This window comes from Nonomuraea sp. NPDC047529, from assembly GCF_040642995.1.
Taxonomy (GTDB): domain Bacteria; phylum Actinomycetota; class Actinomycetes; order Streptosporangiales; family Streptosporangiaceae; genus Nonomuraea.
On sequence record NZ_JBEYTJ010000040.1, the window covers coordinates 1 to 93,615 of the forward strand.

Annotated in this window: 83 protein-coding genes; 48 read left to right on the plus strand and 35 right to left on the minus strand. The window is 72.4% G+C overall.

Annotated features, from left to right (window positions below; translation table 11 throughout):
- Positions 1-284: 284 nt before the first annotated feature.
- Positions 285-3,371, plus strand: a complete 3,087-nt coding sequence (locus ABZ815_RS41885) for a BTAD domain-containing putative transcriptional regulator (protein ID WP_357707012.1) — start codon at positions 285-287, stop codon at positions 3,369-3,371.
- Between the two features lie 77 nt (positions 3,372-3,448).
- Positions 3,449-4,603 carry an FAD-dependent monooxygenase gene (locus tag ABZ815_RS41890; RefSeq protein ID WP_357707013.1) on the plus strand — a complete coding sequence of 385 codons (1,155 nt, stop codon included), beginning with the start codon at positions 3,449-3,451 and terminating at the stop codon, positions 4,601-4,603.
- Here ABZ815_RS41890 and ABZ815_RS41895 read toward each other — a convergent pair.
- The 3 genes from ABZ815_RS41895 to ABZ815_RS41905 form a co-directional block, all read right to left on the minus strand.
- A complete protein-coding gene (locus tag ABZ815_RS41895; protein WP_357707014.1) occupies positions 4,597-5,415 on the minus strand; it encodes an SAM-dependent methyltransferase in 819 nt (272 codons plus the stop codon). The genes ABZ815_RS41890 and ABZ815_RS41895 overlap by 7 nt on opposite strands.
- A gap of 94 nt (positions 5,416-5,509) precedes the next feature.
- The gene (locus ABZ815_RS41900) at positions 5,510-6,385 is read right to left on the minus strand and encodes a hypothetical protein (protein WP_357707015.1); all 876 of its coding nucleotides are present in this window, start codon (positions 6,383-6,385) and stop codon (positions 5,510-5,512) included.
- A 33-nt stretch (positions 6,386-6,418) separates the two neighbouring features.
- Complete coding sequence (locus ABZ815_RS41905) at positions 6,419-7,378, minus strand: nitronate monooxygenase (protein ID WP_357707016.1); 960 nt, start codon at positions 7,376-7,378, stop codon at positions 6,419-6,421.
- Positions 7,379-7,576: 198 nt separating this feature from the next.
- Between ABZ815_RS41905 and ABZ815_RS41910 the strand changes: the two genes are divergently transcribed.
- A complete protein-coding gene (locus tag ABZ815_RS41910; RefSeq protein ID WP_357707017.1) occupies positions 7,577-7,762 on the plus strand; it encodes a hypothetical protein in 186 nt (61 codons plus the stop codon).
- 13 nt (positions 7,763-7,775) lie between these two features.
- Here the strand turns inward: ABZ815_RS41910 and ABZ815_RS41915 are convergent, their stop codons facing one another.
- The gene (locus ABZ815_RS41915) at positions 7,776-8,876 is read right to left on the minus strand and encodes a serine hydrolase domain-containing protein (protein WP_357707018.1); all 1,101 of its coding nucleotides are present in this window, start codon (positions 8,874-8,876) and stop codon (positions 7,776-7,778) included.
- 106 nt (positions 8,877-8,982) lie between these two features.
- Between ABZ815_RS41915 and ABZ815_RS41920 the strand changes: the two genes are divergently transcribed.
- On the plus strand, positions 8,983-9,606 hold the full coding sequence (locus tag ABZ815_RS41920; RefSeq protein WP_357707019.1) for a TetR/AcrR family transcriptional regulator: 624 nt from the start codon (positions 8,983-8,985) through the stop codon (positions 9,604-9,606).
- Here ABZ815_RS41920 and ABZ815_RS41925 read toward each other — a convergent pair.
- Positions 9,603-10,397 carry an N-acetylmuramoyl-L-alanine amidase gene (locus ABZ815_RS41925; RefSeq protein WP_357707020.1) on the minus strand — a complete coding sequence of 265 codons (795 nt, stop codon included), beginning with the start codon at positions 10,395-10,397 and terminating at the stop codon, positions 9,603-9,605. The genes ABZ815_RS41920 and ABZ815_RS41925 overlap by 4 nt on opposite strands.
- Before the next feature lie 101 nt (positions 10,398-10,498).
- Complete coding sequence (locus ABZ815_RS41930) at positions 10,499-12,118, minus strand: carbamoyltransferase C-terminal domain-containing protein (protein ID WP_357707021.1); 1,620 nt, start codon at positions 12,116-12,118, stop codon at positions 10,499-10,501.
- Between the two features lie 251 nt (positions 12,119-12,369).
- Between ABZ815_RS41930 and ABZ815_RS41935 the strand changes: the two genes are divergently transcribed.
- The 4 genes from ABZ815_RS41935 to ABZ815_RS41950 all read left to right on the plus strand — a co-directional run bounded on the left by ABZ815_RS41935 (position 12,370) and on the right by ABZ815_RS41950 (position 15,958).
- Complete coding sequence (locus tag ABZ815_RS41935) at positions 12,370-12,840, plus strand: hypothetical protein (protein ID WP_357707022.1); 471 nt, start codon at positions 12,370-12,372, stop codon at positions 12,838-12,840.
- A 305-nt stretch (positions 12,841-13,145) separates the two neighbouring features.
- The gene (locus tag ABZ815_RS41940) at positions 13,146-13,778 is read left to right on the plus strand and encodes a GPP34 family phosphoprotein (protein WP_357707023.1); all 633 of its coding nucleotides are present in this window, start codon (positions 13,146-13,148) and stop codon (positions 13,776-13,778) included.
- A gap of 90 nt (positions 13,779-13,868) precedes the next feature.
- The gene (locus ABZ815_RS41945) at positions 13,869-15,353 is read left to right on the plus strand and encodes an APC family permease (RefSeq protein ID WP_357707025.1); all 1,485 of its coding nucleotides are present in this window, start codon (positions 13,869-13,871) and stop codon (positions 15,351-15,353) included.
- On the plus strand, positions 15,350-15,958 hold the full coding sequence (locus ABZ815_RS41950) for a GNAT family N-acetyltransferase (protein WP_357707026.1): 609 nt from the start codon (positions 15,350-15,352) through the stop codon (positions 15,956-15,958). The genes ABZ815_RS41945 and ABZ815_RS41950 overlap by 4 nt, the downstream gene beginning before the upstream one ends.
- Here ABZ815_RS41950 and ABZ815_RS41955 read toward each other — a convergent pair.
- Positions 15,948-17,918, minus strand: a complete 1,971-nt coding sequence (locus tag ABZ815_RS41955) for a hypothetical protein (RefSeq protein WP_357707027.1) — start codon at positions 17,916-17,918, stop codon at positions 15,948-15,950. The genes ABZ815_RS41950 and ABZ815_RS41955 overlap by 11 nt on opposite strands.
- 229 nt (positions 17,919-18,147) lie before the next feature.
- Here ABZ815_RS41955 and ABZ815_RS41960 point away from each other — a divergent pair, with 229 nt between their 5' ends.
- Positions 18,148-19,278 carry an alkaline phosphatase PhoX gene (locus ABZ815_RS41960; RefSeq protein ID WP_357707028.1) on the plus strand — a complete coding sequence of 377 codons (1,131 nt, stop codon included), beginning with the start codon at positions 18,148-18,150 and terminating at the stop codon, positions 19,276-19,278.
- A gap of 111 nt (positions 19,279-19,389) precedes the next feature.
- A complete protein-coding gene (locus ABZ815_RS41965; protein ID WP_357707030.1) occupies positions 19,390-20,244 on the plus strand; it encodes an SGNH/GDSL hydrolase family protein in 855 nt (284 codons plus the stop codon).
- A gap of 51 nt (positions 20,245-20,295) precedes the next feature.
- Here ABZ815_RS41965 and ABZ815_RS41970 read toward each other — a convergent pair whose 3' ends face one another.
- Complete coding sequence (locus ABZ815_RS41970) at positions 20,296-21,501, minus strand: helix-turn-helix domain-containing protein (RefSeq protein ID WP_357707031.1); 1,206 nt, start codon at positions 21,499-21,501, stop codon at positions 20,296-20,298.
- A 185-nt stretch (positions 21,502-21,686) separates the two neighbouring features.
- Here ABZ815_RS41970 and ABZ815_RS41975 point away from each other — a divergent pair, with 185 nt between their 5' ends.
- The 9 genes from ABZ815_RS41975 (at position 21,687) to ABZ815_RS42015 (ending at position 33,375) form a co-directional block, all read left to right on the plus strand.
- Complete coding sequence (locus ABZ815_RS41975) at positions 21,687-24,215, plus strand: glycoside hydrolase family 9 protein (protein WP_357707032.1); 2,529 nt, start codon at positions 21,687-21,689, stop codon at positions 24,213-24,215.
- A 111-nt stretch (positions 24,216-24,326) separates the two neighbouring features.
- Positions 24,327-24,650, plus strand: coding sequence for a PadR family transcriptional regulator (locus ABZ815_RS41980; protein ID WP_189651648.1), 324 nt, complete (start codon positions 24,327-24,329; stop codon positions 24,648-24,650).
- Positions 24,647-25,549: a hypothetical protein gene (locus ABZ815_RS41985; RefSeq protein ID WP_189651649.1), complete on the plus strand. Its 903-nt coding sequence runs from the start codon at positions 24,647-24,649 to the stop codon at positions 25,547-25,549. Before ABZ815_RS41980 ends, ABZ815_RS41985 begins: the two co-directional genes overlap by 4 nt.
- A gap of 34 nt (positions 25,550-25,583) precedes the next feature.
- The gene (locus tag ABZ815_RS41990; protein ID WP_357707033.1) at positions 25,584-26,468 is read left to right on the plus strand and encodes a hypothetical protein; all 885 of its coding nucleotides are present in this window, start codon (positions 25,584-25,586) and stop codon (positions 26,466-26,468) included.
- Between the two features lie 7 nt (positions 26,469-26,475).
- On the plus strand, positions 26,476-28,185 hold the full coding sequence (locus ABZ815_RS41995; RefSeq protein ID WP_357707034.1) for a peptidoglycan-binding protein: 1,710 nt from the start codon (positions 26,476-26,478) through the stop codon (positions 28,183-28,185).
- Entirely contained in the window at positions 28,178-28,855 is a 678-nt protein-coding gene (locus ABZ815_RS42000) for an ABC transporter ATP-binding protein (protein ID WP_125641323.1), read from the plus strand. Before ABZ815_RS41995 ends, ABZ815_RS42000 begins: the two co-directional genes overlap by 8 nt.
- Complete coding sequence (locus tag ABZ815_RS42005; RefSeq protein ID WP_357707036.1) at positions 28,855-30,033, plus strand: ABC transporter permease; 1,179 nt, start codon at positions 28,855-28,857, stop codon at positions 30,031-30,033. The genes ABZ815_RS42000 and ABZ815_RS42005 overlap by 1 nt, the downstream gene beginning before the upstream one ends.
- Before the next feature lie 31 nt (positions 30,034-30,064).
- Positions 30,065-31,318, plus strand: a complete 1,254-nt coding sequence (locus tag ABZ815_RS42010) for a histidine kinase (protein ID WP_357707037.1) — start codon at positions 30,065-30,067, stop codon at positions 31,316-31,318.
- Positions 31,315-33,375, plus strand: coding sequence for a sensor histidine kinase (locus ABZ815_RS42015; protein ID WP_357707038.1), 2,061 nt, complete (start codon positions 31,315-31,317; stop codon positions 33,373-33,375). Before ABZ815_RS42010 ends, ABZ815_RS42015 begins: the two co-directional genes overlap by 4 nt.
- Here ABZ815_RS42015 and ABZ815_RS42020 read toward each other — a convergent pair.
- Positions 33,372-34,016, minus strand: coding sequence for a hypothetical protein (locus tag ABZ815_RS42020; protein WP_357707040.1), 645 nt, complete (start codon positions 34,014-34,016; stop codon positions 33,372-33,374). The genes ABZ815_RS42015 and ABZ815_RS42020 overlap by 4 nt on opposite strands.
- Before the next feature lie 143 nt (positions 34,017-34,159).
- Between ABZ815_RS42020 and ABZ815_RS42025 the strand changes: the two genes are divergently transcribed.
- The 6 genes from ABZ815_RS42025 (at position 34,160) to ABZ815_RS42050 (ending at position 40,819) form a co-directional block, all read left to right on the plus strand.
- A complete protein-coding gene (locus tag ABZ815_RS42025; protein ID WP_357707041.1) occupies positions 34,160-36,226 on the plus strand; it encodes a histidine kinase in 2,067 nt (688 codons plus the stop codon).
- Between the two features lie 29 nt (positions 36,227-36,255).
- Positions 36,256-36,912, plus strand: coding sequence for a response regulator transcription factor (locus ABZ815_RS42030; RefSeq protein WP_357707043.1), 657 nt, complete (start codon positions 36,256-36,258; stop codon positions 36,910-36,912).
- A gap of 32 nt (positions 36,913-36,944) precedes the next feature.
- Positions 36,945-37,364 (plus strand): hypothetical protein, encoded by a 420-nt coding sequence (locus ABZ815_RS42035; RefSeq protein ID WP_357707044.1) that lies wholly within the window; start codon positions 36,945-36,947, stop codon positions 37,362-37,364.
- A gap of 61 nt (positions 37,365-37,425) precedes the next feature.
- Complete coding sequence (locus tag ABZ815_RS42040; protein WP_357707045.1) at positions 37,426-38,055, plus strand: TetR/AcrR family transcriptional regulator; 630 nt, start codon at positions 37,426-37,428, stop codon at positions 38,053-38,055.
- Entirely contained in the window at positions 38,052-39,404 is a 1,353-nt protein-coding gene (locus ABZ815_RS42045) for an MFS transporter (RefSeq protein WP_357707046.1), read from the plus strand. Before ABZ815_RS42040 ends, ABZ815_RS42045 begins: the two co-directional genes overlap by 4 nt.
- Entirely contained in the window at positions 39,401-40,819 is a 1,419-nt protein-coding gene (locus ABZ815_RS42050; protein WP_357707048.1) for an aspartate aminotransferase family protein, read from the plus strand. Before ABZ815_RS42045 ends, ABZ815_RS42050 begins: the two co-directional genes overlap by 4 nt.
- Positions 40,820-40,825: 6 nt before the next feature.
- Here the strand turns inward: ABZ815_RS42050 and ABZ815_RS42055 are convergent, their stop codons facing one another.
- On the minus strand, positions 40,826-41,044 hold the full coding sequence (locus tag ABZ815_RS42055) for a DUF397 domain-containing protein (protein ID WP_357707049.1): 219 nt from the start codon (positions 41,042-41,044) through the stop codon (positions 40,826-40,828).
- Positions 41,037-41,849 (minus strand): helix-turn-helix transcriptional regulator, encoded by an 813-nt coding sequence (locus tag ABZ815_RS42060; protein ID WP_357707050.1) that lies wholly within the window; start codon positions 41,847-41,849, stop codon positions 41,037-41,039. The genes ABZ815_RS42055 and ABZ815_RS42060 overlap by 8 nt, the downstream gene beginning before the upstream one ends.
- 155 nt (positions 41,850-42,004) lie before the next feature.
- Here ABZ815_RS42060 and ABZ815_RS42065 point away from each other — a divergent pair, with 155 nt between their 5' ends.
- From ABZ815_RS42065 to ABZ815_RS42075, 3 genes are all read left to right on the plus strand, one after another.
- Positions 42,005-42,409, plus strand: a complete 405-nt coding sequence (locus ABZ815_RS42065) for an ATP-binding protein (RefSeq protein WP_357707051.1) — start codon at positions 42,005-42,007, stop codon at positions 42,407-42,409.
- Between the two features lie 77 nt (positions 42,410-42,486).
- Entirely contained in the window at positions 42,487-43,092 is a 606-nt protein-coding gene (locus ABZ815_RS42070) for a TetR/AcrR family transcriptional regulator (protein ID WP_357707052.1), read from the plus strand.
- A 4-nt stretch (positions 43,093-43,096) separates the two neighbouring features.
- Positions 43,097-43,585: a cupin domain-containing protein gene (locus ABZ815_RS42075; protein ID WP_357707054.1), complete on the plus strand. Its 489-nt coding sequence runs from the start codon at positions 43,097-43,099 to the stop codon at positions 43,583-43,585.
- A gap of 3 nt (positions 43,586-43,588) precedes the next feature.
- Here the strand turns inward: ABZ815_RS42075 and ABZ815_RS42080 are convergent, their stop codons facing one another.
- Positions 43,589-45,562: a family 10 glycosylhydrolase gene (locus tag ABZ815_RS42080; protein WP_357707055.1), complete on the minus strand. Its 1,974-nt coding sequence runs from the start codon at positions 45,560-45,562 to the stop codon at positions 43,589-43,591.
- 227 nt (positions 45,563-45,789) lie between these two features.
- Here ABZ815_RS42080 and ABZ815_RS42085 point away from each other — a divergent pair, with 227 nt between their 5' ends.
- The 7 genes from ABZ815_RS42085 to ABZ815_RS42115 all read left to right on the plus strand — a co-directional run bounded on the left by ABZ815_RS42085 (position 45,790) and on the right by ABZ815_RS42115 (position 53,616).
- Complete coding sequence (locus tag ABZ815_RS42085; protein WP_357707056.1) at positions 45,790-47,310, plus strand: N-acetylmuramoyl-L-alanine amidase; 1,521 nt, start codon at positions 45,790-45,792, stop codon at positions 47,308-47,310.
- 120 nt (positions 47,311-47,430) lie between these two features.
- On the plus strand, positions 47,431-48,438 hold the full coding sequence (locus ABZ815_RS42090) for a LacI family DNA-binding transcriptional regulator (protein WP_357707058.1): 1,008 nt from the start codon (positions 47,431-47,433) through the stop codon (positions 48,436-48,438).
- On the plus strand, positions 48,435-49,937 hold the full coding sequence (locus ABZ815_RS42095) for a sugar ABC transporter ATP-binding protein (protein ID WP_357707060.1): 1,503 nt from the start codon (positions 48,435-48,437) through the stop codon (positions 49,935-49,937). Before ABZ815_RS42090 ends, ABZ815_RS42095 begins: the two co-directional genes overlap by 4 nt.
- Positions 49,927-50,904: an ABC transporter permease gene (locus ABZ815_RS42100; RefSeq protein ID WP_352358766.1), complete on the plus strand. Its 978-nt coding sequence runs from the start codon at positions 49,927-49,929 to the stop codon at positions 50,902-50,904. Before ABZ815_RS42095 ends, ABZ815_RS42100 begins: the two co-directional genes overlap by 11 nt.
- A gap of 18 nt (positions 50,905-50,922) precedes the next feature.
- The gene (locus ABZ815_RS42105) at positions 50,923-51,867 is read left to right on the plus strand and encodes a substrate-binding domain-containing protein (RefSeq protein WP_357707061.1); all 945 of its coding nucleotides are present in this window, start codon (positions 50,923-50,925) and stop codon (positions 51,865-51,867) included.
- Positions 51,864-52,253, plus strand: coding sequence for a D-ribose pyranase (rbsD, locus tag ABZ815_RS42110; RefSeq protein WP_357707062.1), 390 nt, complete (start codon positions 51,864-51,866; stop codon positions 52,251-52,253). Before ABZ815_RS42105 ends, rbsD begins: the two co-directional genes overlap by 4 nt.
- Before the next feature lie 67 nt (positions 52,254-52,320).
- A complete protein-coding gene (locus ABZ815_RS42115) occupies positions 52,321-53,616 on the plus strand; it encodes an MFS transporter (protein WP_357707063.1) in 1,296 nt (431 codons plus the stop codon).
- Position 53,617: 1 nt separating this feature from the next.
- Here the strand turns inward: ABZ815_RS42115 and ABZ815_RS42120 are convergent, their stop codons facing one another.
- Genes ABZ815_RS42120 through ABZ815_RS42135 form a run of 4 tightly spaced genes read right to left on the minus strand, consistent with a single transcriptional unit; the run spans position 53,618 to position 56,502 of the window.
- Entirely contained in the window at positions 53,618-54,370 is a 753-nt protein-coding gene (locus tag ABZ815_RS42120) for an SDR family oxidoreductase (RefSeq protein WP_357707064.1), read from the minus strand.
- 24 nt (positions 54,371-54,394) lie between these two features.
- Positions 54,395-54,973 (minus strand): helix-turn-helix domain-containing protein, encoded by a 579-nt coding sequence (locus ABZ815_RS42125; RefSeq protein ID WP_357707065.1) that lies wholly within the window; start codon positions 54,971-54,973, stop codon positions 54,395-54,397.
- Between the two features lie 49 nt (positions 54,974-55,022).
- Complete coding sequence (locus ABZ815_RS42130) at positions 55,023-55,406, minus strand: hypothetical protein (protein WP_357707066.1); 384 nt, start codon at positions 55,404-55,406, stop codon at positions 55,023-55,025.
- Positions 55,407-55,410: 4 nt separating this feature from the next.
- Positions 55,411-56,502 carry a glycosyltransferase family 9 protein gene (locus ABZ815_RS42135; protein ID WP_357707067.1) on the minus strand — a complete coding sequence of 364 codons (1,092 nt, stop codon included), beginning with the start codon at positions 56,500-56,502 and terminating at the stop codon, positions 55,411-55,413.
- Between the two features lie 170 nt (positions 56,503-56,672).
- Between ABZ815_RS42135 and rfaE2 the strand changes: the two genes are divergently transcribed.
- A complete protein-coding gene (gene rfaE2 / locus ABZ815_RS42140) occupies positions 56,673-58,154 on the plus strand; it encodes a D-glycero-beta-D-manno-heptose 1-phosphate adenylyltransferase (RefSeq protein ID WP_357707068.1) in 1,482 nt (493 codons plus the stop codon).
- Here rfaE2 and ABZ815_RS42145 read toward each other — a convergent pair.
- From ABZ815_RS42145 to ABZ815_RS42155, 3 genes are read right to left on the minus strand one after another with little or no spacing between them, the layout of a single operon-like run.
- Positions 58,126-58,905: a hydrogenase maturation protease gene (locus ABZ815_RS42145; protein WP_357707069.1), complete on the minus strand. Its 780-nt coding sequence runs from the start codon at positions 58,903-58,905 to the stop codon at positions 58,126-58,128. The two genes, rfaE2 and ABZ815_RS42145, sit on opposite strands and share 29 nt — an antisense overlap.
- Before the next feature lies 1 nt (position 58,906).
- A complete protein-coding gene (locus ABZ815_RS42150; RefSeq protein ID WP_357707070.1) occupies positions 58,907-59,797 on the minus strand; it encodes a hypothetical protein in 891 nt (296 codons plus the stop codon).
- Positions 59,785-60,213 carry a hypothetical protein gene (locus tag ABZ815_RS42155; protein ID WP_357707071.1) on the minus strand — a complete coding sequence of 143 codons (429 nt, stop codon included), beginning with the start codon at positions 60,211-60,213 and terminating at the stop codon, positions 59,785-59,787. The genes ABZ815_RS42150 and ABZ815_RS42155 overlap by 13 nt, the downstream gene beginning before the upstream one ends.
- A 167-nt stretch (positions 60,214-60,380) precedes the next feature.
- Between ABZ815_RS42155 and ABZ815_RS42160 the strand changes: the two genes are divergently transcribed.
- A complete protein-coding gene (locus tag ABZ815_RS42160) occupies positions 60,381-60,884 on the plus strand; it encodes a hypothetical protein (protein ID WP_357707072.1) in 504 nt (167 codons plus the stop codon).
- Here the strand turns inward: ABZ815_RS42160 and ABZ815_RS42165 are convergent, their stop codons facing one another.
- Genes ABZ815_RS42165 through ABZ815_RS42175 form a run of 3 tightly spaced genes read right to left on the minus strand, consistent with a single transcriptional unit; the run spans position 60,885 to position 64,528 of the window.
- The gene (locus ABZ815_RS42165) at positions 60,885-61,994 is read right to left on the minus strand and encodes an L-dopachrome tautomerase-related protein (protein ID WP_357707073.1); all 1,110 of its coding nucleotides are present in this window, start codon (positions 61,992-61,994) and stop codon (positions 60,885-60,887) included. It abuts the gene before it with no gap.
- 48 nt (positions 61,995-62,042) lie between these two features.
- A complete protein-coding gene (locus tag ABZ815_RS42170; RefSeq protein WP_357707074.1) occupies positions 62,043-62,891 on the minus strand; it encodes an alpha/beta hydrolase in 849 nt (282 codons plus the stop codon).
- A 53-nt stretch (positions 62,892-62,944) separates the two neighbouring features.
- On the minus strand, positions 62,945-64,528 hold the full coding sequence (locus tag ABZ815_RS42175; RefSeq protein ID WP_357707075.1) for an IucA/IucC family C-terminal-domain containing protein: 1,584 nt from the start codon (positions 64,526-64,528) through the stop codon (positions 62,945-62,947).
- An 80-nt stretch (positions 64,529-64,608) separates the two neighbouring features.
- Here ABZ815_RS42175 and ABZ815_RS42180 point away from each other — a divergent pair, with 80 nt between their 5' ends.
- Both ABZ815_RS42180 and ABZ815_RS42185 read left to right on the plus strand, forming a co-directional pair.
- Complete coding sequence (locus ABZ815_RS42180; protein WP_357707077.1) at positions 64,609-66,210, plus strand: IucA/IucC family siderophore biosynthesis protein; 1,602 nt, start codon at positions 64,609-64,611, stop codon at positions 66,208-66,210.
- Between the two features lie 104 nt (positions 66,211-66,314).
- Positions 66,315-67,379 carry an STAS domain-containing protein gene (locus tag ABZ815_RS42185; protein ID WP_357707078.1) on the plus strand — a complete coding sequence of 355 codons (1,065 nt, stop codon included), beginning with the start codon at positions 66,315-66,317 and terminating at the stop codon, positions 67,377-67,379.
- Here the strand turns inward: ABZ815_RS42185 and ABZ815_RS42190 are convergent.
- Both ABZ815_RS42190 and ABZ815_RS42195 read right to left on the minus strand, forming a co-directional pair.
- Positions 67,365-68,129, minus strand: coding sequence for an SDR family oxidoreductase (locus ABZ815_RS42190; RefSeq protein WP_357707079.1), 765 nt, complete (start codon positions 68,127-68,129; stop codon positions 67,365-67,367). The two genes, ABZ815_RS42185 and ABZ815_RS42190, sit on opposite strands and share 15 nt — an antisense overlap.
- A 532-nt stretch (positions 68,130-68,661) precedes the next feature.
- Positions 68,662-69,594 carry an endo alpha-1,4 polygalactosaminidase gene (locus ABZ815_RS42195; RefSeq protein ID WP_357707081.1) on the minus strand — a complete coding sequence of 311 codons (933 nt, stop codon included), beginning with the start codon at positions 69,592-69,594 and terminating at the stop codon, positions 68,662-68,664.
- 157 nt (positions 69,595-69,751) lie between these two features.
- On the opposite strand from ABZ815_RS42195, the gene ABZ815_RS42200 reads away from it, so the two are divergent.
- From ABZ815_RS42200 to ABZ815_RS42210, 3 genes are read left to right on the plus strand one after another with little or no spacing between them, the layout of a single operon-like run.
- Positions 69,752-71,038, plus strand: coding sequence for an ABC transporter substrate-binding protein (locus ABZ815_RS42200; protein WP_357707083.1), 1,287 nt, complete (start codon positions 69,752-69,754; stop codon positions 71,036-71,038).
- Positions 71,035-71,955 carry a sugar ABC transporter permease gene (locus tag ABZ815_RS42205; protein WP_357707085.1) on the plus strand — a complete coding sequence of 307 codons (921 nt, stop codon included), beginning with the start codon at positions 71,035-71,037 and terminating at the stop codon, positions 71,953-71,955. Before ABZ815_RS42200 ends, ABZ815_RS42205 begins: the two co-directional genes overlap by 4 nt.
- A complete protein-coding gene (locus ABZ815_RS42210; protein ID WP_357707087.1) occupies positions 71,952-72,767 on the plus strand; it encodes a carbohydrate ABC transporter permease in 816 nt (271 codons plus the stop codon). The genes ABZ815_RS42205 and ABZ815_RS42210 overlap by 4 nt, the downstream gene beginning before the upstream one ends.
- Here the strand turns inward: ABZ815_RS42210 and ABZ815_RS42215 are convergent.
- The 4 genes from ABZ815_RS42215 to ABZ815_RS42230 form a co-directional block, all read right to left on the minus strand.
- Positions 72,757-73,587, minus strand: coding sequence for an SMP-30/gluconolactonase/LRE family protein (locus ABZ815_RS42215; RefSeq protein ID WP_357707089.1), 831 nt, complete (start codon positions 73,585-73,587; stop codon positions 72,757-72,759). The genes ABZ815_RS42210 and ABZ815_RS42215 overlap by 11 nt on opposite strands.
- A 187-nt stretch (positions 73,588-73,774) precedes the next feature.
- Positions 73,775-74,533 carry an IclR family transcriptional regulator gene (locus ABZ815_RS42220; protein WP_357707091.1) on the minus strand — a complete coding sequence of 253 codons (759 nt, stop codon included), beginning with the start codon at positions 74,531-74,533 and terminating at the stop codon, positions 73,775-73,777.
- Between the two features lie 186 nt (positions 74,534-74,719).
- Positions 74,720-75,814 (minus strand): sialidase family protein, encoded by a 1,095-nt coding sequence (locus tag ABZ815_RS42225; protein ID WP_357707093.1) that lies wholly within the window; start codon positions 75,812-75,814, stop codon positions 74,720-74,722.
- Positions 75,811-77,187 carry a hypothetical protein gene (locus ABZ815_RS42230; RefSeq protein WP_357707095.1) on the minus strand — a complete coding sequence of 459 codons (1,377 nt, stop codon included), beginning with the start codon at positions 77,185-77,187 and terminating at the stop codon, positions 75,811-75,813. The genes ABZ815_RS42225 and ABZ815_RS42230 overlap by 4 nt, the downstream gene beginning before the upstream one ends.
- A 169-nt stretch (positions 77,188-77,356) precedes the next feature.
- Here ABZ815_RS42230 and ABZ815_RS42235 point away from each other — a divergent pair, with 169 nt between their 5' ends.
- Positions 77,357-78,763, plus strand: coding sequence for an NAD(P)/FAD-dependent oxidoreductase (locus ABZ815_RS42235; RefSeq protein WP_357707097.1), 1,407 nt, complete (start codon positions 77,357-77,359; stop codon positions 78,761-78,763).
- Here the strand turns inward: ABZ815_RS42235 and ABZ815_RS42240 are convergent.
- The 4 genes from ABZ815_RS42240 to ABZ815_RS42255 form a co-directional block, all read right to left on the minus strand.
- On the minus strand, positions 78,751-79,158 hold the full coding sequence (locus tag ABZ815_RS42240) for an STAS domain-containing protein (protein ID WP_357707098.1): 408 nt from the start codon (positions 79,156-79,158) through the stop codon (positions 78,751-78,753). The genes ABZ815_RS42235 and ABZ815_RS42240 overlap by 13 nt on opposite strands.
- 111 nt (positions 79,159-79,269) lie before the next feature.
- Complete coding sequence (locus ABZ815_RS42245) at positions 79,270-80,268, minus strand: hypothetical protein (RefSeq protein ID WP_357707100.1); 999 nt, start codon at positions 80,266-80,268, stop codon at positions 79,270-79,272.
- On the minus strand, positions 80,265-81,434 hold the full coding sequence (locus tag ABZ815_RS42250) for a hypothetical protein (protein ID WP_357707102.1): 1,170 nt from the start codon (positions 81,432-81,434) through the stop codon (positions 80,265-80,267). The genes ABZ815_RS42245 and ABZ815_RS42250 overlap by 4 nt, the downstream gene beginning before the upstream one ends.
- A 106-nt stretch (positions 81,435-81,540) precedes the next feature.
- Complete coding sequence (locus ABZ815_RS42255; protein WP_357707104.1) at positions 81,541-82,836, minus strand: cytochrome P450; 1,296 nt, start codon at positions 82,834-82,836, stop codon at positions 81,541-81,543.
- 192 nt (positions 82,837-83,028) lie between these two features.
- On the opposite strand from ABZ815_RS42255, the gene ABZ815_RS42260 reads away from it, so the two are divergent.
- From ABZ815_RS42260 to ABZ815_RS42270, 3 genes are all read left to right on the plus strand, one after another.
- Positions 83,029-85,233, plus strand: coding sequence for a transglycosylase domain-containing protein (locus ABZ815_RS42260; RefSeq protein ID WP_357707106.1), 2,205 nt, complete (start codon positions 83,029-83,031; stop codon positions 85,231-85,233).
- 229 nt (positions 85,234-85,462) lie between these two features.
- On the plus strand, positions 85,463-86,434 hold the full coding sequence (locus ABZ815_RS42265; protein ID WP_357707108.1) for a LacI family DNA-binding transcriptional regulator: 972 nt from the start codon (positions 85,463-85,465) through the stop codon (positions 86,432-86,434).
- Positions 86,421-87,728 carry a serine/threonine-protein kinase gene (locus ABZ815_RS42270; protein ID WP_357707110.1) on the plus strand — a complete coding sequence of 436 codons (1,308 nt, stop codon included), beginning with the start codon at positions 86,421-86,423 and terminating at the stop codon, positions 87,726-87,728. The genes ABZ815_RS42265 and ABZ815_RS42270 overlap by 14 nt, the downstream gene beginning before the upstream one ends.
- Before the next feature lie 157 nt (positions 87,729-87,885).
- On the opposite strand, the gene ABZ815_RS42275 is transcribed toward ABZ815_RS42270, so the two are convergent.
- Entirely contained in the window at positions 87,886-89,247 is a 1,362-nt protein-coding gene (locus ABZ815_RS42275) for a cellulose binding domain-containing protein (RefSeq protein ID WP_357707112.1), read from the minus strand.
- 270 nt (positions 89,248-89,517) lie between these two features.
- Here ABZ815_RS42275 and ABZ815_RS42280 point away from each other — a divergent pair, with 270 nt between their 5' ends.
- Positions 89,518-90,588: a lytic polysaccharide monooxygenase gene (locus ABZ815_RS42280; protein ID WP_357707113.1), complete on the plus strand. Its 1,071-nt coding sequence runs from the start codon at positions 89,518-89,520 to the stop codon at positions 90,586-90,588.
- Positions 90,585-91,106 (plus strand): hypothetical protein, encoded by a 522-nt coding sequence (locus tag ABZ815_RS42285; protein ID WP_357707114.1) that lies wholly within the window; start codon positions 90,585-90,587, stop codon positions 91,104-91,106. The genes ABZ815_RS42280 and ABZ815_RS42285 overlap by 4 nt, the downstream gene beginning before the upstream one ends.
- 131 nt (positions 91,107-91,237) lie before the next feature.
- Here ABZ815_RS42285 and ABZ815_RS42290 read toward each other — a convergent pair whose 3' ends face one another.
- Positions 91,238-92,830 carry a cellulase family glycosylhydrolase gene (locus ABZ815_RS42290; protein WP_357707115.1) on the minus strand — a complete coding sequence of 531 codons (1,593 nt, stop codon included), beginning with the start codon at positions 92,828-92,830 and terminating at the stop codon, positions 91,238-91,240.
- 67 nt (positions 92,831-92,897) lie between these two features.
- On the minus strand, positions 92,898-93,615 hold a 718-nt coding region (locus ABZ815_RS42295), incomplete at its 5' end, for a cellulose binding domain-containing protein (RefSeq protein WP_357707116.1).

The window sequence follows — 93,615 nt, forward strand, 5'->3', positions numbered from 1 at the left end:
CCTTTCGGCGGGCTCCCTCAGGCCGTTGCCGTCTTGTGGGCGTGCGCGGGCCACCATGCGGTCAGGGGTGTCCTGGGTCGCGGGGCGTGAGGGGGATGTGGGGGGTGATAAAGGGTGACGGATACAGCAAGCGGACCGTTTCGCCTTGTTGCCGCCAGACGCTAAGCGCTTGTTGACGGCGCGAAAATACGTATGTTCATCGGTAGGCATACCGACATTTCCGTTACCGCTGGTCACATCAGTCCACGTGCGGGTAGTACGCGCGATGCTGGACAATCGAGCACGTGCAGTTCGGCATCCTGGGCCCCTTGGAGGTGCGGTCGTCCGGCGGCGACGCGATCGCCGTGGGCGGTCCGCGACCGCGTGCCCTGCTCGCCCTGCTGCTGCTGGAGGCCGGCCGCACGGTCGGCGTCGACCGGCTCATCGACGCCCAGTACGGCGAGAGCCCACCGGCGGGCGCGGCCAACGCCGTACAGGCGCAGATCTCCCGGCTGCGGCGCAACCTGCCGGCCGACCTGATCGAGTTCCACGGCGCCGGCTACCGGCTGGCGGTCCCGCCCGAGGACGTCGACGCCCACCGCTTCGAGCGCCTGGCCCGCGAGGGCCGGCGGCTGCTCGCGGCGGGCCGGCACGCGGCGGCGGCGGACACGCTCAAGGAGTGCCTGGACCTGTGGCGCGGCCCGGCGCTCGCGGACGTGCGCGAGGCCGCGTACGCGCCGGGGCAGGCCGACCGGCTGGAGGAGCTGCGCCTGGCGGCCCAGGAGGACCTGTACGAGGCCGACCTCCACCTGCCCGAGGCCGAGCCCGCGGCGGGCCTGCGCGAGCTGGTCGCCGCCCACCCGCTCCGGGAGCGCCCGCGCGCGCTGCTGATGCGCGCCCTGCACGCGGCCGGACGGCAGGCCGAGGCGCTGGCCGTCTACGACGAGGCGCGGCGGCTGCTGGCCGACGAGCTGGGGGCCGACCCGTCGCCCGAGCTGGCGGCGCTGCACCTGGCGATCCTGCGGGGCGAGCAGCGGCGGGCCCGCCCCACGCGGTCGGCGCCGCCGCCCCAGCTCACCACGTTCGTGGGCCGGGAGGAGGAGCTGGCGCGCCTGGCCGCGCTGCGCGGGGAGCGCCTGGTCACGATCACGGGCCCCGGCGGCACCGGCAAGACCCGCCTCGCCGTCGAGGCCGCCACCCGCGACCAGGGGACGCAGACGTGCTTCGCGGACCTGTCGCCCGCCGGCGGCGAAGGGCAGGTGCCGCTGCTGGTGCTGAACGCGCTCGGGTTGCGCGAGTCGGCGCTCGGCCCGAGCGTCCCCGGCCTGGCCGACCCCGCCGAACGCCTGGTCGCCGCCCTGGCCGAGCAGGACCTGCTGCTCATCCTGGACAACTGCGAGCACGTCGTCGCCGAGGCCGCCACGCTGGCCCGCCGCCTCCTGGGCGGCTGCCCCGGCGTGCGCGTCCTGGCGACCAGCAGGGAGCCGCTGGGCATCACCGGCGAGCACCTGGTCCCGCTCCCGCCGCTCGGCACCCCGCCGCCGGGCGTCCCGGCCGGGGACGCGCTCGCCTACCCGGCGGTCAGGCTGTTCGCCGACCGCGCCGCCGCCGTACGGCCGGGGCTGGAGCTCGACCTCGGCGCGACGCTGAGCATCTGCGCCGCGCTGGACGGCCTGCCGCTGGCCATCGAGCTGGCCGCGGCGCGAGTGCGCACGTTCCCCGTGGAGGAGATCGCCGCGCGGCTGGCCGAGCACGGCCGGTTCCGGCTGCTCTCGCGCGGCGACCGCACGGCCGCCGCCCGGCACCGGACGCTGCACGCCGTCGTCGAGTGGAGCTGGGACCTGCTGGACGCCGAGGAGCAGGTGCTGGCCCGGCGGTTCTCGGTGTTCTCCGGCGGCGCCCGGCTGGAGGCGGTCGAGCGGGTGTGCGGCGAGGACAGCGCCGTGCTCCTGGCCGACCTGGTGGACAAGTCGCTCGTCGAGACCGCCGGCGACCGCTACCGCATGCTGGACACCATCCGGCTGTTCTGCGCCGAACGGCTGGCCGAGGCCGGCGAGGAGGAAGGGCTGCGCGCCGCGCACGCCGCCTGGCACCTGGAGCACGCCCAGCGCGCCGAACCCCACCTCTACCGGGCCGAGCAGCTCGAATGGCTGGCCGTGCTCAGGGCCGACGACGCCGACCTGCGGGCCGCGCTGCGCTGGGGCGTCGAGCACGACCCGCCGCTCGCGCTGCGGCTCATCGCCGCCCTGGCCATGTACTGGTGGCTGAGCGGGAGCCGCGGCCAGGCCGTCCAGCCGGCCAGGCGGCTGCTCGACGCGATCGGCCACGAGCCGCCCGCGGACCTGGCCGACGAGTACGTGCTCGCCGTCCTGCACGCCGCCCTCGACGCCGGGTCACCGCACTGGACGCGGGCCCGCGCGATCATGTCGGAGACCGGCCGGCCGATGCGGCACCGGTTCGCCGCCGCGCTGTGGGGCATGACCGCGGGCCCGCCCGAGGCCGGCGCGGACGGTCCGCGGCGGCGCGGGCTCGGCGAGGACCCGTGGAGCGTGGCGCTCGGCCGGCTCAGCGAGGCGCTGCTCACGCTGCTGAACGGCGGGGTCGTGGCGGCCGAACGGGAGCTGGAGGCCGTGCTGGAGGCGTTCGGCGGGCTGGGCGAGCGCTGGGGCAAGGCGCAGGGGCTCGACTGGCTGGCACTGGTCGCGGGCTGGCGCGGCGAATGGGCGCGGGCCATGGAGCTGTGGGAGGAGGCGGTCCGGCTGCTCGACGAGCTCGGGGCGCTGGACGAGCTGGCCGACGTGCTGTGCCGGCGGGCCGGCGCCCGGCTGCGCGCGGACGGCCCGGCGGCGGCCAGGGCCGACTACCTGCGGGCCCTCGACATCGCCCGCGAGGTGGGCCGTCCGGAGCTGACGGTGACCGTGCACGTGGGGCTGGCCGACCTGGCCAGGATCGAGGGGAACCTCGGCGAGGCCGCCGAACGGCTGCGGGACGCGCTGGCCGCCGCCGGTCAGGGCGGCCCGGCGGCCGGCGGCACCGGGTCGCAGGTGTCCACGGCCCTGGGCCGGCTGGCCCAGGCCAGAGGCGAGACGGTCGAGGCCGTGGCCCGGCACCGGGAGGCGGTGGCCGCCGCCCGGCGCTCGCCGATCGGCAGCGACCTCGCCGACGCCGCCGAGGGCCTGGCCGAGGCCGTCCTGCCCGACGCACCCGAGCGGGCCGCGCTGCTGCTCGGCGTCGGCGTGGCGCTGCGCGGCATGGCGGTGACCGGCGACCCCGACGTGGCCGCCACGGCCGCCGCCGCCACGGCCGCGCTCGGCCCGGAGCGCTTCGCCACCCTGTACGCCCGCGGCGCCGCCATGACCAGGGAAGAGGCCCTGTCCACGATCCTCTCCTGACAGTCCGGGACGGCCGCGCCGGGGACTGTCAGCCGGTCGTCGCCGGGCTGTCAGCGCTCCCGGCGAGGCTTGCCGACATGAGAGACCACCTGAAGAACACCAACGTCCTCGTCTCCGGCGCCAGCATCGGCGGCCCCGCGCTCGCCCACCTGCTCGCCCGCCGCGGCTGCAACGTCACCGTCGTGGAGAGGGCGCCGGCCCTGCGCGAGGGCGGCCAGGCCGTGGACTTCAAGGGCGAGACCCACCACACCGTCCTGACCCGCATGGGCATCCTGGACGACGTGCGCCGCCTCCAGACCGGCGGCACCGACCAGCACTTCGTGGACGCCTCCGGCCGCACGGTCGCGGTCATGCCCGGCGAGTTCAGCGGCGGCGACATCGAGATCCGCCGCGGCGACCTGGCCCGCCTGCTGTACGAGCGCACCGCCGGCTCCTGCGAGTACGTGTTCGGCGACTCCATCACCTCGCTCACCGAGACCCCGGGCGGCGTGCACGTCACCTTCGAGCGTTCGGCCCCCCGCACGTTCGACCTGGTCGTGGGCGCGGACGGCATCCACTCCAACGTCCGCAGGCTCGCCTTCGGCCCGGAGTCCGACTACGTGGACTTCCTCGGCCACTACTACGCCCTGGTGGAGCTGGACGCCGACTTCGGCCCCCACGGCCAGATGTACAACGAGCCCGGCAGGATGGTCGCGGTCGGCGGGCCGAAGGCGACGGCGTTCTTCGTCTTCGCCTCCGAGCGGCTCGACTACGACCGCTACGACACCGAGCAGCACAAGGCGATCCTGGCGCGGGCCTACGCCGGGATGGGCTGGCGCACCCCGCAGGTCCTCGACGCGCTGCGCGGCGCCAAGGAGGTCTACCTCGACTCGCTCAGCAGGGTGAACATCGACCGGTACTCGACGGGCCGGGTGGTGCTGCTGGGCGACGCGGCGTACGGCAACACGCTGGGCGGCTTCGGCACCGGGCTGGCGCTGGTGGGCGCGTACGTGCTGGCCGGGGAGCTGGCGGCGGCGGGCGGCGACCACCGCGCGGCCTTCGCCGAGTACGAGCGCCAGATGCGCGGCTACGCCAAGATCGCGAAGAGCGGCAACGCGGGCCCTTTCCTGGCTCCCGGCACCCCCGCCCGCATCCGCATGCGGAACTGGACCTTCAAGGTCGGCTTCCTGTTCCGCCTGATGATGAAGCTGACCGACAAGTTCGCCACGGACATCACGCTCAAGGACTACTGAGCGGCCACCCGGCCCACGCCGGCGTCGAGCCGGAGGCGGGGGGCGCCGTCCACCAGCGGGAGGTGGTCGTCGCCGGCGAGCCGCCAATCCTGGACGGGCACCAGGCCGGGCCCGATCAGCTCGAACCCGTCGAACAGCCGCAGCACTTCGCCGTGGCTGCGGAACACGCCCTGGGCGGGCGAGCCGGACGTGGCCAGGTGGAGCTGGGCGATGGCCTCGGGAGAGCTCTCGGCCATCGCGTGGGAGAGCACCAGATGGCTGCCGGGGGCCATGGGCTTCCTGAAGGCGGCCACGATGCCGGACGGGTCCTCGGCGTCCATGACGTAGTGCAGCACGCCGACCATCAGCACGCATACCGGCTGGTCGAAGTCGATCAGGCCGGTCACGTGCGGGTCGGCCAGGACGTCGGCCGGTCTGCGCAGGTCGGCCTGGATGCCGGCGACGCCCGGCTGGTCGGCGAGCAGCACCTGGGCGTGCAGGCGCACCATCGGATCGTGGTCCACGTAGATCACCCGGCAGGCCGGGCTCACCTCGCGGACGGCCTCGTGGATGCTGGGCGAGGTGGGGATGCCGGTGCCGAGGTCGATGAACTGGCGCACGCCCTGCCGGGCCACGTGGCGCACGGCCTCGATCTGGAAGCGGCGGTTGGCCCTGGCGACGGCGCGGGCGTCGGGCGCGACGGCCAGCAGCCTCTCGGCCACCGCGCGGTCAATGGCGACGTTGTCCTTGCCGCCGAGCAAATAGTCGTACACCCGGGCGGAGCTCGGTACGGTCGGGTCGACTCCGGGGGGAACGCGTTCCAGCTCAGACACGGCGGCTCATTTCCTCGCCTACCAATGTTCGACGGCCATACTACTCGGTAACTTCTGGCCCGGCCGGGAAGTTCCCGACATATCGGAACACGTTCTACTTCGCCGCGTAGCCGCAGGAGCGGGGGTCGTCGAGCTCGGGGTCCAGCTCGATCCGGCTCAGCACCGTCGCGTCGATCGGACGGCGGATCGTGCCGGCCGTGGCGCAGTCGTAGAACACGTACGCGCCGGAGTCCTGGCCGAGCACCAGCCAGCGTTCCCCCTTCGACAGGAGCCTGCCGCCGTCGTCGCGGACCTCGGCCCACTGGTTGGAGAAGCCGGTGAGCTGGAGCACGAGGTTGGCCTCGCCGCGGTCGTGCACCGCCTCGGCCCCCTGCGTCATCCAGCCCACGAGCACGAAGCCCAGGCCCACCCCCACCAGCGCGCCCGTCAGCACCCGCATCGCGGCCCGTCCCGTGGGCCTGGCCCGCAGCAGCCGGTACGGCACCAGCAGGCAGAACAGCCCGACCACCACGACCGTGATCAGCACCGGCGTGCCGGTGACGTCCAGGATGCCGAGCATCCCCCAGTACGCCACCCCCGACAGCGCCGCGCCGACCCCGGCGGCCAGCCACGGCTGCTCCCGTGCCCGGTCGAGGGCGCGTCCGGCCGCGCCGCGGGTGATCCGGTCGAGCAGCCACCAGACGCCCACGACCAGGCCGAGCAGCGGCAGCAGGGTCAGGAAGAGCAGCACCAGCGTCGCCACCAGATGGCCGAAGATGCTCGCCTGGGTGAGCCCGGCCTGCTCCGGGGTGATGCCGAAGGTGTCATAGACGCTCTCGAAGCCCAGGTAGAGCAGGGCGTACACGGCGACGGCGATCGGCACGACGACCGTACCGATCTTCTCCATCACCTCCAGCACGCTGCCCCTGGCGGGCGCGGTCTCCGGAGGCACGGTCCCGGAACGCGTCGCGGGCAACGTCTGATTCGTCATGGCACAAGAGGATGCATCAGGCGGGGACCGGCGTCATCCGTCGGGCGTGGCGAAGCGGCGCAGCAGCGTGGCCGCCTCGGCGAACCCGGCCACCACGTCGGCGGCCGTACGCTGCTCGCGCACCATCCCGACGGCCTGGCCCGCGTAGACGCAGGCGGTGTCGAAGTCGCCGTCGCGGCGGGCGGCGGCGATCCGCGCCGCGGCCTCCTCGTCGGCCGCCAGCTCCTCCTCGTGGCCGGCCCAGCGGTCGAAGAAGGCGTTGCGCAGGGCCCTGCCGCCGTACTCCACCGGCCAGTCCAGACGCTGGGCCACGTCGAAGACGCGGCCGTAGACGGTGTCGGTCTCGGCCGCGGCCAGCACGCGGGCCGCCGCCGTCCCGGACAGGGTGGTCTCCGCGCAGCCCATGAACGCCGTGCCGGCCCACGCCCCCTCGGCCCCCGCCGCCAGCACGGCGGCCAGCCCGCGCGCGGTGGCGATGCCGCCGGCCGCCAGCACCGGGATGCGGACGGCGTCCAGCACGCTCTGGAGCAGCGGCAGCGTGCCCACGTCGGCACGGCCGTGCCCGCCCGCCTCGGCCCCGCGCGCGACGACCGCGTCCACGCCGGCCTGCTCGGCGGCGCGAGCCTCGTCGGTGGTGCCCGCCTGGGTGACGACCGTGATGCCGGCCTGCCGCAGCTCCTCCACGTACCGCTCGTACGGCCCGAAGCTCACGGAGACGAGCCGGGGCCGGGCCGCGAGCACGGCCTCGAACTGGGCCGGGTTGCCGGGCAGCGCCCAGGCCATGAGCCCGATCCCGTACGGCCGCCCGCTCCCGGCGGCGACGGCGGCCTCGGCCTCGATCCAGGAGGCGGGCGCGGAGGAGGCGACCCCGATCACGCCGAGCGCGCCGGCCGCGGACACGGCGGCGGCCAGCCGGCCCGCCCCCACTCCGGCCATGGGCGCGCCCACCAGGGGCACCGTCAGCCCGAACCGCTCGGTCAACCACGTACGCACGCCGGTCCCCCTCCTCTGGCCCCTGCCGTTGCCAGTCTCGCAGCACGTCTTCCGGAGGCTGGCGGGAGGGGGACAACGCAGGATCCGTACGAAAGTAGAGCCGGATGACCGATGCGCCGGAGGCGGAGGCTGTGCATCCTGGTGGGGACGGGTCCGGCGCGCGTGGCCTGTTGTGAACCCGAGAGGAGTCGCCAGCACATGGAAAGCGCTGCAACCCGCCCTACCGTGGTCCTGGACAACGGTGTCGTCGGCCGGATCATGCTGGCCCACCGGTCGAGGCGCGATCTCGTGCTCGTGATGGGCATGGACGGCACCCTGCTGAGCTGCGACCTCGACGGCATCGCCTGCGTGGTCGGCGGCCGTCCCCTGTGCCGCGACGGCTGATCCCCCGCTACGGTCAGGAGCGGGCCACGAGGGCGGCCAGTTCGCCGACGGCGGTGAAGTCGTTGGTGAGGCGGTTCTTGGTGAGGGCGACGGCGGTGCCGGTCGCCGTGTCGGCCCACGCGTAGCTGCCGCCCGCCCCGCCGATGCCGAACGCCGTCGCACCCTCCTCCGGCGAGCCGCCGGGAAGCCCGATGGTGAACCCCAGACCCCACGTCGAGGGCATGCCGAAGACCTCGTCCGGGCCGCTGTAGGCCACCGCGGTCGCCTCGCGCAGCCGCTCCGGCGAGATCAGCCGGACGCCGTCCACCTCGCCCAGCAGGGCGGCGTACATGCGCGCGACGGCCCTGGCCGAGGTCTTGCCGCCGGCCGGGATGTCGGCGGTCAGGTAGTCGGGCCTGCTGCCGAGGGCGGCGTTCGGCATCAGCTCCATCGGCCCGGCCTTGAACATCGGCAGGTCGGCCGGCATGTCCCCGAACGCCGACGGGTCCATCGGCACGTCCTCCAGCCGGGCCAGGCGGTGCTGCTCCTCCGGCGGCATCCCGAAGTAGAGCTCGCGGGCCACGCCCAGCGGGCCGGAGACCTCCTCCAGCAGCACCTGCGAGATGCGCTTGCCGGTGGTCCTGCGGACGATCTCGCCGACGAGGAAGCCGAAGGTGTAGGCGTGGTAGCCCATCTTCGTGCCGGGCTCCCACCACAGCTCGGCGTTCTCCAGGGCGGCGACCATCTTGTCCCAGTCGCAGACGTCCTCGGGGGTCGTGTCGAGCGGCACGCCGGGCACGCCGGCCGTGTGGGTCAGCACGTGGCGGACGGTCACGCCCTCCTTGCCGTGCCTGGCGAACTCGGGCCACAGGTCGGCGACCGGGGTGTCGTAGTCGTACAGGCCGCGCTCGGCCAGGATGTGGGCGACGGCCGAGGTGGCGCCCTTGCCGATGGAGAAGTTGTAGAACGGGGTGTCGGAGGTGACCGGCCGGCCGGTCTCGGGGTCGGCCACGCCCGCCACCACGTCGACGACCTGCGTGCCGTCCCGGTAGACGGCCACCTGCAACCCGCGCTCGACGCCCGACTCGACCAGCTTGTCGGCGGTCTCCTGCACCTGCTGCTGAAGATCGGTCATGAGGTCGTCACTCCTGTCGCTTTCGGGAACTAGACGGTACAGTACTCAGATCAGTACGGAACTGTCCAGTACTGTGGGAACACATGATCGAAAGATTGGTGGGTCAGTGCCGGAAGAGGACGGGCGGACCGCCCGCAAACGCAGGCAGATCCTGGACGCGGCGCACGCCGTGTTCCTGCGCAACGGCTACGTGGGCGCCAGCATGGACGAGGTCGCCTCGATCGCCGCGGTCTCGAAACAGACGGTCTACAAGCACTTCAGCGACAAGGAACAGCTCTTCGCCACGATCGTCCTCGACACCGCGAACCAGATCCAGGGCCTGGCCGAGCTGATCGCGCAGTCGCTGGAGGGCAACCAGGACCTGGAGAAGGGGCTGCGCGAGCTGGCCCACGAGTTCCTCGACGCGATCATGCAGCCCGACGTGCTGCGGCTGCGGCGGCTGATCATCGCCGAGGCCGACCGGTTCCCCGACCTCGGCCGCACCTGGTACCGGCAGGGCTTCGAACGGTCGCTGGAGGCGATGGCCACCGCCTTCGGACGCCTGGCCGGGCACGGACTGCGTCCCGTGGACGATCCGCGGCTCGCCGCCGAGCACTTCGTCGGCCTGCTGCTGTGGATCCCGGTGAACAGGGTGATGTTCTCCGGGGGCGGCGACCACCACACCGAGGCCGAGCTCGACCGGCTCGCCGACGCCGCGGTGGAGGTGTTCCTGCGCGCCTACGGCGCCTAACCGGCCAGGAACTGCTTGAGCCCGGCGGCCAGCGCGCCGGCCATCTCCTCCCGGAACTCGCCGTCGGACATCTTGGCGGCGTCGCCCGGGTTGGCCATGTTGCCGCACTCGATGAACACCGCCGGGCGGGTGGACAGGTTGAGCCCGCCCAGGTCGGTGCGGGTCTGCAGGCCCTGCTCGCCGACGTAGGTGGCGTACGGGATGCCGGTGCCGTCGCGGAAGGCGTTCCGGACGGCCACGCCGAGCTTCCTGGACGGCTGGATGATCGCGTCGTTGTGCCCGGGCACCAGGCCCGGCATGATCACGTGGAAGCCGCGGCCGGCCGGCGGCGCGCCGTCGGCGTGGATCGACAGGACGGCGTCCGCCCGCGCCTTGTTGCCGATGGCCGCCCGCTCGTTGATGCAGGGGCCTACGCCGGTGTCGTCCGGTCGGGTCAGCACCACCTTGGCGCCCATGTCTTCGAGGCGCGGCTTCAGGCGGCGCGCGACGTCCCAGGTGAAGGCGTGCTCGGGGTAGCCGGCGGCGGTCTGGGTGCCGGTGGTGTTGCAGGGTTTGCGCCCGGTGATGATGTCGACCGGGCGGTTGATCTCCTTGGGGTGGGAGGCGTTGCCGCCGTTGTGTCCCGGATCGAGCACGACGGTCTTCCCGGCCAGCGCGTTCCGCGTCTCCTGCGACGGCGAGGCGGAGGTCACGACCACCCCCTGAGTGGTGCGTACGGGGCCGCCGCCGCAGGCCGCCGACAGCCCGGCCAGGGCGATCAGCACCACGGGGACGGCTGGGTGAACGCGCATGCGTCCGACCGTAACCCGGGCCTGCCCGCTGCCCCCGTCACCCACTCTGACCTGCGGCAACTATGACCTCGATTTGGGTTTCACCGGCACGGACGCCCGAGCTAGTCGCGGTCCCAGGTCACGCCGGGGATCGGCGGCTCCTCGCGCTTGCGGATCAGGTAGGGCGGCATGACCAGGGCGTGCAGGTTCGTCGAGAGCAGGGTGTCGATCGACTGCTCGGGCGTCTCGGTCAGCGGGTCGCCGGGGCCGTTGAGCGAGGTGTTGATCAGCACCGGGGAGCCCGTGGCCTCGTGCCACCTGGTCAGCAGGGCGTGCAGGAACGGCGTGGCCGACTCCTCCACGGTCTGGAGCCTGGCCGTGCCGTCCACGTGCGTCACGCCGGGCAGGCTCGCGCGGTGCTCGGGGCGCACGTCGGCGGAGTACTGCATGAACGGGGCCGGGCGGTCGACGCCGAACAGGCGCCCGGCGTGCTCGGCCAGCACGAGCGGGGCCAGCGGGCGGAACCATTCGCGGCCCTTGATCTCGAAGTTGACGTAGTCCTGCATGTCCGGTCTGGCCGGGTCGGCGATGATGCTGCGGTTGCCGAGGGCGCGCGGGCCCGACTCGCTGCGGCCCTGGTGCAGGCCCACGACGCGGCCGCTCTCCAGCAGTGACACCATCGCGCCCACCAGGTCGTCCGGCTGCTCGGCCACCAGGCCGTCCGGCAGGCTGCGTACGGCGGCGGTGATCTCGCTCTCGTCCGGGTCGGGGCCGAGGAAGTCGTCGGTCCAGCGGAAGCGGCTCTCGACGCCGAGGCATTCGACGAGGCCGTACAGGGCGCAGCCCACGGCGGTGCCGCCGGCGTGCGGGCTCGGCGGGATGAACACCTCGCGGAACGGCGACTCGCGCACGATCCGGCCGTTGGCCGCGCAGTTGAGCGCGACGCCGCCGGCGAAGGCCAGGCTGTCCAGGCCGGTCTGCCCGTGCAGCCAGGCGACCACCTGGGCGAGGGCGTTCTCGAAGACCCGCTGGCCGGCCGCGGCCAGGTCCGCCGCGCGGGAGAAGCGCTCGCCGCCGGGCTCGTAGACGTAGGCGTCGTGCTGGCCGAACGTCTCGATCCACTCCTCGGGGATGAACACCTCGTGGCCGCGTACGTCGAGGTCGGGCAGGCCGTACACGTACGCGTCGCCGAAGGGGGCCAGGCCCGTCACCTTGCCTTCGTGGCCCTCGCCCTCGGGCCACAGCAGCTTGGTCAGCAGCGCGTAGAAGCAGCCGAGGCCGGCCGGTCGCGTCCAGTCGCCGTCCCAGAGCTGCTTGGCCAGGCACTCGATCTCGCCGCCGCGCTCGCAGCGGTAGAACGAGGCCACCTCCAGCATGTCGTCGCGGGTGCCCTTCGGCAGCGGGACCGGCTCGGTGAAGTCCCTGACCCGGCTGCCGTGCGCGTCGATCACCAGGCCCGCGGCCCGGTCGAACGGCGAGGGCGGGAACGCGCTGTAGAGGTGGCTGAGATGGTGGGAGACCAGGACGACCCGGGCGTCCTCCTTGAGGTTCAGCGTCTCGCGCAGCTCCTCCTCGTAGGCGTCCTTGTGCTCGATCTCGGTGTCGGAGGAGTATCCCTCGACGACGAGGTCAACGGGCTCCTTGAGCAGCGGCATCTCGGGCAGGTACAGGTCCGGCAGGTCGCCGAGACGGCCCCAGTGATGCCTGCGCCGGCTGATGCGCTCCTTCTGCAGGCTGTACATGCCCGACTCGCCCACAGCGACAGCAACAGAACCATCCTGAGCGCGATTTATGCCGACAACGATGGGAACGTCCGCCATCTCTGATGCCTCCTGGGCTGTGATCACCGGCACCAGTACCCGAGCTTCGGACAAGACCATCCCTCAACCGCGTAACGGACACGTCAGCCCGGACCCGCCCGCGAATCCGGCAGAACTTGTGGGCCGAGTGCGCAGTCAAACCCTGCATGACGACGAAGCACACAATCGCGGCCGTGACCCTCGCGGCGGGCGTCGCGCTGGCCGGGATCTCCTCGCCCGCGCTCGCCGCCCCGACCTTCGGCCCGCTCGGATACGGCGGGGTCACGCTGGGCATGACCGCAAAGGCCGCCCAGGCCACCGGGAAGATCGTCCACAAGCCCGCCCTCGACTCCGACAGCTGCTCCGGCTGGGACCTCAAGGCCCAGCGGACGGGCCGCGACGCGGTCGGCCTGTTCATCTCCAAGAAGCGGGGCGTGGCGATCATCTTCGCGCCGAAGGGCGTCAGGACGCCGCAGGGCATCGGCATCGGCTCGACGGACGCCCAGCTCAAGCGCGCGTACGCCAAGAAGCTGCGGACGGCCGAGAGCGGCTTCCCGTACGTCGCCGTGCCGGGCAACCCGAAGGCCCACTACTACTTCCTGCTCTCCAAGGGCAAGATCTACGAGATGGGCCTGGCCCTGGACAAGCAGGACTGCGCGAACTGAGCGACGACCGTCCCACAGGTGGACGAAGGGCCCGGCCGAAACCCTGGAGTGTGATCCACGTCACTCACCCTGGCCGGGCGGGGGCGGACACGGTCCGGTCGCGGCAGCCCGCCCATCAGGCGATCATCGGCTTTAGGGCCCCCGAACGGACGGCACCGGCTTCTCCGTGAAGCCGGTGCTCTTTTATTTCCCGATAAATAGGGTCTAGCCCGGAGATGTGGTTCTTGGTAGAAATTGCCGCTGGCGGCTACACGCTGCTCCCTGAACCGGTCATCCACCAATTCCTATAGTGAGCGGGCCGATTTTTGCTTGCCGATGATTTCTTCTTCGTCTGCTGGGACGCGACGGGCTCGGGCAAGCCTCGGCTCCATGTCGCCGGCGTGGCGCTCGGCCTGGCCGGGGCGCTGCTCGCGGAGCTGGTGCTGGAGCAGCGGATCACCGTCGAGGGCGTCCGGCTGCGGGTGGTCGACCAGCGCCGGGTCCCGGACGAGCTGGCCGGAAAGGTGCTGACCGAAATCGGCAATTCCCCTCAGCACACCGATGTGCGAACCTGGTTGGCCTACCTCGCACAACGCTCGGTCACCGAAGTCACCGCCCGCCTGATGGGTAATGGTCTGCTCGAACGCGAATCCCCGAGGCTGCTCAAACGTAAACAATTCCGCTATTTCTCGCACGACTTCAACCGGGCCATGTGGCCCGCCGCGCGGCTGCGGCTGGCGCTGGTGAAGTGGCAGCCGCTGACCCCGCACGACATGGCGCTGGCGGCGCTGGCCGAGGCGTGCGACCTGACCGACGTCGTCGTCGAGGACCCGGCCGACCGGCGCGGCGCCCACCAGTACCTGACCACGGTGCTGGCCGCGATGCCGCAGCCGCTGAGCGACCTGGGCCGCCAGGTGAGCGCCGCCGTCGGCGACGCCGTCCTGACCTACCGGACGTGACCCCGGACCGCCCGCCCTGACCCCGCCTCACGGAACCCCCAGACCGCTGTCCTGACCGCACCGCACCTGAACCCTCCAGAAAGGAACGCGATGCCCTCCGCGAGATCCGGCGCCGCGCCCGACCCGATCGCCGGCGCCCTGGCCGCCGACCGGCTCGGCGCGCCCTCGGTCGTCTATTTCGTCCTGTCGGCCGCCGCGCCGCTCACCGTCGTCGCCGGTGTGATCACCACCGGGTACGCCGTCACCGGGATCACCGGGCTGCCGATCGCGTTCCTGGTCGTGGGCGTGGTGCTGGCGGTGTTCGCGGTCGGGTACGTGGCGATGGCCCGCCACATGGCCAACGCCGGCGCGTTCTACACCTACATCAGCCGTGGGCTGGGCCGTCCGGCGGGCATCGCGGCGGCCTGGGTGGCGCTCATCGCCTACAACGCGTTGCAGGTGGGCCTGTACGGCGCCTTCGGCGCGGCGGCCACCCCGCTGCTCGAACGGTGGTTCGGCGGCGCGCCGCCCTGGTGGGCGATCTCGCTGGTGGCCTGGGCGCTGGTGGGCGTCCTGGGCCTGATGCGGGTGGACGTCAACGGGCGGCTGCTGGCCGTCCTGCTCACCGCCGAGGTGGCGGTCATCCTGCTGTTCGACCTGGCGGACCTGGTGAACCCGGCGCCGTCCGGGTTCTCGGCCGAGACGTTGTCGCCCGCGGCGCTGTTCGTGCCGGGGGTGGGGGCGCTGCTGGTCATCGCGACGCTCGGGTTCGTCGGGTTCGAGTCCTCGGTGGTGTTCTCGGAGGAGAGCCGGGATCCGCGGCGTACCGTGCCGCTGGCCACGTACTCGTCGGTGGCGATCATCGCGGGGCTGTACGCGCTGTCGTCGTGGGCGATGACGGTCGCCACGGGACCGGCGGCCATCGTGGACGCCGCGCGCCGCGACCAGGCCGAGACGATCTTCATCATCGCGAACCAGCACCTCGGCGGCGCGGTCGTGGACGTCGCCCGGGTGCTCTTCGTCACCAGCGTGTTCGCCGCCATGATCTCCTTCCACAACACCACCGCCCGGTACTTCTTCGCGCTCGGACGCGAGCGGGTGCTGCCCGCCTTCTTCGGCCGCACCCGGCCGCGCAGCGGCGCGCCGCGGTCGGGCTCGATCGCGCAGACCGTGCTCGGGCTGGTCGTCATCGTGGTCTACGCGGTCCTCGGGCTCGACCCGCTGGTGCAGCTCTTCTTCTACGGCGGCTCGTTCGGCGGGTTCGGGGTGCTGCTGCTGGTGTTCGTCACCTCGATCGCGATCGTCGTGTTCTTCGCCCGGCAGCCGAGCGGGGAGAGCCTCGCGCGGCGCTTCGCGGCCCCCGTGCCCGCCGCGCTGGCGCTGGCCGTGATGGTGTGGCTGGCGCTGGACAACTTCTCGACGCTGCTCGGGGTGCCCGAGGGCGATCCGCTCGCCTGGATCCTGCCGGTCGTGTACGCGCTGGCGGCCCTGCTCGGCGTGGGCTGGGCGCTGGTCCTGCGTTCGGGACAGCCGCGCGTGTACTCGCTGGTGGGCATGGGCGCCAAGGCCGCCGCCACGCCGGAGGCCGTCCGATGACGCGTTCACAGGACGTGGCGGCGCACGACGTCCGCCGGGCGACGGCCGCGGACGCAGGGACGGTCGCGGAGCTGGTGGCGACGGCGTTCGCGCGGCTGCCCGCGGTGTCGTACCTGGTGCCGGAGCCGGCCGGGCGGCACGAGATCATGGTGGCGGACTTCCTGATCCTCGTCTCGCACGCCATCGAGCACGGCGAGGTCGACCTCCTCGACGAGGGCCGGGCGGTCGCGGTGTGGGTGCCGCACACCGCCGACGCGCCGCCGCCCGAGCCGCCCGACTACGACCGCCGCCTGGCCGCCGCCACCGGGAAGTGGGCCGACCGGTTCCAGGCCCTGGACGAGCTGTTCGAACGGCACCACCCGGAGCCGCCGTACCACCACCTGGCGTTCCTGGCCGTGCACCCCGACCACCAGGGCCGGGGCCTCGGGTCGGCGCTGCTCCGCCGCCACCACGCCCTGCTGGACGGCGCGCCCGCCTACCTGGAGGCCAGCAGCGCCCGCAGCCGCGACCTGTACGCCCGGCACGGCTACCAGGCCGAGGAGCCGTTCGCGCTGCCCGACGGCACCCTGTTCTGGCCCATGTGGCGGCCCGGCGTCACTGGGTGAGACAGGGGCCGTCGCAGACGTCGGCGACCACGCCGGTCTTGAGGAACACCGACTTCTGAAGCTGGGCGGCGGGGGTCCTGCGCGGCTTCTCGTGCGGGTCCTCGCCCTGCGTGGGCGGGGTGTTGGTGAGCGGTGGCGCGGGGGCGCCGCCGTCCCACATCACCAGGGCCGAGCCGGCGTGGGCCCGGCCGCGGATCGCGGGGATGCCCCAGAACGGCACGGCGTCCGGGCTGCGTCCGGGGGCGAGGGCCGGGGTCAGCAGCCGGGCGCCGACGGTACGGGCCTCGACCTCGGCGGTGACCGTGGCCACCTGGTGGTCGCCGAAGGCCACGTGCATGAGCACCCGGTGCCGCGGCGTCCCCGGGTAGGGGCGGTCGGTCAGGTGGGCGGCGTAGCCGTCGGCCTCGCCGCGGTCCCACAACATCTGCATGAGGGCCAGGATGAGCTGCTGGTCCAGCTTGTCGGGGTAGGCCCGGTCGAGGGCGGCCTGGAAGGGCGCGGCGTCGGCGCTGCGGTTGAACAGGGTGCTGTAGTTCATGCCGGTCACGCCGAGCACGCCGCGCTCGATGTCCTTCGACAGCGCGACCAGCGCGCCGCCCAGGATGCCGCCCTGGCTGTTGCCGTCGTACACCAGGCCCGCGCGCAGGTCGATCAGCGGGCGGCCGCGATCGGTGCGGAAGGCGGGGTGGGCGGCGAAGCCGTCCGGGCTGGTCATGGCGCGGCCCAGGAACATGAAGTCGAGGAACCCTTGGAGGGTCCGGTCGGGGACCGTGCCGAACCTGGAGATGTCGCTGAAAACGGTGACGACGTGCGGGATGTCCTCGTCGGCCATGCCGATCCACTTGGTGGCGCAGAAGAGGAACCCGTGCTCCTGCGCCATGGTCCGCACGTTCGCCGCGCCCACCTCGGAGTGCCTGCCGAGCAGGCCGTGGCCGTACAGGGAGGGCCGGGCGGGGCGGTCGAAGGCGACGCGGGGGATCTCGCAGCGGAAGGGCGCCACCTGCTCGTTGCCGGGCAGTCGGGCCGGCAGGCCGTCGGGGCCGCGGTTGAGCGCCGAACCGGGCGGGCCGCCCGGCCGGTCGAGGTAGCTCGGCACGCGGAAGGTGCCCTCGACCCGGCGGGCGATCTGGGCGTCCTGCTCGGGGGTGAGGTCGGTGACCGAGGTGACCTCGAAGGCGGGCGCCCGGCCGCGCAGCGTGCGCAGGGCGTCGTCGCGCATGGCCAGCGCCGGGCCGGCCAGGCTGCGCGCGCTGGCGACGGTGAAGTCCCAGGCCAGATAGAGGCCGCCGGTCCTGACGCCGGCGCGGCGCAGCGCGGACAGGGCGGGCTGGAGGCGGCGCTGCCGCTCGTACAGGTCGTGGCCGGGCGGCAGGGGCGGGCCGGCGACCGTGGCGAAGGCGGGGTTCGGCGGGATCGGGCCGTCGGCGGCGTCGCGCAGGTCGCGAAGGGCGACCGCGTACCGGTGGCCCTCGCGCAGGTTGCGGGCCGGGCGGACGATCAGGGCCTGACGGTCGGCGGGCGCGTTCGCGTCGAGCTCGGCCCAGTACGGCCACCGCTCCCCCGTCACGGTGTCCAGGAGCACGACGGGCGCGTCCCGGTCCAGCGACCTGCCGATGTCGGTGATCGGCGCGATCCCCGTCCTGGCCGGGTCCAGCCCCGGCACCCTGGCCAGCAGCATCGAGCCCGGCGAGAAGCCGTCGTTCCTGTTCCACTCGGCGGGCGCGATCGGCACGCCCGCGGCCGAGACCGGCGTGGACCCGGCCGCGAAGGCCACCCTGCGGCCCGTGTCGGTGGCCCGGTCGGCGACGGTGAACCAGTCGTTCGGGAACGGCAGCAGGCAGGCCGCCGGGTCGATCGGGTCGCAGCCGGACGGGTCGGAGGCCGCCGAGGCCGGTGACGCCGGTGACGCCGGAAGCGTCACGGAGACCAGGGCGAGGGCGATGAGGAGACGGGGAAGCACGCGCACGGGCACCTCGGGAGCTGATCGAGGCCGGGGGTTCGGGCCATGGTGGATCGCGCCGGGGCCGCCGTCAATGGATTCGCGGAATGCCGTTCAGATTTGTGAGGCGTCACAGATTTGACCGTCCGGATTTACTGCCCTGTCCAGTTCACAGAAGGACGGGCAGGGCTCATCGTCATGTCTGCGAATCCAACCGACATCAGCCGACGCGAGACGACGTGGAGACAGGATGCGCCGCCGTACCTTCATCAGGACCGTCTCCGCGGCGGTCGCGTTCTCCGGGGCGATGTGGCACGACGCCGTGGCCTCCGCGGCGGGTGCGGGCGTGAGCCCGTACGGGCCGCTCGGCGCCCCGGACGCCAACGGCATGGCGCTGCCCGCCGGATTCACCAGCCGGGTGGTGGCCAGGTCGGGCCGGGTCGTCGGCGGCACGCTGTGGCACCCCGCTCCTGACGGCGGCGCGTGCTTCGCCGACGGCTCCGGCTGGATCTACGTGTCCAACTCCGAGGTGCCGCTCGTGGGCGGGACCTCGGCGATCAGGTTCAGGGCCGACGGCTCGATCGACCGGGCGTACCGCATCCTGAGCGGCACGAACCTCAACTGCGCGGGCGGCGCGACCCCGTGGGGCACCTGGCTGTCCTGCGAGGAGATCTTCCGCGGCAAGGTCTACGAGACCGACCCGTACGGCAACCGCTCCGCCCAGCAGCGCCCCGCGATGGGCAAGTTCAAGCACGAGGCCGCCGCCTGCGACCCCGACCACAAGGTCGTCTACCTGACCGAGGACGAGGGCGACGGCTGCTTCTACCGCTTCACCCCGAACACCTGGGGCGACCTGTCCAGCGGCCGGCTCGACGTGCTGTGCGGGCTCGGCGGCGACAGCGTCGAGTGGCGGCCGGTGCCCGACGCGACGCCCGGCGTCTTCGACACGCAGACCAGGAACCAGGTCTCCGCGGCCCGCCGCTTCAGCGGCGGCGAGGGCTGCCACTACGCCGCCGGGATCTGCTACTTCACCGCCAAGGGCGACCGCAAGGTCTGGGCCTACGACACCGCCAGGCAGACGGTCACCGCGATCTACGAGGGCGGCGGCACCCTCGACGGCGTCGACAACATCACCGGCCGCCCGTCCGGCGACCTGTACGTGGCCGAGGACGGCGGCAACATGGAGATCAACATCATCACGCCCGACCGCGTGGTCGCCCCCGTCATGCGCCTCGACGGCCAGGCCAAGTCGGAGATCACCGGCCCCGCGTTCTCCCCCGACGGCACCCGGCTCTACTTCTCCTCCCAGCGCGGCACCAGCGGCGAGACCGCCGGCACCGGGGGGATCACGTACGAGGTGACCGGGCCCTTCCGCCGCTGACCAGCACGGCTTCCCCCGCCGGAACCACCGAACCGGCACGACTTCCACCCCCCGCCGGAGCCGCCGGACCAGTGCGGCCTCCACACCCCCACCCCGCCGAAGGAGTCCTCAATGGTCCGACGGTTGCTCGTCCTGCTCTCCGCGACCGCCCTGGCGCTCGGCGCCGCGCCGCCCGCACACGCCGCCCAGGGCGAGGTGTACGTGGCGCTCGGCGACTCCGCCGCGTCGGGTCCCCTGGTGCCCAACCAGGTCGTTCCCGACCTCGGCTGCTGGCGTTCCGACCGCAACTACGCCCACCTGACCGCCCAGGCCATCGGCGCCGCCACCTTCAGGGACGTCACCTGCTCCGGCGCCAAGACCCGTGACATGTACAACTCCCAGGGCACCGACCTGGGCAGCGTCGCACCCCAGCTCGACGCGCTCAGCGCGGACACCACCCTGGTCACGGTGCAGATCGGCGCCAACGACGTCGGCCTGACCGGCTTCATCGAGGACTGCCTGAACCTGCTGCCCCCGCCCGTCGGCGACGCCTGCAACGACGACTACATCGTCGACGGCCAGGACTCCTGGCGGGTCAAGACCGACGCGCTGCGGCCCAAGCTGACCACGCTGGTGAACGACATCCGCGCCCGTTCCCCGCGTGCCCGGATCTTCATGGTCGGCTACGCCACCTACGCGCCGCCGAACGGCTGCTACCCGACCGTCCCGATCATCAAGGCCGACGCCAACTACATCCGCGCGACGCTCCAGTACTTCAACCGGATGCTGGCCGAGCAGGCCGCCGCCGCGGGAGCGGCGTTCGTCGACCTCCAGACGCCGAGCGTGGGCCACGACCCGTGCAAGGCACCGGGCGTGCGCTGGATCGAGCCGTACGTGCCCGCCTCGCCGGCCGCCCCCTTCCACCCCAACGGTCTCGGGATGCGGAACTTCGCCACCGTGGTGACCGCCGCGGTGTCCGCGGTCTGAACGCTCCGAATCGCGCGACGGGAGCCGTCCCTGCCGGGGGACGGCTCCCGTTCACTTGCCGTGCTGGCGTCTGGCGGCCAGCGCCGCGCCGATGCGTTGCAGGTGGGCCGGGTCCACGGGGTCGAGGCCGGTCAGGCTGACGGCCCTGCGCAGACGGTAGTCGACCGTGTTGGGGTGCACGTGCAGCAGCTCGGCCGTACGGCGGCGGTCGAGGCCGGTGTCCAGGTAGACCGTGAGCGTCCTGAGCAGGTCGGGGTTGTCGAGCAGCGGGTCGAGCAGGCCGGCGAGCACGGCGGTGGCCTGGCTCGGCCGGGTGAGCTGGTACTCCAGCAGGACGTCGGCCAGCCGGTAGGCGCCCGGCGGCTGCTCGAAGACCCGCACCACGTCCAGGACCTCCTCGGCCAGCTTGACGGCCTCCGGCACCCCGTCGGGCGGGGCGATCTCGGCCGCCGCCCACACCGGCACGCCGGCCGCCTTGGCCATCCCCGCGACCGTCTCGCCGACCTCGTACCAGTCGGGGTCATCGCCCGTGATCGGCACGAACACCAGGCCGCCCGTCGTGTCCAGCACCGACAGCACCGGCTCGGCCGCGGCCCGCTGGAGCGCCGTCCTGATCCGGTGCAACTTGCGGCGGCCCGCGATCGACCCGCCCGGCTCGTCGCTCTCCTCGTCGGGATGCCGGTCCACCGCGAGCGCCAGCACCAGGTAGCGCGGGGCCAGCCGCACCCCGGCCAGCGCCGCCCGGTCACCGCCGAGCAGCGCGGACACGGCGGCGTGCAGCGCGTGCTGCTCGTGGCTGAGCATGCCCTCGCGCTCCTCCAGGTACGCGGTGCACACGGCGGCCGTCACCGACTCGGTGTAGAGCAGGATGAGACGGTTGGCCGCCAGGACGTCCTCGAAGTCGGCGGGCGTGGCCTTGGCGAACAGGTGCTCCCACACTTTGCGCGCGCCCAGGTGGTAGGCGGCCAGCAGGGCCTCCAGCGGCACGCCCTCCTGGGCGCGGCGGGCCGCCGACGAGCGCAGCGGGGCCAGCTCGGCCCTGGTGGGCGGGCGGCGGTCGCGGAACATGCGGGCGATCAGCCGCAGGTTGTGCTCGGTGATGACGGTGATCTCGCCGTCGAGCTCCTCCTTCGGCAGCCGCCGGTAGAGGGGGATCTCCTCGGCGAAGCCGCGTACGAGCTGCCTGGCCAGCTTGGCGGTCTGGCGTTCGAGCAACTCGTGCGCGGCGCACCCGGCCAGGGTGAGGGCAGGGACCACGTTCCGAACCCTCCCAGAACATGAGCCGTCAGTGAAGGGCGGCCGACAGGCTCGGTCCGGGCCGGGGCGTGAAAGTTTCAGCGTCTTCCAGCGCCGATGGCGGGCACCCGTTGACGGGGCAGCGGTGGGCAAGGAGGATCGGGGTCGCTCTATTGGGAGCGCTCCCAACCCCCCGAAGGACCTCCATGACCCGATGCCGGGCCGCGTTACTGGCCCTCCTCACCATGGTCGCCCTGTCCCCCGCCGCGCCCGCCCGCGCCGCCGACGAGGGACCCGAGCAGATCGTGAACGGCACCTTCGACGCCGGCACCGCCCCCTGGTGGAGCACCGGCAACACCACCCTGTCCGTGGACGGCGGCAGGCTGTGCGCCGACATCCCCGGCGGCACCGCCAACCCCTGGGACGTCATCATCGGCCAGGACGGCGTCCCGCTGGTCGCCGGCGACACCTACGCCTACCGGTTCACAGCCTCCGCCACCCCCGCCAAGGTCGGCAAGGCCCTGATCCAGCTCCCAGTGGACCCGTGGACGCAGTACCTGTCGGCCGCCCCGGCACTGGATGCCCCGGGCGACGGCTACTCCTACACCTTCACCGCCCCGGTCTCGCTGCCGAACGCCCAGGTGGCGTTCCAGCTGGGCGGCAGCGCCGAGCCCTGGAGGTTCTGCATGGACGACGTGTCGCTGAAGGGCGGCGCCGAACCCGAGGTCTACGAGCCGGACACCGGCCCGCGCGTCCGGGTGAACATGGTCGGCTACCTCCCGTCGGGCCCCAAGAAGGCCACCCTGGTCACCGAGGCCACCACGCCCCTGGACTGGGAGCTGCGCGACGCGGCCCGGAAGCGGGTGGCGAACGGCCGTACCAGCCCCAAGGGCGTGGACGCGAGCTCCGGGCAGAACGTGCACACCATCGACTTCGGCGCCTACGCCAAGCCCGGCGAGGGCTACACGCTGACCGCCGACGGCGAGACGAGCAGGCCGTTCGACATCGGCGCGAACGTGTACGACTCCCTGCCCACGGACGCGCTGAAGTTCTACTACACCCAGCGCAGCGGCATCGAGATCCTCGACAGCCTGCGTCCCGGCTACGGGCGTCCGGCCGGGCACGCGGGCGCGTCCCCGAACCAGGGCGACACGGACGTCCCCTGCCAGCCTGGCGTCTGCGACTACACCCTGAACGTCAAGGGCGGCTGGTACGACGCCGGCGACCACGGCAAGTATGTGGTCAACGGCGGCATCTCGGTCCACCAGCTCATGTCGGCCTACGAGCGCGACCGGGCCGCCTTCACCGACGGCCAGCTCCGCATCCCCGAGAGCGGCAACGGCGTGCCCGACGTGCTGGACGAGGCCCGCTGGGAGCAGGAGTTCATCCTGAGCATGCAGGTGCCGGACGGCAAGCCGTACGCGGGGATGGCCCACCACAAGGTGCACGACCAGAACTGGACCGGCCTGCCGCTGCTGCCGCACCTCGACCCGCAGAAGCGCGAGCTGCACCCGCCGTCCACGGCCGCGACGCTCAACCTGGCCGCGACGGCGGCGCAGGCGGCCCGGCTGTTCGCGCCCTACGACGCGGCGTTCGCGGTCAGGAACCTCAAGGCGGCGCGCAGGGCGTGGGCGGCGGCGAAGGCCGATCCGGCCAGGTACGCCGCCCCCGACGACGGCGTGGGCGGCGGCGCCTACGACGACGCCGACGTGAGCGACGAGTTCTACTGGGCGGCGGCCGAGCTGTACCTCACCACGGGCGAGAAGGAGTTCGCGGACTTCGTGCTGGCCTCGCCGCACCACACCGGCGACATCTGGCGCGAGCGCGGCTTCGACTGGGGCAACACCGCCCAGCTCGGCCGCCTCGACCTGGCGACCGTGCCCAACGCGCTGCCGGGCCGGGACAAGGTGCGGCAGTCGGTGGTCGCGGGGGCGGACAAGTACCTGGCGGTCCAGCGGGCACACCCGTACGGGCTGCCGTACGCGCCGGCGGACTTCGACTGGGGCTCCAACAACCTGGTGCTCAACAACCTGGTCGTCCTGGCCACCGCCTACGACCTGACCGGCCAGGAGAAGTACCGGGCCGCCGTACGGGAGGGCATGGACTACCTGCTCGGCCGCAACGCGCTCAACCGCTCGTACGTCACCGGCTACGGCGAGGTCTCCGCCCAGAACCAGCACAGCCGCTGGTACGCCCACCAGCTCGACCACTCGCTGCCCCACCCGCCGCGCGGCTCGCTGGCCGGCGGCCCCAACTCCGCGATCCAGGACCCGGTCGCCCAGCGGCTGCTGCGCGGCTGCAAGCCGCAGTTCTGCTACATCGACGACATCGAGTCCTGGTCCACCAACGAGCTGACCATCAACTGGAACTCGCCGCTGGCGTGGGTGTCGGCGTTCCTGGCGGACAAGGGCGAGCAGTCGGCCTGCCGGGTCCGCTACTCGGCGCACGGCTCGTGGCCCGGCGGGTTCACCAGCCAGATCGTGATCGAGAACACCGGCAGGGAGAGCGTGGACGGCTGGACCCTGAGCTGGTCGTTCCCCGGCGGCCAGCGGATCAGGCAGGGCTGGGGGGCCGAGTTCACCCAGTCCGGCGCGGTGGTGACCGCCGGGAGCGTCGGTCACAACGACCGGGTCAGGCCCGGCGGGTCCGTGACGTTCGGCTTCGTCGGCACGCACACCTCGGGGCCGAACCCAGCCCCCGAGACCTTCCGCCTCAACGGCGACCGCTGCCGGTGACGCGCGGCGCGGGCGGCCCGCACGTCCGGTGAGACGCGACGCGGGCGGTCCTTCCGGTCCGGTGGCCGTCCGCGTTGCCCACACTTCGTTGAACGGAATAATGTCTCCCCCATGCCCAGGGGAACCTCAGAAGTCAGCGAGCCGATGTACTTCGTGCTCGCCGCGCTGCGTGCCGGCCCGCTGCACGGCCACGCGATCAGCAAGTCGGTCAAGGAGCTGTCCGGCGGCCGGGTCCAGCCCTCCGTCGGCACGCTCTACGGCATCCTGGAACGCCTGAACGAGCGCGGCGTCATCACCGTCGACCGCGAGGAGACGGTCAACGGGCGCAACCGGCGCTACTTCCGCATCACCGACGAGGGCCAGGCGCTGGTGGAGGCCGAGGCCAGGCGGATGCAGGCGGCCGCCTCGCTCGTCCTGCGGCCGTCGGCCGGATGACGGCCCTCGGGTCGGCGCCGGCCGCGACCCCGCTCGAACGGCGCTACCGCAAGCTCATGCTCGCCTACCCCAGGCCCTACCGCGCGGCCCACGGCGACGAGCTGCTCGACGTGCTCCTCGAATCGGCCGCCCCGGGACGCCGGATCCCGGTGCCGCGCGAGGCGTGGGGGCTGCTCACGGGCGGCGTGCGCAGCCGGATCGTCCACCTGGCGAGCGGCAGCCCCTGGCGGGACGGCGTGCACCTCGCCGTCACCGCCGTCGCGGCGGCGAACCTGGCCGCGCTGCTGCCCTACGCCGGCACGCTGCCGTTGTGGACGCTGCTGTCGGCGCTCACGCTGCTGGCGACCGTACGGGGATGGCTGCGTACGGCGGCCGTGCTGACGCTCCTCACCGGGGTCAAGGCGGTGGCGCTGGCCGGCGGGTGGCAGCCGTTCGACGCGACCCTGTTGCCGGTCTATCCGACGTTCCTGCAGGACCGGCCGCTGTTCATGGACAGCGACCCCTACCTGGTCGCGGGCGGTTACGCGGTGGCGCTGGCCGGGCTGCTCGTGCTGCGGCGGGCGCCGCGCAGGAGGTCGTGGTGGTGGTGGGCGGCGGTCGTGGCGGCGGCGTGGGCGGGTCCCGAGTGGATGGAGGGCGGCGGCACGTTCCCGATCAGCCTGAGCAGGATGGCCGTGGAGGTGCTGGCGTTGGGGCTGGCGGCGGGGAGCGCCTACCTGGCCCGCGACCATCGCTGGACGCTCGCGGCGGGGATCTACATGACGATGGCGTCCGGCGGGCTGGCGCTGCACTCCGATGTGCTGACCAGGCAGCACCTGGCCTACTGGGGGGTGCTCGTGCTGTTGCTCGTGGGGGCCGCGTTCGCACCCTTCCGCCAGCGGCGGCACTGCCTGGATTGACCATGCTTCGTTAAACGGAGTATGGTCTGCCGCCATGATGAGGAAGACACTGCCCGTCGCGCTGCTCGCGCTCGCCGTCCTCTGCGGCTGCGGGGGCGCCACCGAGAGCGCCGCGCCCTCGGCCGGCTCGACCGCCGAGGGCAAGGAGGTTCAGCTCGAGGCGGCCAAGGCGGACTGCATGAAGCAGAAGGGCTTCAAGTACGTCGCGTACGTGACGCCGCACAAGCCGGGCACCGAGGACGACAAGAGCCGCATGCGCGGCAATTACCCGGCGATGAAGAAATATCGCGAAAAATACGGCTTCGGGGTCTTCGCCCAGCACGTCTATCCCAAGGAGATGGGAAGCACGACCAGCCTCGACAACGAGCCCAACCCCAATATGAAGATCCAGTCCGCGCTCTCCAAGGCGCAGCTGCAGGCGTACCGGAAGGCGCTGGACGCCTGCCAGGTCTCGGCGGCCAACAAGGTCCTCGGCCTGAAGCTGAAGTCGGCGGAAGACTTCTACGACGCGCAGTTCAAGGCCTCCGTCCGGGCCCGCAAGGGCAAGCTGAACACCGACCCCGAGCTGGTCGAGCTGGCCACGGCCATGGCCACCTGCCTGAAGGGCAAGGGCTACGCCGTCGGCGACACCGCGCCGGTCGCCATGGCCGAGCTGGGGCAGAAGACGTGGCTCGGCAACGAGGACAAGCTGGGCCGCGAGCAGATGGACGATGTGCCCGACGTGGCTCCCCCCGCCACGGACGACAAGATGCCGATGTACTATGCGCCGACGCTCACTCCCGAGCAGGCCAAGCCATATCTGGCCAAGGAGATCAGGGCGGCGCTCGACGACCTGGAGTGCGGCAAGGACTTCTACCCGGCCTTCCTGCCGAAGGAGCAGGCGGTCCAGGGGCAGGTCAGCGCCCAGTTCGGCATGTGACCACCTCATGAAGTCACCGCGCAAGCTCCTCGCCGGCATCGTCGCCGGAGTGGTGATCATCGCGGGCGCCGGCTGGGCCGTGGGCTCCCAGCTGCGCTCCCCCGCCGACGAGGCGGCGCGCCGCGCCGCGCCGCGGGCCTCGCTCGTCACCGCCGCCGTCGAGCGCCGCAAGCTCGTCAGCACCATCGTGGTCAGCGGCACGCTGGAGTACGGCTCGCCCCTGCCGGTCAGCCTGGCCGGGGCGGTCGGCGGCACGGCCGAGCAGCAGCGGGCCACCCGGGCGCCGCGCCAGGGCCGGCTCACGGAGGGCGCGGTCTTCCTGGAGGTAAACGGCCGCCCGGTGTTCGCGCTGCGCGGGTCCGTGCCGATGCACCGCACGATCGCCCCCGGCGGCAAGGGGGACGACGTCAAGCAGCTCCAGCGGGCGCTGCGCAGGCTGGGGTACGGCGGTCCCGTCTCCGGCGTGTTCGACCAGGCCACGATCGCCGCCGTCACCCGCATGTACACGAAGAAGGGGTACGAGGTGCAGCAGCCGACGCTGACCGACCGGCAGGCGTACGACACGCTGCGCAAGGCCGTACAGACTGCCCAGGAGACCCTCGCCGCCGAGAAGAAGGCGCTGGACCAGGGGCGCGACGTGCTGCCGCTCAAGATGAGGCTGGCCAACGCCAAGGCGGACCTGAAGACGGCGGAGCGCGCCCTCCAGGAGGCCGAGGCCCGGGTGGTGACGCCGGAGGACGAGACCAGGATGGCGACGGCGGAGGCGGCCGTGCGCGCGGCGCAGGAGAAGCTGGCCGAGGCCGAGCAGGCGCTGGCCGAGGCCAGGAAACAGCCCACGCCGGCGGCCACCGCCACCCCGCAGCCCACGGCCTCGACCGACACGAGCCTGCTGGAGCTGCGGGTCCGGAACGCCCAGGCCGATCTGGCGGCGGCTCTGGAGGCGCGCGAGCGGGTCGCGGAGGAGGCGCGGCAGGCCAGGGAGAAGAGCCTGGTGGAGCTGCGCAAGGCCGTACGGACCGCGAAGGAGGCCAAGGCCACCGCCGAGCAGGCGCTGCGCCAGGCCAGGCAGCTCTCCCCGACCAAGCTCAAGGTGACCAACGCCGGTAAGGACGTGGCGGCGGCCAAGGGGATGCTGGCGGAGTTCGTGCGTACGTACGGGACCTCCATCCCGCCCGGCGAGGTGGTGTTCCTGCCGAAGCTGCCCGCCCGGGTGCGCAAGGTCTCGGTCAAGCAGGGGCAGCAGGTCGAGAAGGAGGTCGCCACGGTGACCAGCTCGGCGCTCACGGTGACGGGGTCGGTGGAGGCGACGGAGGCCGAGCTGCTGCGCACGGGCATGGAGGCGGCCATCGAGCTCGACACGGGCAAGACGTACGAAGCGCGCCTCACCGCGGTCGGCGACCAGGCCAAGGTGCCCGGCGCCGAGGAGGCCAAGGACGGGTCGGAGCCCGTCCTGATCACGCCCGCCTCGATGAAGGGGCTCAAGCCGGGGACCGCCGTCACGGCGCGGGTGACGGTGGGGGAGACCAAGGAGCCGGTGCTGGTCGTGCCGGTGGCGGCCGTGATCACGGGGGCCGACGGGAGGGCCCGGGTGCGGGTCGAGTACGCCACGGACCAGACCAGGGACGTCGAGGTGCGTACGGGCCTGACCGCCGACGGGAACGTCCAGGTCGCCGGGGCGCTCAAGGAGGGCGACCGGGTGGTGGTCAGCGGTGCCTGAGCCGGTGATCTCGCTGGCGGAGGTCAGCAGGGAGTTCGCCGCCGAACCGCCGGTCCGGGCGCTCGACCGCGTCACGCTCCGGGTGGACAGGGGCGACTACCTGGCCATCGTCGGCCCGTCGGGCTCGGGCAAGTCGACCCTCCTGAACGTGCTCGGCCTGCTCGACCGCCCCAGCTCGGGCAGCTACCGCCTCGACGGCACGGAGACCACCACCCTGCGCGACGGGGCCAGGACCAGGTTGCGCGGCGACCGGATCGGCTTCGTCTTCCAGTCCTTCCACCTGCTCTCCCACCGCAGCGTGGTCGAGAACGTCATGCTCGCCGAAACCTACGGCGGGCAGGCGCGTAAGGGCAGGCGGGAGCGGGCCCTGGCGGCGTTGGAACGAGTCGGCCTCGGCCACCGGACCGGGTTCGCGCCCGACCGGCTGTCCGGGGGGGAGCGCCAGCGTACGGCCATCGCCAGGGCCCTCATGGGCGCGCCGTCCCTGCTGCTGTGCGACGAGCCCACGGGCAACCTCGACAGCCGCAACACCGAATCGGTGCTCGGCCTGTTCGACGAGCTGCGGGGGCAGGGGATGACGCTCGTGGTCATCACCCACGAGCAGGAGGTCAGCAAGCGGGCCGGGCGCCGGGTGCGGATCACCGACGGCATCCTGGTGGAGGAGGAGTGATGCACGTACGCGACCTGTTCGGCGAGGCCATGGCCGGCATGCTCGCCCGGCCGGTGCGCTCGGCGCTCACCACGCTCGGGACCGTGCTCGGCATCACCACGCTGGTCATCACGCTCGGCGTGGCCGCCACCGCGGGCAACCAGATCGTCGGCCGCTTCGACGCGCTGGTGGCCACGGCCATCACGGTGGAGGTGCCGGAGTCGCCGAACACGCCGCTCGTGGAGTGGGACTCGATCGACCGGCTGACCAGGCTGCGCGGCGTCGAGTCCGCCGCCGCGCTGGCCGAGTCGGAGGACAGCGCGAACCTGTCCGTGCGCTCCAATGACATCGTGGACCCCACCAGGGTCACCGCGCAGTCGTTGACCGTGCTGGCGGCGACGACCGGGCTGCCCGAGGCGGCGCGCGGCAGGATGGTGCAGGGCAGGTTCTACGACCGAGGGCACATCGAGCGGCGCGACCGGGTGGCGGTGATCGGCGACCAGGCGGCCAAGCTGCTCGGCGTCGGCCGCCTCGACCGGGCGCCGGCCATCTTCATCGGCAAGCACGCGTACACGGTCATCGGCATCCTGGGCAACCTGCGCCGCGAGCGGAACCTGAGCACCGCCGTGTTCGTGCCGCCCACGGTGGGCAGGCAGTTCGGGCTGCGGGACGTCACCAGGGTGCTGGTCAACACGAGTCTGGGCGCGGCGGACCTGGTGGCCCGGCAGGCGCCCACCGCGCTCAGCCCGGGGAACGGCGACATGCTGCAGGTGATGGCCCCGCCCAGCCCCACCAGGGCGCGCGACCAGGCGCAGGACGACGTCAACGCGCTCTTCCTGATCCTCGGCCTGGTCTCGCTCGTGGTCGGCGCGGTCGGCATCGCGAACGTCACGCTCGTCACCGTGATGGAACGCGTGCCGGAGATCGGCCTGCGCCGCTCGCTCGGGGCGGCCAGGCGGCACATCGCCGCCCAGTTCCTGCTGGAGTCGACGCTGGTCGGGCTGGCGGGAGGCGTGATCGGCACGAGCCTCGGGGTGGTCACCGTCGTCGCCGTCTCGGCCGCCCGGGAGTGGACGCCGCTCCTCGACGTGCAGCTCGCGCTGGCCGCACCGGTGGCCGGGGCGGTGGTGGGTCTGCTGGCCGGGCTCTACCCCGCGCTGCGGGCGGCGAAAATGCAGCCGGTGGACGCTCTGCGATAAGGGTCCCGCCACTTTATGATGTGCCGGACATATGGGGAAAAACGTCCGGCTGGTGCTGCTCAGGGCGGCCAGACCGCTGCTCGTCAAGGCCGCGGTCCTGTCCGGGCTGCGCGGACGCGAGCGGACCCTCGTCCTGCTCAACCGCGCCCTGGTCTACCTCGGGCTGACCGCCGTGGTCGGCGCCGTCTACTTCGGGGTCGGCGCGCTCGACGGCCTGCTCGGCTCGTGGTCCGACCTGATCGCCGCGCTGGCCGCGGGCGCGCTGTTCCAGCCCGTACGGCTGCGCCTGCAGAGCGCGGTGGACCGGCTGTTCAAGTGGGAGCGTGACCCGTACCGGCTGGCCGACCGGGTGAGCCGGAGCGTGCAGGAGGCCAGGGGGCCGGCCGAGGCCCTGGCGTCGGCGGCCCACGCGGTCCGGCTGGCCCTGGGGGCGCGCGGCGTCGGGGTCGAGGTCGTCCTGCCCGGCGGGCGGGTGCGCAGCGTCGTCGCGGGCGAGCTCGGCCCGTCCCCCTCGGTCGAACGCCTGGTCTGGCAGGGCAAGTCGATGGGCTGGCTGTCGGTCGCCGGCGAGCCGCGCGACCGGGCGCTGCTGGACATGCTGGCCAGGCAGCTCGCCGAGGTCGCCCACGCCGTACGGCTCAGCGCCGACCTGCAACGCTCGCGCGAGCGCATGATGGCCACCCGCGAGGAGGAGCGCCGCGCACTCCGCCGCAACCTGCACGACGGCCTCGGCCCGACGCTGACGAACCTGGCGATCAGCGTCGACCAGGCCCGGCTCAGCCTGGCCAGCGACCCCGGCTCGGTCGAACCGCTGCTCAGCACGGCACGCAGGCAGATGACCGAGGCCATCGTGGACGTCCGCGACCTGGTCTACGGCCTGCGCCCGCCCGCCCTCGACGGCGCCGGCCTGGACGAGCTGGGCCTGGAGAGCGCCCTACGGCTGCTCGCCGACGCCCCCGGCCCGAGGGTGGACGTGGTGGTCTCCGGCTCGCTGGCCACCCTGCCCGCGGCGGTGGAGGTGGCGGCGTACAAGATCGCGCACGAGGCGGTGGCGAACGTGCGCAGGCACGCCCGCGCCACCACCGCCCTGATCAGGGTGGAGCGGCGGGACGCGCTCTGGCTGACGGTGTCCGACGACGGGATCGGCCTGCCCGAGCAGCGCCGCCAGGGTGCCGCCCTGATGCGCGGACGGGCCGAGGAGGTGGGCGGCGTCTGCGAGCTGGACGTCCGCCCGGGCGGCGGCACCGAGGTCGTCGCGAGACTGCCGATCAGGGAGCCGCGATGACCCCCACACCCCCCAACGACCCGGCCCCCACTCCCACGGCCCCCGCCCCCGAGCGGGAAGGCCGGAGGGGGCGGGCGAGAGGGTGGCGGCGGGCCGTGATGGCGGTGGTGTGGGCGTCGGCGGCCGCCTCGTTGACGGCCGTGCTGGCGGCGGCGGTGCTGGCGGCGCAGGTCGAGGGGCTGGCCGAGACGCAGGGGCTCGACCCGATCGGGCTGCTGTTCCCGCTCGCCGGCGCGTTCCTGATCTCCCAGCGGCCCAGGCTGCTGTTCCCGTGGCTCATGTGGGCCACCGGGGTGGTCTGGTCGGCGTACTCGCTGCTGTTCTCGCTGACCGGCTGGATGTACTTCCACGCGCCCGGCCCGCTCCTGCCCTACGTCGCCTGGCCGGCCATCTGGCTGTGGCTGCTGGCGGTGCCCACGTTCACGGGCATCATGCCGCTGCTCTTCCCCGACGGGCGGCTGCCGTCCAGGCGCTGGCGGCCGGTGCTCTACGGCAACCTGACGCTCATGGTCGGGCACTCGCTGCTGCTCGGTCTGTCCCCCGACCCGTCGTTCGAGCTGGACGTGCCCGTGGGCAACCCGTTCGGGGTGGCGGCGCTGGGGAGGATCCCCGAGGTCGTGGAGTCGTGGATCGGGCCGCCGATGATCCTGTTATGCCTGCTCGGCGTGGTCTCGCTGCGCTACCGGTACAGGGCGGCGACGCCCGAGGTACGCCGCCAGATCACCTGGTACTTCTACGCCATGGCGATCTTCGTCGTCTACTGGATCGTCAGCGCGGGCACCCAGGACACCTTCATCCTCGCCGTACGGATCTTCCTGGCCGCGGGCATCCCCATCTCGATCATCGCCGCCGTCCTGCGCCACCAGCTCTACGGCATCCGGCTCATCCTCAACCGCACGCTGGTGTACGGCACGCTCGCGGTCGGCGCCGGTGTCACGTACTCGGTGCTCATCTGGGCGTCCAACAGCGTGGCGGGCGACTACGGCGCGGTGGCCGGGCTCGCCTCCGCGATGGTCACCGGCGCGGCCTTCCATCCCGTACGCCTGCGGCTCCAGCGCTCGGTGGACCGGCTGTTCAACGTGGAACGCGACCCGTACCGGGCGGCCGACCTGCTCAGCCGTACCGTGCAGCGGGCCGGCGACCCGGCGGGGGCGCTGGCCGAGGCCATCTCCGTCGTGCGCACGTCGCTGGGCGCCCGCGGGGTGGGCGTGGAGGTGCCGGGCGAGCCCGCGCTGTCGTTCGTGGACGGCGAGCTGGGCGCCCGCCCTCGGACCGTCGAGCTGACCTGGCACGGCGAGCCGGTCGGGCGGCTGCGGATCGCCGGGACGCGGCCGGGCCGCGAGCCGCTGGACGTCATGGCCAAGCACCTGGCCGAGCTGGCGCACGCCGTACGGCTGAGCACCGACCTGCGGGACTCGCACGAGCGGATCAGCGCGACCCGCGACGAGGAGCGGCGCCGGCTGGGCAGGGAGTTGCACGACGGCCTCGGCCCCACGCTGACCAGCGTGACGATGACCCTGGACGAGGCCCGGCGGCGGCTGGAGCGCGACCCCGAGGCGGTGGAGGAGCTGCTGGTCCGGGTGCGTGAGGAGATGACCAGCACGCTGATGTCGGTGCGCGAGCTGGTGGACGGCCTCCGGCCGCCGGTCCTGGACGAGCTGGGCCTCGCGGGCGCCCTCCGCGCCTTCGGCCAGGCCCCGGGCCCCAGCGTCGAGGTCACCGTGCCCCCGGCCGCCGACGGGTCCGAAGGGCTGCTCGACGGGTTGCCGGCGGCGGTGGAGACGGCCGCGTACCGGATCGTGCAGGAGGCGCTGACGAACGCGCGCCGCCATGCCCAGGCCACCTCGGTGCTGGTCACGCTGCGGCGGGAGGCCGGGGAGCTGCGGGTGTCGGTCGCCGACGACGGGACCGGGCTGCCCGACGAGCCGTCGCCGGGCGTGGGGCTGACGTCGATGCGCGAGCGCGCGGCCGAGATCGGCGGCACCTGCGCCATCGCCCCCCGCCCAGGCGGCGGCACCGAGGTCACCGCCGTCCTGCCGTTCACACCACCGGCCTAGTCGGTCAGGCCGGGGCGCAGCGCGAGGAGCGCGCCGAGGGTGGCGTACCCGATGACCAGGTGGAAGCCGCCGACCCAGTTCGAGACCGAGTCGCCGAACAGGATGTACGTCGGCACCGTCACCACGGCCCAGCTCTCGGCGATGAGCGGCCACCACCGCAGGGATCCGCGCCAGCGCCCGGTGAAGGCGATCTTGATGCCGATGGCCATCATGCCCAGCATGGACACCGGCCAGAACACGTCGAGCGCCTGCATCACCGGCCCGTCCTGGGCGCTGTCGGGCAGGACGCCGTGCAGCAGCGACCAGACGGCGGCCAGCCCGAGCAGGACCAGCTCGACCTTGAGCATGACCCTGGCGAGGCGGGACGTGCCCGTCGCGCGGGTCCGGATCTGCACGGCGAGCAGGGCGAAGATGCCGAGCTGGAAGAGCAGCCCGGTCAGGTCGCCGACCCGCTCGCCGAAGCCCTGGGCCTGGCTGCCGTAGACGAAGATGCTGGCTGCCCAGGACAGCGTGCCGACGGCGAGCGCGACGCCGAGCCTGCGCACGGTGGCGGGGGCGATGGCGGGGGCGCCGGAGGGCGTCGGGCCGGTGGGCACGTCGGTGCGCGCCCTGGCGGGGGTGGTGCTGATCTTGGCGTCCACGGGAGGTCCTTCTCTTCGTTCAGGGGATGTCGTGCCTCCAGGTTTCCGGCGGGCCGCCCCGGGCCGGCAGAGCCGCCGGTCCCGCCGCCGACGGGACCCCTGTCCCGGGACATGAGGACACAACCTCGGGTGTAATACGTCCCGTGACAGAAACCGGACCTTCCACCCCTCTGGCGGCGGCACGCGGGTGGTGGGCCGTCGGGGTGGCCGCGGCCGGGGTCGGGATGGCGGTGGCCACGGTGGCGCTGGACGTGGCCGCCGGGGACGTGCGGTTGCCGCCCGCCTCGGATCTGGAACCCGGGTGGCCGGCCGCGCTGACCGGGCTCGCGCAGCTCGTCCCCGGCGCGCTGCTGCTGCGCAGGCTGCCGCGGCATCCGGTGGCCTGGGTGCTGGCGGTGTTCGGGCTGTTGTGGCTGCTGGACGGGCTCCTGGGAAGCTGGGCGACCCACGCCGCCTACGTCTCGCCCGGCCTGCCGGGGGCCGCGGCGGCGTACTGGTCGTACTCGCGGTTCGGGGCGTCGTTGCTGCTCGGGCTGCCGCTGCTGATCCTGCTGTTCCCGGACGGCCGGCTGCCGCCGGGGCGGGTGTGGCGGGCGCTGTCGGTGACGAGCCTCGTCCTGACCGGGCTGCTCACGGCGCTGCTGGTGACCGCGCCGACGGCGGTCATGGAGCGCTACCACGACCAGGCGATGCCGCCGGAGATCGCGCGGCTCGGCCTCGACTTCCTGTCCCTAAACCTGCCGTACGCGTTCTGGGAGCCGGCGCTGGCGCTGGCGTACGCGTCCGTCCTGGTGAGCCTGGTGGTGCCGTTCGCGTCGATGGTACGCAGGTACGTGCTCGCCGACGCCGAGCGGCGGGCCCAGATCCGCTGGCTGATGTGGGCCGCGCTGGTCGACATGATCGTGCTCCTGCTCCCGCTGTCGTTGTCCCCGCAGATCCCGGCGGCGCTGCTGACGCTGGCCATCGCGTTCACCGCCGCGGCCGTGGTGGTGGCGGTGACCAAGTACCGCCTGTACGACATCGACCGGCTGCTGTCGGCCACCGTCGCCTACGGCCTGCTCGCCGCGCTCGTGGTGCTCATGGACGTGCTGGTGTTCACGCTGGTCGGCAGCGTCCTCGGCGAACGGGACTCGGCCCTGGCCGCCATCGCGATCGTCGCCGTCCTGTACGCCCCCCTGCGCACCTGGCTCTGGCGGGCGGTCCGCAGGCTGGTGCGCGGCTCCCGGGACGACCCGTACGCGGCGGTCTCGACGCTGGCCGAACGGCTGGAGCTGGCCACGGACCCGGACGAGCAGTTGCTCGCGGTGGCCACGACGCTGGCGGAGGCGTTCCGGCTGGCCTACGTCCGGGTGGAGATCGAGCGGCCGGGCGGCGAACGTTCCGTGGTGGAGCACGGGTCGCCGCGCGGGCCGTCGGTGTCGCTGCCCGTGGCCTACCGGGGCGAGACCGTGGGGCGGCTCGTGCTGTGCCGTACCGACCTGACGGAACGGGACCAGCGGCTGCTCGGCGACCTCGTACGCCAGGCCGCCGCCGCGGCGCGGGCCGTCGAGCTGAGCACCGATCTGCAACGCATCCGCGCCCGGCTCGTGCTGGCCCGCGAGGAGGAGCGCCGCAGGCTCCGCCGCGACCTGCACGACGGGCTCGGCCCGAGCCTGGGCGCGGTGGCGCTGCGCATCGAGGCGGCCCGTAACCTGGCCGGCAGCGCGCCCGAGCAGGCCGACCGCATCCTGGAGCAGACGGCCGCCGAGGTCGGCGGGGTGCTGGCGGACGTCCGCAGGCTGGTTCACGACCTGCGCCCGCCCGCGCTGGACGAGCTGGGCCTGCTGCGCGCGATCGAGCAGCAGGCCGGACGGTTCCGCACCACCGCCCTGGACGTGCGCGTCACCGGCGACGGCCCGCTGGACGCGCTGCCCGCGGCGGTGGAGGTGGCGGCCTACCGTATCGTGTCCGAAGCCCTGGCCAACGCGGCCAGGCACGCGGGCGCGGCACGCTGCGACATCACGCTCACTGTGCGGGAAGGGACGCTTGAGGTGGCGGTACGCGACGACGGCGCGGGCATCGGCCCCGAGGTGGCGGCGGGGGTGGGCATGCTCTCGCTGCGCGAGCGCGCGGCCGAGCTGGGCGGCGACTGCCAGGTGACCTGCCCGCCCGGCGGCGGCACCCTGGTCCTGGCCCGGCTGCCGATGCGGGTGGAGGCCGCCGATGTCTAGCCAGGAGCCGAGACGGGTGGAGGCCGCCGATGTCTGACCAGGAGCCGATCAGGGTCCTGCTGGCCGACGACCACCCGGTCTACCGGGACGGGCTCGCGCTGCTGCTCGGCTCGATCCCCGGCATCGAGGTGGCCGGCACCGCCGCCGACGGCCCCGAGGCGGTCGAGCGCGCCGCCGACCTCCAGCCGGACGTGGTGGTGATGGACGTGCGCATGCCGGGGCTCGACGGCATCGAGGCCACCCGGCGCATCGTGGCCGACAGCCCGCACGTCGCCGTCGTCGTGCTGACCATGTCGGAGGAGGACGCCACGCTGTTCGCGGCGATGCGCGCGGGGGCACGCGGCTACCTGCTCAAGGGCGCCGGCCAGGGCGAGATCGTACGGGCGATCACCGCCGTGGCGCACGGCGAGGCGATCTTCGGCCCGGCGGTGGCGCTGCGGGTCGCCGAGTTCTTCCAGGGGGCCGCCTCGACGCCCGGCGACCCGGTCTTCCCGCAGCTCACGCCGCGCGAGCGGGAGATCCTCTCACTGGTGGCGGCGGGCCGTTCGAACGCGCAGATCGCCTCGGCCCTGTTCCTGTCGCCGAAGACCGTACGCAACAACGTCTCCAACATCTTCGCCAAGCTGCACGTCGCCGACCGCGCCGAGGCCATCGTCCGCGCCCGCGACGCCGGCCTCGGAAGGTGAGCCGTTCGGGGCCTGGGTACGTCATAGAGGGTATGAAGATCTGGCGAATCGTGCTGCTGCCCGCGCTCGCGCTGGCCGTCACGGCCTCCGCGCTGCCCGCCGAGGCGGTGACCACGCAGAAGAAGGTGCTGGTCGACCTGCGCGAGGAGGGCGGCTTCGCGGGGCTGCAGAACCGCGTGACGGTCTACACCGACGGCTGCGTGCGGCTCAGCCGCCGTACCGGGCCCGTGGTGGCCAAGTGCCTCACGGCCAAGGAGGAGCGCCAACTGCGCGGCTACCTCAAGGAACTGAAGATCGGCCGGTCCGAACGCCCGCCGCAGGGCGCGGACTTCCTCAGCTACACGCTGGCGTACAAGGGCCATCGCGCCACCCGCTACACGCTGCCCCGCACCTGGAAGCCGGTCGTGGCGCACCTGGACAAGGCCCTCGTCAAGTACTGGGCGCCGGACTGACCCGAAAGCCTCTCCATCAAGCGATTGACCAATAGGTGCGGGCGGAACTACGGTCGGTCGTATGAGACCTGCCGACGGCGGACAGCCGGCCGTGATCCTCAAGGCGGCCACGCAGCTGTTCGCCGCGCTCGGCTACGACGGCACCTCGACGCGCCAGATCGCCGACGCGGCGGGGATGAACATCGCCACCGTCAACTACCACGTGGGCGGCAAGCGGGAGCTGTACCTGGCCGTCATGGAACGGGCGCACCGGGCGGAGAAGGCGGCGCTGGACAAGGCGCTCGCCCGCCTGCCCGGTGGCGACCCGGTCGCCTCCATCCACGGCCTGGTGGACGACTACCTCGACTTCTGCGTGGACAACCCGGAGATCCCCGCGCTGTGGATGCACCGCTGGCTCTCCGACGCCGGGGACATCACCGAGCTGGAACGCCAGTACGTCCAGCCCCTGGTCTCCGCCGTGACCGGCGCGCTGCGCCCGGCGGTCGAGGCCGGGGTGATCGACGGCACGGTCGACCTGGAGTACGCCATGTGGACGGTCATCTGGTCGATCCACGGCTTCGCCAAGGGCGGCGTGCTCGACGCCGAGGGCTGCCGCCGGGGCGCGGGCGACCGGGCCGCGCTCCGCCGCTTCCGCGCCCACCTCCACCTCACCCTCCACCGCACCCTCGCCCTCCCCGGCGACCCGCGATGACGGCGACCGACGTCGGCCGGCTCGGGCGTGGCCGGCTGCTCGGCTACGGCGTCGGCTCGGTCGGCACCGGCGTGTTCTCCGCCGTCCCCGGCCTGCTGCTGCTCTACTACCTCACCGACATGCTCGGCGTGCCCGCCGCCGTCGCGGGCGCCGTGCTGGTCGCGCCGAAGATCTGGGACGTGCTGCTCAACCCGCTCGTCGGCGCCGCCAGCGACCGGGAAGCCGTGCGCACCGGCCGCCGGACGCGGCTGCTGGCGGTGGGCGCGGCCACGCTGCCGGTGGCGTTCGCGCTGATGTTCGCCGTGCCCGGCGGCGTCTCCGGCGGCATGGCGGGGGCGGTGTGGCCGGGCGTGGCGTTCCTGCTGGCCGCGACCGCGTTCGCGTGCTTCCAGGTGCCGTACGTGGCGCTGCCTGCGGAGATGTCGGCGAGCCCGGCCGAGCGGACCCGGGTCATGTCGTGGCGGGTGGTCTGCCTGACCGTCGGCATCCTGGTCGCGGGCGGCCTGGCCCCGGCCGTCGTGGACCTGGCGGGCGGCGGCCGGCCGGGGTACGCGGTCATGGGCGTCGCGATCGGCGCCGTCATGGCCGCCGCCCTCGTGGCCGCCACGCTGGGCACGCGGTGGGTGTCGTCGCGTCCCGGGCCCCGGCAGCTCGGCCCGGCGGCGGCCTTCCGCCTGGCCCGGGGCAACCGGCCGTTCTTCGCGCTGCTGGCGGCGTTCGTCACGCAGGCGCTCGGGGTGGCGGTGATGCTGGCGGGCGCGCCGTACGTGGCCTCGTACCGGCTGGGCGACTACGGGCTGACCTCGGTGATGTTCGTCTGCCTGGTGGGCCCGAGCATGCTCGCGGTGCCCGGCTGGGCCCGGCTGGCCCGTGTGTACGGGACCGTGCGCTGCTACCTGGTCGCCTCGGCCGGGTTCGCCGTCGTGGCGCTGGCCCTGGTCCCCGCCATCGCGGCAGGCAGCCTGGCCGCCACGCTCGCGCTGACGGCGCTGGCCGGGGTCTGCTACGCCGCGCTGCAACTCCTGCCGCTGTCGCTGCTGCCGGACACCGTGCACGCCGACGCCGCCCGTACCGGCCACGCGCAGGCCGGGGCGTTCACCGGGCTGTGGACGGCGGGCGAGACCGCCGGGCTCGCCCTCGGCCCTGGCCTGTTCGCGCTGGTCCTGGCCCTGTCGGGGTTCGTCTCCGCGCCCGTGGAGTCGCCCGTCGCCCAGCCGTCCGGCGCGCTGACGGGGCTGCTGCTCGGCTTCACCGCGCTGCCCGCCGTACTCATGCTGATCAGCCTGCCGTTCGTCGTCCGGTACGGACGGCTCGCCCTCGCCCCCGCGCTCGCCAAGGAGACCGTGTGACCCTCCCCCTGTCCGGAAGAACCACCGAGGACCTGCTGGCCGAGGTCGCCAGGATGAAACAGCACGACCTGCCGGTGCGGGGCGGGCAGGTGACCGCGTACGTGTACGACACCGGCCGGGCGGAGGTGCACGAGGCGGCGGCCCGCGCGTACTTCGAGATGCTGGAGGTCAACTGTCTGGACCCGACGGCGTTCCCCAGCATCGTCGAGATGGAGAAGCAGGTCGTGGGCGCGGTCGCCGAGCTGCTCGGCGGCGGCCACGGCATCTTCACCAGCGGCGGCACCGAGTCCATCATGCTGGCCGTCAAGGCCGCCCGGGACGCCGCCGGACGGGCCGCCCCCAACCTCGTGCTGCCGGTGACCGCACATCCGGCCTTCCACAAGGCGGCCCACTACCTGGGCCTGCGGGTCAAGGCCGTGCCGGTGGACCTGGAGACGTACAAGGTGCGGGTGGAGGACGTCGCGGCGGCGATCGACGAGGACACGGTCCTGGTGGTGGTCTCGGCGCCTTCGTACCCGCAGGGCGTGATCGACCCGGTCGCGGAGGTCGCCGCCGTGGCGGCCGAGGCGGGCGTGGCCTGCCACGTGGACGCGTGCGTGGGCGGCTGGCTGCTGCCGTGGCTGCGGGAGGCGGGGGCCGACGTGCCGCCGTTCGACCTGTCGGTACCGGGGGTCACGTCCCTCTCCTGCGACCTGCACAAGTTCGGCTACGCGCCGAAGGGCGCCTCGGTGGTGCTGTTCGCCGACCCGGCGACGCGGCGCAGGGCGTACTTCGCCTCGGCCGCCTGGCCCGGCTACACGATCATCAACGCCACCGTGCAGAGCTCCAGGTCGGCCGGGCCGCTCGGCGGCGCGTGGGCCACCCTCCAGGCGCTCGGCCGGGAGGGGTACGTCGAGCTCGGCCGCGCCACCCTCAAGGCGGCGGCCCGGCTGCGGGAGGGCATCGCCGCGATCCCCGGACTGCGCGTCCTGGGCGCGCCCGAGTCCTCACTGGTGGCCTTCGCCGGGGACGACCTCGACGTGTTCGTCCTGGCCGACGCGGCCCGCGAGCGCGGCTGGTTCCTGCAACCGCAGCTCTCGTACGCGGGCATCCCGGCGAACCTGCACGTCACGGTCACCGGCGTGACGCTGAACGGCGTGGAGGCGATGCTCAGGGTGATCGCCGACGCGGCGGAGGCGGCCCGGCGGCGCGGCCTGGCCGTCGTCCCGGACGGCCTGGTCGAGCTGATCGCCGGCCTGGACCTGGACGCCCTGGACGACGCGACGTTCGCCGAACTGGCCGCCTCGGTGGGCGTGGACCTGCGTCCGGGCGCGGGCCAGCCGGGCATGGCGACGGTCAACGCGGTCCTCGACGCCCTGCCCGCCGAGACCAGGGAAGCCCTCCTGCTCCGCTTCCTGTCGGTGATGTACGCCTGACCTGGATCAGGACAGGTCGAACTCCCCCTTGGCGGCCCCGTCGAGGAAGGCGAGCCATTCGTCCCGGGTGAAGGCCAGAGTGGGGCCTTCACCCCGGTCCTTGGTGTCCCGGATGAGAACGCTGTCATCCGCCCGCCGCATCACCTCGACACAACTCCCGCCGTTTCCCCCGGACGCCGTCGCCTTGACCCACACGCCCGTACGGAGACCGCTCACATCACTCATAGCTCTCCATCACCTCACGGATGATCTCGCGGCTCCTGTCCACGGGATACGCCATGCCGGACAGTGCCTCCCATCGCACGATAAGCGCTTGAACCGTCCTGGCGCGATTGGTCACCCGCCCCTCCTCGGCGCTTTCCAGGTAGGCGTGATCGGGGCCTCCCTCCAGGAGGGTGGCCACCTCGAAGGCTCCGAGACACCCCACGGTGAGCCCCGCCCTGAGAGGGATGATCCTGAGCGTGACGTAGGGCGGGTTGAGCACGTCGAGCAGCTTGGCAAGCTGTTCTCTCATCACTTCCGGGCCGCCGACCGGCCGATGCAGGACGCTCTCGTCCACGAGGGCCGAGTACATGGGCGGGGACGCGCGGCTGAAGACGGATTGCCGGTGCAGCCGGAACTGTACGGCCTCCTCGGCCTCCTGCTCCACGACCCCTGGCTCGCCCAGGAACACATGTCTGGCGTAGCTCTCCGTCTGGAGCAGGCCGGGGATCAGCAGGGGTTCGGACGTCCTGATGGTGTGGGCCGCCGCCTCGACCTTCGGCCACTCGCGGAACCAGCGCGGGCCCAGCGCGCCGTGGATCTGCGGCAGCAGCTCCGTCAACTGGCCCTTGAGGCCGAGGGCCTTCTCCACTTCGCGGGTGAAGTCCTCGCTCGGCTTGCGCAGGAGGCGTTCCACGTGCCCGACCGCGCTCTCGCTGTAGGCCAGCCGGTCCGCCAGACGCTCCTGGCTCAACCCGTGGTCCGTACGGAAGGCACGCAGGCGTCTGGCGTACTCGGCCCACGCCTCCGCTTCTTCTTCCTTCGGCATGTCACGCCCTTCCCACAAACGTTCACGCAGAGGCATGGCGTACTCACTGTAAGGAACTGTACGGCCGATTCCATGGGCTCGTCAGCCGAATCAAGCGCATCCTCAGAACCTGCGTACAAGCGGTCCCGGCCTGTACGCCCATCCCGGAGGTGATCATGTACAGTTCCCTGCATGCGGGCGTCAAGGTGTGGACGGTCGGCGAGCTCGAAGACCCGGCGACGCTGCCCCGGCTGGCGCGTACCGAGCTGACGGCGTGGCTGGGCGCGGATCACCGAGCCCTGGACGACCTGCGGCTGATCGCTTCGGAGCTGGTCGCGAACGCGTTGCAGCACGCGAAGGCACAGTGGGTGCGGCTGTCCCTCGCCCCGGAGGCGGGGTTCTGGCGGCCGGCCGTGGCCGACCCGGGCCGGAACGGGCTGGTTCCGCGCCCCCGCCTGCCACTGGACGCGGACGAGTCGGGACGCGGACTCCGGCTGGTGCACGAACTGACCAACGGGTTGTGGGGCACCTACCTGGACAGGGCCGGAGAGCGGATCGTGTGGGCGCTGGTTTCTCGGTAGGACCTAGTTTCGATACTCGGGTTGCGTAATTCGTCCGCCGCCAGTTACGCTACTCAGGTAGTGAAAAGGAGGCAGGCATGGTGGGACGGCCGCGCAGGAGTGACGTCGACGAGAGCGTGATCAAGGCCGCCACCGAGCTGCTGCTCACCCGCGGCTACGCCGGCCTGTCGCCCGACGAGGTCGCCGAGCGGGCCGGCATCGCCAAGACCACGCTCTACCGCCGCTGGCCGACCAAGGACCACCTGGCCCTGGCCGTCGTCAACCGGCTCCAGGACCATGACGAGATCACCGACACCGGCGACATCCGGCGCGACCTGCCCGCGTACCTGGAGAAGATCGCGGCCGGGCTCAACCGGATGCGTGCGGCGGGCCGCGCGCCCGGTGACGAGGACGCGTCGGCGGGCACGGTGGCCGAGCTCGTGGCCGCCGCCGCCCGCCACCCGGACGTCGGCGAGCTGGAACGCCAGATGTACGCCCGCCGCAACACCCTGGCCCGCGCCCTGCTCGAAAAGGCCAGGGACCGCGGCCAGCTACGCGCCGACCTCGACGTCGAGGCCCTGTTCGACCAGCTCGCCGGGGCCCTGTACTACCGCGTCCTGATCACCGGCCTGCCCGTCGACCGCGCCTACGCCGAACGCCTCGTGGACACCGCCCTCCGCGGCGCCACCCCTGAGAACGGATAACACCATGTCGCTCATCGACCCCCGCACCACCGCCGTCATCCGCTCCGTCGACGCCGAGATCATCGGCGGCCCGCCCAGTACGGGCCGCATGCTCCTCGACTCCAGCGCCACCGGCGGCGCCCTGAGCACCATGCGCATCACGCTCGGCGAGGGCGCCGACGGCGCGGTCCCGCACACGCACACCACCGCCTCCGAGATGTTCTACGTCCTGGACGGCCGGGTGCAGGTGCTGTCCGGCGACGAGGTGATCATCCTGGAGCAGGGCGACGTGGCCGTCGTGCCGCCGGACGTCGCCCACGCCTTCGGCGCGGCCCCCGGCGCCGAGGCGGACCTGCTGATCGTCATCACGCCGGGCGTCGAGCGGTTCGAGTACTTCCGCCTGCTGGCCCGGCTGAAGACCGGCGAGGCCACGCTCGAAGAGCTGCTGGCCTCGCAGGACCGCTTCGACAACCACTTCCTCGACAGCCCGGCGTGGACGAAGGCCCGCTCCTGAGGGTCAGACCTTCGTGATCCGGACGGCGTCGGCGATCACGTAGCCGGTCGCCGAGGTCCACCGGCTCACCCCGACCACGTTGTACGTCCCGGCCGCCAGCGTGTACGTCCCCAGCACCCGCCACGCCCCGCCGCCGGTGCGCTGGTCCACATTCACGGTCTGGTTGCCGCCCGAGGCCGCCACGATGTGCGGCGCGGAGCCGTTGTACCCCGCGTTGGCCGGATACCAGACCTCCACCCGGTAGCTGCCCGCGCTCGGGATCGACGCCCGGAACCAGGCCGGATCGCTGGCCGCGACCGGGTCGGCGAAGCGGTAGTCGGCGCCGTGCGCCTGCGTGGAGTAGGACGAGGTGCCCCAGGACGCGGAGGCCGTGAAGCCCGCGTCGGCGTTGTCGATCACGACGCTGAAGCCGCCCGTGCCGCCCGTCGCCCGGCCCGCGCTCGGCGCGCTCTCCTGGTGGGTCCTGCTCAGCGCGGTCACGTAGTAGGTGGACGCGCCGCCGCCGGGGTCGGTGTAGGACGTCTGCCTGGTGGTGGCGATCAGGTTGCGGGCGTCGGCGAAGAAGCACGGATCGGCCGAGGGCGGCGCGCCGGCCACGCGGTAGACCGCGTACGCCGTGCCGGAGCCGGTCCAGGCGAGCTGGACGCCGTTCGAGCCCGCGGTGGCCGAGGTGATCGTGGGCGCGGCGGGCGCGGCCCCGGAGCCACGGGCGGGGAGCAGGGCGGGCTTGGCGTAGTGGTCGGTGACGAGCTTGGTGATCGCCCCGATCCGGTCGGCCTTGACGTCCTTGGCGCTGAAGTAGACGTCACCGGCGATCTCAGAATGTTTCCTGTTGTCGTACAGGTGGTCGCTCAGCTCGGCCGGGTCCTGCCAGGCGGCCTCCTGCCCCGAGGCGCCGGCCCGGTACGCGGCCTGCCCCACGACGAGCTGCACGCCGGTGCCGCGCACGACGTCCGACCACCACGCGGTCAGCACCTCATAGGCGGCCGTGGAGAAGCCGATATGCCAGTAGATCTGCGGCGCCAGGTAGTCGATCCAGCCCTGCTTGACCCATTGGCGGCTGTCGGCGTAGATCGCGTCGTACGACTGGAGACCCGACGTACGCGAGCCGAGCGGGTCGGTCGAGGAGTTGCGCCAGATCCCGAACGGGCTGATCCCGAACGACACCCACGACTTGGCGGTGTGGATGCGCTGGCCGAGCTCGCGGACGAGCAGGTTGACGTTGTCGCGCCGCCAGTCGGCGATGTTCGGGAACGCGCCGCCGTACTGGGCGTAGGCGGCCGAGTCGGGGATGGCCTGGCCGCTGACCGGATAGGGGTAGAAGTAGTCGTCGAGGTGCACGCCGTCCACGTCGTAGCGGGTGACGGCGTCCATGATCGCGTCCTCGATGAAGTCGCGTACCGCCGGGATGCCGGGGTTGTAGTAGAGCTTGCCGCCGTAGGCGAAACGCCAGTCGGGGTGCTGCCGCGCGGGGTGCGTGGAGATCAGCTTGGACGGGTCGTCGTTGTTGGCCACCCGGTACGGGTTGAACCAGGCGTGAAACTCCAGGTTCCGCGCGTGGGCCTCGCTGACCATGAACGCCAGCGGGTCGTAGCCGGGGTTCGTCCCCTGGGTGCCGGTCAGCCATTGCGACCACGGCTCGTACGGGGAGGGCCAGAACGCGTCCGCCGTGGGCCTGACCTGCACGATCACGGCGTTCATGCGCTTGGCGACGGCCAGGTCGAGCCAGGCCCGGAACTCGGCCTGCTGGGCGGAGACGCTGAGCCCGGTACGGCTCGGCCAGTCGATGTTGGCGACCGACGAGATCCACATGGCCCGGAGCTGCCGCTTGGGCGTCGCGGGATCGGTCGCGCAGGCGGCTGCGGAGGCGACTGCGGAGTCGGAGGTGGGGGCTGCGGAGGCGGGGGCGGGAGCCACGGCGGCGACGACGGCGGCGGCGGTGAGCGCCGCCAGGACGGTACGCAGGAGCGCGGTCACGAAAGGAAGTTTCAGTCCCCCGACCGCAGAGCGCAATAGTTTTCAGGGGCCCAACTTTCACGCCACCCCTTGGACGGCGGGCGGAAAGTTTCACCTAACACGTCTGTAATGTCAATTATCGACATTGTGTCAGAGGTGACGTACGTTGGGCCGCATTCGGCGGCCAAACGCGGGCCGCGGCTCCGCGCCCGCGTTCCATCCGTCACCCCCCAACGAGGAGCACCCCCATGATTCTCGCCCGCACGCGATTAGCTGCCCTCGCCACCTCCGCCCTCACCGTCGCACTGATCGCCGCGGGCCAGCCCGCCGCCCAGGCCGCCAGGGAGCCCGCGCTGCCGGCGGCGTTCGCCAAGGCCGCCTCGGCCAGCGACGTCCCCCGCGACCTGCTGGTCGCGCTCGCCTACGCCGAGACCCACCTCGACGACCACCAGGGCAAGCCCAGCGCCAGCGGCGGCTACGGCCTGATGCATCTGGTCAGCAACCCCACGGCGCACGCGCTGGAGAAGGCCGCCGAGCTCACCAGCCTGCCGGTCGAGAAGCTGCGCTCCGACAACGAGTCCAACATCCTCGGCGGCGCCGCCGTCCTCCGCTCCTACGCCGACGAGCTCGGCCTGGACGACGCCGCCCGCAAGGACGCCGGCCGCTGGTACCAGGCCGTCGCCAAGTACGGCAACGCCTCCTCGCCGGAGACCGCCCGCCTGTACGCCGACGCGGTCTACGAGCAGCTCGGCCTGGGCATCAAGGCCAGGGGCGTGACCGTCAAGCCCCAGGAGGTCACCGCCGACCGCGGCGAGTACGCCAACACCCGCGACCTGAACGCCCGCTCCGACGTAGGCGTGCTCAGCACCGACTACGGCCCGGCCGCCTGGGTCGCGGCCAGCTCCAGCAACTACACCGCCTCAAGCCGGCCGTCGAGCTACGCCATCGACCGCGTGGTCATCCACGTGACGCAGGGCTCGTACGCCGGGACGATCTCCTGGTTCCAGAACTCCGCCGCGCAGGTCTCGGCGCACTACGTCGTCAAGTCCTCCAACGGCGCCATCACCCAGATGGTGCGCGAGAAGGACGTCGCCTGGCACGCCGGCAACTGGACGTACAACACCAGGTCGATCGGCATCGAGCACGAGGGCTACGTCAGCGAGGCCTCGTGGTTCACCGACGCCATGTACCGCGCGTCGGCGGCCCTGACCAAGGCCATCTGCGACAAGTACGGCATCCCGAAGGACCGCGCCCACATCATCGGGCACAACGAGGTTCCCGGCGCCGACCACACCGACCCGGGGTCGTACTGGAACTGGACCACGTACATGAACTACGTGACCGGCGGCGGCACGCCCTCGTGGTCCACCACGGTGGACAACGCCACCTCCGGCAAGTTCACCGCCAGCGCCAACTGGGGCACCTCCGCCTACTCCGCCCAGCGTTACGGCGCCGACTACCGCTTCGCCGACCCGGTCGCCTCCAGCGACCCGGCCTGGTACCAGGCCGCGATCCCCAGCGCGGGCACGTACAAGGTGGAGGTCTGGTATCCGTCCGATCCCGGTTACAACAGCTCGGCGCCGTACATCGTGGCGGCCTCGGGCGGTAACCAGACCGTCTACGTCGACCAGCGTTCCGGCGGCGGAGGCTGGCGCAGCATCGGCACCTTCTCACTGAACGCCGGCACCTACAACGTCGTCGGCATCAGCCGGTGGACCGCCGGCACGGGTCTCGTCATCGCCGACGCGGTCCGGATCAGCAAGGTCTGACCCCCCCGAACCCGCGAAGCCGGCTCACACCCTCTCCCCCGGGGGGTGTGAGCCATTTCACTTTGCCAATCATGTAATCGATTTCATGAGCTGCCGTGTAATCGATTACACGGAGGAACGATGGCAAGGATCAAGGATGTCGCCGCGCAGGCCGGTGTCTCCGTCGCCACGGTCTCCCGCGTGCTCAACGACAACCCCTCGGTCAACGAGGAGACCCGGCGCCGAGTTTACGACGCGATGAACGCGCTCAACTACGTGCCCAACGCCGTCGCCCGCTCCCTGCGCACGACCGCGACCAGGACGATCGGCCTGATCATCGGCGACGTCCTGAACCCGTTCTTCACCGAGCTGGCCAGAAGCGTCGAGGACGAGGCCAGGCGCGAGGGCTTCACGGTCGTCATGGGCAACGCCGACGAACGCGCCGACCAGCAGGACCACTACGTGCGCACGCTGCTGGAGCAGCGCGTGGACGGGCTGCTGATCTGCCCGACCGCCGAGGTCACGCCGCTGGTGCAGCAGCTCGCCGAGGCCGGCCGGCCGGTGGTCTTCCTCGACCGCACGATCGCCGGGCTCGACGTGCCCTCCGTGCGCTCCGACGGCGCCGCCGCCATCGCCGAGCTGGTCCGCCACCTGCGTGAGCAGGGCCACCGCCGGATCGCCCTGGCCTCCGGCCCGGCCACCCTGTCCACCGGACGCGAGCGCACGGACGCCTTCGCCACCGCGATGGCCGCCGAGGGCCTGGAGGTGCGCCCCGAGTACGTGCGCCCCGGCGACTTCCGCGAGGGCAGCGGCCGGCGCATCACCGCCGAGCTGCTCGACCTGCCCGAGCCGCCCGAGGCCATCTTCTTCGGTGACAACCTGATGACGCTGGGCGGGCTGGAGGAGATCCAGGCCAGGGGCCTGCGCATCCCCGCCGACGTCGCCGTCGCCTCCTTCGACGACGTGACCTGGTTCAAGCACACCGCCCCGCCGATCACCGCCATCGCCCAGCCGACCGCCGAGATGGGGCGCCTGGCCGTGCGGCTCGTGATCGGCCGGATCCAGAGCGGGCAGGCGGCCGACTCGCACGTCCTGCCTGCTCACCTGGTGATTCGCCGATCTTGTGAGCGGAAAGGGATCATGGAGTGAGCGCGGAGATACTCAAGGCCGAGGGCCTGCGCAAGGTCTTCCCCGGTGTCGTGGCACTCGACGGCGTCGATCTCAGCCTGCGCGCCGGCGAGGTGCACGTCCTGCTCGGCGAGAACGGCGCGGGCAAGAGCACGCTGATCAAGATCCTGTCGGGCGCGTACCGGCCGGACGGCGGGCACGTCACCGTCGACGGGCAGCCGGTGGACATCCGGTCGGCGGGCGACGCCCAGCGGCTCGGCATCGCCACCATCTACCAGGAGTTCAACCTGGTCCCCCAGCTCACCGTCGCGGAGAACCTGGCGCTCGGCCGCCCGCCGCGCCGCTTCGGGCTGGTGGACAAGAAGCGCATGGAACGGCAGGCCAAGGCGCTGCTCGACCGCGTCGGCGTGGACGTCGACCCGGCGACCCCGATCTCCCGGCTCGGCATCGCCCGGATGCAGATGGTGGAGATCGCCAAGGCGCTCGCGCTCGACGCCCGCGTGCTCATCATGGACGAGCCCACCGCCGTGCTCACCTCCGGCGAGGTCGCCAAGCTGTTCACGATCGTCCGCCAGCTCCGCGACGAGGGCGTGTCGATCGTGTTCATCACCCACCACCTGGAGGAGATCGCCGAGATCGGCGACCGGGTGACCGTGCTGCGCGACGGCAGGTCGGTCACCGAGATCCCGGCCGACACCCCGCAGGACGAGCTGGTCAGGCTCATGGTGGGCCGCCCGATCGACCAGCAGTTCCCGCGCCAGGCCGCCGAACGCGGCGAGGCGCTGCTCAAGGTCTCCGGCCTCGGCCGCAGGGGCGTCTTCGACGACGTGTCGTTCGAGGTGCGCGCGGGTGAGGTGGTCGGGGTCGCCGGGCTGGTGGGCGCCGGCCGCACCGAGGTCGCGCGGGCCGTCTTCGGCGCCGACCGCTACGACGCCGGCGAGGTGGTCGTGCGCGGCAGGCGCCTGGCGCCCGGCGACGTGCACGCCGCCATGGAGGCCGGGCTCGGGCTGGTCCCCGAGGACCGCAAGGGCCAGGGCCTGGTGCTCGGCGCGGACGTGGCCGAGAACCTGGGCCTGGTCACCATGCGCGCCGCCACCCGCGCCGGCTTCGTCGACCGCGCCGGCCAGCGCGAGGCCGCCGGGAAGGTGGCCGAGCAGCTCGGCATCCGGATGACCGGCCTGGACCAGGAGGTCCGCACGCTGTCCGGCGGCAACCAGCAGAAGGTCGTCATCGGCAAGTGGCTGGTCGCCGACGCGGGCGTGCTCATCCTCGACGAGCCGACCCGCGGCATCGACGTCGGGGCCAAGGTCGAGATCTACCAGCTCATCAACGCGCTCACCGCCTCCGGGCACGCCGTGCTCATGATCTCCAGCGATCTGCCGGAGGTGCTCGGCATGAGCGACCGCATTCTGGTCATGGCCCGCGGCAGGCTCGTCGGCGAGCTGCCCGCGACCGGGACCACGCAAGACGACGTCATGGCCCTCGCGGTCACGGATGTGGAGGGTCCCCGTGCCAAGTAGCACCGTTCCGAACAAGCTCACCGGCCGCCGGTCGCCCGCCGCGGCCTGGTTCGCCGAGAACGGCGCGCTCGCCGCGCTCGTCGTGCTGGTCGTGGCGCTGTCGTTGTTGTCGTCCGACTTCCTCAGCGTGACGAACCTGCTCAACGTCGGCGTCCAGGCGGCCGTGACCGCGATCCTGGCCTTCGGCGCCACGTTCGTGATCGTCACCGGCGGCATCGACCTGTCCGTCGGCTCGGTCGCCGCGCTGTCGGCGATCGTGCTGGCCTGGACGGCCACCAGCGCCGGGCTGCCGTGGCCGGTCGCCGTGGTGGTCTCGCTGGCCGTCGGCGTCGTGTGCGGCCTGGTCAACGCGGCCCTGATCGCGTACGGGAAGCTGCCGCCGTTCATCGCCACGCTGGCCATGCTCGGCATCGCCCGCGGCCTGGCCCTGGTCATCTCGCAGGGCAGCCCGATCGCGATGCCCGACTCGGTCTCGCACCTGGGCGACACCCTCGGCGACTACCTGCCGATCCCGGTGCTGGTGATGCTGGTCATGGGCGTGATCGCGGCCGTGGTGCTCAACCGCACGTACCCCGGCCGGGCCATGTACGCCATCGGCGGCAACGAGGAGGCCGCCCGGCTGTCCGGCATCAAGGTCAACCGGCAGAAGCTCATCACGTACGCGCTGTCCGGCGTCTTCGCGGCGGTGGCCGGGATCGTCCTGGCCAGCCGCCTGGCCTCGGCCCAGCCGCAGGCCGCGGCGGGATACGAACTGGACGCGATCGCGGCCGTCGTCATCGGCGGCGCGAGCCTGTCCGGCGGCAAGGGCAGGGCGCTCGGCACCTTCGTCGGCGCGCTCATCCTCGCCGTGCTGCGCAACGGGTTGAACCTGCTGTCCGTCTCGGCGTTCTGGCAGCAGGTCGTGATCGGCGTGGTGATCGCGCTCGCGGTCCTCGTCGACACCCTGCGGCGCAGGGGAACGAACTAGGAAAAGGAAGTAAAGATCATGCGGATTCCCGCGATTGTCATGGCCGGCGCCGCGCTCACGCTCGGCCTGGCCGCCTGCGGCTCCTCCGGCGACGGCGGCTCCGGAGGCACGTCCTCGGGGGGCGGGGACATCAAGATCGGCATGTCGGTGTCGACCCTGAACAACCCCTACTTCGTGCAGCTGCGCAGCGGCGCGGAGGCGGAGGCCAGGAAGGAGGGCGTCACGCTGACCGTCACCGACGCCCAGAACGACGCCTCCCAGCAGGTGAACCAGGTCCAGAACTTCACCAGCCAGAACATGAAGGCGATCATCGTCAACCCGGTCGACTCCGACGCGGCGGCCCCGGCGGTCAAGGCGGCGGACCGGGTCAAGATCCCGGTGATCGCGGCCGACCGCGGCGTCAACGGCGCCGAGGTGGCCCAGACGGTGGCCTCCGACAACGTGGCCGGCGGCAAGCTGGCCGCCCAGGAGCTGGCCAAGCAGCTCGGCGAGAAGGGCAGCGTGGTCGTGCTGCAGGGCACGGCGGGCACGTCCGCCTCGCGCGACCGGGGCCAGGGCTTCGCCGACGGCATCGCCGCGTACCCGAACATCAAGGTCGTCGCCAAGCAGCCGGCCGACTTCGACCGCACCAAGGGCCTGGACGTCATGACCAACATGCTCCAGTCGAACCCCGGCATCACCGGCGTCTTCGCCGAGAACGACGAGATGGCGCTCGGCGCGATCAAGGCCCTGGGCGCCAAGGCGGGCCAGCAGGTCAAGGTCGTCGGCTTCGACGGCACCCCCGACGGCCTGAAGGCCGTGCAGGCGGGCACGCTGGCCGCCAGCGTCGCCCAGCAGCCGTCGCTGCTCGGCCAGCAGGCGGTGCAGGCCGCGGTCAAGGCCGCCAAGGGCGAGACCATCGAGAAGACGGTGGCCGTGCCCGTCAAGGTGGCGACCAAGGAGAACGTCGCGGACTTCCAGTGAAGCGCGCGGGGATACTGAACGCCGAGCTGGCGGGGGCCATGGCCCGGCTCGGCCACACCGACCAGGTGCTGGTCTGTGACAGCGGGATGCCCGTGCCGCCCGGCGTCCGGGTCGTCGACCTGGCGTTCCTGCCGGGCATCCCGGCCTTCGCCGACGTGCTCGACGGGCTGCTGGCCGAGCTCGTCGTCGAGGGGGCCACGGCGGCCGAGGAGGTGCGCGCGGGCAACCCGGGCTGCGCCGAGCTGCTCTCGGCCCGGCTGCCGGGGCTGGCGTACGTGCCGCACGAGGAGCTGAAGCTGCTGTCGGCGGGGGTGCGGCTGGCCGTCCGTACCGGGGAGGCCACGCCGTACTCGAACGTGATCCTGCGGTGCGGGGTGGCGTTCTAGGGACGCCTGCCCCGGGGCGCTGGGAAGCGGGCGGAGGAAGATCTACTCTGGCGTCGAGGGAGGCGCCATGACCCACGAGGCAGCAGAGCCGGACCCCGCCCAACTCCGTCGCGTCGCCATGGCGAGCGCGGTCGGCACCACGATCGAGTGGTACGACTACTTCATCTACTCCACGGCCGCCGCGCTGGTCTTCGGCTCCCAGTTCTTCTCACCGCTCTCGCCCGCCTCGGGCACGCTGGCCGCGTTCGCCACGCTCGGCGTCGGGTTCCTGGCCCGGCCCGTGGGCGGCCTGGTGTGGGGCCACTTCGGCGACCGGCTCGGGCGCAAGGCGATGCTGATCGCGTCCCTGCTGCTGATGGGCGCGGCCACGGTCGGCGTCGGGCTGCTGCCCACCTACGACCAGATCGGGGTGCTGGCCCCGATCCTGCTCCTGGCCCTGCGGTTGCTCCAGGGGCTCAGCGCCGGCGGTGAGTGGGGCGGCGCGGCTCTGCTCGCCGTCGAGCACGCCCCGCCCGGCCGGCGGGGCCGCTACGGGCTGTACTCCCAGGTGGGCGTGCCCGCCGGGCTGATCCTGGCGCAACTGGTGTACGTCGCGGTGACGGCCAGGCTGTCGGAGGCGCAGTTCACGAGCTGGGGCTGGCGGCTGCCGTTCCTGTTCAGCATCGTGCTGGTCGGGGTCGGGCTGTTCATCAGGCTGCGGGTGGCCGAGACGCCGGTGTTCCGGGCGCTGGCCGCCGAGCAGGCCCGCAGCAGGCGGCCCGTCCTCGACGTCTTCCGCGAGCGGCCGCGGGCACTGCTGATCGCCTCGGCCAGCTTCATCGCCAACACCGCGATCGGCTACGTGTTCCTCGCCTACCTCCTGTCCTACGGCACCCAGGTGCTGAAGGTCGGCAGGAACGTCATGCTGGTCGTGGTGATCATCGGCAGCCTGACCTGGCTGGCCGGGATCGTGGCCTCGGCGATCTGGTCCGACCGGATCGGCCGCAAGCCGGTCTACCTGGCCGGATCTGTGCTCCTCGTGGTCTGGGCCGTGCCGTTCTTCCTGCTGGTGGACACCAAGGTCGCCGCGCTGATGGTGGTCGCCGTGGTGGTGCTCAACGTGGGGCTCGCCGCGACGTACGGGCCCCAGTCGGCGTTGTTCGCCGAGATGTTCGAGGCCCGCTACCGCTACAGCGGGGTCTCCTTCTCGTACGCGGTCGGCGCGCTGCTCGGCGGCGGGTTCGCCCCGCTGGTCGCGACGGCGCTGCATGATGCGACCGGCACGTCGTTGTCGGTGTCGGCGTACATGGCCGGGGTCGGGCTGATCAGCCTGGTGGCGGTGCTGGCCATGAAGGAGACCCGTACGCCGCGGGCGGCCGGCTGAGTCAGGCCGTGGCGCCGCCGTCGATCACGTGGTCCTGGCCGACGACGAAGCTGGACTCCGGCGAGGACAGCCACAGCGCGGCCGCGGCGATCTCCTCAGGGGTGGCGACGCGGCCGATCGGCAGGGCGTCGCGCATGCGCTCGTCGCGCTCGGCGCGCGTCTCGCCGGGCCGCATGGACATGGGCGAGTCGATCGGGCCGGGGCTGACGGCGTTGACGCGGACGCCGTCGGCGATGTGGTCGCGGGCGGCGGTGCGGGTCAGGTGGCTCACCGCGGCCTTCGAGGCGGCGTAGGCGGCGGCCCCGGGCAGGCGCCAGTGGGCGCCCAGGTTGCTGGCCACGTTGACGATCGTCCCGCCGCCGTGTTCGCGCATGTACGCGATCTCGTGCTTCATCGACAGGAACACGCCCTTGAGGTTCACCGCGAGCACGGTGTCCCAGGTGTCCTCATCGTAGTCGGCCACCGGGGCCAGCATGCCGAAGACGCCTGCGGCGTTGAGCGCCATGTCGAGCCCCCCGTAGCGGGTGACGGCGGCCTCCACCATGGCGGCGACGGAGGCCGAGTCGGTCACGTCCACGGTGAAGCCGGCGGCCCGCCCGCCCTCGGCCTCGATCTCCTTGACCACCTCGCCGAGCCGTCCGGTGTCCCGCCCGGCGGCCAGCACGGACGCGCCCTTCCTGGCGTACGCCAGCGCGGCGGCCCGCCCCACGACCCCGGTGGCCCCGGTGACCACCACGACTTTTCCTTCAAACACCAAGAACTCCTAGAACGATCGGTCTCAAATCTGGACGGCCACCATGGCCTGCTCGACCGCGTCGCGCAGGCGGCGCGGGTCGGGATCGGCGCGCCCGAGCACGCGCAGCCCCTGCAGCAGCACGAGCAGGAACCTGGCCAGCGCGTAGGGGTCCTTCGACTCCGGGATCTCCCCCTGGGCGCGGGCGCGGACCAGCGCGGCGGCCAGCGCCGTCTCCAGCTCGGCCCAGCTCGCCGTCACCCGGCGCGACAGCTCGGCGTCCCGCGAGGCGAACTCCACGGCCGTGTTGACGACCATGCAGCCGCGCCGCAGCTCGTCGGCGAGGATCTCGGCCACGTACGCGTCAAGGAAGGCGCGTACGGCCGGCACCGCGGGCCCCGGCTGGGCCAGCGGCTCGACCACGTTGCGCCGGGCCAGGTAGCGCTCCAGCGCCTTGACGTAGAGCTCCCGCTTGCCGCCGAAGGTGCCGTAGATGCTGGCCCGCGCCAGCCCCAGCCGCTCCACCAGGTCGGCCATCGAGGTCGCCTCGTAACCGCGCTCCCAGAACAGGTCGAGCGCCCGGTCGAGCGCGACCTCGGGATCGAACTCCTTGCTCCGTGCCACGAGGTGAAGCTACCACATTCAAGAACGAGCGGTCTAATTTGTTCGGCGTCTACGCACCTGGCTCACGGAACTCCGGGGCCTGGCCGTCGTCCGGCCGGTCCAGGTTCGGGTTGAGGGATTCGAGCGGCGTGTCGTCCGCGACGGCCCGCTCGGCGGCGGCGCTCTCCTCCACCGGCCGCTGCCGCGGGATGCTCAGCAGGCCGAGGCTGTCCTGCTCGCCCCGCCGCCTGATGACGTCGTTGATCGCCTCGGCCATCTCCTCCCTGGAGTAGCTGCCCTCCGGCAGCTCGTTGAGATGGGCCAGCATGTCGGCGGGGATGCGCACGTGCGCGGAGACCCGCGCGTACACCTCGCGGACCGCCACCCGGTCCCGCCCCTGGAACGCCTCGTCCAGGGCCTCCTGGAGCTCGTCCAGCACAGCGTGATCAGCCATTTCCTTACCCCTTCAGTAGGTCTTCGGCCTGCTCGGTCACGTCGTCCACCGAGACGTCCGCGACCCACGTCCCGTCGTGCTCGCAGCGTTCGGCCTCCACGTCCACGCCGCTCGCGCCGCAGGACGGGCACCGGGTGGTCCAGGAGACCAGCGGCCGGTGCGCGGTCCTGGTGAGCGGCCCCGCGTTGATGAGGTTGCCGCACCAGTAGACGGCGACCGTGGGCGTGCCGACGGCCGCGGCCAGGTGGCGCGGGCCGGTGTCGTTGGCGATCACCAGGTCGCAGCGCTCGTACAGGGCGGCCAGGCCGCCGAGGGTCAGCGTGCCGACGACGGGGATCACCGGGTACCCGCGCCCGCGCATGGCCGCGATCGTCGCCTCCACCAGGTCCTTCTCGGCCGAGTTCCCGGTCACCGCGACGGGCCGGCCGAGCCGGTCGGCCACCTCGGCGAAGCGCTCGGCGGGCCAGCGCCGCCGCGGGTCCGTCGCCCCCGGATGCAGCGCGATCAGCCGGGACGGCGGCTCGCCGAACGACTCGGCCAGCTCCGCCCGGTCGCGGCCGGTGACGGGGACCTGCGCTTCGAGCCGCTCGGCGAGCCCGCCGACCAGCTCGGCCACCTGGAGGAAACGCAGCGTCTCGTGCTGGAAGTACGTGTAGGGCACCCACCGGTCCAGTTCCTCGGCGTCCGGGGAGCGCAGCCCGGCGGTCACCCGCGCCCCGAGCGACCGCAGGAACGGGTTGGTGAAGCGCCCGCCGCCGTGGATCTGCACCGCCAGGTCGAACGACCGCTCCCGCAGCTCGGCGCGGGTCTCGTCGGGCACCGGGTAACCGTGCTCCGGCGTCGAGACCCCCGAGATCGGCGGCAGCGCCACCACGTCGTCCACCGGGCCCGGCCGCCCGGACAGGAACTCGGCGTGCCACGGCGTGCCGAGCAGGGTGAGCCTGGCCTCGGGGTAGGCCCGCTTGATCGCGTCGATGGCCGGCAGCGCGACCAGGTAGTCGCCGATGGCGTTGGCCCGCAGGACGGCGACGCTCCGCACGTCCCCCACCAGGCCGGGCCGGGCCGTCATCGGGTCTCCGGCATGTAGTCGTAGCATTCCGCGCTCCTGTCCACAACGGTGGTCGGCAGCCCGCAGCCCAGCTCTCCCATGGCCGGCTGGTCCTTGGCCGGGCTACCCGGCAGGGATGGCCCATAACTTCGGTTATGGGACGAACCTATTTGAACCGATATGCGTTTGATCTGGGCCTTCATAGGTATTCGCCCTCTATGGGCACCCTGAGGGAAGAGACGGTCAGCGCGGTCGTCGTCGGCGACGTCATGCTCGACTCGTGGCTGCACGGCTCGGCCAAGCGGCTGGCCCAGGAGGCGCCGGTGCCCGTGCTGAACCTGGAGGCGGTCGAGAACGCGCCGGGCGGGGCCGCCAACACGGCGGCCAACCTGGTGGCGCTCGGCGCCCGCGTCCGGCTCGTCGGCGTCGTGGGCGACGACCCCTGCGGCGACCAGCTCGTCCAGGCGTTGCGGCTGCTCGGGGTGGAGACGGACCTGCTGCCGGTGCCGGGACGGCGTACCGCGCACAAGCGGCGCCTGGTGGCCGGCGGCCAGCTCGTCGCCCGCTACGACGAGGAGGACCGTGACGTCGTCCCGCCCGAGACCGAACGGGACCTGCTGGCCCGCCTCTCGGACGCCGTGACGGGCGCGGACGTCGTCGTGGCCTGCGACTACGGCGGCGGCGTGTTCACCCCGGCCGTGCGGCGGTCGCTGGCCGGGCTGCCGCTGCTCGTGGTGGACGCGCACGCGATCGCGCCCTGGGGCGAGTGCGGCCCGGCGGCGGTGCTGCCCAACTACGCCGAGGTGGTGCACCTGCTCGGCGAGGCAGCCGACACGACCGTTGCAACCGACGCCGCCGACCGGCCGGCGTACCTGATGGCGCGTTCGGAGCGCATCCTGGCCGCCACCCGGGCCCGGATCGCGGTGACCACCCTGGACGGCGAGGGCACGCTGCTGCACAGGGCCGGCCGCCCGCCGTACCGGACCTACGCCCAGCCCGCGCCGCCGCACATGGCGACCGGCGCGGGCGACACCTACACCGCGGCCTTCTCGCTCTGGCTGGCCGCCGGCGCGACGCCGGAGGAGGCCGCAGAGGCGGGCCAGGCCGCCGCCGGAGTGGTCGTCCGCCGCCCCGGCACGGCCGTCTGCACCCGCTACGAGCTGCTGCGCGCCCTGCGCCGCCAGGAGGGCACCGTGCAGGCCCCCGAGCGCCTGGCCCAGCTCCTGGACGAGCACCGGCGCAGGGGCGAGCGGATCGTGTTCACCAACGGCTGCTTCGACGTGCTGCACCGGGGGCACGTCAGCTACCTGGAACAGGCCGGGCAGCTCGGGGACGTGCTCGTGGTCGCGGTCAACAGCGACCTCAGCGTGACCCGGCTGAAGGGCCCGGGCCGCCCGGTCAACCCCTGCGAGGACCGCATGTCGGTGCTGGCCGCCCTGAACGACGTGGACTACGTGACCGAGTTCGACGAGGACACCCCGGAGCGGCTGATCAGGCTGATCAGGCCGGAGATCTACGTCAAGGGCGGCGACTACACCCCGGAGATGCTGGCCGAGGCGCCGCTGGTGCGCTCGCTCGGCGGCGAGGTGCGGGTGCTCGACTACCTGCCCGACCGCTCGACGACCGCCGTCATCGGCCGCATGCGCTCGGCGCCCGGCGAACCGGACACGGTCAGGCCCTTTCCGCCAGCACGTCCATGACCAGCGAACGCACCATCCGCAGGGCCTCCTCGACCGCCCCGCGCACCGGCTCGCTCAGCTCCACCAGCACGTCGTCGGTGACCAGCCGGGCCGGCTCGCAGCACAGCACGAGCACCCGCTCGGGCACCCGGCCGAGCTCCCGCGCCATGCGCAGCACCTTGACCGGGTCGAGGCCGTGGTTCTCGGCCCCGGCGCCGCCCGGGCAGGGCAGGTCGTGCAGGTCGGGTTCGAGCAGGGTGAGCGTGCCCGGCTGCTCGCCGCGCGGCGCGGCGTCCACGAGGATCGCGGCCTCGTAGTCGCGCTGGAGCGCGTAGGCCAGGTCGAGGCCGCGGCTGCCGAAGTCGATCACGTCGGCGGGCAGGTCGTCGTCGGCCAGGCGGCGCACGACCTCGACGCCGAAGCCGTCGTCGCCGAGGAAGACGTTCCCGATCCCGGCCACCAGGACGCGCGGACGGCAGCCGCCTCCGACGGGTTCGAGCTCCTCCGCCGAGTAGAAGAACCGGTGGCACGGCAGCCTGGACTCGCCCAGGTCGCGCAGCGGGTCGCCGGCGAGGGTGACGCCGACGTGGAAGCCGCCGTCGTCGTCCCGCTCGACGCTCTCGACCACCGCCAGGCGGCCGTTGAGCGCGAGGTCGAGGATGTCGGCGCGGCTCTTGGGGCGCAGGCGCACCCGGCTGCCCGGGGCCAGCCGCACGCCGTCGACGATCGCCTCGGCCGGGCCGAGCCGTTCGGGGTGGGACCGAGTATCCATGTCACGTCTCCCGCATGGTGCCGTGCAGGCGCATGAGCTCTTCCGGGGTGAGCGCGGCGCAGTGGTCGAGGAGCTGGTCGATCTCCGTGGCGTCGAACGTGCCGCCCTCCGGCGCGACCTTGGGATGGTCGTAGAGGATGACCGGCGCGGACAACATCGTGTGCCGGTCGCCCTCCTCGCCCACCAGCACCGGCCAGGTGCCGATGTTGTGGCAGCCCGCGGCGAGCGTCCGCAGCGCGTCGGGCGGCTCCATCAGCGAGACGAACCGGCCGCCCGGCGAGCTCACCACCGTGTGCGCGGAGATCAAGGTGTGCTTCATGGCCTCCGCCCGCGAGTCGCCCTGCCACGGGCTGGTGTTCGCCACCCGGACGGTGATCCGGAACAGGCCCTCGCGCAGCCGTTCGGCGAACACCTCGGCCCGGCCGCTCAGCGCCTCCCAGCCGCGCAGCAGCACGCCCTCGCCGTCGAGCCATTCGGCCCGCTGGCCCGGCGGCACGTGGATCTCCATGCCGGCCGGGCAGCCCAGCAGGTCGGCCAGGCGCAGCCCGGTCTCGGCCACCTCGCGCTCCTTGGCCTCCTCCCTGGGCCGGTGGCGGACGCCGCCGACGGTCAGCTCGGGCACGCGGACCAGCTCGCCCTCGCGCTGCACGGCCACCTCGCAGGTGACCAGGTGCAGGAAGCGCACGTGCACGTCCACGACGTCGTCGCCGCCGGCCTCCAGCAGGCACTGGGTCTGGGTCAGCCACGGGTTGCCCTCGTGCGCCCGGCCGTAGGACTCGGGGTGCACGCCGCCGAACGTCCAGCGCCGCCGGTCGGCGGCGGAGCGGCGGCTGGGCCACAGCAGGTGGCCGCCGTAGAGGACGGCCCTGGCCACGCGCCTCACATGGTCCATCTGCCGGCCCCCACGCCGGGCTCGGACCGGACGATCTCGACCTGCTCGACCTCCGGCGCCGCGTCGCGCACGGCCCGGCGCACCGCGTCCGCCGAGCCGCCCCCGCCCTCGCCGTCGTCGCCGAGGCGCAGGCGTACGAGGTCGCCCTCGACGGCGACCACCTCGGCGCCGGTGCCGCGCAGCGCGTCCTCGACCCGGGTCCGCACGTCGATCGGGTGGAGGTCGTGCAGCAGCAGGAGGTGCGCGACCACGTCGTCGGCGGCCAGCCGGGCGGCCAGTTCGTCGTCGGCCGCGGCCATGATCCGTGTGAGGCCCTCGCCGTAGAGGTCGAGCAGGGCCTGGGCCAGCTCGACGGCGGGCGGTTCGGCCCGTTCGAGCAGGCTCTCGATCCTGCCGATGCGTGCGTTCAGCGACATGAACCCTCCCGGACGGTCATGCCGTCAGGAAACCTGTCGTATTTAGCGGCATTCATCGGCCTTAAGCCCCCCAAGTGGCCATTGCAGAGGTTTAGCGATGGCGTCGTTCGGTATCCGATCAGTACCTCTACGTAGCGGGCATACCGCGTCGACGAAGGCGGCAAACCATGACCCAGACCCTGCCCACGCGCCCCGAGCTGTCCGAAGAGGCTCAGCCGGAGGAGAAGGAGGAGCGCGGCCACCCGATCCTGCGCGCCATGGCCCGCGGCGCCGTCGGCTCGATGGCCATGTCGGGCCTGCGTCAGCTCACCGTCTCGCTCGGGATGGTGGACCGCACGCCGCCGGAGTCGGTCCTGCGGAAGACCGCGCCGCAGCTCTTCCGCGACGTCCCGGCGGAACGCCGCCCGGCCCTGGTGGAGGCGGTCCACTGGCTGTACGGCGCGGCCGGCGGCGCCGGGTTCGGCCTCCTGCCCCGCGCGGTGCGCGAACGGCGCTGGAGCGGCCCGCTCTACGGCGTGCTCGCCTGGGCCGCGTTCGAGGCCGGCATCGCCCCGGCGCTCGGCCTGCCGCGCAGTCGCCACACCGCCTCGGAACGCGTGGCGCTGCTGGCCGACCACCTCCTGTACGGCGCCGTCGTGGGCTCCTCGGCCCGGTCCCGCCCGCGCCGCTAGCTAGACCAGCCGCACCGGCCCGGCGTCGATCGGCACCCGGAACAGCGCGTACGGGTACCGCCGCCGGTCCAGCCCGCCCTGGAACCTGGCCTGGCGGTGCAACTGGTTGGCGGTCACGTACAGGTGGCCGTCGGCCACGGACAACGTGTCGGGCCAGAGCAGGCGGGCGTCGTGGACCAGCGTGTCGATCGTGCCGTCGGGCATCCGGCACAGCACCGCGTTGTGCTCCCAGTCGGTCAGGTAGATGCGTCCGGCGTCGTCGGCCTCCAGGCCGTCGGCCGAGCCGCCCTTGTCGCCCTCGTCCCTGACGGTGGCGGCCACTTCGGCGTCGTCCAGCGTGCGGTCCACCAGGGCGTCCGTGGACACGCTGTACCAGCGGCGGGAGAGCAGGGGGCAGTACCAGAGCCGCTCGCCGCCGGCCGGGAGCGCGATGCCGTCCGAGCCCATCAGGACCGGCGACGGCGGCCCGTCCTGCGGCCGTTCCAGGAACGGCCGGCCCTCCACGACCGGCAGGAAGTCCGGCGGGCGCCCCGCCTTGGTGCTCGGGTCGTCGTGCAGCCGGCGCCACGCCTGCCCGCTGGCCAGGTCCACCACGATGATCCCGTTGGGCCCCCTGTCGGCGGAGTCGGTGAGGTAGGCGACCCCTTTGCGCAGGTCGAACCGCACGTCGTTGAGGTAGGAGGTCTCCAGGGCGACACTGCGGTCGAACAGGATGACCTTGACCACGGTGTCGGTCTCCAGGTCCACGCAGACGAGCTTCGGACCGCCCTTCTTGGTGGGCCGGAACATCGGGCTGCCGGTGTCGAGGATCCACAGCCGGTCCATGGGATCGACGACCACACTCTGCACCGAGACCAGCCACTTCGACGGCTCGTCGGCCTCGGTGTTCCACTCCTGGTCGGGGTACGGGACGGGCTTGCCGTCCCGCAGCTCGACCACGGTCGCCGGAACGTCGTCACCCCATTTGGGGAAGTTCACGAATATCCGGCCGGCCCGCGAGACCGTGACGCCGGTCGGCATCGGCCCCGACTCGAAGGCGTGCACGAGTTCCAGCTTCCCGATGGGCTCATCGACCGGCTGAACGCCGTCGTGGCCGCTCCCCTTCGCCATGTTCCCCCCGTTCCCCCCGTTCGAGGACCCGCCGGGCAACTGCCCAGCTCAGGCGGGGAGAAACAGCACCTTCTCCAGCCAGGGACGCAGGATCGGCAGTACGTTCGCCGCCTGCATGGCCCCGGTGTGGTCGAGGCCGTCGAGCACCTCGACGTCCCAGCCCAGTGCCTCCATGGCGGCCCGGTTCCGCGCCACCGGGCCCCCGATGTTGACGTGGGTGCCGCCCCACCGCTCGTCGTAGACGATCTCGTCGGCCGAGCCGGCGAAGCACAGGCGGGGGCAGGACAGGCGTACTTGGCCGTCGTCGAACCCGCGCAGCGCCCGGTACAGGGTGGCGAACTGGCGGGCCTGCCCCTCGCCGAGGGTCACCTCGGTCGACGACCAGTCCCCCGGCTCGCCCGTCCCGGTGGACGGGGGCGTGGCGGTCTTCGGCGCGACGGCCATGTCGTAGGTGGCCTCGGTGACCCGCAGCATCTCGGCGTACGGGCCGCCGAGCGCCGGATACCCGCCCATGGCCAACGCCGAGAGCCGGTCGGTGCGCAGGGCGAGCTGGAGCCCGCTCAGCGCCAGCCACGAGTAGCCGTAGTAGGCGAACCGGTCGGCCCCCACCGCGTCGGCCACCGACAGGAAGTCGGCCGCCACGTTGTCGGGCGTGAGCGTGTCCGGCTTCGGGTTCGCCAGCACGTGGCCCTCGTAGTCGAAGGCCACGACGCGGAAGCCGTCGGAGAGGCCGTCGATGAGCGAGCGGCCGAGCGCGGGGTCGGCCCCCCACTTCCGCATCTCCTCGGCCTGCGGGCCCTCGATCGGGGTGGGGTTGACGGCCAGGAGCAGGACCGGGCCCGAGCCGTGGACCTCCACCTCGATGGTGCTTCCGTCGTGCAGCGTCGCTGCGGTCATGGGGGCCTCCCGAATTCGATACGCCGTAAACTGTTGTCCTCGGCGAGGATAGCTTATGGCGTAAAGAGTCGCAAAGGGCTGGGCATCGGCACACACCGCATGTCCGCGCCGTCCGCCTCCAGCCAGCGCAGCAGCAGGTTGGCCTTGGCCGGCACGGACGCGCCGGTGAGCAGCTCGCGCAGCTCCTCCGGCCGGCCGTGGTCCTCGGCGCAGCCGTCGAACACCGACCTCGCCTCAGTCCACAACTCGGCCCGCAGCTCCGGGTGCCGATCGGCCACGGCTCCGGCGATCTCGCAGAGGTTGTTGACGACCAGGCAGTACAGCAGCCGTTCCCAGCCGTAGGCGGCGCTCACGACGGGCGTGCGGGCCCCGGGCAGGCTGTGGCGGTCCGCGGTCAGCTTGACCCCCTCATGGTCGCGGAAGATCGCCTGGCCGGGCAGGCCGCGCCCGTCCACGCCGATGACGACGTTCTGCAGGTGGCATTCGAGCACCACGCCGTGGCGGAAGTAGGCGTGCAGGACCGGCGGCACCACGTGGTCGAGGTAACGCCGCCACCACACGAGCGCGTCGCCGGCGTCGAGGCCGTCCAGCGGGTTGCCCGGGAAGCCCTCGCTGACCCCCGCGGTCAGCAGCGCCGTCAGCCCCGGTCGCAGGTGCCCGCCCAGCCCGTCGCGGACGATCACCGCCAGTGCCTCGCCGCCGTCCAGCCCCAGCTCCACGCTGCGGTAACCGCGGTCGCTGAGGACGGCGGGCCGCGGCCGGTGCTCCGGCAGGTCGTCGAACGCCCCGCGCAGCAGGTCGTCGATCAGGCCCAGCCAGCGCAGGTCGTGCAGCCACAGGCGGCGGATGTCGTTGGTGATCCGCACGTCCAGGCTGAACTTGCAGAACAGGTCCGCCTCCGGCAGGTACACCGTGCGGATCGAGGCGGTCGGCACGGCCCGCGCGGGCGTGAGGCCGAGGTGGCGCAGCTCCTTCAGGCCGCCCAGCAGCTCCACCTGCCAGGGATGGGCGGGCAGCAGCGCCAGGCCGTCGGGGGCGGCCGGGCCGAGCCGGTCGAGCGCGCTCGCGTCGCCCTGCTCGACCAGCGCCTCGACGGGCACCCCGAGCAGCGGCAGCGCGAAGCTCGCGTGCACCTCGGGCGAGTAGGCCAGCCACGAGTCCGGCCCCGATCCGCCGCGCGCCTTGGGCGCCGGGTGGTAGCGGTGACCGGCGACCAGCGCCTGCTCCGAGCGCAGATACGGGTCGGCGGGTGGGGTGGCGGTGCGCCGGGCCGACAGCAGCGTGGCCATGACGTCCCTGCTGTCCATGATCTCTCCGGCCAGGGTCGGGTTGGCGTGGCCGGTGCCCGTCCGCAGCTCGTCCTCGGTCAGGGCGACCAGGCCGGCCAGCGACAGCGGGCGCGGGCCGTCCGGGGTGCCCAGGGCGGGGGCGGCGGGGTAGCGTCCGGGGCGGACGTGCAGCACGTGCCCGGTCGCGGGCAGCACCCACGAACCGCCGGTCGTGGGCTCGGCCACCTCGCGGAGCAGGCAGTTGAGGAGGGCCGTCACCGCGAGGGTCTCGGCTTCGTCCGCCGCCTGGCGGTCATGCGCCTCGGGTGCCGGCCCGGCCGGTGGGAGGAGGCCGTCGATATATGCCATGGCGACCTGTCCTACCCTTTTGTACCGATCAGTGTCCACAGGGTTGTCACCTGGGCATGTTCCTGGATACGGGGGGGTTCATGCGGCATTCGACGGGGCGGTTCGCGACGGAGCTGGCCGCCGTGCGCCCGGAGCTCTCGCCCGGCTACGCCGCCGCCCTGCCCGGCGCGCGGGCCGCCGTCATGGGCCGGCTGTGGCGGGGCCTGCTCTGCGAGCCGCTGCCCGGCCTCGCCGAGCCGGTCGCCGCGGGGGGCGGCCTGCGCGTACGGCTCTCCGACGGGCGCGACCTGACCGGGCCGGCCCGGCTGCCGTACGACCTGGCCGACGTGCCGGTGCTGCTGCTGGACGGCGTCCCGTACACGGATCCGGCCGAGCTGCTGGCCGCCCTCGGCCTGCCGGGCGCGGACGGGCTGGTCGGCGACCTGGACAACAGCGTCGCCTCCCTGGCGCTGTCCCGCGCGGGTGCGGCCTTCCCCGTCCGCGGGCCGGGTCCCGAACGGTACGAGCAGAGCGTCGTCGACGGCCATCCGTACCATCCGGGCTGCCGCAACCGGCCGGGGGTGTCGGTGGCCGAGCAACTGGCGTACATGCCGGAGCACCGGCCCGTCGTCGCGCTCGACCTGGTGGCGGTGCCCGCCGCCGAATGCCTGGTCACCGGGCCGTGGCCGGGCTCGCTCGTGGACGGCGACCGGCTGCTGCTGCCCGTCCACCCCTGGCAGACCCGGCACGTGCTGGCCGGGCTGGGGGTGCGCCCGTACGCGACGGGGGCGCTGCCGTGCCATCCGCTGATGTCCGTACGGACCCTGGCCCCCCTCGACGGCGGCCCGCACCTGAAGACGGCGTTCACCACCCGCATGACCTCCGGCGTCAGGGACATCTCGCCCGCCTCGGTACGCGACTGCGTCCTCCTGTCGGACCTGCTCACCGCCCTGTCGGCACGGCTCGGCGGACGCCCGCGCATCGCCCGCTACCTGTCCGGGGCCGCGGGGACGGTGAACGGCGAGCACACCGCCGACCTGTCCGTCATGCTGCGCGATCCGACGCCCCGCGTGCCCGGCCACACCGTGCTGCCCGTCGCCGCCCTCACCTCCGGCGCCCGCTGGGACGCGCCACGCGGCGAGGAGGCCGGCGAGTGGCTGGCCGCCTTCGCCGGCGTGGCGACGGCGGCGGCGCTCGGCCTGCTGGCACTCGGGGTCGCGCTGGAGGCCCACGGCCAGAACCTGCTGGTCGTGCTCGACCGGCGGGGATTCCCGGTCGAGCTGGTCTACCGCGACCTGGCCGACGTCAGGATCAGCCCGGCCCGGCTGGCCCGCAACGGGTTCGGGACGCCGCCGGTCGCCGCCCGGCTGCTCAGCGACGACCCCGGCGTCCTGCACGCCAAGCTTTTCGGCTCGCTCGTAGGCACCACGTTCGGCAGCCTCGTCGCCTCACTGGGAGAGGGTGACCGTGGCGCCGAGTCACGTCTGTGGGCCGTCGTGGCGGGGGCCGCGCGGCGGGCCTTCGACGCGCTCCCCGACACCGCCGACGTGCGCGCCGACCGCCGGGCCCTGTTCGGCGAGCGGATCCCGGTGAAGGCCCACCTGCTCGCCCAGCTCGCGGGCTCCCCGCCCGGCGACAGCTGGACGTCGCTGCCCAACCCCCTCACCCAAGGAGCCTCCTGGATCCCCGCTCACGCACGGTGAGCGCCTGGCTCTTTTCCCGCAGGAGGAGGAATATGGGGCATGCAGCCGGACCCTGCGGCGCGTCGATCTCCCATCACGCAGAGTTCAGGGAAGGAGCGAATCCGATGATGCAGCTCTCAGTACGGCTCGTGCCCGTGGGCGACACCACCCTGGTGGTCGCCCTGGCGGGCGAGCTCGACTCGACGACCAGCCCCATCCTGGCCGCCTTCCTCGACCCGCTGCCGCGCTCGCGGGTGAAACACGTGATCGTGGCGGCGGGAGACCTCTGGTTCTGCGACCTCAACGGCCTCGAACAACTCGCGATCACCCACCGGGCCATGCAGGAGAAGGGCGGCCACCTGGCCGTGGCCGAGGCCCAGCCCGCGTTGTGCCGCCTCGTCGCGCTCATGACCGAGCACGGCGGCACCGCGATCCCCCTGTTCAGCACGATGCCCGACGCCCTGGCCGGGACCGGCGTCGAGATCTACGAGCAGACCGGGCCGCCCCGGCCGGTCAGCCGGCACCTGGCGTGCTTCCGCCGGGCCCGCGACCCCCGCGCCGAGCAGCACCACGGCAGCCGCCGGCTCCGCCCGCAGCGGGACGCGACGCCCATCACGCCCGACCGCCAGGAGAACCTGCCGCCGCCCGGCCGCTGGTCCACGACCGTCCAGCGGCTCCGGTCGGCCAACGCGGAGCTGGAGAGCGCGAACGAGGAGCTGAGGTCGGCCAACGCCGACCTGCGCCACGCCAACGACGCGCTCATCGCCCGCGCCGCCGAGCTGCGCCGCGCCAACGACGCGCTGGTCGCCCGCACGGCCGAGCTGGAGGAGGTCGGCCGGTTCACCGCCTCGCTGGTCCACGGGCTGGGCGACGCCGTGATGGTGCTCGACGCCGACATGCGGGTGCTCATCTGGGGGGCGGGGGCCGAGGAACTGTGGGGGGTGCGGGCCAGGGAGGCGGTGGGCCGTCCGCTGGCCTCGCTGGGCACGGGGCTGCCGGTGGAGATGATCGTCCCGCTCGTACGCGACACGCTGGCCGGGGCCAGGAGGGTCGCGTTCGACGCGGTCAACGACCATGGGCGGCCGACACCGCTCACCGTCGAACTGTCCCATCTGCGCACCGACGACTCCGGGCACGGCCTGATCATCGCCATGAAGGTGCCGCGTCCCGGTGACTCACATGATCGCTAGCTGTCCGCCGTCGATCACCAGCTCGGTTCCGTGGATGAAGGTGGCGTCGTCGGAGGCGAGGAAGGCGTACGCGGCGGCGACCTCCTCGGCGAGCCCGGCGCGCCCCAGCGGGATGTGCTCACGCTCGTAGGAGGAGACGAAGTCGTCGGCGAGCGCCGACGAGATCGAGGCGTTCAGCGGGGTCCGAATGTAGCCGGGGCACAGGGCGTTGACCCGGATGCCGTGGCCGCCGAGCTCGACGGCCATGGTCTTGGTCAGCAGCAGCACGCCGCCCTTGGAGGCGTTGTAGTGGGCGTAGTCGGCCTCGCCGCCGAGGCCGTTGGTCGAGGACATGTTGAGTATCACGCCGCCCGTCCCCCGTTCCACCAGGTGGCGGGCCACGGCCTGGGCCATCAGGAACATGCCGCGCAGGTTCACCGAGATGATCCGGTCCCAATGATCGGGGGTGATCTCCAGGAACGGCTCGCGCCAGGCGGTGCCGGCGTTGTTGACGAGCACGTCCACGCCGCCCAGCGTCTCGATCGCGCCGGTCACCAGCCGTGCGACGTCGTCCTCCGAGCTGACGTCGCCGGTCAGTCCGCTCACCTCGCCGAGCGGCGCGAGCTCGGCGACGGTGCGCCCGACCTCGTCGCCGTCGAGCCCGGTGAGCACCACCCGCGAGCCCTCCTCCAGGAACCTGCGGGCGGCGGCGGCACCGATGCCGCTGCTGCCCCCGCTGATCAGCACCCGTTTGCCGGCCAGTCCCCGCATGACCTCGTCCTTCCTCAACGCACCGCGCCGCGTGCCGCGCAGACCTGTGGTGACCTGCGCAGGATGTCGTCGATCTCGGGGTACATGCGTGGTTCGCCCCTCTCGCAGCTCATCAGAAAATAGCACTCGTTCCGTTATCCGCACTAGCATTCCGCTACACGGAACTGATTGACTGAGTGGCGATGACAGCGCCTACCGGCGTGCCGTCATGGATCGGAACAGTATTCCGTATCAAGGAAAGTGGGGAGCGTCCATGAGGCTCGGCACCTTACGAGTCGGAGAAGGCGTCGGGCCGGCTTCGACGCGGCCGCCCTGGTACGCGGCGAGCAGCGGGTGCTCGGCTCGTTCGCCTACACGGACGAGGACTTCGCCACGGCCGTGCGGACCGTCGGCGAGTGGGACGTGAGCTGGGTGCGCACGTGCCCGCTCGCCGACGGCGCGGAGCTGTTCACGGCCCTGATGATACGGCCGCGACACCCCCGTCAAGGCCCTCCTCAGCCCGTGACGGGCAGGGGGCGGCCCCGCCGCCCCCTTACTTGCACGGCTTGTACGGCGTGTCCTTCAGCGAGTAGTCCACGGCCTTCTTGATCGCGTTGATGCCGAGCTTGGCCGCCTTGGGACAGAAGGACGCCGGCGCCGTCTCGTACTCGACCTGGAACACCGGCTTGCCCGCCTTGACGAAGACGCTCAGGTCGCCGCACTCGTCGTACTGGAAGCACTCCTCGTTGACGGCGTAGTCGAAGCTGGTCACCAGCTCGGCCGCCTGGCTGAGGTCGTTCTTGAGCGCCGCGGACAGGCCCTTGCGGTGGGCCATGTCGGCCAGCGCCCGGTTGTAGAGGAGCTGGGTGGCGGGGCTGACGGTCCAGCCGGTGACCGACTTGCCCTCCTCGTGGGCGTTGACGACGTCGAACTCGACCCCGTCGAAGCCGGCCTGGGCGCACTTGTCGACCCGGGCCTCCATCATCTTCAGCAGGAAGTCCCGCTGGCCCTGGTCGTTGTTGATGTTGGCCCAGCGCTCGTTGGGGAACTCCGCGCTGAACGGCTTGCCGAGCAGGGAGTTGCCGTGGCTCTTGTGCCAGGCGACGAACTGCTGGTAGTCGGGCCGGTACTCCTCGATCGAGCCGGCGTCGACGTAGCAGACGGCCTTCGCGCCGCGGGCGTGGACGGCCTTGACCGCCGCCGTGTTGAGCGTGGTGTTGTTCCCCACCACATCGCCGTCGGCGTAGAGGTCGATGTCGAACACCGCCGGCTTCACGCAGGCGCCGCCCGACTGGGGGACCACGCAGATGTCGACGTTGACGCCGCCGGTGGCGGCGTACTTGGCGTTGCCCTGGAGCTGGTACTGCCAGCGGCTCTGCAGCGGCGGCTTCCACGGCCCCGCCTCCGCCGTGGCCGGCGCGGCGAGCGCCGACAGCGGCGCGCAGCTCAGCGCCGCGACCGCGACCAGCCGAGCTAAGAGAGTCATGGTTCGCACGTTCGCCCTCATTCCGTCTAGTGGAACTCTAGTCTGCATCGTGGATGCGTGACTATACTCGCCGCACGCAGCGGGCCGCCACGCCCGCCGTGCTCTGTGGAGGGAACCCCATGGCACGACTCATTCACCACATCCGCGAGACCGCCCGATGAGGCCCCGTACGACGACGGTCGTCGTCGCCCTGGCCCTGGCCGCGGTGAGCTGCGGCGGCGGAGGACAGGAACGGGCGAGCGGCCCGGTCGAGATCACCATCTGGCACGGCCAGGAGGACACCTCGGCGAAGTCGATCGAAAAGCTGGTCGCCCGGTTCAACCAGAGTCACCCCGACATCAAGGTCAGCACCGAGTCCGGCGGCGCGACCGCAGACGGCATGCTACCCAAGATCACCGCCGCGCTCGCCTCGGACGCCTACCCCGACATCGCCTACCTGTACGGCTCCTGGGCCCCCAACGTGGCCAGGAACCCCAAGACCGCCGACCTCACCTCCTACGTCAAGGACCCGGCCGTCGGCTGGGCCGACTTCTGGGCCAACGAGCGCGAGGCGGTCACCGTCCAGGGCAAGGTCATCGGCTTCCCCGCCGTCGTGGACAACATGGTGGTCCTCTACAACAAGAAGCTGCTGGCCAAGGCGGGCGTCAAGGCCCCCGGCCCCGACTGGAACTGGGACGAGTTCCGCGACATCGCCAGGAAGACCACCGACGCGCAGAAGGGCGTCTTCGGCACCACCTGGGCGATCAGCGGCGGCGAGGAGGCCGTCTGGGGGCTCTGGCCGCTCCTGTGGCAGGCGGGCGGCGACATCCTCACCCCCGACCACAAGAAGTCCGCGTTCGACTCGGCGGCCGGGCAGCAGGCGCTCGGGCTGGTCCGAAGCATGGCAGTGGACGACAAGTCGGTCTACCTCGACTCCAGCCCGGCCGAGAAGGGCCAGAAGCTGTTCGAGTCGGGACGGCTCGCCATGTTCCTCTCCGGCCCCTGGGTGCTGCCCGACCTCCAGGCCGCGAAGGTGGACTACGGCGTCGCGCGGCTGCCCGGCACCAACGGCAACCACGAGACCGTCTCCGGCCCGGACAACTGGGTGGTGTTCGAGCACGACGAACGCCGCGTCAAGGCGGCGACCACGTTCCTGAGCTGGCTGACGGCCGCCGAGCAGGAACTCGTGTGGATGAGCGACACGGGCTCGCTGCCCATCAGGGAGTCGATCACCAAGCTGCCCGGCTACCAGGACTATCTGACGAAATATCCGGGCATCGAGGTGGTCTCCGAGAACCTGGCCAACGCCAAGCGGGTCAGGCCGCCCACCACCAAGTACCCCCGCGTGTCGTCCTTCGTGGCCGAGGCCATCGCGCAGGCGCTGCTGGGCCGGACCGACGCCAAGACCGCCCTGGACGAGGCCGCGGCCAAGTCCGACGCGGTGCTGGCGGTGCCGGGCTCATGAGCAGCGCCGCCGTCAGCGCGCCCGCCGCCCGGCACGCCAAGCGTCCGCGCAGGCTCGGCGACCACGTCGCGGGCTGGTCGTTCGCGGGCCCGGCGACGCTGATCATCCTCGGGTTCGCGCTGGTGCCGATGGCGTGGGCGCTGGCGCTGTCGTTCACCGACTCCGACCTGATGAAGACGCCCGAGAACGTCGGCCTGGACAACTACCGGGCGCTGTTCCAGGACCCGGTCTTCTTCCAGGCCGTGCGCAACACCGGGCTGCTGCTGGTGCTCTACATCCCGGCCTCGCTGGTCTTCGGCCTGGTGGTGGCGGTGCTGCTGAACAGGAAGGTGCGCGGGATCGGGTTCTACCGGACCGCCTTCCTCGTCCCGTACGTGGCCTCGGCCACGTCGGCCGGCCTGTTGATGGGCTACATCTTCGACCGCGACTTCGGCCTGATGAACGGCGTGCTCGTGCAGCTCGGCCTGCCGATGCAGGGCTTCCTGAGCAGCCCGTCCCAGGCCATGTACGTGCTCACGCTGATCTTCTTCTGGACCAGGTTCGGCTTCGCCGTGGTCATCTACCTGGCGGCCATCCAGGAGATCGACAAGGCGGTGCTGGAGGCGGCCTCCATCGACGGCGCGGGGCGGTGGGCCACGTTCCGGCACATCATCGTCCCGTCCGTACGGCCGATCACGCTCTTCCTCGCGGTGTGGGGCGTGATCGATGCCCTGCAGTTCTTCGACCTGGTCATGACCACGACCCAGGGCGGCCCGGCCAGCGCCACCGTGACCATCGTCTACTACGTCTGGCAGCTCGCCTTCCGCTACTCGGCCGCCGGGTACGGCGCGGCCGTGGCCTACACCTTGTTCGCCGGGACGCTGCTGCTGATCGTCGTGGGCCTGGTGGTCGCGCGTCGGAGAGGAGCCGTGCGATGAGGCGACGCCTGCCGAGCAGGTGGCACCTGGTGCTCGCGCCGATGTCGGTGGTGACGCTGCTGCCGTTCGTGTGGCTGGTGCTCAGCTCAGTCATGACGCAGGCCGAGCTGAACAGGTTCCCGTCGCCGATCCTGCCGGAGGGCATCGACCTCGGCGGCTACCGCACGGTCATGGAGCGCTCCGACTTCCCCCGCTGGTTCCTCAACAGCGTGCTGGTGTCGGGCGTGATCGTGGTCGCCCAGGTCGTGCTCTGCAGCATGGCCGGGTACGCCTTCGCACGGATCCGGTTCATCGGCTCCCGGCTGACGCTGGTCCTGATCATCGCGACCGCGCTGATCCCGTTCCAGCTCACCGTGATCCCGACGTTCCTGATGTTCAGCCAGGCCGGGCTGGTGGACACGCTGGGCGCGCTGATCATCCCGCAGCTCAGCTCGTCGGTCGGGATCTACCTGATGACCTCGTTCTTCCAGTCCTTCCCGAAGGAGCTGGAGGAGGCGGCGCGGATCGACGGGTGCTCGCGGGTCGCACTGTTCTTCCGGGTGGTGCTGCCGGTCGCCAAACCGGCGCTGGCGGCGCTCGCCGTGATCACGTTCATCACGGCCTGGAACGATCTCTTCTGGCCGCTGGTGGTGATCAACTCCGAGGCGAACTACACCGTGCAGGCGGGGCTGACCACGTTCCAGGGCCAGCACCGGGCCGACTGGCCCGCGATCATGGCGGGCACGGTGCTGACCACGCTGCCGGTGCTGGCGGTGTTCCTGTTCGGCCAGCGCCGCTTCGTGCAGGCGCTGACCGGCGCGGTCAAGGGGTGAGGCCCCGGTAGGGGTTCGCGGGCAGGCCGGCGTGGGAGGTGCGGCAGCGCCACAGCTCCCCGCCGGCGCTGCCGTCCCAGGCGGTGGTCACGTAGAGCACGTCGAGGTCGGGGCCGCCGAAGGCGCAGCTCGTGACGTTCGCCGCGGGGACCTCCAGGGTCAGGTCGGCCCGCCCGTCCGGCCGCAGCCGCACGACCGCGCCGCCGCCCCACAGCGCGACCCACACGTGGCCGGCGGCGTCGACCGTCAGGCCGTCGGGGCCGGGGAGGGCGGCGAACTTCCGGCGGCCGTCGAGCCGGCCGGTCGCCGGGTCGTAGTCGAAGACGTCGATCCGGTCGGTCGCGGTGTCCACGTAGTACATCAGGCGCTCGTCGGGGCTCCAGCCGAGGCCGTTCGAGATCGTGACCCCGTCCAGGACCTTGTCGCACGTACGGTCCGCGCCCAGGCGGTAGAGGGAGCCCGCGCCGGGGGTGTCGTCCTCGGCCTTGGTGCCGGCGAAGAAGCGGCCCGCGCGGTCGCAGGCGCCGTCGTTCATCCGGTTGCCCTCGGGCTCGGGCGGCCGGGCGACCAGCTCGGTGCGGCCGTCCGCGTGCCGGGCGAAGCCGTCCCTGAGGGCGAGCATGAGGCCGCCGGCCGCGTCGGGCACGGCGACGCCGACCGGCTGCCCCAGCTCGATCGTCTCCCGCTCGTCGCCGGACGGGTCCAGCCTGTGCACATGACCCGCGGGGATGTCGACCCACAGCAGCGTGCCGGTGGCGGCGTCCCATCGGGGGCCCTCGCCGAGGGTGGCGGCGGGCACGGGGACCTTCTCCAGCTTCATGCTCTCTGCTCTCCTGATCCGTGATACGGAACGCAGTTCCGCTACCCATCCGACCGTAGTCGGCCGAGGTCCCTTTAGGGAGGGGATGAGGAGGGCGTCGCGCCGAACGCGCCGCGGCCCCGGCGTTCGGAGGGGCGGGCCTTCGATGCCCGGCTTTCGAGGGCCGACGGCTTCTGCAAAGGGTGGGTCAGGCCTCGGCGGAGATGGCGCGGCGGAGGCCGTGGCCGACCTCTTCGAGACGGGCGACCGACATGCGGTCCTTGATCGCGGTCACGCTCACCGCCGCCACCGGCGCCGTCTTGCCCATGAAGACCGGCGCCGCCACGCACCGCACCCCCGGCTCGTTCTCCTCCAGGTCGAGCGCGTACCCGCGCTGCCTGACCTGGTCGAGGTGGGTGGCCAGCTTGGCGGGGTTCGTGATCGTGTTCCTGGTCCTGGTGGACAGCGGCCCGTAACGCTCGGCCCACGCCTTGACCGCCTCGTCCGTCGGGTACGTCCAGGCCAGCAGCGCCTTGCCCACCCCGGTGCAGTGGGCCGCGTTGCGCCCGCCGACCACCGAGGTCATGGTGATCGACCGCACCGCCTCGACCTTGTCCAGGTAGACGACCTCGCCGCCGTCGAGCATCGCCATGTGCACGGTCTCGGAGAACTCCTCGCTCAGCCGCAGCAGCAGCGGCCGTACGAGCGTGCGCAGATCCATGCTCTCGTAGAACCGGAAGGCCGTGGCCAGCAGCTCGGTGCCGAGGAAGTACGGCCCGCTCGGCTCCGGCTGGGCCGCGAAGCCCCGGTGCTTCAGCGCCCCGAGCAGGCGGTGGAGCGAGCTCTTCGGCAACCCCAGCCTGGTGGCCAGCTCGTCGAGCGTCACCCCCCTGCTGTGCTTCCCGATCTCCTGCAGGATCAGCAGGGCACGATCGACGCTCCCCACAGGGGACTGGGTCTCAGCCACTGAAACTCTCCCTCGCCTATTCCGCTGATCGGAATGCTAGCGCGTATTACGGAACCTCGCCGCACACGCGGTCAACACAGTGGGTCTCTCAGCGTAGTCAGCACAACCCTGTCCAGCACTTCCGTGAACAGGGAAACGTACGCGGCGCAGGGGCGCAACACGTACCAGGCGGCGAGGGACCGGCGGCTAGGCCCGGCGGGGGACGAGCTCGGCGACCGGGACACGCCGGAAGGCGATGCTCTCGTACGGCCCGAAGTCGCCGGTCTCGAACAGCAGCCCCACCGTGTCGTCGTCCACCCTGACCAGGTCGGAGTAGGCGGCGGGCAGGCCGGAGACGGTGTGCACCGGATGCCAGGTGAGCCCGGCGTCGTCGCTCGCCCGTACCGTCATCAGGGCCCGCGCGTCGGGCGCGGCCGGGCCGGAGAACAGCAGCACGCCGGGCGGCTCGCACCACAGCAGGCTGCCCTCGACCACCGGCCCCGCCAGCCCGGCCTGCGGGCGGAAGGGCAGGTCGAGCCGCTGCCCGCCGTCGGAGGAGTAGGCGTCGGCCCGGGTGCCGGGCGCGGCGGAGTCCGTCCTGGTGTTGAGGTAGAGGCGGCCGTCGGGCAGCTCGGCCGCGGTGGTCTCGTTGACGTTGACGTAGCCGTCGGGGTTGTCGTCCACGTACCCGATCCGCCAGGTAAGGCCGCCATCGTCGCTGAGCAGCGCGTGGCCGCCGTTGTACTTGCCCTCGGTGCCGACGTCCGAGCCGGACGGGGGCAGGGAGTGGTTGCCCGGCACCACGACGCGCCCGCTCCTGAGCCGGACGGCGTGCCCTGGGCCGGTGGCGTACCAGCGCCACTCCGGCCGCCTGACCTGGGCGGTGATCTCGCGCGGCGCCGGCCAGGTGACGCCGTCGTCCGCGCTGATCTGGACGAACACCCGCCGCCCCGCGGCCGCCGGCACCTGGCCGCGCCTGATCTTCTCCTCCGTCGCCGACGGCCCCTGCCGGACCGTGACGAGGAGGATCCGGCCGTCGTCCAGCACCACGGGCGCGGGGTTGCCGACCGTGCCGCGGTTCGGTTCCGTGGCGACCACCTGGAGCGGCCCCCACGTCAGGCCGCCGTCGGAGGACCGCCTGAGCACCAGGTCGATGTGGCCAGAGTCGCCGGCCGACCCCCGCCGGCCCTCGGCGAAGGCCAGGACCGTCCCCTCCCCCGTCACCACGGCGGCCGGGATGCGGAAGGTGTGGTAACCCTCGGACGCCGCCCGGTACACCACGGACGTGGGGTATGCAGTCATGCGGGCACGCTAGGCCCCGCAGGTGAACGTCTCCCGACCTCCGGCGGACGTCCCGATGCCAGCCCGGCGGCCAGGCAGGCCGCCGGGAGAGCGGGTACGACGTACCGCACGTCGTACCCGTTCAGGAAGGAAGGCGCCACGACCAGCACGGCGGCGGCCATGCCGGGCAGCAGCGCGTCCGGCCGCCGCCGTACGGCCGCCACCGCGAGCGCGCCCCCGAGCAGCGCCAGGAGCACCGGGTACGGCAGGTAGCCGAAGCGCTGGTAGGCCCGCAGCCAGCCCGCGTAGGGCTCGACGATCCGGGTGTCCGCCGGCCCGCCCTCGTACGCCTCGGCGATCGGCCGTACGGACGCGCGCAGCGGGCGCTCCTCGTAGGGGAACCAGTACGGATTGGTCTTCCTGTCCGACACCTTCCTGGCCGTGGTGCGCTCCCAGCGCAGCAGCCACCGCAGGTCGCGCCCGACGGCGGCCAGGTAGCCGCCGGGCTGGGCGAGGACGGCCTCGCGGGCGAAGCGGGCGGCCAGCGCGTTCCGGTCGCCGGGGACGGCGGCCAGGGTGGACCCCCACATCCAGTGCGCGGGAGAGGGCCGCCCGGCCACCGGCGTCCTCGGGCAGAGGGGGGCCAGCTCGGGCTCCGGCCTGATGACCGAGCAGTCGGCGAAGGTCGTCGTGCGGGCCCACAGGAACAGGCCGTCGGCCTTGGTCAGGCCGAAGGTGCCGCTGGTGGCCCGCATCCAGGAGGCGTACCCGAGCAGCGGCGCCGCGCCCGCCAGGATCAGACAGAGCAGCGCGCGCGGCCCGGGACGGCGCAGCAGCAGGCAGGCGGCGGCCACCACGAGGACGGCCACCCCGATCGTGCGGGTGACGGCGGCCAGGCCGAGCAGCACGCCGCCGGCGGCCGCCGTGACCGGGGTGAGCCGATACGACAGCGCCAGGATCCCGGCCGTGGCCAGCACGGTGAACAGCGCGTCCGCCATGATCATGTGTTCCAGCAGGATCAGGAACTCGTCGTACAGCAGCGGCGCGACGGCGGCCGTCGCGCCCCAGCCGGGCAGGCCGCGCCGCCGCAGCAGGGCGTAGACGGCCACGGCGAGCGCCGGCCCGAGCGCGTGCTGCACGGCGGCCACCAGCGCCAGGCTCTTCGCGGGCCCGAGCGCGGCCAGGAAGAGCGAGTACCCGAGCGGCCGGAACGTCCCGGGCACGGGGTCGCCCGCGGCCTCCAGATAGGAGAACGAGTCCGCCCAGAACCACAGCGCGGGCCAATACCCCGCCATCGCGAGCAGCCGCAGCGCGACGGCGGGCACCAGCGCGACCAGCAGCGCCCGATGCCGCCTCCAGACGTTTCCGGGCAGCACGAACACAGGAGACGGCACCGGCACAGGGAGGCTCCTTCGCGAGAGTGCCGAACGGGCTCCCCGGACGGCGCGGGCATCTACCCGGTCTTGCCGTTGCGCCGCGAAAAGGTTCACGCCCATGGCCGTCGCGGGCATCACGGGCAGGGCATGAAAGAGTGCGAATCGAGGACGAGCATGGGGAGGCAGCGTGGCTGAGGAGTTCGACGTCATTGTGATCGGGGCCGGTCCGGCGGGCGAGAACGTCGCCGCGCGGGCGGTGCGCGGCGGGCTGAGCGCCGCGATCGTCGAGGAGCGGCTGGCCGGCGGCGAGTGCTCCTACTGGGCGTGCATCCCCAGCAAGGCGCTGCTGCGCCCGGTCGACCTGGCCGGCGAGGTGTCACGGGTGCCCGGCCTCTCGCTCGGGCCGATCGACGTGGACGCGGTGCTCGCCCGGCGCGACGAGGCGGTCTCGCGCTACGACGACTCCGGGCAGGTGAGCTGGATCGAGGGCGTGCCCGCGGAGTTCGTCCGCGGCAGGGGGCGGCTCGACGGCGAGCGGCGGGTGGTCGTCACGACCCCTGACGGCGCCGAGCGGGTGCTCACGGCCAGGCAGGCCGTCGTGCTCGCCACCGGCAGCACGGCCGCGGTCCCGCCGGTGCCGGGCCTGGCCGAGGCGAAGCCGTGGACCAGCCACGAGGTCACCGCCGCGACGAAGGTGCCCGAACGCCTGGTGGTGATCGGCGGCGGCGTGGTCGCCTGCGAGATGGCGCAGGCCATGCACGGGCTCGGCGCGCGGCAGACGACCGTGCTGGTACGCGGCGGCAAGCTGCTCGGCAGGATCGAGCCGTTCGCGGGCGAGCTGGTCGCGCGGTCGTTCACCGAGGCGGGCATCGACGTGCGCATGCACACCGACGTGGTCAGGGTCGAGCGGCCCGAACCGGGCGGCAAGGTGACCGTGCACCTGTCGGAGGGCCCGCCGCTGGAGGCCGACGAACTGCTGGTGGCCACCGGCCGCGATGTCGCCACACGCGGGATCGGGCTGGACACGGTCGGCCTGCCCGACGACGCGCCCGTCGAGGTCGACGACAGCATGCGGGCCACCGGCGTCCCGGGCGGCTGGCTCTACGCCGTCGGCGACGTCAACGGCCGCGCGCTCCTCACCCACATCGGCAAGTACCAGGCCAGGATCTGCGGTGACGTGATCGCGGCGCGGGCGCACGGCGACGACCTGCCCGCCATGCGCGACCTGGCCGGCGGCTTCGGCGTGCCGCAGGTCGTCTTCACCGATCCGCAGGTCTGCGCGGTCGGCCGTACGGAGGCCGATGCCAGGAAGGCCGGTTTCCGGGTACGCGCGGTCGAGTACGACCTCGGCTCGGTGTCGGGCGCGTACCTGCTGGGCGACGGCTACCGGGGCCGTGCCAAGGCCGTCGTGGACGAGGACAGGAAGGTGCTGCTCGGCGTCACCTTCGCCGGTCCCGGCGTCGGCGAGCTGCTGCACGCCGCCACGATCGCGGTCACCGGCGAGGTGCCGCTCGACCGGCTCTGGCACGCCGTGCCGTCGTTCCCGACCGTGAGCGAGATCTGGCTGCGCCTGCTGGAGACCTACGGGTTGTAGGCGACGCCCGGCGTCCCCCCGGGCCACGACCGGGGGGCGGGCGGCGTGGCGTCCACCATCAGCTCCGCCACGGTCTCATCGACGCTGCCGCTCAGCTCGACGTGGGAGAGCAGGTCCGTCAGCCGCAGCACCGACAGCAGGTGCTCCGACGGCCGGACCACGACGATCCGGCCGCCCGGCTCCGCCTCCATCCGCTGCATCGCCGTCGCCAGCACGCCGATGACGGAGGAGTCGTAGAAGACGAGCTCGGCCAGGTCGAAGACGAGGACGGGACCGGCCGACCAGTCCCACACCGTGTGGATGTGGGCGCTGAACCGGGCCCGTCCCGCATGGTCGAGCTCGCCTGTCGCGCGCATGACCGTGCAGTGGAGATGCCGGATCGTCTCGATGCTCAAACCGTTCGCGCCCACCTTCGACAACTGCCCGCAGAGCGGCGTTATCACCGGTGATCACCATTTTCCGGAAATATCAGGTGCTCACCGGCGGTCGCGGTACGGTCGCCGGCTCTAGTCCGAGGTGCACGACTCCAGCGTCGGCAGGACGCCCGGCAGCCGCTCGATCACCACGAGGAACGGCGAGACCGTGGGGCTCGGCAGGACGAGCTCGGTGACGTTCCCGTGGATGGTCTGCCCGAAGGGGCCCGCCACGCCGTCCCTGAGGCTGTAGACCCGCTCCACCGTGGGGGACGCCGTGCCGAGGAGCTTCCTGGTGGCGTGCCGCAGCCAGCGCAGCTCGCTGTTGACCCGCCGCCAGGTCGCCGGGATCATGCTGGCCGGCTCCGCCTTCGTGCCCAGCCGCAACGTGATCCGGCCGCTGGCCCCGAACGTGTCGCGCAGCACCGGGTTGACCATGAACATGCCCGACCGCAGCACGCGGACCCCCTGCCGGTTGAGGTTGGCCAGGCCGCCGCCGCTGATCAGCGAGGACAGCTCGCAGCGGGAGCCGTCCAGGGTGTCGGGGTCGTAGTCGACGGCGGGCGGCTCCTCGAACACGATCTTGTTCAGCCGCAGCCCGGCCACCCCGTCGGCCTGGACCCGGCCGGTCAGGAACGTGCGCACCTCGTCGCAGACGCCGTCGCCCTCCATGACGTCCAGGGCCTCGACGCAGATCAGCCCGTCGTCGGGGATCTCCTCAGGGGTCAGGTCGAAGGCCACGCGGGCGTGCGGGTTCCGGCCGCGCAGCAGCACGCACTGCCGCAGGCGTCCCTGGGAACGGATCTGGACGCACCGGGGCAGCGTGAGGTCGGCGCCCGTCTTGCCGGTGTGCCAGCCGCTGACCGACCGCTCGTCCATGGACAGCGACATCTGCACCCGCAGCGGCCGTCCCTGCGCGGACACCTTGAAGCCGACCAGCCCGGAGGTCTCGAACCTGCCCACGATCTGGCTGCCCCGTTGCAGCCGGTCGACGACCTGGAGGGCGGCGAACCGCCCGCTGGTCACGTGGACGGGCGGGATCGCGGGCAGGATCACCGGGTCGAGCTCTGTGCTGGGTCCTGTTCCGGTCATCGGGCGCTCCTCGCGGGGGTCAGTGTGGTCTTGGCCAGGTCCTGGAAGTCGAATCGGGTGAGTACGGGGTCGCGGCGCTCCCACATGCGGCGCACCGCCTCGAAGAGGGGGTCGCCGTCGCGCTCCACGTGCCGCAGGGCGACCGCGAGGGCACGCGGGTAGTCGGGGCCGAGCTCCCAGCGCGGCAGGACCTGGGTCGGCACGTCGGCGCCGCAGCGGCGCAGCCACGACCACAGGCGGGCGCGCTCGCGCTGCTCGGGGCCGAGGATCGTCTCGGCCTTCCCGTGCACGGCGACGGCCTCGCCGAGCCGCTCGCGCAGCTCCTCCGGCGTGCGCACGAGGTGCGTGGCCCCGCAGGCGGCGCCCTCCGACCATCCGGCCTGGATGACGGGCACGCCGAACGCGGGCAGGTCGCTGCCGCCGAACGTGACCGCGACGTCGGTCATGCTCCACAGGATGTTCGTCGACAGCAGGCCGGAGCGCAGGCGGTCGAGGAACAGCCAGTTGGCCGACTCGTCGGCCTCGGCGTACCGCTCGGTCTCCTCGAACAGCTCGGTGTCGCGGCCCGGCATGTGGCCGAACACCGTGATCGTGGGCCGGCCGGCGTCGAGGCGGAGCCTGGAGCAGCCGTAGAGGCGAAGCTGGCGGCGTTCGGTGTCCGTGCGGACCTGGTAGCCCTCCTTGGCCCGCCAGGCCGTACGCTCGGCGCTCGGCCGGATCACCTCCCTGTTGGGCCAGACCCAGCGCTCGAAGAACTCCGCGACCCGGCCGGGCAGCTCCTCGCCGAACGAACCGGGCGTCCGGCCGGGGAACAGCGCGTACGCCTGCAACCCTCCCGTACCGTGCACGTGCACGACGGGGATGTCGGTGCGGACGCCGCGATCCATCCGGCTGGTGACCAGGGCGTCGGGCGGCCCCAGATCGGCGGCGGCGCCGAACGCCTCGGCCAGCGGCCGCCACCGCGGGTCGGTGAGCACGACCAGCCGGGCCGACAGCAGCCCGCACACGGCCTTGGCGACCATGACGGTACGCACCACCACCCGGACGTCCTCGTCGAACGCCTCGGCCACCACGCAACCGGTGTCGCCCGCGGTGTCCCCCCAGTACGCCCTGGCGGTCGAGACCAGATGATCGACATGCTCTTCGTCGTCCACGACACGACGCATGAAACCCTCCACCAAGGCCAGGAAGAATCGCCCTGGCAGACGTTGCCAGACCCTCGCGCGCGCACCCGCGCGACAACACGCTTCTTTGCCCGGCGCTGGCCGAATCTCAGACGGCCTCGACCTGGTCGATGACGAAACGGCTGTTGGGCACGGCCGGAGCGCGCCACGACGGCATGCGCAGGTCCTGGGCGGGCACCCCGTACGTCATCCAGCGGGTCAGCGCGGTCACCGCCTGTTTCATCAGGTCCACGGTGATCCACTCGCCGGCGCACCGGTGCCCTTCGTAGTGGTCGCCGCCTCCCTGGGGGACGAAGTCGTACTCGCCGCCGTCCCACTCGGCGAACCGCTCCGGGCGGAACTCGCCGGGACGGTCCCACAGGCGCGAGTCGTGGTCGGTGCCGTACAGGTCGAGCAGGGTCCGCCGGCCCTGCGGGAAGTGCTCGCCGTTCCAGGTGAAGGGCCTGGCCGCCTTGGCGGCGACGAACGGGAAGAACGGGTAGAACCGTCGCACCTCCTGGACGAAGTGCTCGACGAACTGCTCGTCGCCCTCGCGGACGCGCTCGTGGTACTCCGGGTGGGCGTGCAGGGCCATGGCCGCGAACGTCACGAACCTGGCCACCGCCACCGTGGGCCGCAGCACGTTGTGCAGCTCGACGGCGGCGGTCCTGGCCGGGAGCAGGGTGCCGTCGGGGTCCCGGTAACCGGCGATCAGACCGGTCACCGTGCCGGCGAAGCGTTCCGGGTGATCGCGCGCGCAACGGATCAGGCCGGACAGCCACAGGTCGCCCTTGATCCTGGCGTACCGGCCGCGCAGGTAGCGCACGCCGATCCCGCCCGCGCCCTCGATGGCCGCCTGGAACGTGGCGGTGGCGGCGGGCACCCGCGCGGGCGGCAGCGGCACGCCCGTCCAGTCGCAGACCGCCTGGCACAGCAGTTCGCTGACCTCGTCGTACAGGACGACCCGCGGCATGCGCCGCCACGCGCGGATGCGCTCGCGCCAGCGCCGTCCGGCCAGCTCCGTCAGCCGGTCGCGGCCCTGCCTGCCCATCAGCGACATGAACATGGCCTTGCGCGCCCGGTGGGTCTCGCCGTCGAGCGCCTGGACGCCGTCCCTGCCGAACAGCGTCAGCTGGAGCCTGCGGGGCGCGGCGCCCTGCCGGACGAACAGCTCGGGGTCGTAGAAGACCTCGGCGGCCTCGGCCCCGGTCATGCAGGTGACCGGCTGGAGGAGGAGCCGCGTCTCGAAGACGTCGGCGCCGAGCCGCCGCGCCCGGTCCCCGATGAAGCGGTACGGGTCGAGCAGGAGGGTCAGGGTGTCGTCCAGGACCGGCCTCCGGCGGGGGGCGGTGACCGGCTCACGGACCCGCGGCTGCTCGCGTGGCAACACTCGGTGAGAAGTCATGACCTGGCCCTATCCCCGCAGACCCGCAGGAAACGAATTCACCGGGAAACACGGCGAACCAAATGCCGTGCTTCGACGTCTCACCCGGGGTAGAAGCATCCACCTCGGCCGCGCGCTTCGTCTTTTTACAGAGAGCAGGTCATGGGCGGGTTTAGGATGCACCCAAAAGCCAAGTTGAGGGGGTTTTTCCGCATGGGTTCCCGAATGTCGGGCGTCGTGCGCCTGACCGGGGCTGCGATGGCCGCGGGAGTGGTGGCCGCGGCCATCGCGTTGCCGGCGGTCGGTGGCACCGGAGCGATGTTCGTCTCGGCGTCCGAGGAACTGAACATCAAGCCGGAGGACCTCAAGGAGCCGCCGCTCGCCGAGAAGACGACGGTCCTCGACGCCAAGGGCAACCAGATCGCCCAGTTCTACGAGGAGTACCGGGAGAACGTCTCGCTCGACGAGGTGGCCGACATCATGAAGACGGCCATCATCTCCATCGAGGACTACCGCTTCTACGAGCACGGCGCGATCGACATCGAGGGCACCGTGCGCGCCCTCGCCAAGAACCTCAGCAGGGGCGGCATCGCCCAGGGTGGCTCCTCCATCACCCAGCAGTACGTCAAGCAGGTGCTGCTCAACTCGGCCACCACCGAGAAGGAGAAGAACGCGGCCCTCGAAGCCAGCTACGCCCGCAAGCTCAAGGAGCTGCGCTACGCGATGGCGGTCGAGGAGAAGTACAACAAGAACGAGATCCTCGGTAAGTACCTCAACATCGCCTATTTCGGCGCGGGCGCGTACGGGGTCGAGGCGGCGGCCAAGCGCTTCTTCGGGGTGTCGGCCTCCGAGCTGACGCTGTGGCAGGCGGCCACGCTGGCCGGCGCCGTCCAGGACCCGAACAGGACCGACCCCAACCTGGGCAAGGACTCCCGCGCGCAGCTGCTCAACCGGCGCAATGTGGTCCTCGACCGGATGCTCGAACTCAAGAAGATCACGCCTGAGCAGCACGAAGAGGCCAGGGCCAAGAAGCTCGGCTACAAGGGCACCCCGCTGCCCGGCGGCTGCGGCGCGAGCCAGTACCCGTACTTCTGCATGTACGTGCGCAACGAGATCCTGAGCAACCCGGCCTTCGGCAAGACCAAGAAGGCCCGCACCCAGTTCCTCAACCGGGGCGGCCTGGAGATCAAGACCACGATCGACCCGAAGATGCAGGAGGCCGCCGAGGAGGCCATCAAGAAGCACGTCTTCGCCTCCGACAACCCGGTGGCCTCCGAGGCGCTGGTCAAGCCGGGCACGGGCGAGATCAAGGCCATGGCCGCCAGCCGCAAGTACGGCAACTCCAAGCGCAAGCACGAGATGTCGTACAACGTGGTGGCCGACGCGGTGCACGGCGGCGGCATCGGCTTCCAGGCCGGTTCGACGTTCAAGACGTTCACGCTGCTCACCGCGCTCAAGCAGGGCATGAAGATCAACGACGGCTTCAACGTCGGCAGCGGCTACACCGCCCCCAACTACTGGGCGTTCAAGAACTGCAAGAACCAGAACGTCGGCGACCCGAGCCACACCGTCACCAACGACGAGGGCGGCGGCGGCTTCAAGTCGCTGGCCACCGGCACCTGGGGCTCGGTGAACACGTTCTTCATGACGCTGGAGCAGAAGGTCGGCCTCTGCAAGGTGGTCGAGACCGCCAAGTCGCTCGGCATCAAGCGCTCCGACGGCGGCAAGCTCCAGGAGTTCGAGACCTTCACGCTCGGCATCAACGAGATGGACCCGGTGACCGTGGCCACGGCCTACGCGGCGATCGGCGCGCGCGGCAAGTACTGCCCGCCCACGGCCATCACCCAGATCACCGACCGCAACGGCAAGGTGACCGAGTACAAGCCCAAGTGCACGCAGGCGTTCGACCCCGAGGTCGCCGACGCGGCGGCGAACATCCTGTCCGGCGTCTTCACCAAGGGCACGATGCGCGGGGTCGGCGGCATCGGCCGTCCGGCGGCGGGCAAGACCGGCACCACCGACGACCAGGCCACCGCCTGGTTCGCCGGGTTCACCCCCGACCTGGCCGGCGCGGTCAGCATCGGCGACCCGCGCGGCTCGACGACCCACAAGCTGAACAGCATCACCATCGGCGGCCGCTACTACCCCTCGGTCTTCGGCGCCTCCATCCCCGGCCCGATCTGGAACGCCACCATGAAGGCCGCGCTCAAGGGCACCCCGGCGACCGACTTCACCCCGGTCGACTCCTCCCGCTTCGGCGGCTGCGGCCAGGGCTGCGCCCCCCGCAGGCAGGAGCCCGACGACAGGGGCCAGGGCCTCATCGACGTCAACCCCAACCCCGACGGCGACTTCGGCCCCGGCCAGGGTTACCAGAACAACAACGGCAACGGCCACGGGCGCGGCAGGGGCCGGCGCTAGGGACGTTCGCGAAGGGGGTATCCGGCACGTCGCGGATACCCCCTATCGGCCGGAAAATATGGATTGATCCGCGTTCACCGCAAAAAGTCTGACGGTAACCAGCGCCCCTACCTGAGCAGATTCGGAATGGGTTCGCACACCGGGACGCACCCCCTGGGAAGGCCCTATTAACAGCGGCGAAACATTGGTAACGTGGGAGCGCTCCCAGGATCTTTCCGCGAGGTGCTCCATGACCGAGCAGCCCACACTGGCACAGGTGGCGGCCGCTGCAGGGGTTTCCCCCGCGACCGCATCTCGAGTCCTCACGGGCTCGGTGCGGGTCAGTACCTCGACCCGCCGGCAAGTGTACGACGCCGTCTCCCGCATGGGCTACGTCCGCCAACGCGCGCCCAGGGGAAGCGCCGCCAAGACGCTGACCGACGGCGTCACGGCGGTGATCTGCGACCATCTCCCCCGCCTGTTCTCCGAGCCCTACTACGCCAGGCTCCTCTCCGCCGCCGGAGCGGTGATCGCCGAGCACGGCACCCACCTCATGGTCACGACCGTGACGCCCACCTCCTCGACGCTCCCGGCGCTGTCGGGCGCCGTGCTCATCGTCGGCGCGCGAGAACGCCATCCGCTGGCCATCAAGCTGTCCACCGCGGGCATCCCGGTCCGCAACATCGGCCGGCCGCCGCACGACCTCAAGCTGCCCTACGCCGACGTGGACAACCTCGACGGCGGCCGGCAGGCGGCCGAACACCTGCTGTTACAGGGCCGCAGGAACGTGGCCGCCATCGGCGGCCCGCCGTCCCTGCCCGCCGCCCGCGACCGTCTCGAAGGGCTCGTACGCACCCTTCAGGCGGCCGGCGCCCCCGACGTGCCCGTGGCGTACGGCGACTTCACCGCGGCCTCGGGCACGCACGCCATGCAATGGCTGTTACGCCACGCGCCCGGCCTCGACGCCGTCTTCGTCGCCTCCGACCTGATGGCGGCCGGCGCGATCCAGGCCCTTCGCCGGGCCGGCCGCAAGGTCCCCTCGGACGTCGCCGTGATCGGCTTCGACGACGCCCCCGTGGCCCGGCACACCGTCCCGGCACTGACCACCGTCCGCCAGCCCGTCGAGGAGCTCGCCACGGTCGCCACCCGCCTGCTCCTGACGGGGGCGACGGGGATCGACCCCGTCCTCCCCACGGAACTGGTCATCCGTGAGTCAGCTTGAGCCGGGGGACGTGCTGGCCCGGCGGTACCTGCTGCTGGACCCGCTGGCCCACGGCGGCATGTCGGTCATCTGGCGTGCCTTCGACCAGTCGTTGCAACGGCTGGTCGCGGTCAAGGTGCTGACCGCCTCGCTGCACACCGACCACGGCGAACGCGTCCGGGTGCGCAGCGAGGCCCGCGCCGCGGCCCGGTTCATCCACCGCGACTCGATCGAGATCTACGACTACGGCGAGGCCGTCACCGCCAAGGGCGGCGTGGCCGCGTACGTGGTGATGCCCCTGCTCGACGGCACCCCGCTGGCCGAGCGCATCGCCGAGGGGCCGCTGCCGTGGACCGAGGCGGCGGCCATCGCCCAGCGGCTGGCCCGCGTGCTGATGGCCGGGCACGCCCGCGGCCTGGTCCACCGGGACGTCACCGCCGAGAACGTGCTGCTCACCGCCGACGGCCCGAAGCTGCTCGACTTCGGCATCGCCGCCTGGGCCGGCGACCCCGACGACGACCGCGGCACCCCTCCCTACGTCGCCCCCGAACGCCTCCTCGGCGCCCCCACCCACCCGGCCGTGGACGTGTACGCCCTGGGCGTGCTGCTGTTCGCCATGCTCACCGGGCGCACCCCGTACCCGGAGACCACGTGGGAGGAGATCGAGGCGGCGCGCCGGACCGATCCACCGCCCCGGGTGACCGGCGTGCCGTACGGCGTCGCCTCGCTCTGCCAGAGCTGCCTGGCGCACCTGCCCGAGGAGCGGCCCACGGCCGAGTCCATCGTCGCCTCGCTGACCTCGGCGCTCGGCACGGCCGGGATCGCCCGGCAGGTGCGGCGCGGGCTGACGATGGCGGGGTCGGCGCTGGTGGCGCTCACCGTGCTGCTGTGGTTCCAGCGGGCCGCGCCGGAGCCGGTGCTGTCGCCGCGGATCGCGCCGACGTCCGCACCGGCCGTGACGCCGTCGGCTTCGGCGTCGGCCTCGGCGTCGGCCTCCCGGGTGGTCGAGAGCGCGCCGGCCGGGTCGGTCACCGTCGAGCAGGCGGTGGACGGCTTCCACGACTCCCTCGAAGACGGCAAGCCGTGCGACGCGACCGACGCGGACGTGGTGCTCGACCTCAAGCAGGTACTCGACTCGGTGGTGCGCAACTCGGTGGTGCGCGGCTCGGTGGTGCGCGGGCCCGAGGTCACCGGCATGGCCGAGCTGCGACGCAAGGTCGCCGACCGGGCCAGGGAGGGCCGCCTGGCCCCCGCCTGCCGCGCGGAGCTTGAGGCCAAGCTCAAGGTGATCGACCGTGCCATGAAGCCGGACTGAGGGACACAGCTGCTCCGCACCCCTCGCGCCCGCCCGAGGTAAAGCTCAGACCCCCGGCCGCCCGGGGTAACGCTCAGACCTCCCGTTCGCCGCGGCCGGGCGCGGGTGCGCCTTCGCCTGGGTCGGGCCAAGGCGCACCCCCTCCCGCCCGCCGGGGTCAGGTGCAGGTGTAGCCCGCGGGGACCTGGGTGTCGCCGGTGGGCCTGCTGGCCTGGAAGCCGAAGGTGGTGCTCGCGTTCGGGGCCAGGGTGCCGTTGTAGGGGAGGTTCCGCACGGTCACGACACCGCCGCCGACGGAGACGTTCGCGCCCCACGACCCGGTGATCGTGTGGCCCTGCGGGAGCGTGAAGGTGACGGTCCAGCCGTTGATCGTGGCCGTGCCGCGGTTGGTGACGGTGACCGGCTGGATGACGTAGCCGTTGCTCCAGGCGTTCTGGGTGGTCGCGGTCGCGGCGCAGCCGCCGCCGCCGCCGTTCTGGGTGGTGACCGTGACGGCGGCGGACTCGGGCGAGAGGTTGCCCGCGCCGTCCCGGGCCCTGACGCGGTAGCGGTACGTCGTGGCGGGGGTCAGGCCGGTGTCGGTGTAGGAGGTCGTGGCGCTGGTGCCGACCTGGGTGAAGGTGTCGCCGGTGGCGCGCAGGATGTCGTACCCGGCCAGACCGCTGCCGCCGGTGTCGGTGGAGGCGCCCCAGGTGAGCGTGGTGGCGGCGGCCGTGGTGCCGGAGGCCGTCGGGGTGCCCGGCGTGGTGGGCGGCGTGCGGTCGGTCGTGCCGCCGCCGGAGCCGAAGGAGAAGGAGTCGACGGCCAGCCCGGCGCCGCCCACCCAGGGCTCGAACCCGGCCTGGACGCTGGTCAGATACCACGAGCGCTGGGCGTAGCCGCGGCTGACGGCGTCGGAGTAGAAGGTGTCGACGGCGAAGTCGAGCGAGGGGGTCGCCGAGGTGCGCACGTAGGAGACGACGTTCCAGCCGATGTTGCCGTACCAGACCTGCCAGGTGCCGCCGGCCAGGGTCACCGTGCCGACCTGGGAGCCGACCGGCTGGATCGAGCCGCGCTTGTTGAGCCAGATCATCAACTCCGCGCCGGTGTTCTGGCCGTCGGTGCGCGGGGTGGGGTCGAACCAGATGTCGTAGGCGGCGTCCCAGGTGCCGGAGCCGGGGTAGGTCATGGCGACCGCCGACCTCAGCGCGCCGAAGCCCGCCGAGCCGGCCTGCACGGGCAGGCCGCTGCCGGAGGTGCAGGCGGTGTAGTGGCAGCCGGCGTAGATGGCCGGGTAGGCGGCCGGGGCGCCGTTCGTGGCCTTGTCGTGCTCGGACCGGGTGACGGTGAAGCCGCCGTTCTGGTTGACGTCGACGCACTGCGCGGTGTCGGCGCCCCAGACGTTGTTCATGACGATGTAGCGGTCGTTCTGGACGGTGGTCGAGCCCCACTTCTCGCACAGCACCGGGGCGGCCTGCGCCGGTGCCGGGAACAGGCCGGCGCCGAGTAACGCCGCGACGGCCAGGACGATGATCTGCACGCGCCTCATGGCATGTTGCTCCCGCTTCTCTGGTCGAGGGAGGTGCTGGGAGCGCTCCCAACGTTCAGGGTCCCGGCGTCGGGCCTCCTACGGCAAGCAGCCCCGCCACCGCCCGCCGCCCCGGTACCGGGCCACCAGGGCAACCGTGACCACGATCGGCTGAAAGTTTCACACCGCGTTGTCGGGACGCCGGTCGCCGTGGTTCAATGCGCTGGCCGGGCGGGCTGATCGTGGGCAGATTCCTGTGTTCCCCTGCGCGAAGGAATCCCCATGAAACACTTCCGGACGGCGGTCCTCACCGCCGCCCTCATCCTGCTGACCACCGTACTGATCGCGCCGCAACAGGCGCAGGCCCACGGCGTGTCCATGTTCCCCGGAGCACGGACGTTCCTGTGCTGGCAGGACGGCCTGCGCGAGAACGGCCAGATCCAGTCCTACAACCCGGCCTGCGCGGCGGCCGTCGCCCAGAGCGGCCCGACCCCGCTGTACAACTGGTTCGCCGTGCTGCGTTCCGACGGCGCCGGGCGTACCAGCGGCTTCATCCCCGACGGCCAGCTCTGCAGCGGCGGCACCGGCGGCCCCTACGACTTCACCGCCTACAACGCCGTACGCTCCGACTGGCCGCAGACGCACCTGACCTCGGGCGCGAGCATCCAGATGCGGCACAGCAACTGGGCCCAGCACCCCGGCACGTTCGTCTACTACGTCACCAAGAACGGCTGGAACCCCGACGGTCCGCTCAAGTGGTCGGACCTGGAGTCGTTCGGCAGCGTCACCAACCCGCCCGCCAGCGGCGGCCCCGGCGGGCTCAACTACTACTCCTGGAACGCCCAGCTCCCCTCCGGCAAGACCGGGCGTCACATCATCTACACGCACTGGATCCGCTCCGACAGCAACGAGAACTTCTACAGCTGCTCCGACGTCGTCTTCGACGGCGGCAACGGCCAGGTCACGGGCGTCGGCCCCGGCGGCGGCACGCCTTCGGGCACCCCCACCGCCACCCCGACCGTCACCCCGACAGTGCCCCCTCCCGGCGGCTGCTCCGCCACCTGGAAGGCCACCGACACCGGCTGGGCCGGCCACTTCCAGGGCGAGGTGACGGTGAAGAACACCGGCACCACCTCGCTGAACGGCTGGACGGTCAAGTGGACCTACGCCGGCGGCCAGGGCTTCGACGGCACCCCCTGGAACGGCGTGCTCTCCTCCCAGCCACCGAACGTGTCCATGAAGAACGCCTCCTACAACGGCCAGCTCGCGCCGAACGCGACCACCACGTTCGGCTTCAACGCCACCGGCTCGATCCCGAGCCCCGCACCCACGCTGACCTGCACGAGCCCGTGAACGCAACCCGTCGCGGGCAGATCGCGGCAGGCGTCGCCCTGGCCGGCCTGGCGCTGGCCGGGGTGACGCTGTTCGCCGTCGACCAGGGGTCGGCGCGGCTCGACCAGGAGCTCGCCGCCCAGGTGACACTGATCCTCGAACGCGCCACGCCCGAGGAGCACCACGACCACGGGCACGGGTTCGAGTCGCGGGTGGTGTGCGCGGTGGAGCCGTTCGGCACGGACCCGCCGGACGCCTCCAGCCTGGCCGAGGTGCGCTGGGTCTACGCGCGGCACCTGTGCGCGATCGTCGGCGAGAGCCGCGACTGGGCCATGTCCGTGCGGGCGTCGGGGCCCATCGCCGTACGGCTGGGTGTGCCGCCGCAGGTCAAGGCGCCGGCGGACGGGCCGGGGTACCCGGAGCGGGTCAGGGAGCTGATCCCGGGGCGCTACCACGAGGAGGCGTTCGCCGAGTTCTCGGACGAGGCGGCCATCGACGCGGCCCGCGCACGCTTCACCCAAGCCCTCACCCCCGGCTGACCCGACGCCTCCGGCGGGTGGGTTCGCGTAAACGGACGCGGCCGGGAGGGGGTTCGCCGGCCGCGTCCGTCCCATCCGGGCGGGATGGTGTCGCGGGCAGGGTCAGCCGATCGGCCTCACCTCCTCCTTCTCTAGCCGGCGCAGGTGTAGCCGGACGGAACGGACGTGTCGCCGCTCGGACGCCCGGCCTGGACCCCGAAACCGGTGGCGGAGCCGGGGGCGAGCGTGCCGTTGTAGCCCAGGTTCTTCGCCGTCACGGTCCGCCCGCTGACCGTCACCGCGGCGTTCCAGAAGCCGGTCACGGTGTGGCCCGCGGGCAGCGTGAACGTCACCGTCCAGCCGTTCCTGGCGGTCGTGCCGGTGTTGGTCACCGTGACGGGTTGCAGGACGTACCCGTTGCCCCACTGGCTCTGGACGGTCCCCACGGCCGTGCAGCCGCCGTCGCCGCCGCCGGCCAGGGTGGTGAAGGAGGCCGTGGGCGAGGCGGCCGACTGGTTGCCGGCGGCGTCCCTGGCCTTCACGTACACCTGGTAGGCGGTCGAGGGTGACAGGCCGGTCAGGGTGATCGAGGTCGTGGTCGTCGCCCCGAGCGGGGTGCCGGTCGAGGTGTAGACGTCGTAGCCGGTCACGCCGACGTTGTCGGTGGCGGCCGTCCAGGTCAGGGTGGCGCCGGACGAGGTGACGTTCGAGGCCGACGGGGTGCCGGGTGCGCTCGGCGGGGTGGGGTCGGTGGTGCCGCCGCCGTAGACGGACGCCTGCCTGGCGGTCGCGGCGATGCCGTTGGCGCCGTTGAACAGCCGCCGGCCCCACGAGGTGAGCTGGCTGACGTCGAAGCCGGTGACCTGGTCCAGGTACTCGACGCCGCCGCCGTTGCCGCTCCACGACCAGCCGAGGTAGCCGAGGCCGCGGCTCACGGCCTGAGCCATGATCGTGTCCTCGTCGGGGTTGCCGTCGGAGTGGTCGAACCCGAACTCGCCGACGACCAGCGGCAGCCCGGCGGTCCGGAACGCGTCCATGTACGACGTGATCTCGGCGGCCGTGTCGTAGACGCCGTACATGTGCACGGAGAAGATCGTGTTCTTGTCGGGGTCGGCGTTGAAGACGGACGTGGCGTTGTCCCGCATGACGTTCTGCCAGTCCTGCCCCCAGGCGGGGGCGTCCACCATGAGCGCGTGGCGCAGGCCGTTGGCGCGCAGCTTCTGGATCGCGGCCTTGGTGGCGTCGGCCCAGCCGGGGGTGGTGGCGTTGTTGCCGATCGGCTCGTTGCCGATGTTGACGACGACGTAGTCCTCCTGGCCGACCAGGGCGCTCTTGACGCCGATCCAGTAGTCGGCGGCCTGGTCGAGGGTGTACGCGCCGCTCTGCTCGCCGTACCCGGTGGTGTCGTGGTCCTCCAGCACGCAGATGAGCTTGTTCTGCTTGCACAGGGAGACCACATTGGCCACGTCGGAGACGGAGTTGGCGCTCCATCGCCCGCCGCTGAGCACGACGCGCACGGTGTTGGCCTTCAGCGACTTGATGTCGGCGAACGCCTTGGTCTGGCCGGGGTACCAGGTGTGGGCGTGGCTGGTGCCGCGCATCACGAACTCCTGGCCGTTGCCTTCCAGGATCTTCGTGCCGCTCACGTGGATGCCGGTGGCGGCCTGCGCCGCGGTGCCCGGCAGGATCAACGAAGCGGCCACGAGCGCGGCGGCGAGGGCCGGCGCGGTGAACAGTGATCGCATGGGCTGCCTTTCACTGAGCCGCGGAACCGCCCGCCCCGCCGTCGTCGCGGCGGGGCGGGGGTTCGGCTCAGGCGGGGGTGCAGGTGATCGGGTCGGGGGTGACGGGGGTGCCGTTGGCGATGAAGCCGAACGTGGTCGTGGCGCCGGGGGCGAGCCCGCCGTTCCACGCCTCGTTCCTGACCGACACGTTCGAGCCGGTCTGGGTGAGCCTGCCGCCCCAGAGCTGGGTGATCTGGCCGGCCGACGACCAGGCGGTCGTCCAGCCGGTGACGGCCGCGGCGCCGGTGTTCTTGACCGTCACCTCGGCCTGGTACGCGCCGTTCCAGAAGTTGGTGACCTTGAACGTGGCCGCGCAACCGCCGGTCGGCGCGTCCGCGGTGGTGAACGCCGTGCCGTCGGAGGCCGGCGAGCTGTTGCCCGCCGCGTCCCTGGCCACCACCGAGACGGTGTACGCCGTCGCGGGGCTGAGCCCGGTCAGGTCGTACGACGTGCCGGTGGCCGTGCCCGCCTTGGCGGCGCCGAGGTAGACGTCGTAACCGCTCACCCCGACGTCGTCCGTCGAGGCCGCCCAGCTCACCTTCGCACCCGAGCCGGTGATGCCCGAGACGGACGGTTTGCCGGGTTTGCTGGGCGGTGTTCTGTCATCGCCGCCGGTGGTGGTGAACGCCGTCTCGTCCGAGGCCGCCGAGGTGTTGCCCGCCGCGTCCCTGGCCACCACCGAGACGGTGTACGCCGTCGCGGGGCTGAGCCCGGTCAGGTCGTACGACGTGCCGGTGGCCGTGCCC

Coding starts and splice junctions, on each gene's coding strand:
- ABZ815_RS42040 (WP_357707045.1), top strand. CDS start 37,426: ATGAGACCTGCCGACGGCGGACAGCCGGCCGTGATCCTCAAGGCGGCC.
- ABZ815_RS41890 (WP_357707013.1), top strand. CDS start 3,449: ATGAGAGACCACCTGAAGAACACCAACGTCCTCGTCTCCGGCGCCAGC.
- ABZ815_RS42280 (WP_357707113.1), top strand. CDS start 89,518: ATGAAACACTTCCGGACGGCGGTCCTCACCGCCGCCCTCATCCTGCTG.
- ABZ815_RS41915 (WP_357707018.1), bottom strand. CDS start 8,876: ATGACCGATCTTCAGCAGCAGGTGCAGGAGACCGCCGACAAGCTGGTC.
- ABZ815_RS42060 (WP_357707050.1), bottom strand. CDS start 41,849: ATGCCGAAGGAAGAAGAAGCGGAGGCGTGGGCCGAGTACGCCAGACGC.
- ABZ815_RS41925 (WP_357707020.1), bottom strand. CDS start 10,397: ATGCGCGTTCACCCAGCCGTCCCCGTGGTGCTGATCGCCCTGGCCGGG.
- ABZ815_RS42005 (WP_357707036.1), top strand. CDS start 28,855: ATGCACGTACGCGACCTGTTCGGCGAGGCCATGGCCGGCATGCTCGCC.
- ABZ815_RS42290 (WP_357707115.1), bottom strand. CDS start 92,830: ATGCGATCACTGTTCACCGCGCCGGCCCTCGCCGCCGCGCTCGTGGCC.
- ABZ815_RS42010 (WP_357707037.1), top strand. CDS start 30,065: ATGGGGAAAAACGTCCGGCTGGTGCTGCTCAGGGCGGCCAGACCGCTG.
- ABZ815_RS41995 (WP_357707034.1), top strand. CDS start 26,476: ATGAAGTCACCGCGCAAGCTCCTCGCCGGCATCGTCGCCGGAGTGGTG.
- ABZ815_RS42225 (WP_357707093.1), bottom strand. CDS start 75,814: ATGACTGCATACCCCACGTCCGTGGTGTACCGGGCGGCGTCCGAGGGT.
- ABZ815_RS42265 (WP_357707108.1), top strand. CDS start 85,463: ATGACCGAGCAGCCCACACTGGCACAGGTGGCGGCCGCTGCAGGGGTT.
- ABZ815_RS41900 (WP_357707015.1), bottom strand. CDS start 6,385: ATGACGAATCAGACGTTGCCCGCGACGCGTTCCGGGACCGTGCCTCCG.
- ABZ815_RS41965 (WP_357707030.1), top strand. CDS start 19,390: ATGGTCCGACGGTTGCTCGTCCTGCTCTCCGCGACCGCCCTGGCGCTC.
- ABZ815_RS42180 (WP_357707077.1), top strand. CDS start 64,609: ATGCGGCATTCGACGGGGCGGTTCGCGACGGAGCTGGCCGCCGTGCGC.
- ABZ815_RS42085 (WP_357707056.1), top strand. CDS start 45,790: ATGATTCTCGCCCGCACGCGATTAGCTGCCCTCGCCACCTCCGCCCTC.
- ABZ815_RS42130 (WP_357707066.1), bottom strand. CDS start 55,406: ATGGCTGATCACGCTGTGCTGGACGAGCTCCAGGAGGCCCTGGACGAG.
- ABZ815_RS41930 (WP_357707021.1), bottom strand. CDS start 12,118: ATGTACAGCCTGCAGAAGGAGCGCATCAGCCGGCGCAGGCATCACTGG.
- ABZ815_RS42015 (WP_357707038.1), top strand. CDS start 31,315: ATGACCCCCACACCCCCCAACGACCCGGCCCCCACTCCCACGGCCCCC.
- ABZ815_RS42065 (WP_357707051.1), top strand. CDS start 42,005: ATGTACAGTTCCCTGCATGCGGGCGTCAAGGTGTGGACGGTCGGCGAG.
- ABZ815_RS42070 (WP_357707052.1), top strand. CDS start 42,487: ATGGTGGGACGGCCGCGCAGGAGTGACGTCGACGAGAGCGTGATCAAG.
- ABZ815_RS42260 (WP_357707106.1), top strand. CDS start 83,029: ATGGGTTCCCGAATGTCGGGCGTCGTGCGCCTGACCGGGGCTGCGATG.
- ABZ815_RS42245 (WP_357707100.1), bottom strand. CDS start 80,268: ATGACCGGAACAGGACCCAGCACAGAGCTCGACCCGGTGATCCTGCCC.
- ABZ815_RS42105 (WP_357707061.1), top strand. CDS start 50,923: ATGCGGATTCCCGCGATTGTCATGGCCGGCGCCGCGCTCACGCTCGGC.
- ABZ815_RS41990 (WP_357707033.1), top strand. CDS start 25,584: ATGATGAGGAAGACACTGCCCGTCGCGCTGCTCGCGCTCGCCGTCCTC.
- ABZ815_RS42175 (WP_357707075.1), bottom strand. CDS start 64,528: ATGGCATATATCGACGGCCTCCTCCCACCGGCCGGGCCGGCACCCGAG.
- ABZ815_RS42150 (WP_357707070.1), bottom strand. CDS start 59,797: ATGGACCATGTGAGGCGCGTGGCCAGGGCCGTCCTCTACGGCGGCCAC.
- ABZ815_RS42210 (WP_357707087.1), top strand. CDS start 71,952: ATGAGGCGACGCCTGCCGAGCAGGTGGCACCTGGTGCTCGCGCCGATG.
- ABZ815_RS42090 (WP_357707058.1), top strand. CDS start 47,431: ATGGCAAGGATCAAGGATGTCGCCGCGCAGGCCGGTGTCTCCGTCGCC.
- ABZ815_RS42055 (WP_357707049.1), bottom strand. CDS start 41,044: ATGAGTGATGTGAGCGGTCTCCGTACGGGCGTGTGGGTCAAGGCGACG.
- ABZ815_RS41960 (WP_357707028.1), top strand. CDS start 18,148: ATGCGCCGCCGTACCTTCATCAGGACCGTCTCCGCGGCGGTCGCGTTC.
- ABZ815_RS41985 (WP_189651649.1), top strand. CDS start 24,647: ATGACGGCCCTCGGGTCGGCGCCGGCCGCGACCCCGCTCGAACGGCGC.
- ABZ815_RS42200 (WP_357707083.1), top strand. CDS start 69,752: ATGAGGCCCCGTACGACGACGGTCGTCGTCGCCCTGGCCCTGGCCGCG.
- ABZ815_RS42165 (WP_357707073.1), bottom strand. CDS start 61,994: ATGGCGAAGGGGAGCGGCCACGACGGCGTTCAGCCGGTCGATGAGCCC.
- ABZ815_RS42170 (WP_357707074.1), bottom strand. CDS start 62,891: ATGACCGCAGCGACGCTGCACGACGGAAGCACCATCGAGGTGGAGGTC.
- ABZ815_RS41910 (WP_357707017.1), top strand. CDS start 7,577: ATGGAAAGCGCTGCAACCCGCCCTACCGTGGTCCTGGACAACGGTGTC.
- ABZ815_RS42160 (WP_357707072.1), top strand. CDS start 60,381: ATGACCCAGACCCTGCCCACGCGCCCCGAGCTGTCCGAAGAGGCTCAG.
- ABZ815_RS41975 (WP_357707032.1), top strand. CDS start 21,687: ATGACCCGATGCCGGGCCGCGTTACTGGCCCTCCTCACCATGGTCGCC.
- ABZ815_RS41950 (WP_357707026.1), top strand. CDS start 15,350: ATGACGCGTTCACAGGACGTGGCGGCGCACGACGTCCGCCGGGCGACG.
- ABZ815_RS42215 (WP_357707089.1), bottom strand. CDS start 73,587: ATGAAGCTGGAGAAGGTCCCCGTGCCCGCCGCCACCCTCGGCGAGGGC.
- ABZ815_RS42155 (WP_357707071.1), bottom strand. CDS start 60,213: ATGTCGCTGAACGCACGCATCGGCAGGATCGAGAGCCTGCTCGAACGG.
- ABZ815_RS41980 (WP_189651648.1), top strand. CDS start 24,327: ATGCCCAGGGGAACCTCAGAAGTCAGCGAGCCGATGTACTTCGTGCTC.
- ABZ815_RS42045 (WP_357707046.1), top strand. CDS start 38,052: ATGACGGCGACCGACGTCGGCCGGCTCGGGCGTGGCCGGCTGCTCGGC.
- ABZ815_RS42145 (WP_357707069.1), bottom strand. CDS start 58,905: ATGGATACTCGGTCCCACCCCGAACGGCTCGGCCCGGCCGAGGCGATC.
- ABZ815_RS42075 (WP_357707054.1), top strand. CDS start 43,097: ATGTCGCTCATCGACCCCCGCACCACCGCCGTCATCCGCTCCGTCGAC.
- ABZ815_RS42205 (WP_357707085.1), top strand. CDS start 71,035: ATGAGCAGCGCCGCCGTCAGCGCGCCCGCCGCCCGGCACGCCAAGCGT.
- ABZ815_RS42135 (WP_357707067.1), bottom strand. CDS start 56,502: ATGCTACGACTACATGCCGGAGACCCGATGACGGCCCGGCCCGGCCTG.
- ABZ815_RS42115 (WP_357707063.1), top strand. CDS start 52,321: ATGACCCACGAGGCAGCAGAGCCGGACCCCGCCCAACTCCGTCGCGTC.
- rfaE2 (WP_357707068.1), top strand. CDS start 56,673: ATGGGCACCCTGAGGGAAGAGACGGTCAGCGCGGTCGTCGTCGGCGAC.
- ABZ815_RS41945 (WP_357707025.1), top strand. CDS start 13,869: ATGCCCTCCGCGAGATCCGGCGCCGCGCCCGACCCGATCGCCGGCGCC.
- ABZ815_RS42185 (WP_357707078.1), top strand. CDS start 66,315: ATGATGCAGCTCTCAGTACGGCTCGTGCCCGTGGGCGACACCACCCTG.
- ABZ815_RS42250 (WP_357707102.1), bottom strand. CDS start 81,434: ATGCGTCGTGTCGTGGACGACGAAGAGCATGTCGATCATCTGGTCTCG.
- ABZ815_RS42190 (WP_357707079.1), bottom strand. CDS start 68,129: ATGCGGGGACTGGCCGGCAAACGGGTGCTGATCAGCGGGGGCAGCAGC.
- ABZ815_RS42255 (WP_357707104.1), bottom strand. CDS start 82,836: ATGACTTCTCACCGAGTGTTGCCACGCGAGCAGCCGCGGGTCCGTGAG.
- ABZ815_RS42195 (WP_357707081.1), bottom strand. CDS start 69,594: ATGACTCTCTTAGCTCGGCTGGTCGCGGTCGCGGCGCTGAGCTGCGCG.
- ABZ815_RS42035 (WP_357707044.1), top strand. CDS start 36,945: ATGAAGATCTGGCGAATCGTGCTGCTGCCCGCGCTCGCGCTGGCCGTC.
- ABZ815_RS42030 (WP_357707043.1), top strand. CDS start 36,256: ATGTCTGACCAGGAGCCGATCAGGGTCCTGCTGGCCGACGACCACCCG.